General features: G+C 50.7%; 59 protein-coding genes and 1 pseudogene. 35 read left to right on the top strand and 25 right to left on the bottom strand.

The window, feature by feature from the left end:
• From H6A34_RS02460 to H6A34_RS02440, 5 genes are all read right to left on the bottom strand, one after another.
• Positions 1-855 (bottom strand): DUF3089 domain-containing protein (locus H6A34_RS02460; protein WP_338088582.1); only part of this gene is annotated, 855 nt, incomplete at its 3' end.
• 194 nt (positions 856-1049) lie between these two features.
• A complete protein-coding gene (locus H6A34_RS02455) occupies positions 1050-2774 on the bottom strand; it encodes an acyl-CoA dehydrogenase family protein (RefSeq protein ID WP_205103256.1) in 1725 nt (574 codons plus the stop codon).
• A 178-nt stretch (positions 2775-2952) separates the two neighbouring features.
• The gene (locus H6A34_RS02450) at positions 2953-3975 is read right to left on the bottom strand and encodes an electron transfer flavoprotein subunit alpha/FixB family protein (protein WP_205103254.1); all 1023 of its coding nucleotides are present in this window, start codon (positions 3973-3975) and stop codon (positions 2953-2955) included.
• A 150-nt stretch (positions 3976-4125) separates the two neighbouring features.
• Entirely contained in the window at positions 4126-4995 is an 870-nt protein-coding gene (locus tag H6A34_RS02445) for an electron transfer flavoprotein subunit beta/FixA family protein (protein WP_021948267.1), read from the bottom strand.
• A 222-nt stretch (positions 4996-5217) separates the two neighbouring features.
• Positions 5218-5652: an META domain-containing protein gene (locus H6A34_RS02440; RefSeq protein WP_205103252.1), complete on the bottom strand. Its 435-nt coding sequence runs from the start codon at positions 5650-5652 to the stop codon at positions 5218-5220.
• Positions 5653-6583: 931 nt separating this feature from the next.
• Here H6A34_RS02440 and H6A34_RS15375 point away from each other — a divergent pair.
• The 7 genes from H6A34_RS15375 (at position 6584) to H6A34_RS02410 (ending at position 13652) form a co-directional block, all read left to right on the top strand.
• A complete protein-coding gene (locus H6A34_RS15375; protein ID WP_338088581.1) occupies positions 6584-6736 on the top strand; it encodes a DUF6722 family protein in 153 nt (50 codons plus the stop codon).
• A gap of 148 nt (positions 6737-6884) precedes the next feature.
• On the top strand, positions 6885-8819 hold the full coding sequence (gene dnaG, locus H6A34_RS02435) for a DNA primase (RefSeq protein ID WP_205103250.1): 1935 nt from the start codon (positions 6885-6887) through the stop codon (positions 8817-8819).
• A 151-nt stretch (positions 8820-8970) separates the two neighbouring features.
• Entirely contained in the window at positions 8971-10395 is a 1425-nt protein-coding gene (gene cls / locus H6A34_RS02430) for a cardiolipin synthase (protein WP_205103248.1), read from the top strand.
• A gap of 312 nt (positions 10396-10707) precedes the next feature.
• On the top strand, positions 10708-11124 hold the full coding sequence (locus H6A34_RS02425; RefSeq protein WP_205103246.1) for an EamA family transporter: 417 nt from the start codon (positions 10708-10710) through the stop codon (positions 11122-11124).
• A 30-nt stretch (positions 11125-11154) separates the two neighbouring features.
• Entirely contained in the window at positions 11155-11832 is a 678-nt protein-coding gene (locus tag H6A34_RS02420; RefSeq protein WP_021948276.1) for a response regulator transcription factor, read from the top strand.
• 18 nt (positions 11833-11850) lie between these two features.
• Complete coding sequence (locus H6A34_RS02415) at positions 11851-12918, top strand: ATP-binding protein (RefSeq protein ID WP_205103244.1); 1068 nt, start codon at positions 11851-11853, stop codon at positions 12916-12918.
• Between the two features lie 74 nt (positions 12919-12992).
• On the top strand, positions 12993-13652 hold the full coding sequence (locus H6A34_RS02410; protein ID WP_205103243.1) for a phosphatase PAP2 family protein: 660 nt from the start codon (positions 12993-12995) through the stop codon (positions 13650-13652).
• 51 nt (positions 13653-13703) lie between these two features.
• On the opposite strand, the gene H6A34_RS02405 is transcribed toward H6A34_RS02410, so the two are convergent.
• The 3 genes from H6A34_RS02405 to H6A34_RS02395 all read right to left on the bottom strand — a co-directional run bounded on the left by H6A34_RS02405 (position 13704) and on the right by H6A34_RS02395 (position 15631).
• Entirely contained in the window at positions 13704-14252 is a 549-nt protein-coding gene (locus tag H6A34_RS02405) for an RsmD family RNA methyltransferase (protein ID WP_205103242.1), read from the bottom strand.
• Positions 14253-14265: 13 nt separating this feature from the next.
• Positions 14266-15084, bottom strand: coding sequence for a DUF3822 family protein (locus H6A34_RS02400; RefSeq protein WP_205103241.1), 819 nt, complete (start codon positions 15082-15084; stop codon positions 14266-14268).
• 64 nt (positions 15085-15148) lie between these two features.
• On the bottom strand, positions 15149-15631 hold the full coding sequence (locus H6A34_RS02395) for a hypothetical protein (protein ID WP_205103240.1): 483 nt from the start codon (positions 15629-15631) through the stop codon (positions 15149-15151).
• A gap of 170 nt (positions 15632-15801) precedes the next feature.
• Between H6A34_RS02395 and H6A34_RS02390 the strand changes: the two genes are divergently transcribed.
• The 10 genes from H6A34_RS02390 (at position 15802) to H6A34_RS02345 (ending at position 27178) form a co-directional block, all read left to right on the top strand.
• Entirely contained in the window at positions 15802-17331 is a 1530-nt protein-coding gene (locus H6A34_RS02390) for an ATP-dependent DNA helicase (RefSeq protein ID WP_205103239.1), read from the top strand.
• Positions 17332-17780: 449 nt separating this feature from the next.
• Complete coding sequence (locus H6A34_RS02385) at positions 17781-18140, top strand: hypothetical protein (protein ID WP_021948283.1); 360 nt, start codon at positions 17781-17783, stop codon at positions 18138-18140.
• 7 nt (positions 18141-18147) lie between these two features.
• Positions 18148-18831, top strand: a complete 684-nt coding sequence (locus H6A34_RS02380; RefSeq protein ID WP_021948284.1) for a hypothetical protein — start codon at positions 18148-18150, stop codon at positions 18829-18831.
• Positions 18828-19694: an agmatine deiminase family protein gene (locus H6A34_RS02375; RefSeq protein WP_021948285.1), complete on the top strand. Its 867-nt coding sequence runs from the start codon at positions 18828-18830 to the stop codon at positions 19692-19694. The genes H6A34_RS02380 and H6A34_RS02375 overlap by 4 nt, the downstream gene beginning before the upstream one ends.
• 87 nt (positions 19695-19781) lie before the next feature.
• Positions 19782-21194 carry a DNA recombination protein RmuC gene (locus H6A34_RS02370; protein ID WP_205103238.1) on the top strand — a complete coding sequence of 471 codons (1413 nt, stop codon included), beginning with the start codon at positions 19782-19784 and terminating at the stop codon, positions 21192-21194.
• 231 nt (positions 21195-21425) lie between these two features.
• A complete protein-coding gene (locus H6A34_RS02365; protein WP_021949413.1) occupies positions 21426-22115 on the top strand; it encodes a response regulator transcription factor in 690 nt (229 codons plus the stop codon).
• A gap of 177 nt (positions 22116-22292) precedes the next feature.
• The gene (locus tag H6A34_RS02360) at positions 22293-23702 is read left to right on the top strand and encodes a sensor histidine kinase (RefSeq protein ID WP_205103236.1); all 1410 of its coding nucleotides are present in this window, start codon (positions 22293-22295) and stop codon (positions 23700-23702) included.
• Between the two features lie 413 nt (positions 23703-24115).
• On the top strand, positions 24116-25405 hold the full coding sequence (locus H6A34_RS02355) for a hemolysin family protein (RefSeq protein ID WP_205103234.1): 1290 nt from the start codon (positions 24116-24118) through the stop codon (positions 25403-25405).
• A gap of 195 nt (positions 25406-25600) precedes the next feature.
• Positions 25601-26173 (top strand): GNAT family N-acetyltransferase, encoded by a 573-nt coding sequence (locus H6A34_RS02350; protein WP_205103232.1) that lies wholly within the window; start codon positions 25601-25603, stop codon positions 26171-26173.
• A gap of 129 nt (positions 26174-26302) precedes the next feature.
• A complete protein-coding gene (locus H6A34_RS02345) occupies positions 26303-27178 on the top strand; it encodes a helix-turn-helix transcriptional regulator (protein ID WP_021949417.1) in 876 nt (291 codons plus the stop codon).
• Between the two features lie 103 nt (positions 27179-27281).
• Here the strand turns inward: H6A34_RS02345 and nhaD are convergent, their stop codons facing one another.
• Entirely contained in the window at positions 27282-28628 is a 1347-nt protein-coding gene (gene nhaD / locus H6A34_RS02340) for a sodium:proton antiporter NhaD (protein WP_021949418.1), read from the bottom strand.
• 760 nt (positions 28629-29388) lie between these two features.
• On the opposite strand from nhaD, the gene H6A34_RS02335 reads away from it, so the two are divergent.
• The 3 genes from H6A34_RS02335 to rhaT all read left to right on the top strand — a co-directional run bounded on the left by H6A34_RS02335 (position 29389) and on the right by rhaT (position 33337).
• Positions 29389-30870 carry a rhamnulokinase gene (locus tag H6A34_RS02335; protein ID WP_205103230.1) on the top strand — a complete coding sequence of 494 codons (1482 nt, stop codon included), beginning with the start codon at positions 29389-29391 and terminating at the stop codon, positions 30868-30870.
• Between the two features lie 112 nt (positions 30871-30982).
• Positions 30983-32239, top strand: a complete 1257-nt coding sequence (locus H6A34_RS02330; protein ID WP_205103228.1) for an L-rhamnose isomerase — start codon at positions 30983-30985, stop codon at positions 32237-32239.
• Positions 32240-32323: 84 nt separating this feature from the next.
• On the top strand, positions 32324-33337 hold the full coding sequence (gene rhaT, locus H6A34_RS02325) for an L-rhamnose/proton symporter RhaT (RefSeq protein ID WP_205103226.1): 1014 nt from the start codon (positions 32324-32326) through the stop codon (positions 33335-33337).
• 130 nt (positions 33338-33467) lie between these two features.
• Here the strand turns inward: rhaT and rhaD are convergent, their stop codons facing one another.
• The 5 genes from rhaD to H6A34_RS02300 all read right to left on the bottom strand — a co-directional run bounded on the left by rhaD (position 33468) and on the right by H6A34_RS02300 (position 46316).
• Positions 33468-34277 carry a rhamnulose-1-phosphate aldolase gene (rhaD, locus tag H6A34_RS02320; RefSeq protein ID WP_021949423.1) on the bottom strand — a complete coding sequence of 270 codons (810 nt, stop codon included), beginning with the start codon at positions 34275-34277 and terminating at the stop codon, positions 33468-33470.
• Between the two features lie 350 nt (positions 34278-34627).
• A complete protein-coding gene (gene sov, locus H6A34_RS02315) occupies positions 34628-42220 on the bottom strand; it encodes a T9SS outer membrane translocon Sov/SprA (protein WP_420870795.1) in 7593 nt (2530 codons plus the stop codon).
• A gap of 151 nt (positions 42221-42371) precedes the next feature.
• A complete protein-coding gene (ruvA, locus tag H6A34_RS02310; RefSeq protein ID WP_205103222.1) occupies positions 42372-42977 on the bottom strand; it encodes a Holliday junction branch migration protein RuvA in 606 nt (201 codons plus the stop codon).
• A gap of 168 nt (positions 42978-43145) precedes the next feature.
• The gene (locus H6A34_RS02305; protein WP_205103220.1) at positions 43146-44555 is read right to left on the bottom strand and encodes a DUF5723 family protein; all 1410 of its coding nucleotides are present in this window, start codon (positions 44553-44555) and stop codon (positions 43146-43148) included.
• A gap of 21 nt (positions 44556-44576) precedes the next feature.
• Positions 44577-46316, bottom strand: a complete 1740-nt coding sequence (locus tag H6A34_RS02300) for a hypothetical protein (RefSeq protein ID WP_205103218.1) — start codon at positions 46314-46316, stop codon at positions 44577-44579.
• A 1294-nt stretch (positions 46317-47610) separates the two neighbouring features.
• Between H6A34_RS02300 and H6A34_RS02295 the strand changes: the two genes are divergently transcribed.
• Positions 47611-48510 carry a diaminopimelate dehydrogenase gene (locus H6A34_RS02295; protein WP_021949428.1) on the top strand — a complete coding sequence of 300 codons (900 nt, stop codon included), beginning with the start codon at positions 47611-47613 and terminating at the stop codon, positions 48508-48510.
• Between the two features lie 108 nt (positions 48511-48618).
• Here the strand turns inward: H6A34_RS02295 and H6A34_RS02290 are convergent, their stop codons facing one another.
• Entirely contained in the window at positions 48619-50034 is a 1416-nt protein-coding gene (locus tag H6A34_RS02290) for a C1 family peptidase (RefSeq protein ID WP_420870794.1), read from the bottom strand.
• Between the two features lie 192 nt (positions 50035-50226).
• Here H6A34_RS02290 and dxs point away from each other — a divergent pair, with 192 nt between their 5' ends.
• From dxs to H6A34_RS02270, 4 genes are read left to right on the top strand one after another with little or no spacing between them, the layout of a single operon-like run.
• Complete coding sequence (gene dxs, locus H6A34_RS02285; protein ID WP_205103216.1) at positions 50227-52143, top strand: 1-deoxy-D-xylulose-5-phosphate synthase; 1917 nt, start codon at positions 50227-50229, stop codon at positions 52141-52143.
• 39 nt (positions 52144-52182) lie between these two features.
• Positions 52183-53526, top strand: coding sequence for a Trk system potassium transporter TrkA (gene trkA, locus H6A34_RS02280; RefSeq protein WP_205103214.1), 1344 nt, complete (start codon positions 52183-52185; stop codon positions 53524-53526).
• Between the two features lie 9 nt (positions 53527-53535).
• A complete protein-coding gene (locus H6A34_RS02275; RefSeq protein ID WP_021949432.1) occupies positions 53536-54993 on the top strand; it encodes a TrkH family potassium uptake protein in 1458 nt (485 codons plus the stop codon).
• A 49-nt stretch (positions 54994-55042) separates the two neighbouring features.
• Entirely contained in the window at positions 55043-56008 is a 966-nt protein-coding gene (locus H6A34_RS02270; RefSeq protein ID WP_205103212.1) for a type I phosphomannose isomerase catalytic subunit, read from the top strand.
• 399 nt (positions 56009-56407) lie between these two features.
• On the opposite strand, the gene H6A34_RS02265 is transcribed toward H6A34_RS02270, so the two are convergent.
• Positions 56408-57430 carry a DUF4435 domain-containing protein gene (locus tag H6A34_RS02265; protein WP_021949434.1) on the bottom strand — a complete coding sequence of 341 codons (1023 nt, stop codon included), beginning with the start codon at positions 57428-57430 and terminating at the stop codon, positions 56408-56410.
• Positions 57423-58244 (bottom strand): AAA family ATPase, encoded by an 822-nt coding sequence (locus H6A34_RS02260; RefSeq protein ID WP_021949435.1) that lies wholly within the window; start codon positions 58242-58244, stop codon positions 57423-57425. Before H6A34_RS02260 ends, H6A34_RS02265 begins: the two co-directional genes overlap by 8 nt.
• A gap of 97 nt (positions 58245-58341) precedes the next feature.
• On the opposite strand from H6A34_RS02260, the gene H6A34_RS02255 reads away from it, so the two are divergent.
• The 3 genes from H6A34_RS02255 to H6A34_RS02245 all read left to right on the top strand — a co-directional run bounded on the left by H6A34_RS02255 (position 58342) and on the right by H6A34_RS02245 (position 61951).
• On the top strand, positions 58342-59262 hold the full coding sequence (locus H6A34_RS02255) for a DMT family transporter (RefSeq protein WP_205103210.1): 921 nt from the start codon (positions 58342-58344) through the stop codon (positions 59260-59262).
• 147 nt (positions 59263-59409) lie between these two features.
• Positions 59410-60336 (top strand): cysteine synthase A, encoded by a 927-nt coding sequence (cysK, locus tag H6A34_RS02250; RefSeq protein ID WP_205103208.1) that lies wholly within the window; start codon positions 59410-59412, stop codon positions 60334-60336.
• A 307-nt stretch (positions 60337-60643) separates the two neighbouring features.
• Positions 60644-61951, top strand: a complete 1308-nt coding sequence (locus H6A34_RS02245) for a glycoside hydrolase 5 family protein (RefSeq protein ID WP_205103206.1) — start codon at positions 60644-60646, stop codon at positions 61949-61951.
• Between the two features lie 342 nt (positions 61952-62293).
• Here H6A34_RS02245 and H6A34_RS02240 read toward each other — a convergent pair whose 3' ends face one another.
• The 7 genes from H6A34_RS02240 to H6A34_RS02210 all read right to left on the bottom strand — a co-directional run bounded on the left by H6A34_RS02240 (position 62294) and on the right by H6A34_RS02210 (position 73151).
• The gene (locus H6A34_RS02240) at positions 62294-64618 is read right to left on the bottom strand and encodes a glycoside hydrolase family 3 N-terminal domain-containing protein (RefSeq protein WP_239480729.1); all 2325 of its coding nucleotides are present in this window, start codon (positions 64616-64618) and stop codon (positions 62294-62296) included.
• 302 nt (positions 64619-64920) lie between these two features.
• A complete protein-coding gene (locus H6A34_RS02235; protein WP_205103202.1) occupies positions 64921-66354 on the bottom strand; it encodes a sialate O-acetylesterase in 1434 nt (477 codons plus the stop codon).
• Between the two features lie 23 nt (positions 66355-66377).
• Complete coding sequence (locus tag H6A34_RS02230; RefSeq protein WP_205103200.1) at positions 66378-67571, bottom strand: AGE family epimerase/isomerase; 1194 nt, start codon at positions 67569-67571, stop codon at positions 66378-66380.
• The gene (locus H6A34_RS02225; protein ID WP_205103198.1) at positions 67552-68955 is read right to left on the bottom strand and encodes an MFS transporter; all 1404 of its coding nucleotides are present in this window, start codon (positions 68953-68955) and stop codon (positions 67552-67554) included. The genes H6A34_RS02230 and H6A34_RS02225 overlap by 20 nt, the downstream gene beginning before the upstream one ends.
• Before the next feature lie 27 nt (positions 68956-68982).
• On the bottom strand, positions 68983-70155 hold the full coding sequence (locus H6A34_RS02220) for a glycoside hydrolase family 130 protein (protein ID WP_205103195.1): 1173 nt from the start codon (positions 70153-70155) through the stop codon (positions 68983-68985).
• A gap of 80 nt (positions 70156-70235) precedes the next feature.
• Complete coding sequence (locus tag H6A34_RS02215) at positions 70236-71324, bottom strand: glycoside hydrolase family 26 protein (protein ID WP_420870792.1); 1089 nt, start codon at positions 71322-71324, stop codon at positions 70236-70238.
• Positions 71325-72257: 933 nt separating this feature from the next.
• Entirely contained in the window at positions 72258-73151 is an 894-nt protein-coding gene (locus H6A34_RS02210) for an AraC family transcriptional regulator (protein ID WP_021947448.1), read from the bottom strand.
• A 357-nt stretch (positions 73152-73508) separates the two neighbouring features.
• Between H6A34_RS02210 and H6A34_RS02205 the strand changes: the two genes are divergently transcribed.
• The 6 genes from H6A34_RS02205 to H6A34_RS02180 all read left to right on the top strand — a co-directional run bounded on the left by H6A34_RS02205 (position 73509) and on the right by H6A34_RS02180 (position 82743).
• Positions 73509-75716: an alpha-galactosidase gene (locus tag H6A34_RS02205; protein WP_205103193.1), complete on the top strand. Its 2208-nt coding sequence runs from the start codon at positions 73509-73511 to the stop codon at positions 75714-75716.
• 391 nt (positions 75717-76107) lie between these two features.
• Complete coding sequence (locus tag H6A34_RS02200) at positions 76108-77238, top strand: helix-turn-helix domain-containing protein (RefSeq protein WP_205103190.1); 1131 nt, start codon at positions 76108-76110, stop codon at positions 77236-77238.
• Between the two features lie 865 nt (positions 77239-78103).
• Positions 78104-79237 (top strand): DUF3575 domain-containing protein, encoded by a 1134-nt coding sequence (locus tag H6A34_RS02195; RefSeq protein ID WP_205103188.1) that lies wholly within the window; start codon positions 78104-78106, stop codon positions 79235-79237.
• Positions 79238-79252: 15 nt separating this feature from the next.
• Positions 79253-80125 (top strand): FimB/Mfa2 family fimbrial subunit, encoded by an 873-nt coding sequence (locus H6A34_RS02190; protein ID WP_205103186.1) that lies wholly within the window; start codon positions 79253-79255, stop codon positions 80123-80125.
• Positions 80126-80178: 53 nt separating this feature from the next.
• Complete coding sequence (locus H6A34_RS02185; RefSeq protein WP_205103183.1) at positions 80179-81063, top strand: fimbrillin family protein; 885 nt, start codon at positions 80179-80181, stop codon at positions 81061-81063.
• Positions 81064-82743 (top strand): GLUG motif-containing protein, encoded by a 1680-nt coding sequence (locus tag H6A34_RS02180; RefSeq protein WP_338088580.1) that lies wholly within the window; start codon positions 81064-81066, stop codon positions 82741-82743.
• A gap of 535 nt (positions 82744-83278) precedes the next feature.
• Here H6A34_RS02180 and H6A34_RS02175 read toward each other — a convergent pair.
• Positions 83279-84325: a RhuM family protein gene (locus H6A34_RS02175; protein WP_205103181.1), complete on the bottom strand. Its 1047-nt coding sequence runs from the start codon at positions 84323-84325 to the stop codon at positions 83279-83281.
• Between the two features lie 208 nt (positions 84326-84533).
• Between H6A34_RS02175 and H6A34_RS02170 the strand changes: the two are divergent.
• Positions 84534-85781, top strand: a pseudogene (locus H6A34_RS02170) (RNA-binding domain-containing protein); the annotation flags it as partial.
• Positions 85782-85896 lie beyond the last annotated feature (115 nt).

Here is an 85896-nt window from a genome sequence, read left to right as displayed (position 1 = left end):
CAGGAAGCCAAGTATCGGTTGGTATTCCGCCCCGCTGTAACCAGTCACTACAAGAACATTATGTTCCGGCGACACAGCTACTGTTATGGTATCGGCCAGAGTTGCGGGGGTATCGTCCGTGCGCCAGTTGACGGGATTAATACACATCACGCACGGCTCGCTAATCACCGGCTTGATATAACGCACGTCGGCAACGGAGTTGTAACAGATGGTTACGCCTGTGTCGTCGGCACGTTTGGCGGCGCGTATGTTCTTCGTAGCCGAAGTATCGTCAGGCGTCACCTTATAGCCGAGTACGTAGGCCGCGACAAGATGTTCGGCAACATCATCCGGAAGTTCCTTGAGGAGCTCCACTACAGCCTTTCCGCCCTGGCTGAAACCGGCGAGAACCAACGGGCGGGAAGGGTCGCGCCGACTGAGGAAAGCGCTGAAGGCGGCACGCACGTCTGCCATGGCTATCCTGAAACGGTTGCTTATGGTGTCTTCGTTGAGTGCCGCCCACGATTCTATGGATATATGCCGGTAGTACGGCGAATAGAAATTATTGTCCACGCCCATGTATCCTGCTATGCGGCTTATCTCCTTGTCCATGTCGGCGCGGCGCTCAGCATTGTGAACGTCGGCATAATGGCAGATTCGTCCGTCAGCCGTTGTCCAGTCGGTAGTCCATGTAGAGACGATGTAGAACACGTCGGCACCGCTTCCACTCTTGTCGTTTTCCTGCGTAAACCACATCGTAGGGTCACTGTAGTCGGGCGCTTCCGGAATGTATTGCGCCACGGCAATACCCTTTGTATCGTCGTCACATGAAGCGAACAGAACGGCCGACTGCATTGCAGAAAGGAACAAAGCCACGGCACAAAGAATAAATCTCGGCCGACAGAAAAGGTGCCGGCGTTTGGGAGTTTTTTCCATTTTATGAATTACACGATTATGCCCGGAAAATTAAAATACTTATAAACATAATACAAACAGACAGCCGTCAAAGCATGGCGGAAAAGTAATTACGCCATACCTGACGGCTGACAGCTTTATATTAAACGCCTAACTTATTCGGCTGCGGCCTCTGCCGCGCGGAAGTTTACAAGGTCTTCGGCGATGAAGCTCTTGACGTATGTGTAGTGTCCTACCACCTCTTCCTCAGCCATGCGCACATACACGTTGGAGCTCTTTGTAAATAGTTCAGGCGCACGTGTGGCGTCGTCGAGTATGAGCAACGACATCATGATGTCTCCGGTCATGTCGTACAGGCGGCGTGCAAGGAAGTCGTGAGCCTCTTGGTTGCCCAGTTCCTTGGCATAGTTTACGGCCTGCTCGTACAGTTCGGTCATCTTCCTGACGCGCTCCTGCAACGGCTTCAGCTCCTCTGCAACCTCGCCCTCGAGCATTTCCTTTATTATTCCAAGGTACGTTCCATTGGTGATGTAACGTATTGCGGCAACCACCTGAAGCTGCGTCGTTCCCTCATAGATTGAGAAGATACGGGCGTCGCGGTACAGACGCTGGCTCTTGTATTCCATGATGAAGCCCGAACCGCCATGTACCTGGATGGCGTCGTAAGCGTTCTGGTTGACGTATTCAGAGTTCATACCCTTTGCCAGGGGAGTGAAAGCGTCGGCAAGTTTGGTGTATTTCTTCAGTTCCTGCCTCTCCTCAGGCGTCAGTTTGCGCTCACGTGAGATGTCCTCCAAGGTCTTGTAGATGTCGACATAACGTGCCGTCATGTACAGAATGCTGCGTCCTGCGTCAAGTTTCGCCTTCATGCGGGCAAGCATGTCATACACTGCGGGGAAGTTGATGATGGCCTTGTCGAACTGCTTACGTTCCTTTGCGTATGCCAACGCCTCGTTATACGCAGCCTGGCTTACGCCCACGCTCTGTGCTGCTATACCCAGACGGGCGCCGTTCATCAATGCCATTACGTACTTAATAAGTCCCAATCGGGTGCTTCCGCACAGCTCGGCCTTGGCATTCTTGAACACAAGTTCGCACGTCGGCGAGCCGTGAATACCCAACTTGTTCTCTATGTGGCGCACGGTTACACCGCCGTTTCTCTTGTCATAAATGAACATCGACAGTCCGCGGCCGTCATGCGTGCCGGCCTCGCTACGTGCAAGAACGAGGTGTATGTCAGAATCTCCGTTAGTAATGAAACGCTTTACGCCGTTAAGCAACCAGCAACCCTGCTCCTCGCTGTATGTAGCTTTAAGCATAACGCGCTGCAAGTCAGAACCCGCGTCAGGCTCGGTGAGGTCCATACTCATCGTCTCTCCTGCGCAAACACGAGGTATGTACTTCTGTCTCTGCTCCTCGTTACCGAACTCATAGAGTGTCTCTATACAGTCCTGAAGGCTCCAGATGTTCTGGAATCCCGCGTCAGCGGCAGCAACAATCTCCGACGCCATTGAATAAGGAGTGACAGGCATGTTCAGTCCGCCGTAACGACGGGGCATTGACACGCCCCAGAGTCCTGCCTTACGGGTAGCGTCAAGGTTCTCGTAAGTCTTCGATGCGTAGTGCATGCGACCGTCAACGAGGTGTGGTCCCTCAAGGTCTACATCCTCACTGTTAGGCTCAAGAACATTGGCAGCGATGTCGCCGGTGATTTCCAACATTCTCTTATAGTTCTCGATAGCGTCCTGATAGTCAACAGGCGCGTCTGCGTATTCATCCTTGTCAGCGAAATTGCGCTCCTTCAGCTCGACAATCCGCTTCATAAGCGGGTGGTTGAGGTGGAACTCAAACTCGGGATGGTCTGTATAATAGTTTGCCATTGTTTTTTCTTTTTATATGGAGTTATCGGGAGTTAACGGAAGGTTGGATAATAAATATGTGTAGAAACGCTTGAGATTGATGGTACATAGAACGTGAAGAAAATCGGAATACACATTCTTTTTCCATTCACCTTACTCCTTTACCACTTCTCTCCTTACTCCTTTTACTCCTAATTAGTTATTTACTGTTCTGCTTGTAATACTTGATGAGCTTAGGAACGACATCCTCCACGGTGCCAACAATTACGTAGTCAGCTATCTGGTTGATAGGAGCGTCGGGGTCGCTGTTGATCGATATGATAATGCCTGAATCCTGCATACCGGCTATGTGCTGGATTTGGCCGGATATACCGCAGGCGATATAGACTTTCGGATGTACCGTTACGCCGGTCTGTCCGATTTGCCTGTCATGGTCAACGAAGCCTGCATCCACAGCGGCACGGCTCGCTCCGACCTCTCCGTGCAGTTCTTTCGCGAGCTGGAAGAGCTGGTCAAAGCCCTCTTTACTGCCAACTCCGTAACCTCCGGCTACTACTATCGGCGCACCTTTGAGGTTATGCTTGGCAGCCTCGACGTGGCGGTCGATAACCTTTACGATGAAGTCTGCCGGGTCGGTATACCTGCTTGCGTCAGGGTAAACAACCTCGTTCTTAGCCTCACCGTCATACAAAGCCTTCTGCATAACGCCGCTGCGGACGGTTGCCATCTGGGGTCTGTGGTCTGGGTTGACGATTGTTGCCACGATGTTACCACCAAAAGCGGGACGTATCTGGTAAAGAAGGTTGTCGTAATGCTTGCCTGCCTTCTTGTCGTCATAGTCTCCGATTTCAAGCTGAGTGCAGTCTGCGGTAAGTCCGCTGGTGAGCGACGACGAAACGCGCGGGCCCAAATCGCGGCCTATTACGGTAGCACCCATAAGGCAAATCTGCGGCTTTTCCTCCTTGAAGAGGTTTACCAGGATTGACGTATGGGGTGCAGACGTGTACGGGAACAGTCCTTCGGCATCAAAAACGAACAGTTTATCGACGCCATAAGGCAGTATCTGGCTTTCCACTTTGCCCTTAATGCCGGTGCCGGCAACCACGGCGTGCAACTCAACTCCAAGCTGGTTGGCGAGCTTGCGGCCCTTGGTAAGCAATTCTTGAGACACTTCCGCTACGGTAGTGCCTTCTATTTCGCAATAAACAAAAACGTTATTCATTGTTTTATTTTTTAGGAGTTAAGGAGTAATGAAGTTAAGGAGTTAAGACAATAGTCTTGTTGTTGTAAAGCTATACAAACGCGGCATGGCATTTGTCTTAACTCCTTAACTTCATTACTCCTTAACTCCATAATTGTCTATAAATAGGAATCATCCAATTATCTTCTCCTCGAGCAGTTCCTTTATCATGCCTTCGATGTCGGCGTCGCTGCCCGTTAGTGTTTTACTCTCTTTTGCCTGGAACACTATGTTCTTGACGGTCTTCACCTTGGTGGGTGAACCTGCGAGGCCGCACTGCTGCGGATCGCCGTCGATGTCGGCCACGGCCCACTGGTTGAGCGTAAGGTACGGACGTGTCTCGTACAGGTCGGCGTAAGGCATGTCGGCCGTACGCTCGAGTGGTACGGTAGCGTGCTTGTACTTCATCACCAGCTTGGCGTTGCACGGGCGGCACGGAGCTGCGCTGCCGTTTACGGTTATCACGATAGGCATGGGAGCCTCAACGGTCTCCACTCCACCGTCGATATGGCGGCGTATGGTCAGCTTGCCGTCCTCGCATTTGAGTATTTCCTCGGCGTATGTCACCTGCGAGAGGCCGAGCTTCTGTGCTACCTGCGGACCTACCTGTGCCGTATCGCCGTCGATAGCCTGGCGTCCTCCGATGATGACGTCGGCCCCACCGATGTATTTAATGGCGGTGGCAAGCGCGTAGGAAGTGGCGAGAGTGTCGGCTCCGGCAAAGAGGCGGTCGGTCAACAGCCATCCGGTATCAGCTCCGCGGTAAAGTCCCTGGCGGATGATTTCTGCCGCGCGCGGAGGGCCCATGGTAAGAACGCCCACGGTAGAGCCCGGATTCTGCTCTTTCAGGCGCAGTGCCTGTTCGAGCGCGTTAAGGTCTTCAGGATTGAAGATTGCGGGCAGCGCGGCGCGGTTGACCGTTCCTTCGGCGGTCATGGCGTCCTTACCCACATTCCTCGTGTCGGGTACTTGTTTTGCAAGTACGATGATTTTTAATTTCATAGTTATATATTATAATGTAAAGTTCATGAATGCAAAAATACACTTTTTTTACTTTTTGGCAAAGGAAAAAGAGTAAAAAGGTCTTTTTCATGAGAAGTTAAGGAGTAAGGGAGTAAAGGAGTTAAGACTAATGCCATTACTTCCATACGGCAAAAATGAATTAAGGAGCAAAGGTATTGTCTTAACTTCTTTACTCCCTTACTCCTTAACTCCTTGATAAATTTACTTCTTCTCCATCTTCATGAGCGTCTTGCCGTCATCGGCCTTGAACACGAGTTTGCCGCCTTTCTGCAGCTCGAACGACTTTGTCTTGCCTAAGGCTTGAAGCACCTTGCCCTCAGTCTCCATAGCGGGACACATCATCTGCGTGGTGCCAGTATTGCCGAAAGATATCGTGCCGTTCTTGACGTCTGCCTCGAATCCGCCTATCAGGTTATTACAGCTTGCGTTGCCGTACAGGCGCATTTCCTTTGCGTTAAGTCCGATGAAGGCTTCCTTCTCGCCAGGCAGTGGCTTGACTCCCTGGCCATCGACTTCTGTTATCTTCCATTCTCCGTTAAGTGCGTCGATTGACGTTACCGCAACACGCGATGTTCCGCACGATGTCAGGCCGGCTAACATGCCTGCCATGCACAACGAAATGAATAATTTTCTCATGACTTTTCTCCTTTTTTATTTCTGTTATTTATACATTTTGGCGGCGCCAAGGCACCGCATGTAACCTAAACGGGTGCAAATGTACAGAAAAAGAGCGGAGAAATTAAGAATTAAGAGTCGGAAAATTAAGAATTAAGAGTTAAGAATTAAGAAAATATGCCATGTTGCTTATTTGACAAGGCATTTTTTCTTAATTCTTAACTCTTAATTCTTAATTCACGAAGTGCGTTTTCTTAATTCTTAACTCTTAATTCTTAATTTTCTTGTTTATGCTTACACATTGATTTCCGTTGACGCTTTTATTTCGCGTTATTCAGAAAAATAAATCCTATGCAGGCAAATATCGCAGTTTTCGGTGTGCAGAAATAACACATTGCATATCAACCGATTAACATCAAGACACGGCTGATTGTGCAACTATTGACGGCCATGAAGAATGCAAAAGGCCGTCTTTCGGCATGCAAAAGACGGCCTTTAACATTCCTTTCGACGGCATATGGCAACATGAAAAACTGCCTTTTACACAGCGAACAACCGCCACACGGCATTCAAAAGCACGCCATTCGCCCACAAATCAACGTCTTCCCATCATGAAAAACATGACCCAACGCCGCCTTAAAAGGCTATTTCACGGATTACGGACGACATTTTCCGACTGACGTTTTGCTATGAGTTGCATCATTTTACATTTCATACTGAACAGATAAACTTTTTCTTACAATAACAAAAACATGTATAGCTTAATGAAAAATGTACTGCTTCTGTTCAAAAAAATAAGAACAAAAACATTGTATCCTTTTGCTTTTCTCGCTATTAATACTTATCTTTGCAGTAAAAGGAGTAAAGCCTATTATATCTATACCTGGCTTACTATAAACTAAAACAATATACTACATGTGGAAAGAAAAGCTTGGTAATTTATCTTATAGATGTGTCCAAATACTTTCTGACGGGTGTTTTTGTTGCCTCATTAATAAAGGATTTGGAAGATGTGCGTTGGCTGATATATGTTCTTAGCGGCACAATAGCAGCTTTATTACTAATATCAGGTTTAATCTTAGTTAATCAAAAAGAAAAGAAATGACAGGAACACTGATTATTTTAGGCATGGTCGGGATACCGTGTATCATCTTCTTGCTGTATTGCCTTACCCCGAGCGGCAAGCGCTGGCTGCGCAAGAACAACATGATTTGACGCCGTGGCGGCACAGACTGACGGTATGACATAATACGATGATTGACAAAGCGACGATAGACAGGATTATGGACGCGGCGAACATAGTTGACGTCGTGTCTGAGTTTGTCACCCTGCGCAAGGCCGGGGTGAACTATAAGGGCTTGTGCCCGTTCCACAACGAGAAGACTCCCTCGTTCGTCGTGTCGCCGTCGAAAGGCTACTGCCACTGCTTCTCCTGCGGCAAGGGAGGCAACGTGGTAGGCTTCATCATGGAGCACGAGCAGATGACCTATCCCGAAGCCCTGCGCTGGCTGGCCAAGAAATACAACATCGAGATACACGAACGTGAGCTGACCGACGATGAACGACGCGAGGAGAACGAGCGCGAGAGCCTGTTCATCATCAACGAATGGGCCCTGCATTACTTTCAGGACAACCTGCTAAACACGGAGAAAGGACAGGCCATAGGCATGCAGTACTTCCGCTCACGAGGCTTCCGCGACGACACGATAAACCGCTTCCAGCTCGGCTACGCCATGCCGGAGCGCGACGCACTGGCACGCACGGCGCTGGCCAAGGGCTTCAAGGAGCAGTACCTCATCGACACGGGACTGTGCTACCGCAAGGAGGACGGCACCCTACAAGACCGCTACCACGGCCGGGTGATATTCCCGGTGCACACCGTAACGGGGCGTGTGGTTGCCTTCGGAGGGCGCATTCTCGAGAACAACAAGAAGCTGGCGAAGTACGTCAACTCGCCAGAGTCGCTCATTTACCACAAGAGCAACGAGCTGTACGGCATATACCAGGCCAAGCATGCCATAACGAAAAACGACCGCTGCTACCTTGTCGAAGGGTATATCGACGTCACGTCAATGCACCAGAGCGGCGTTGAGAACGTCGTGGCATCATCAGGAACGTCGCTTACCACGGGGCAGATACGCCTCATCCACCGCTTCACAAGCAACATAACGGTGCTTTATGACGGCGACGCCGCGGGCATACACGCCTCAATCAGGGGTATCGACATGCTGCTGGCCGAAGGCATGAACGTGAAGGTGCTGCTGCTGCCCGACGGCGACGACCCCGACAGTTTCGCGCGGAAACACACGGCACAGGAATTCCGCGACTACATCGAAAGCCACCAGACCGACTTCATCGAGTTCAAGACCAACCTGCTGCTGCGCGGCGTCACCGACCCCATTAAGCGCTCCGAGGCTATCAGCAGCATAGTAAAGAGCGTGTCGGTAATACAAGACCAGATCACGCGCGCTACCTATATAACCGAATGCGCGCACCGCCTCGGCATGAACGAGGCCACGCTAATCAACACAGCCAACAAGTTCATACGTGGCGAAATAGAGGAAAAGCAGAAGGAACAACGGCGCGAAGAGGCCAAGGCAGACACCCCGGTGAAGCCCCTGCAGCCGCTTATGCCGGTAAGCCAGGCGCCGTCCGTGGAGTTCATGCTCATGCAACTGGTGGTACGCCACGGCGAAGAGATACTGTACAAGGACGTCGAGACGGACGACGGAGGCAAGATAGACCTTAGCGTGTCGCAATATATCAGCTATGACCTCGGCGCCGACAACCTCAGATTTAAGAACGACCTGTACAACCGTATGCTTGCCGAGGCCGTCGAGCACAACAACGACGAGGGCTTCAAGGCTGAGACATACTTCACCCACCACCCGGACATTGACATAAGCCGGACGGCCACCAACATGGTGATTGACCACTTCCAACTGAGCAAGAGCCTGCAGGTGAAGCACGACGAGGACACCCTGCGCAACCAGGTTGAGCACCTGATACTCGACTTCCGCATGGATTACGTCGAGCAACACCTGAAGGACCTGAAGCGCGAAATCAGTCTCTCAATCAACGACACGGAAAAAATGATGAGGCTTATGGCCGAATACAAGGACATGCAAGTTATCCGCAACGAAATAGCCAAGGAGCTGGGCAGCGACATAATAATTCATAATTCTTAATTCATAATTCATAATTGGGCTGCATGATAACGGGTAATGAACCATACAACAAGAATCTACACCCTGCCCAATTATGAATTATGAATTAAGAATCATGAATTAACACCCTGCCCAATTATGAATTATGAATCGTGAATTATGAATTAGAAAGATGGTTTACTTTCATTGGTTGATATTCATTGTGTACGTATGCGTGGTGCTCGGAACCATGCTTACGGTGCTGATGGACAACCGCCAGCCGGCCAAGACGATGGCATGGGTGATGGTGCTCATCTTCATTCCCGTGATAGGTATCGTGCTTTACTTCTTCTTCGGGCAGAACACGCGCAAGGAGAAGTTCATCAGCCGGCAGAGCATGGACCAGCTAACGAAACGCTCCATGCTCGAATTCGCCGAGCAGCAGAACCTTGTGCTGCCCGAGGAACACAGCGTATTAATAAACCTGTTCAAGACACAAAACTGGGCATTGCCGTTCAAGAACAACACGACCGACATCCTTACTGACGGTACGGACTTTTTCATTTCGCTACTGCGCGACATCGGGCAAGCCACCCACCACATTCATCTGGAGACGTACATAATATGCGACGACCCCCTTGGCCACCTCTTGGCCGACGCGCTCGCGGACAAGGCAAGGCAAGGAGTGGAGGTCCGCTTTATATACGACGACGTGGGGTGCTGGAATGTTCCCAACTCTTTCTTCGAGCAGATGCGCAACGCCGGAATTGACGTACACGCCTTCATGCCCGTAAAATTCCCTGCGTTTACAAGCAAGGTGAACTACCGCAACCACCGCAAGCTGTGCGTAATAGACGGCAAGATAGGATATATCGGCGGCATGAACGTTGCAATGCGCTACGTGAAAGGCAGCAACGGGCGCGCATGGAGGGACACGCACATGCGCATTCGCGGTGGCGCCGTGTACGGCATTCAGCGCGCTTTTCTTGTCGACTGGTTTTTTGTTGACCGCACACTCGTTACCAACAGGTGTTACTACCCCATGCTTGACGGCAGCATAAACAACGACTGCATAATGCAGGTCGTAACGAGCAGCCCCATCAGTCCATGGCCGGAGATGATGCAGGGATACGTACGGATACTGCTCGAAGCGAAAAGATACGTCTACATGGAGACTCCATACTTCCTCCCGACGGAGCCGGTAATGTTTGCCATGCGTACCGCGGCGCTGGCAGGAGTGGACGTCAGGCTGATGGTTCCGCTGCATTCCGACGCCAAGTTCGTAGAATGGGCCAGCCGCCCGTACATCCAGGAAGCGGCCGACTCGGGCGTTAAGGTGTATCTGTATAAAGCCGGATTCAACCACTCAAAGCTGCTCGTGAGCGACGACTCGCTGTCAACATGCGGCTCAACGAACATCGACTTCCGCAGCTTCGAGAATAATTTTGAGAGCAACGTGTTCATATATGACAGCGGCATGGCGCAACGTATCAAGGCAGTATTCATCGGCGACATGAAGAATTGCGTGATGTACGGTGACTACATGCGTACCCGCCGCCTGTCGTTCACGCACCGTCTGTGGGAGTCGTTCGTGAGATTGTTCTCCCCATTGATGTAGTTTGGCGCCCACATTGCAGACCGCAGTATTTACGGATATAAACAACGCGTTTCCAAAAGGCCGTCTCTTATGTTGCAAAAGACGGCCTTTTATCGTCTAAAAGGTGGCCTTTGGACTTGCGAAAGGCCACCTTTTGGAAATACGCTTTCCGCAGGCGCCACAACAACCGGTTAACAGCGCCTGTCAGGGTAGTAGTGAACAGCAGTCCCATTTATTTCCGCCATCTTCAAATTTTCTTCAAAATTTTACGTTATCTTTGCGTATAAAATCCTTACAGCAGTAAGGTCATATTACTTAAAACAGGATAAATCCATGTGGAAATACTATGCTTTGCTCTCGGCATTCTTCGCCGCGCTGACGGCAATCTTCGCCAAGATTGGCGTAAAAGACATCAACTCTGACCTGGCTACGGCAATACGCACATCGGTCATACTGCTCATTACGTGGGGCATTGTCATAGCAGGCAGCCACCTGGCTGAGGTAAGAAGCATACCGCGCCACGCATGGTTGTTCCTCATCCTGTCAGGAGCGGCTACAGGCCTGTCCTGGTTGTTTTACTTCAAGGCGTTGCAGTCAGGCGATGCATCACGCGTTGCGCCGATAGACAAGCTGAGCGTTCCCATAACGATATGCCTCGCATTCCTGTTCCTGAAAGAGCCTGTCAGCCCGAAAGTAATTGTCGGAGCATTGCTGATAACGGCCGGAAGCATTGTGATGTTGTCAAAATAAACAATAATAAGTATAAGGAGACAGCAGAACATGAAAATCCTGATTGTTGAAGACGAACGAAACTTGTCAGACAGCATCGTAACGTATTTGGGCACAGAAAAATACCTTTGCGAGCAGGCGTTCACGTACGCGGACGCAAGGATGAAAATAAACGTCTACGAATATGACTGCATATTGCTCGACCTCATGCTGCCGGGCGGCAACGGGCTAAGCCTTTTACGTGATATAAGGAAAAGGAGAAACCCTGTAGGAATTATCATAATTTCCGCTAAAGACTCACTCGACGACAAGGTGAAAGGCCTTGAGATAGGCGCCGACGACTATCTGTCAAAGCCATTCCACCTGGCTGAACTCAGCATGCGCATTTATGCTGTGATACGCCGCAAGAAGTTCTATGCCAACAACATTATCGAAAGCAACGGCATAACCATTGACCTTCTGGAGAAATCAGTGGCAATAGGCAACGTTGCGGTAACGCTGACAAAATCGGAATACGAGCTGTTGCTGTTTTTCATAAGCAACAAAGAAAGAGTCATATCGAAAAGTGCCATGGCTGAACATCTCAGCGGAGAGATGGCCGACATGCTTGACAATTACGACTTTGTGTACACACATATCAAGAACTTGAAAGCCAAACTGACCGCCGCAGGCTGCAATGACTGCATAAGGAATGTTTATGGCATGGGGTATAAATGGATTGAACACTGACCGACAAACCAACAAATTATGGGAAAACACAGAATCGGACTGCTGAGAAACACGCTGACATGGTTCGTGATATGCATGATTGCGCTCATGCTGCTTGCCACTCCGCTGTTCTATTGGCTGACCAAAAGCTTTTACGCTGAAGACTTGATTGACCTGATTGAGGCAGTACAAAGAGGACAGTCGATACCCAGACTCGACCTTGAGGAGGACATAATACAGGGAGTGATGATACAGTTCGGTATTATCACGGTCGTATCCGGCATTGCCGTAGTACTAACGATAAGCCTTATATCAAAACGCATCTGGCGCCCGTTCTACAACACCCTTGAAGCCGTGGAGAGCTTCAGGCTGGAAAGCGGCGTGCTGCCATCATTACAGGAAAGCCGGATAAAAGAGTTCTCCGACTTGAACACAGCCCTAAGCCACTTGATGACAGGATGCATAAAGAGCTTCCGTGTGCAAAAGGAGTTTACCGAAAACGCCTCTCACGAACTGCAAACGCCGCTGGCGGTGTTCAGAAGCAAGCTCGACATACTGTCGCAACTGCCCGAACTTACCGAACGGCAGGCCACGATAATACAGGACCTCAACCAGATTAACAACCGCATGTCGCGCCTTAACCGCAACCTTTTGCTGCTCGCCAAGATGGAGAACAGCCAGTTTGACGGTACAGGACTGGTGGATGTAGTCGACGTAGTGAAGGATATGCCTTATATTGAAAGCCTGCTGGGCGGCTTGACGCTGCATACCGACTTCAGTGTCGGCACGTTGCAGGTTAGGGCAAACCGTCCGTTGCTTGAGATTCTGTTCAGTAATCTTATCGTAAATGCCGTAAGACATAACAAGCCGCAAGGGGAAATACTCGTCAAGGTTACGCCCGAAAGCCTCATAGTAGCCAACACGTCATACGAAAAGGCACTCGACGGAAACAAGATATTCGAGCGCTTTTACCGCCCTACGCAAGACTCAAAAGGCTGCGGGCTCGGCCTGTCAATCGTAAAAGCCGTATGCAATTACCACGGCTGGAAAGCCGGATACTCATATAAAAAAGAAGGATGGCACGAATTTAAAATAACATTCATATAATCCACAACATTTCTTCAAACTCGCCCTTTATCTTTGCCTTCGTAAACACGACAAAGTATTTTCATTAGGGCATTATGTTTTGTGGATTAATCAATTATCTGGACAATCTTGACAGAATCATTACCGTAACGTTGAACTTCAACGGAGGCCATCTTGCCGACATCACAGCCGTAGGGCTCTCATCACGTTATATATGGATACCGGTCGGCATGTTGTTCATCTATAAAATCATGGCGGCTCATGGCAACAAATACAAACGGATAGCGGCAATCATATTGGGCCTTGCCGTAGTTGTAACCTTGTGCGACCAGATATCAGCGTCCGTCATGAAGCCGTTTTTCGCCCGTCTACGCCCGTCGCACGACATGCAAGTATGCGGACTTCTACATTATGTAGGCTCATACCGAGGCGGCACTTATGGCTTTGTATCAAGCCACGCGGCAAATGCGTTAGGCGCGGCAGTGTACACATTAAGGTTTGCCAAGGGCAAGCGGTACGCCATATTCGTGCTGGCTTTTGCCATCCTGGTCGGTTATTCACGCGTATACCTCGGCGTACATTACGTCGGCGACGTAGTTTGCGGCGCTTTGTTCGGCGCTTTTGTAGGATACATTATCGGCTTGATTATCTTCCGTTTCATGAAACCAAGGTTGCCATATCATTGCCATTTCGACGGGAAATGGCCGTTTATCACGCTGCGGAAAATATCGAATATCAACGTTGGCTCAATATAAACATTGTCATGAAAAGTCCTTAATCCTGCAAAAACGGACAATCGTATCCTGTCATTTTACATTATCCTCAATCCGGAACAGACTGAAGTTGACACTTCCATAAGCACGATGCTCGACGAACCCGGGCACATCCTCAAAACTGTTAGCTGCCCCATGCTCAAATACGAAAACGCCTCCCGGCTTCAGGATATTGCGCTCAAGTATCATTTCAGGCAGTTTAGGAAGCTCGGGCAAGGCATAAGGAGGGTCGGCAAAGATAAAATCGAACTGAACGTGACAGCTCCTTATAAACCTGAACACGTCACCACGCAGTGGCACGCACTTGTCCGTACCTAATTTCTTCAGACATTGTTTTATGAAGGCATGGTGGTCACGGTCGGCCTCAACGCTTATCACCGAAGCACAGCCTCGCGACAGAAGTTCAAGCGATATACTGCCAGTACCCGAGAAGAGGTCGAGAGCCGTGGCACCGTCAAAGTCGATATAGCCGTTAAGGACATTGAATATGTTTTCCTTGGCAAAGTCGGTTGTAGGCCTTGCCTTGAACGTTTTAGGTATGTCGAAATGACGACCTTTGTATATTCCGGTTATTATTCGCATTGTTGCTAAAGCCTTAATTTTTCACGAAATACGTCAGCAAGTCGTACGGAAGATTCTTAATCTCCGTTATTGGGGCACGGTTAAACTCCGCTTTAGGATTTACCACATACACGTTTTGGATGAAAGTATGCAGTTCCTGCATGAGCTCATCACGTGCCGGAAGCTCGCCCACGAGGTGCAGCTCGTCGCGCTTGTTGTCGAAAGCGAGCTGTTTCCATATATTCAGGATGAAGTAGACGGCGTCAGGCACAAGGTTGGTGTTAAAGCTGTTAGTAAACCTGAACCTGTTTTGCTGGAAGCTGAACACGTCCATCTTCTTGTCATGGAAATAAGCGTAGAGCTTCATCCTCACGCCAGTAAAGCTCCTACGGTACAAATGATTCCACACGGGAGCGCAAACATGGGTGAAGCGCACGTCGGCAAAATGGTCGTCGATGACGAGCTTCAAGTCCTTGTTGACGGAATATACGGCCACGGCATTAAGCGACGGCAACACCGTAGAGAGCACCGTCTCGCCCTCACGACCGGTTATGGCATGGCGGTAAAGCACCTCCTTCGAACCTTCATTAAACTCGTCTACCGGTATCATCAGCACCGGGGAATCAAGCAGGACCATAGCCCTCTGCCATCCGTTGCTAAGCAAGTCTATCTCCTTGAAAGCCTCGCGAAGGTTAGCCGCCATGGATATTCCGCTCCTCACGGTGTAAGGTTCGTACACAATGCTGCCGCTCCGGCTGGCATCAAGCGCCGAGAACGACAACGTCTGCCGCCCCACCCTGATGGTAAGGCGCGGTTTCTTCACTATATTCCGGTTGGTATCTTGTATGGTCATGGACTTATGGTGTTGTCTTATTTTCCTATTATAAGGCAGAGGTTACGCCAAGGCACATCAACGGTCACTCCCAGTTACCGGCGTTATCGTTGGGCGTCATCAGGTCGCCTATCTTCAGCCCGGGGTACCGTCCGTTGTTATAAGCCTCTTCGGTAAGGTTGGATATGCTGTTGCCGTCAAGGCCCTTGAGATAGTCTTCATACGTAGCGCCGCACTCCATCAGAGGCAACTGACGGCCTGATTTCGTCAGTTGGGTCGTCACCGCGATGTCGAACTTCTTGCCGTCGGCAAAGGGTATGAACTGCAACGAGTCTGCAAGGTATCCCCCTTTAACCAACGCAGCGAAATCGTCGGTATACGTACCGTTTACCTTACGGTATTTTTCCTCGGCGTATCTGATCTTCACAAGGCGCTCCTTCACAACACGCTCACGTGCTGCCATCTGTTTGTCAAAGCGCAGCGGAGCGTATATACTCAGGCCGCACACTACCGCGAGTGCCGCCGCCAATACGGCCAATATGCAACTTTTGTTTATTCTGGGGCCCATGTCGTCACTTATATTCATACCCGCTGAAGCACGTAATAGCATTTTACGGCCCGCCAAGGCATGATGTTCCGTTTATTTTTAGTAAGTTTGCATTATGCTGAAGAGCACCGTGTTACGGTGCAAAATTACACCAAATAATCCGTAAAATCAAACCTTTAGGCTAAAAACTGATGATAATGGAAGATTTGACACGCCGCGTACGACTGGCTTTCGGCTTTGTCCCCACCGCCGAACAGGCCGCGGCCATCGACACGTTCTGCCGTTTCATGACCGACCGCGACGACCGCTCAGCCTTCATCATGCGAGGTTCGGCCGGTACGGGCAAGACCTCTCTGGCCGCCGCAATGGTCAAGGCGGTCAAGGCTTTGGGGCATAAGGTGGCCCTGCTGGCGCCCACAGGGCGTGCCGCCAAGGTGTTCTCGCTCAACGCAGGACAACCGGCGCTGACCATACACCGCCGTATCTACCGACAGAAAACGTTTACCGGCGACATGACGGGCTTCAACCTGAACGTCAACCTGACGCCCGACACGCTGTTCATGGTGGACGAAGCCTCGATGATTGCCGACGAGTCGCCTTCCGACGCGGCACTGTTCGGTTCGGGACGCTTGCTCGACGACCTTATACAATATGTCTACAACGGCAACAACTGCCGGTTAATGCTAATCGGAGACAAGGCCCAGCTGCCGCCCGTAGGCGAGGAAGAGTCGCCCGCCCTGTCGGCCTTCGTGCTTGAGGACTACGGTCTGAAGGTGTACCAGTGCGACCTGAACGAAGTGCTGCGCCAGGCCGCCGGCTCCGGCATTCTGTACAACGCGACGGTAATCAGGCAGATGATAACCCACGACGAGGCCACCGGTCTGCCCATGATACGCTTCTCGGGATTCGCCGACATACGCATTGTGCCGGGCGACGAGCTTATTGAACAGCTCAACACCAGCTACTCCGAAGTAGGCATTGACGAGACAATCGTCGTGACCCGAAGCAACAAACGCGCCAACATATACAACTCGGGAATACGCGGAATGGTGCTCGACCGTGAGGAACAGCTCACCACCGGCGACATGCTCATGGTGGTAAAGAACAACTATTACTGGCTGGAGAAGGAGAGAATGAACGAAAAATTAAAAGTGAAAAATGATAAATCCAATAGCGATACAGGTTCTTTATCCACAAAGCAAACGGATTCTTCACCGTCAACTGTCAGCTTTTCACTTCCTTCTTCATTCATCGCGAACGGCGACCGGGCCATCGTACGCCGCGTGCGCAACGTGCGCGAGCTGTACGGCTTCAGGTTTGCCGACGTGCTGTTGCGCTTTCCCGACTACGACAATTACGAGCTGCAGGCCACCGTATTGACCGATACACTCACGTCCGACGCGCCCGCGCTGACCCGTGAACAGAGCAACCAGCTGTTCAACTCGGTGCTCGAGGACTATCAGGACATACCCCGTAAGGCCGACCGAATGAAGCAAATACGACAGGACATGTACTACAACGCCCTGCAAGTGAAGTACGCATACGCCGTGACCTGCCACAAGGCGCAGGGCGGACAGTGGGCGCACGTGTACATAGACCAGGGCTACATGACCGACGACATGCTCACTCCGGACTACATCCACTGGCTGTACACGGCCTTCACGCGCGCCACCGAGCGCCTGTTTCTCGTCAACTGGCCCAAGACGCAGACACAGGAATAACCCCGTATCACCGCAATTCACGCCGTCTCCCCTCGCCTCTTGCCGTAACGCAAGCCGCGAGGGGAGGTTTGTTTCCACACATATAGCAAAACAGCACATGAAAACCGTAAGCAAAACCAGTGCCTTCAGTTACAATCAACCACCACAACCATACGCTCAATCAACAACCGTAAGCATTACGACACACTTCCCTTTCAATTTCAAAAGGCCGTCTTTTACCTTGCAAAAGACGGCCTTTTACACGCCGAAAGGTGACCTTTCGCAACACCGTTTGCCGCCTTTTGCAAAGCTGGTAAACTATAACACAGTGACATTTGGTGACCGTAAGCCTTTAAGTAAATACCTTGTTTATTTTTCGAGGACAACATTTGCATTAGTCATCTATATTTTGTAATTTTGTAGGAAGATTGTAATGCGCTTTAGAAAAATCTCAAAATATGATTTAATACATGAATACAGGTAAGCAAATATGTGAAATATTGAAATCCCTACGCAAGGATATCGCAACCAAGTATGATTTAAAATACGAACCGACGGAATGCGATTTTACAGGCGACTGCCCAGGTTTTTGCGAATATTGCGACGCTGAAATCAAGGACTTGGAACGTCAGTTTTATGAAAAACATCATGGGTTGACGGCCATGATATACAATGATTTCAGTCAAGAAGTAAGTAATCGATGCGTTAATTTGATAGATACAATCAACCGATGGAACACCCCTGAGCAATTAATGGGAGGTATTAGGCCATACAGTGATATGCAGGAAGAGAAAGAGAAAAAGATAAGAAAAAGGGTATATAAAAAATAAATTGATTATGGAAGATGATATTATAACTGATTTAAAAGAAAAACTAAACAGGAAGAATTTTGCTAATTGTACAAAAGATGAAGACTACCAAAGAGCTTTTGAGAACATAGCCAACATTCTGTTGAACAAAATCGCCATAAAAAAAGGCGACAAGGAATACTGGATTAATGAAGTAGAATTTTACTTGTACAACAACAATCATCGTGATATAATCACGTATCCGAGAGTATGTGAAGCCGGCCAATGGCTCTTCCATTCAAGCGGTGTAGACATTTCTTTTGAAAGTTATGTAAAGACAGAACAAGATGAACAAGGCCTGTTCCAACCTGTTCTTGACGAGGATGCGTTCTTCGGAGGAATATTAATAAGGTCTATTTACCCTACCAATAGTAGCAGTGAAGTTTCAAAAAAGCTTAAACTTGACGGACCATATAAAGTGGAATGGACATTATTTGACAAATTTGATGCCTTCAATGACATAAAAAATTTCCCATATTTGATATCAAGGAAGGAAATAAAGAATGGCCTGAATATCAATCAACGGCGCAATCTGCTCACGAAAGGGAAATCCGAAGAACAGAAGGTACATGACATATTAAAATACAACTATTATAAAAGCGAAATACCAGACTACGAGTTAGTTGAGTCGTTTAAAAGTTATTCAAAAGCGAAATACCGTTTTAACGTATGATAAAAGACCAAGATACTAACATCGTTTACCTGTCGGAATGGCTTTCAGACAAGAACGAAGGCTATCCTGGTTTATTCAAACGTCTCACCACTTTACTTAATAAGTTAGGCATAAAATGGGACGTATTGAAACATACCAACGATTATTGGGCACGTGACTATATGCCAATACAGGTATCGAAAGACGACTTCCTTAAATTCAAATACCGTCCAGACTACCTGTATAAAGTAGAAGGAAGGGAGCAATATATTACAGATTGTTCGGATGCTTGTGCCGAATTGGGCATTAAATACCGTGAGAGCGACATCATAATTGATGGCGGAAACATCGTTTGGTGTGGCGAATACGCTATCATTACGGATAAGGTTTTTGAAGAAAATGATATACCGAAGAACGATGATAAGTTGTCGGCAGATATAGAAAAGGCATTGGGACACAAAGTGATTTTTATACCGTGGGTGCGCCATGCTGAACCACACGAGGAAGGAAAAGACGTGTTCGGTCATGCCGACGGCTTCATAAAATATTGCGGAAACAACAAAATACTTATGTCAAACCACCGCGAGGCTTATCCTGAAGAGGCTGACGCAATACGTCAAGTACTTGAGAACCATGGATTTGAGGTAACTGAGATGCTTTACAACGTACCCGACCCGAACAAGGATTTGAACTGGGCTTACATTAATTTCCTGCAAGTTGGGCTCGAAATAATCATGCCTTGCTTCGGCATTGACGAAGATAAACAAGCTGAAAGATATGTCACAGAGGCTTTTCCTGAATGTAATGTACACACCATTAGGATGAAAAGCGTCGCTTTTAAAGGTGGTGCGCTGCATTGCCTGACGTGGAACATTGTGCGCTGACGCCATGCACGAACCTGCGCCCAAGCGGCTATTCATTCGGCAATAAATTCTATAACTCCTTTAAATTCTATAACTTCATAACATAAGATGACACAGATACTACTCTTTTTGGCCGGCGCGCTGGTGGCCACCATCATCCTGATGATAGCCAACCAAAAGAAAACAAAACTGCTGGACGACCGCATCGCGGCGCTGACGGGCGACATATCGGCCAAGCAAAGGGAAGCCGAGATGCTCGCAAGGCAACTCGACGAGGCCAAGCGTGACGGCGAACGGCTGATGAACGACACCAAACGGCAATACGACGAACTGCTAGCCGACGCCAAGAACGACGGCGAACGCAGACTGGAGGCTGCCCGCAAGCAGTACGCGGAACAGCTGGCCGAGGTGAACGAACGCAACGAACGCGAGAAGGCTGAGCGCACGGCTATGCTCGACAGGCAGTTTGCCGAGCGACTGAAGCTGGTGCAGGAGCAGCTGAACACTACCACTGAGCGCCTGCTGAAACAACGTTCTGAGGAACTCGACATGGCCAACCGCAACCAGATGGGCGCCATAATAGCCCCGCTGAGGGAGGTTATGACCGAAATGAAGAAGTCGATGGACGACAACCGCGAGTCGTTTACGCGCAGCACGGCGTCGCTAAGCGAACAGCTGAGGCAAATGCACGCCACGACCGAAAGCCTCGGACTGGAAGCGGAAAAACTGTCGAAAGCCCTCCAGACGGGGCCAAAGATACAGGGTGATTTCGGCGAAATGAAGCTGAACGACCTGCTTGACAAGTTCGGATTCACCAAAGGCGTGGAGTACGATGTACAGTACACGATGCGCGACTCCAAGGGAAACGTAATCCATAACGACGACACCAACGACATGATGCGCCCCGACGTGGTGCTGCATTACCCCGACCACAAGGACGTAATCATCGACTCAAAGGCGTCGCTGACAGCCTTTATCGGCTACGTAAACGCCGAAACGGACGCCGAACGCAAAGCCTTTCTCGACGAACACGTAAAGAGTGTCCGCCGACATGTTGACGAGCTGTCGGCCAAAAGCTACGGCAAGTACTCCATGGAGGGCGGCACCACGCTTGATTTCGTAATCATGTTCGTGCCCCAGGAAGCGGCAATGCAGCTGGCGGTGTCGGCCGATGCTTCATTATGGAACTACGCCTTCGAGCGCAACGTGATAATAACCGGCGAGCAAAACCTGTTCTCCCTGCTCCGATTACTACAGATTGCATGGACGCAACAGCGGCAGGCCGAGAACCAGGAGCAGGTGTTCGGTCTGGCAAACATCCTCGTTGAGCGCGTCGGACTGTTCGTAGAGCGATTCGACAAGCTCGGCAAAAGTTTCGAAGCGGCACAGAAGTCATACGACGAAGCACGAAAGTCGCTCAGCGGAAACCAGAGCTTCATCAGCTCCGCACGCCGCCTCGTAAAGATGGGAGCGAAGGAAAATCCGAGAAGGAAGCTGCCCGAAGAGGAGGAAGAAAATTAAGAGTTAAGAATTAAGAAAAATGCCTTGCATGATGTCTTCCTGGCCTTCCTATTTGGCTCATTGGCCTAATTGGGCTTATCCTAACCAATCCAAATCAATCAAGTCATATTTTCTTAACTCTTAATTCTTAACTCCCAACATCCGTTGTAACTGTATTGTAACATCGGTGTAACACGTATGAATACCAATATAAGTACTTTTGCAGCAGGTATTATAAAAAGATAATCATTTATGGATAATAACTATCGAATATTGGTCGTTGACGACGAGCAAGACTTGTGCGAAATCCTTAAGTTCAACCTTGAGACCGACGGTTACGTAGTAGAGACTGCCAACTCGGCCGAAGAAGCCCTGAAGATGAACATCGAGAGCTTCGACCTACTGCTGCTCGACGTCATGATGGGCGGCATGTCAGGCTTTGCCATGGCCAAGAAACTGAAATCCGAGCCGGCGACAAAAGACATCCCGGTAATATTCCTGACGGCACGCGACACCGAAAACGACACCGTCACCGGATTCAATCTCGGCGCCGACGACTATATCTCAAAACCATTCTCCATAAGGGAGGTGCTCGTAAGGATACGCGCCGTACTGCGCCGCACTGCCGAAAAGGAAGGTGCACAGCAGTCAAACGTGCTGCGCTACCAAGGCCTTGAGCTAAACCTCGACAAGAAGACAGTAAGCATTGACGGCGAGGATGTGCCGTTCACAAAGACGGAATTCGAGATTCTTCACCTGCTTCTCGACGAGAAAGGCCGCGTATTCTCACGCCAGGAACTTATCGACAGGATATGGCCGAAAGACGTGCTCGTGCTCGACCGCACCGTGGACGTAAACATAACGCGCCTGAGAAAAAAGATAGGCAAGTTCTCGAAGTGCATTGTCACACGACTCGGATTCGGCTATTATTTCGATGCATAACCGTTAGCCGCAGACGAGGGAAAGTCACAAAAAGGGTTTGAAGGCGTGTTCCTCCCGCCACTACGCGCGGTCAAGGAAGGCGCCGAAACCTGTTTTTACGGCCTGCCGGGCACCCGACGCACTCCCAACCCGAAACCATCCCAGCCCCTACCCACCATTAAACACACAGAATAAGCAATGTTCAGGACTTCTGTTGGAACACGACTTTATGTCAGCGTACTGTCAGTATTCATTGTCTTCGCCGCCGCGTTCATTATATTCCAGCACGCGCGCGAACGCGAATACAAGATAAACTCGCTAAACACGAGGCTGCAGGACTATAACTCAAGGATGATGGAAACGCTCGAATACATGGGCAATAATTCCGAAGAGGCCATAGACCAGTACGTAAAGAGCCACCACATACGCGGTTTGCGCGTCACGATGATAAGGCGTGACGGGCAGGTTGTCTACGACAATATGTATAAGGAATACGAAAAGATGGACAACCACAAGAACCGCGAAGAGGTAAGGGAGGCATTCGCCAACGGCAGCGGGTATGACTTCAGCCGCATAAGCTCGGCCCTGCACCAGGACTATTTCTACTCGGCTACATACGTACCGGAGTTCAACCTCGTAGTGCGCAGCGCCCTGCCCTACGACAACGGGCTTGCGCAAGTGCTCAAGGCTGACCAGCATTACCTGTGGTTCGCGCTTGTCGCCATGCTCATACTGGTGTTCATCCTCTACCGTTTCACCAGCCGCCTGGGTGACAACATAACGCGCCTGCGCCTCTTTGCCAGCCGGGCCGACCACAACGAGAGCCTCGACACTGAAGACCTCGTAGGTTTTCCGGGCGACGAGCTGGGCGAAATAGCCGAACGGATAATCAAAATTTACAAGCGGCTGCAAAAGACGAAAGAGGAGCAGAACGTGCTGAAACGCCAGCTCACGCAAAACATTGCGCACGAGCTGAAGACGCCCGTAGCCAGCATACAGGGGTACCTTGAGACAATACTGGAGAACCCGAACATAAACGAAGCCATGAAACAGCAGTTCCTCCAGCGGTGCTATGCCCAGTCGCAACGGCTCGCCTCGCTGCTGCGCGACATCTCGACGCTCAACCGTCTTGACGACGCGCCCGAGATGGTTGACTTCGAAAAGGTAGACATCAGCGCCATGGTGGCCAGCATAATACAGGACACGTCGCTGGAAATGAGCGAGCGCGGCATGACATTCGACAACAAACTGCCTGACGGCATAACAGTAAAGGGCAACCAGTCACTGCTGTACAGCGTGTTCCGCAACCTGACAGACAACGCCGTGGCATACGCTGGCGAAGGCACGACGATAACCCTGTCGGTAGAACCCAAGGACGAGTTCTGGAGCTTTACGTTCAGCGACAACGGCGTTGGCGTGCCGTACGAGCACCTGCCGCGCCTGTTCGAGCGCTTCTACCGCGTGGACAAAGGCCGCAGCCGAAAGATGGGAGGCACTGGACTCGGACTGGCTATCGTAAAGAACGCCGTGCTGCTGCACGGCGGAACAATCTCCGTAAGCAACAACATAACGGGCGGACTCCGCTTCGAATTCACCCTGAAACGATAAAAGCCAAAACACGGCAGGGCGAAAACCGTAACATTTCGCCCTGTTTATGGTTACGTTTTAAAAGACATAATATAAGCCTGACGCTAATATATAACGAAGCAGCCTGGCTTTCCTTACAATCCAAAAGGCCGTCTTTCGGCTTGCGTTTTGCCGTCTTTCACAAAATGAAAGACGGCTTTTTACATTCCGACAGGTGGCTTTCCACAACGCAGGCAGCCTCTGGACGAACTGAAAGAGGTACTACGGAAACACGGGAACAAGAACAAAAATCCGCTTCACTAACATTTATTTTATATTCCATCCAACAATAATAAGATTCTCACACCAACAAAAGTGAAAAAGTTTCCCTTTCGCTTCGTTTAACCGAAATTTTGCACTATCTTTGCAACGGAAACGAATATTTGTAACCATTAATGGACGAAATTATCATCATTCTGCTATTAATCATGCTCAATGGCATATTCGCCATGTCTGAAATAGCAGTAATTCAAGCAAGAAAAACTACTTTATCAAACGACGAGAAAAAAGGCAACAAGGGCGCAAAGACGGCTTTGCGACTGGCCAACGACCCTGACCGTTTTCTTTCAACAGTACAGATTGGAATCACGCTCATAGGAATCCTGACGGGTATTTATTCCGGAGCCTCCATCTCCGGGCGGTTTTCCGACGTGTTCGAGAGCCTCGGCATGCCCGAGCGCTGGGCTTATCCGCTGGCACAGGGACTGATAGTAATCATCGTGACGTACCTCACTATAGTGTTCGGCGAGCTGGTGCCGAAGCGTATCGGCATGAGCGTGGCCGAGAAGGCGTCTGAAATCATATCGCGCCCGATGAACTTCCTGTCGGTCATCGCGTCGCCTTTCGTATGGATTCTGTCAAAAAGCACCGAGACAATAGTCAACCTGCTCGGCGTCAAGGACGCGGAAACGAAAGTGACCGAGGAGGACATCAAGTCCATCGTGCAGGAAGGCAAGGAGGACGGCGAGGTGCAGGAAGTTGAACAGGACATAGTAGAACGTGTCTTCATGCTCGGCGACCTGAAAGTTGACTCGCTGATGACCCACCGCTCCGAGGTGGTGACGCTCGACGTCAGCATGACTAAGGACGAAATCCGCCAGGTTCTTAACGACGACCTGTACGAGTCATACCCCGTAATAGACCACAGCCTTGAGAACATCGTTGGCGTAGTGTCGCTCAAGGACTTGATATTCCGCCTCAGCGACGAATCGGTAAACCTGAGGCAGATAATGCGCCCGGCGGTCTACATTTACGAGAACATGACCGTGTACAAAGCCCTCGAACAGATGAAGGAAAAACGACTGGCTCAGGCGTTCATATGCGACGAATTCGGCAGTTTCCAGGGGCTGATAACACTGCGTGACATCCTCGAGGGCCTCGTCGGCACAATCGACGAGGTGAACAACGAACCCGAGATTGTAAAACGTGAAGGCTCGGAAAGCTGGCTCGTCGACGGCCAATGCTCTTTCTACGACTTCCTTGCTTACTTCGACAAAGAGGACCTTTACGACAACGAACAGGACTACAACACACTCGCGGGGCTCATCATCGAGCAGCTGAAGCATATACCGCAAGCCGGCGAACATACGGACTGGAACTGCTTTAACCTTGAAATCGTCGACATGGACGGCGCCCGTATCGACAAGGTACTCGTAACGCTGAAAGACGAAAAGGATAGAGACTAAGACTGATATAATTACGAATCAAGAGCCAAGAAGCAACGCCCTGCGTCAAGCAGGACGAGAAAACACGCAGCCGGAAGCAAGCTTCCGACGTATTTTCCTTAATTCTTGACTCTTAATTCATAATTATTTTTGTCGTTCGCCTTATTTTACTTATTTTTGCAAAGACATTATTATATAACTTAAATCTTTTACAAAATGATAGAAATTCAAGCTGCCCAGGAACATCAGGCATTATCAATAGCACGGCTTATCATGCTCGCGATGAACTATGACTGCTGCCGTTACTTTACCGGTCCTGAGCATACACTTGACGATTTCGAGCGGGTAATGACGGAACTCGTGCTCGCAGACAACACACAGTACAGCTATCGCAACACCATCGTTGCCATAGACGAGGACGGGAAGCTATGCGGCATGTGCGTATCCTACGACGGGGCACGCCTGCACGAACTGAGGGCGGAATTCATAAAAGCGGCAAAAGAGAACTTCGGCCGCGAACTGACTGGCATGGAAGACGAAACGGGGCCAGGCGAACTCTACATCGACAGCATTGCCGTATTCGAAAGCTGCCGCGGCAAGGGCGTGGCAACCGCGCTGCTCAATGCCGCCATCGACAAAGCCAAAAAGATGGACATACCAGCCGTCGGACTGCTTGTTGACAAAGGAAACCCAAAGGCCGAAAAACTGTACGGCCGTATAGGATTCAAATATGTAGGTGAAAACACTTGGGGAGGACACCCCATGAAGCACCTGCAATACCAGTTGTAAGCTTCAGGAAAAGATCGTACCGTAAGGCGGCAAGGAGCCCCACAGCCAACACAAGGCTATAAGGCCACGCCCGACAGCCTTATAACAGGATAACAAATGACCTATGATAACCGTATAACATGAAATAATATGCAAGACAGCAAGTATTTGGTCGCCAATGACCGTGACGCACAATGGGGCCTCGTTGTCAACACCGTGGGATACGATGAGGTAGGACCTGACGAACCGTACCCTACCAAGGGACACGGCGACGGCTATTATTTTGACCCCGAGCGCGGGCGAATTCTTGATGAATACCAGATGCTTTACCTGGTGGAAGGTGAGGGAGTGTTCTCTTCACGGCATGTTACCGACGTACCGATAAAGGCCGGAGACATATTCCTACTGTTCCCCGGAGAATGGCATACATACCACCCACTGCCCGGAACGTTCTGGAAGAGTTACTGGATAGGCTACAAAGGGCGCAACATGGACGACAGACTGAAGTACAACTTCCTGTCGCTCGAAAAGCCAATCTACCACGTTGGCTTCAGCAACGACATTGTACACCTATACAAGTCGGCCATAGAGACGGCAAAGGAGGAGCCCGCACACATGCAACAGATACTCGCGGGAATAACCAACAACCTGATAGGCTTGATGTATTCGCTCGAACGCAACATGGAGCTTAGCCGCAAAGGAGGCTACGTCGACATGATTAACAGGGCGCGACTGCGTATCCGCGAGGGGGTTGAGTCAAAGATTACGGTGCAGGAAATAGCGGCGGAACTGGGCTCAAGCTACTCCAACTTCCGCAAGCTTTTCAAGGAGTACACGGGCCTGTCGCCGGCGTTCTACCAGCAAGACCTGAAACTCCAGCGCGCCAAGGAGCTGCTATCAACTACCGACATGAGCATTAAGGAAATAGCGTACAGGCTGAACTTCGACTCTCCTGACTATTTCTCAAGCAAATTCAAGACAAAGATTGGCTGCAAACCGAGCGAATACCGCTCGAGGATGAGATGATAAATAATTAAGAATTAAGAGTTAAGAATTAAGAAAATATGCCTCATCTGATATAACGGCAAAAGTGTTTTTCTTAATTCTTAACTCTTAATTCTTAATTTTCCTACAGTCCGATGACTGTTTTTTCAACCCAGTAAGCCAGGATTCCGGCCACGTATCCGATAAACGCTATCCATGAGATACGCTTCATGTACCAGATGAACGTGATTTTCTCAAGGCCCATGACTACTACGCCAGCTGCCGAGCCGATGATGAGCATTGAGCCACCCACGCCGGCACAGTAAGCCAACAGCTGCCAGAATATGCCGTCCTGGGCCATGTCGCCGACTTCAGCGAGGGGATACATTCCCATACATCCCGCTACAAGGGGTACATTGTCAACAATGCTCGAGAGTACGCCGATAATACCGGTGATAAGATAATGGTTGCCGTCAAACACGTCATTAAGGCCAGTGCCGAGCGCCGACAGCACGCCTATCTCCTGGAGACACGACACTGCCATGAGTATTCCGAGGAAGAACAGGATGGTGCCCATGTCGATGCGGGAGATGATATTTGTTATCCTCTTCTGCGTTCCGCCCTCCTCGTTGTGCTCGGGAGCCTTACGGTAGAATATCTCGGTAAACAGCCAAAGCACGCCAAGCACGAGCAGTATGCCGACGAACGGGGGCAGATGGGTTATAGACTTGAATATGGGGACGAAAATCAGGCCGCCTACTCCTATCCAGAATACAGCCTTGCGCTGGCCGTCGGTGAAGTCGTTATCCACGACAACGGTGCCGAGGTCGGCTCCGGCGTTGACGTTGCCCTTAAGCGAGAGCGACAGGATATAGGCAGGCAATACTACTGATACGAGCGAAGGTATGAACAGTTCCTTGATAACGCCGGCGGCGGTGATGAGGCTCTTGTTCCAGAGCATAATCGTAGTGACGTCGCCTATCGGCGAGAACGCTCCGCCTGAGTTGGCCGCAATGATGATAAGCGAGGCATAGATAAGCCTGTCCTTGCGGTCGTCGATGAGCTTGCGTAGAATCATTACCATGACGATGGCGGTAGTCATGTTGTCAAGTATGGCCGAAAGGAAGAAGGTCATGATGGTGATACGCCACAGCAGAGCCTTCTTGCTCCTGGTCTTGAGCATGTCGCGCACGAAGTTGAAGCCACCGTTCTGGTCTACCGTCTCGACGATAGTCATGGCTCCCATAAGGAAGAACAGCGTGGTGGCGGTGCTTCCGAGATGTCCCTCAATCACCGAACCAGCATAGGCGGCAATGCCGTCGGCAGTGATTTCCGCCGGGAAGTTGCCCGGGTCGAACATGTAGAGAGTCCAGCAGGCCACCAGCATTAGCAGGGCTACCGCAGCCTTGTTGACCTTGGTCAGGGTCTCAAGGGCGATGCATAAGTATCCGAATACGAATACTACGACAATTGTAAGTGTAAGTGTTGACATTAAGTTTGTTTTTAAGTTAAGATTGCTATTTCCAGATTGCAAAATTAATGATAATTTCTGAAAACTTCGTTTTATTAATAAACATTCACGTATTTTACTTTCTTTTACCACCGTTTTTATAGTGCCTATACGCCACCAGCGCCATTAGAGAGGCCTGTACACCACTACCCTTCCGCCGTGCCACCTCGCGGAAAGAGCCTGCCGGCCATTTGGCATGACGGCTTTAACCTACGGCAATGCAGCGGAATGGCAAATAACAAAGATACACTTATCGTCCTGCCCAATTCCGGACGACACGCAAAAGGCCGTCAAACGCATCGCAAAAGACGGCCTTTTACAGGCTGAAAGGCGGCCTTTCGGCTTACAAAAAGCCGTCTTTTACAAACACCTCGGCAACAAGGCCCTACGGCACACACGGCAAGACTCTCCGCAAGACATGTAAAACACTGATGCGCAACGCCTTAACCGCCGCAGGCAAAACCAAGGCTGAGCATGCCCACAAACAGGCCGCAAAGCCGTCATTTGTAAAATTCTCAAAACTTATTGTCAAAATATCAAATTACAATACGATATTTTATAAAATAATACTTACCTTTGCCAATGACAAGTAGTGCAGGCAAACTATTGACAGACATTCGCCGGCGCTCACACATATCCTATCAGACTACATAAGCAGCGGCGGAAAAGCACGCTCAGCTAAGCCATATACAACATGGCAAACCGGCCGCAAAAAGAAAATTTAATACATAAAAACATAAGAATGAACAATTCTCACTGCTACTTCGCTGTCGACCTCGGGGCGACAAGCGGCAGAACCATTGTCGGGACGATTGGCGACGGCAAAGTGGAACTTGAGGAGCTCACCCGCTTCCCCAACAACCTTATCGAGACGGGCGGACACTTCTATTGGGACATCTACGCCCTCTACTTCGAGATAATCAAGGGCCTCAAGCTTGCGGCAAAGCGCGGACTTGAGATAGAAAGCATAGGCATCGACACATGGGGAGTAGACTTTGTGTGCGTCGGTAACGACGGAGCGCTGCTGCGCAACCCTATATCCTACCGCGACCCATACACCTTCGGAGTGCCCGAGGAGTACTTCGCCAATGCCGTATCCAAGGAAGACGTCTACCGCGCCACGGGCATACAGTTCATGAACTTCAACTCACTGTTCCAGCTCTACGCCATGCGCCTTGCCGGCAACTCAGCCCTCAACAATGCCAACAAGATACTCTTCGTGCCCGATGCGCTGAGCTGGATGCTCACGGGAAAAGCCGTTTGCGAATATACAATAGCGTCAACCAGCCAGCTGCTCAACCCCGTAACCAAGGAACTTGACCCAAGGCTGCTTGACAGTCTGGAACTGTCGGGCGACATGTTCGGCCAGATGGTTACCCCGGGACACCGTATCGGCACGCTTACCGAAGAAGTACAGAAGATGACGGGACTCGGCCCCGTACCGGTAATAGCCGTGGCCGGACACGATACGGCAAGCGCAGTGGCGGCGGTTCCTGCCAAGGACGAACGCTTCGCGTACCTCAGCAGCGGCACGTGGAGCCTGATGGGCATAGAGACAAAAGAGCCTATTATTAATAATGTAAGCTACGACCGCAACTTCACCAACGAAGGCGGCATAGAGGGAACGACACGCTTCCTGAAGAACATCTGCGGCATGTGGCTGCTCGAAAGATGCCGCAAGGAATGGGGCGAGGACGCTCCCGCCGACTACGCAACGCTGCTGGCAGACGCCATGAAGGCACCGGCGTTCCAAAGCATAATCAACCCTGACGACGAGACATTCGCCAATCCGGCAGACATGCAGGAAGCAATCAAGGCGTACTGCCGCACCACAGGGCAGCACGTTCCAGAGGGATACGCCGAGATTTGCCGCTGTATCTTCGAGAGCCTTGCCCTGCGTTACCGCCAAGTGGCAGGCTGGCTGAAGGAGATGGCACCGTTCACTATCGACACATTGCACATAATAGGCGGAGGCTCAAGGAACGACTTGCTCAACCAGTTTACGGCCAACGCTACGGGACTGACCGTCCTCGCGGGGCCGCAAGAATGCACGGCACTGGGCAACATCATGCTTCAGGCCAAGGCTTCAGGCCAGGCCGGCGACATATTCGACATGCGACGGATTATCGCCGACAGCGTAAGCATAAAGCGTTTTGACCCGCAAGACCACGACTTATGGGACAAAGCCTACGGCAGATATCTGGAGGTGACAGGAAAGCAGTAGCCACACTACCGGAAAAACAGACAGGGAACAGCATGCGTACCCGCAGCCTGCCGACCAACCCATTTATTACGGCAGAATAAAATCAAATAACATAAACCTTAAAACGAACAACATGAAGGAAGAACTTATAACCAAGGCTTATGAAATAGCCAAAGAGCGTTACGCCGAAATAGGCGTCGACACGGAGAAAGTAATCGCGCAAATGCAAGATTTCCACCTCAGCCTGCACTGCTGGCAGACCGATGACGTAATCGGATTCGAGAACCTTACGGGCTCGCTTAGCGGCGGTATAGCCACAACAGGCAACTATCCCGGCCGTGCACGCAACATCGACGAGGTGCGCATGGACATAGAGAAGGCAAAAAGCCTCATACCGGGCACACACAGACTGAACCTGCACGAAATATACGGAGACTTCAAGGGCAAGTCCGTTGACCGCGACGAGGTAACTCCCGAATACTTCCTGAGCTGGATTGAGTGGGCTAAGGAAAACAACATGAAGCTCGACTTCAACTCAACATCGTTCTCACACCCGAAGAGCGGGAACCTTACCCTGGCTAACCCGGACGACGGAATACGCAACTTCTGGATTGAACACACAAAGCGCTGCCGCGCCATCGCAGAAGAAATGGGTAAGGCGCAGGGCGATCCATGCATAATGAACGTATGGGTACACGACGGAAGCAAGGACATGACAGTAAACAAGCTGAAGTACCGTGAACTGCTTAAAGCCTCGCTTGACGATATCTTCGCCACGAAGTACGACAACATGAAGGACTGCATCGAGAGCAAAGTATTCGGCATAGGACTGGAAAGCTACACCGTAGGTTCAAACGACTTCTATACCGCTTACGCAGCCCAGACAGGCAAGATGATAACCCTCGACACCGGCCACTTCCACCCGACGGAGAGCGTTGCGGACAAAGTTTCGGCCATGTTGCTGTACGTTCCGGAGCTTATGCTCCACGTAAGCCGTCCTATCCGCTGGGATTCCGACCACGTAACCATCATGGACGACCCGACCATGGACCTCTTCAACGAGATTGTAAGGGCAGGTGCGCTTGACCGTGTTCACTACGGTCTCGACTACTTCGACGCTTCAATCAACCGTATCGGAGCGTACGTCATCGGTAGCCGCGCAGCCCAGAAGTGCATGCTCCGCGCCCTGTTGGAGCCATTGGCTACGCTCAGGAAATACGAGGACGAGGGCAAGGGATTCGAGCGTCTGGCACTGCTCGAGGAAGAGAAAGCCCTGCCTTGGAACGCGGTTTACGACGAATTCTGCCTGCGCAACAACGTTCCCGTAGGCCAGGACTTCATCGCCGAGGTGGAGAAATACGAGAACGACGTAACGTCAAAGAGAAACTGATAACACAACAAACAGTCAAGAAACAAGCAGACAAGGATAAAGCCCTTGCCTGCTTGTTATCTTTTTACAGGCAAACTTTATATCATGGAAATATTTATCGGACTTTTGATAATCGCCATCGGCGCCTTCTGCCAGTCAAGCTGCTACGTGCCTATCAATAAGATAAAGGCATGGAGCTGGGAGTCTTACTGGCTCGTGCAGGGCATCTTCGCATGGCTGATATTCCCGCTGTTGGGCGCATTGCTGGCCGTACCCGAAGGGCACGGGCTCATGGAGCTGTACACGGCCGACCCGAAAGCGTCGCTGCTCACGATGTTCTTCGGCGTCCTGTGGGGTATAGGAGGATTGACATTCGGCCTTTCCATGCGCTATCTCGGCGTAGCTCTTGGCCAAAGCATAGCCCTCGGCACGTGCGCGGGACTTGGAACGATACTTACCCCTGTGTTCACGGGTAACACCCAAGACCTTACCACACCGGTTATAGTAGGCGTGGTGGTCACGCTGATAGGCATTGGAGTTATCGGAGTGGCAGGCAACATGAAGTCGCAGTCGCTAAGCGAGGAGGAAAAGAAGAAGGCTGTTAAGGACTTCAACTTTACCAAGGGCATAATAGTGGCATTGCTCGCGGGCTTTATGAGCGCCTGTTTCAGCATAGGCCTGGGCTTCGGCGAGCACCTTAATTTCGGCGATGCGACGGCTCCGATGTTCAAGACCCTGCCCGCTACCCTGCTCGTTACGGCAGGAGGATTCATCACGAATGCCGTGTACTGCTTTATGCAGAACAGCAAGAACAACACATGGAAAGACTACCGTGAGACCGGACTTTACGCCAACAACATCATCTTCTGCGCCCTCGCGGGCCTGTTATGGTACAGCCAGTTCTTCGGATTGAGCCTTGGCAAGGGCTTCCTTACCGACTCGGCCGTGCTGCTTACGTTCTCGTGGTGCATACTGATGGCGCTCAACGTTACGTTCAGCAACGTATGGGGAATAATTCTCAAGGAGTGGAAAGGCTGCTCACGCAAGACAATCGCTGTGCTGATCGCTGGCCTCGTGATACTTATCATATCGTCGTTCCTGCCGCAAGTCATCAAGTAAAAAAGTAAAAAAACGTGCCACCGATGTTTCACAACATTGGTGGCACGCGTCTAAATAGACTCTTAAACTAATATTATCTGAGAATGATAAGATTTTATCGTTTAGCTACATTGATGATATCCATCCTTACTTATTTCGGTAAATTAAACGCTTTGGTCATCTCGGCCATCTGCTCGTCGCTCATTCCTTCCGGCTCCTCGCCCATGTTCTTGGCTGCGATATATATCAGGGCGCTCTTGTTCAGCACGTCAACCTGGTCGAAAGCCTGCATTATGTCCTTGTCGATTGCAAACACGCCGTGCTTTTCCCACATAGCCACGTCATAGTCGTCAAGCTGGCGTACGGTCTCTTCAGCCAGTTTAACACTGCTTGGCAGCTCGTATGGTATTATGCCCAAGCCACGCGGACAGAACGCCTTTGTCTCGGGAATCATGCTCCAGAGCAGCTTGGTAAGCACGTCCTTGCCGAGGAACTTGCGGATATGCGTCATCGCGACGAGTTCGATAGGATGAGTGTGCAGCGACGCACGGTAAGGCGACCCCTTCTCGATGAGATGGTCGTGAACCATGAGGTGAGAAGGCAGCTCGCTTGTAGGATTGACCGGCTGGTCAGCTATGATAACGTAACTTGCGCAGTCGTCAAGTATCCTTATTACGCTTCCGTTCTCCATAGGGCGGCGAGCAAGGTCGCGCATGCGGCGGTTGGTGCCCTTGCAGAAGAAGTAAGCGCCCTTAAGATGTGGCAGGGTAACGCCGATTTGCTTAACCTCGCTGATGGCCGGCATTTGCCTTATATCATCGTCTACAAGTTCGGTAATGTTCACGGTAATGTTTCCGCCGTTACGCTCGGCCCAGCCTTTTTGCCACAGATAGCCGGCTACCTCGGCCACCTTGTCTACTTCCTGCTTAAGAGCGGGACGTCCGTCAAGTATACTTTTCATATTGTTCATAGTTTTATGTTGCAAAGATATGAAAAAATATGACAAACTGTTCAATGTTAATTGATATATAAACTCCATTTTTTGACACGCCGCAAGCAACTACGCCAGTTGAAAATTATAAGCCGAGGCGCGACTATCCTTACAGTCAGCCACGGCCGTACACCATACGAATACAGACCGTAAGCGCAACAAGGTATAATCCTTACGGTTTTAAAAGGCCGCCTTTAACCGTCCGAAAGACGGCATATAACACGGTAAAAGGCCGTCCTTGACAACGCAGAAGGCGGCCTTTCGGATTTGAAAGGAATATGTCTTAAAATGCCGATTGCCCATAACGCCCGGCAAAAGGCTTATCTCGTGAGCGAGAACTTCAGGCTGAGGCCGAAGTCCTGGGTCGTGGTCGGATAACTGCTCGACGACAAGAGAGGCGTGTTTGTCTGGCGGTCATAATAGAAGCTCATCGTCAACAGGCGCGACAGGGTATAGTCGGCAGAGAACGACAGCTTGAATGCCGTGTTGCCGCTGCTGGCCGAATTGGTCATCGAGGCTATGTCGCGGCATATTGAAGCCTGCTTGCGGTAAGACAGGTCGAGGCGCAGGTTAAGGTCGGTATTGAATCCACTGCCCGACTTTGACGTAGTGCTGCCAGTGCTCTCGTCATTGTTTCTGCCGCTCGAGCGCACCCTGCGGCTGCGCCGTCCGCCGAACAGCTTGAAGTTGTTGATTTTATATCCCATGCCCACAACCCAGTCACTGCTGGTTGCCTCGTTTATCTGTATACTCGTCATACTAAGGCTCAGCACGCGCGTCTTGCGGTACTCCAGCTTGCATGTAAGGTTGTTGTTAAACGTCATGTCAATACCCAGCAGCGGCGAGAACGACTCGTTAATGCTCACTGTGCTGACGTTGTACATGCTGCTTGGCACAGGATTGCCCGTCGTGGCGTCGTTGATGAAGCCCAGACCGTTCATGTACTCCATGTACGAACTGTACGAGCTGTACGAGCCTACGGCGTAAATACTCTTGTAAGCGTGGTTGATGTTGAAGCTCTTGAACACGTCGCGGAACCACGGCAGCTGCACCAGTCCGCTGTAACGCACCGTCCAGTTGGGCAACAGGCGCGCCAGCGTGGGAAATATCGAGAGCGAATTGCCGCCCATGGATGTGTAGGCCGAGAGGAACGCCGGTATCATAACGTCGGCACTGTACTTGCTAACGGAGCCGTTGGCCGGGTCAAACTTCTGCCCGGCAAGCGTTGTACCATCAGGATATGTGGCGCCGGCATACTGCGCCTCAACACGGTCACGGAAGCCGTCAAGCGAACGGCAGAACTTCTCGAACGTAGCCGAGCGGTAGCCGTTGGTGGCGTCGCCCATGCTCTCGAAGGCGCTGCCAAGACTTATGGTGGTCATGGTTAACGTGCCGCTCTGCGTGGTAGGCATGCCCGAATACATGTACTGAATGCTCTTCGACTTAGTCTCCGTACGGCTGGCGTTGAGGTCTATCTTCAGGTTCTTTACCGGTTCGAGCGTCATGCGCAGCTGGAAATCCTCGGTAAGACTGGTCGTAGCCGGCGTGGCAACGCTGTCGGCCATGAGCAGCCAGCCACGGTCGGCCGCCTTGTTGATATAGTCGTCGCCGGCAAAACCGAAAGCAAAGCCAAGTCCCGGAGCCATTATGTCGCCGCCACGCTGGCCGAACATGTCGCCCACCTCGGGCATGAAACCGGGCAGGTACATACTGTACTGGTTGCGGTAAGAGAAACTTACGTTGCGCACAAGCATTAGTCCGCGGGCTATGCACTGAGCCGTCTTGTACCACTTTGTGTCCTCAATGGGAGCCTTCGGAGTAACGGTGAGCTTCAACGTGGTAGCCGTGTCAACCTTTGAGATTATGCGTATGCGGTTGTTGTCAAGCTTCCTGTACTTCAAGTTGAACTTACGGCCGTCCTTTGTCCTTGCGCTTACCATCAGCCGCTTGCTGTTCTTGCCGTGTGATATGATGACCGACGTGTCGGGCATGAGCACGATTTCCTTCTCAAAACTGCGCTTGTTCTTCGGCAACACCTTCTTTTCCTTCTCGTCGTCCTTGCTGCCCTTGCCGCCCTTCGCCGTTGTCCGGGCCTTACGGTTGTTGCGCTGCCTTGACGAAGAGAGCCTTGACGAACGCACGGTCTTGTTGAACCTGTCGTTGGTTTTCTTCAAGAACGGTACATGGTTGTACAACTTCTCGAGGTTGAACGTACCGTTGATATTGTACTGACGGTTCATCGTGATTGAATTGCCGAGCGACGTTCCGTCCTCAAGTTCGGTTCCGCGAGTCCAGTTATAGGTCGCGTTATAATTGCCGTCGGCGTTCACCCAGTCGAAAATAGGGATAAGGTTGAGCGGCAGTTGGTATGAAGCCGTAAACGTCTGGTTGTAGTCGAGCGGACGCCCGAAGTCCTTTATGCTCGTCCATACGGAGTCTTTCCACGCCGAGTAACTGTCGGGATACAGGTCTTTGTTAATAGGCGTGTAAGGCTCTTCTATCTCGGCGTTGGTAGCGCTGCTGAAGTTCATGTGCAGGTTCTTGGTCAAATCCCACCTGACAGAGAACGACCTGTTCCACAGGAACTGTTCGCTGAACGTGAGCGGCAGCATGTTACCTTCAGTGCTTTCCATGTCGCGCTCCTGCAGTTCGTAATAGTTGCGCGTCATTTCCGTGTCGAACGAGATGTTCTGCGGCAGCCAGTTAAGTCCGAAACGCTTTAGTATGTCATACCATTTGCTCTTGCTCTTAATAAGCTTACGGAACGGTTCAAAAGGCTTGTACACCGGCGTGTAACTGTAGTTGAGCGCACCGCGCCAGTTGTCCTCGCGCTCGTACACGGTGGTCTGGCCCGTAGTATAACGATGGCTGTGGCTGTAGCTGAACGAGAAGTTGGCAGGGTCGTACGGCATAGGATGGCGTTTGGTCTGTATGCCTACGCGCACGTTTGATAGCGAGAAGTTGGTGTTCGTGGTCTTTGTAACGGCTATGCTCTCTATCGAATCGCGCTCGTGCGAATCGGAAATAGCGTCGAGCGACTCGTCAAGCAGCAAGTCGGTGTCAAGCGGATTGTACTTCGGCCGCGTCTCCTCCTGGGTTATCGAGTAGTAAAGCGGAGCCGTGACCTTTGCCTTGTCGGGGAAGAACCGGCCAAGCTCGATATTCGCCGTAAAGCTGTAAGTCTTGTAGTCGTCCTGCGAACGCTCGGCTACGCCGTCCTCTATACCTCCGAAACCGTTGGTTACTATCTTTCCAGTAGCGTTTAACGAGCCTATATCTGAAAGCTGGACATTGAGAGCTCCCTGGGCAGCCCAGCCTCCCTCGTTGTTGTATTCCTTGAGCCTCAACTCATTTATCCATACCTCACCCGACTTGATTTCGCCCGACAGGTTACGCACACCTATCATCATAGTCTTCACTTCGCCGAGCGTCGGATTACCGACTATGCTTACCTTATTGTTAGGATGGTCTTCATCGTAAGCGCTGTACACGCTGACGAACGACGCCAGGCCTTGTGACTTGGCCGTATTGCGGGCCTTCTTAATGTTGGTGAACACGCTCAGTGGTATGTCGAGCATGTTCTCCTCAGGCCATACCATGCGTGCATCCTCCACCGAATAGCGGCCGTAAATGCCGGGCGGGGTAAGCTTCAGGGGTATTTCGTACTCATAATAATTGTTGCGGTAGTCGCTTCCCAGACGTATGAACAGAGCCAGCTGGTTGTCAGAAAGATTGGTCGTGTTCTGCTCGAAAGCATTTGCGTGGACGAACATCTGCAACCTCTTGTACTGGCGTATGTCAAGAGTTGTATTCTTGTAAACGGCCTTCGCCTCGTTTGTAGAGAAGTTGTTTACCGTAAAGCTCAATGCCTGCTCGTTCTCCTCGGCCAGCTGCGGCTGCGTAGGATCCTGTTCACGGGTGATACCTGGCGGCAGAATGTAGTTTACCGGGGTCTTATCGTTGTTTTCCTCGATGTTCACGGCGCTTACCGACATGCTTCCGCTTTCGCTTGAAGTGTTGCTCAACGGCTGCTCGTACATGCGCCATTCGCCACGGACAAGGTCCAACGTGGCAAATCGGAGAACTATAGGCTTGCTGAAGTTGGTAAGGAACATTCGCATGAAACGTATGGAGGAGAAATCGTTGATGGAGCCGACCTTCTCCTCAAAGTCGTCAAGCGGTATGCGGAACTGATACCATGTAGCATGTCCCTCATCGCCGTTGCGCAACGTAGGGGAAGTCTCACGTTTGTCAACGATGAAGTTCTGGCCGACAACGAAGTCTTCAGGGCGCATGCTTATGCGGTACTGGTAGTAGTTCTCGTACTCGTTCAGGGTGTAATCCTGGTTGATGTCCTCGACGTCGGGCGTAGTTTTATATGACGTATCGTAGCTTTCGGTACGGCTGTTGCTGTCGGGCGAGTTGCCCTGCGGATTGTTGATTCGTTTATAGCGCCGCAGGATCGGAGCCTCAATACGGTCGAAATCAGAACCACGGAAATAATGATAGTCGTCGTTTGCGGGGTCGTTCATTATTGAATCAAGCTGCGCCGGCGACACTTTACCTTGTATCGCGGACAAAAATTCCTGATAAGCCCCGAACTCACGTTCCTCCTCATCCGTCAATCCATTGTATCCTACGTCCTGCAACTCACGAGAACCGTCGGTTGTGGCAAAGGCATACGTTACGGTAGCCTGCGTCGGAATCTTACCCCATTGAGTTGTAGTGTAACTCTCCGAGCCGTCCACAGGCATGCCGCTCTCATAGAACTTACGGCCGTCACGAAGCACATCTTCACTCACTTCACCGAGGTTGATATACAAATCACCACCGTATTGATTGGCATCAGACTGTTGGTTGGAATAAATAAAAGGGTCAAGCAGCCAAAACTCTATATACTCAATATTGGCCGTCTCGAAGTCGCTGGTATCGAGCTTGCGCATCATTCCGCCCCAATGTTGCTGCGGATTCTGCAAGGTTCCGTCATAATTGAGGTTCGGGTTGAAGTTATACGGACCGCGCTCGTCCGGATAATATGCAAGGTTTAGTATAGGAATAGTGGATACCGAGCCGCTGTACGAATTCTCGCTACGGGCCGGGAACAACTCACGGACATATACCTCGCGCACGTAGTAATTGCTCAACTGGTCAAGGTCGCTCTTGATATGCGACGGAGTTAACGACGAGCTGCGCCGCGTAAACAATGGGTCTATCGTATACCAAGCCAGCAACGCGCGGTTGTATCCGCTCTGGAGCGTGGTCTTGTCGCTATGCTCAGGAAACATCGAAGGTACACTCGATAAAATCCACGATGTAGGCGTGGACACGTCGATGGCATTTTTAGTATTCTCGAAGTCATCAATATACGAAGCGTTATCCTGCACACCACTGGCTTGTCCGGCTATAAGCTGGGCAAATTCGCCTGTAAACGAAATCTGGGAAGGCTGAGTACAATGCAGGAAAGGCAGTTTGTCAAGCATATTGGTAAGCCATTGACTCTCCTGTTTCCAGTTAATGTTAAGTCCCCAAAGAGTGTTGTTCAAAGGCTCTGAACCCATCGAAACCTTCGTGGTCAGCGCCTGTTCGGACAAATGTTGAATGGTTCCGCTAAGCTGGAAGTTTTTTGAAAAGTCATATTGCCAGTTCAATCCGAGGAAAGTCTTTCGTTCCTGGGCATAGTCCGTGTTGCTTTCAAGCGATACGTTGACTGTCGTTCCCGCATCAATGATGCTTTGATTAAGTATCGTAACCTCTCCGGCCGAGTAATCAACAGTATAGTCCGTGCCTTCAGTGAGCGTCACCCCACCGGCAGTAACCACTACCGAGCCTTGCGGAACATTATATGCGCCAAGCGAAATGACATTGGCCAGCGTGCCTCTAAACTGTCCGCTGATCTGGTATTTGTTCTTTTCAGCGATCTGCTTCGCTGTTGTTTTTGTCGAGTCATACAACTCAGTGAAACTATAACGCTGGGCCACAGCTGATGAAACGCCCTTACTCATCAATGCCGTGTACATATAATCACCGAAAGGTTCTACTTTAGGAAAGAACACGCGGCCGTTACTTACAGTGTAACCGTCGACGTAATCAAAGTAGCCGTTGCTGTTAGCCTTGTTATTATTATCCAAACGGTCAGCCCCGATGAGGCGAATGATAGGCTGGTCCTTAACCTGTTGCTCGGGAATATAAGAAAGATATACGCCCGTTGTGTCGCTCTGGTATTTTACATCGAGGCGGAACTTATCTTTCTCGACTGACGAAGCAAGATAATAAACGTTCTTCATCATCAGGTCCCAGTTGCCTTGTTGCGGGTTGTTGCTTGTGTTCTTAAGCGACTTGACGAACAAAGCCTGGCTAACATCCTGAATGTCTGAAGCGAACTCGCCGACCTGATAAGTAACTCCTCCGTAAGTATACTCATAAGCAACCGCTATTACCTGGTCCGTCTGTAACGACGTCCTTAGCGACACATAGCCGAGGGCGGTATTGACAGTGTACTCAGAACTGTTGAGCAGGCGTGCGCTTTCAAGTTTCTCATAGTCGACTCCGCCTGTAAATCCGGGCACGGCATCAAGTACGGTACTTGTCTGGTTGATGTCACGGGCTGCCGCATAACTGTTCACCATCGTGCTATACTCGCTGTTGGCGGTGTTACTCGGAACTGGTTGTCCGGTCAGTCCCCACATCGGGTTGCTGACAGACGTATTCTCGCCAAGGTCGGTCAGGGCAACGATATCACGTGAATTTGTCGTTGTTCCGGTTTTATTGGTCACCCAGATTTCAACTCTATTGATTGTAATACCCGTAGTAAGGTTCGGCAATCGTGACATGGCGTCATCATAACGGTCACGGAAATAACGCGAAAGAAAAAAGTGACGGTTCTCCTCATAGTCGGTAACGTCAAATTCAAATGGCGTAACCTGCGTTCCCCCTTTAGACGATACATTCTTGGATGAAGACTTCTTCTGCGACACTACGGTCTGCAGCGAGAGCTTGCCAAACTGCAAGTCAGTACGTATACCGAACAAAGACGTGGCTCCGGTAACAAGCGACGAGTTGCTTGGAAACGACACATTTCCGCCCTCAACAAGCTTGATGATTTCATCTTCTTTACCTTCGTACTTTAGCTTGAGATTCTGCGAGTCGAAATCAAACGTCGCGTCAGTGTTGTAGTTAAGGTTCATGTTCACCTTATCACCCACTTTTCCGTTGACGCTCAGGTTTATCTTCTCGTCAAAATCCATCGTTGTCGTCTTACGGTTACGTATCGGGAGCGATGGATTGTCTATATTCTTCAATGTTGCTCCGAACTTCAGCTCGGCCGTTCCTTGAGTTTTTATGCGCACTCCTCCAGGTCCAAAGATCTTCTCTGCCGGCCCAAGGTCAAAGTGCATGTCGGCAAACGAGAACTTATCCTTGCCCTTTTCCTTTATCATCGTATCGTTCTTCTCGCGGAAGAAGCGTTCAAACTCTCTCCGCTCGCTCCATTTACGATACTCTTCCGGCGTCATCGCAATAGGCGTTGACAAATAACTGTCACCCATCTTTGAACCTATGTAGTAACGATCCAACGAATCCACATAAACAACTTCCTGCTTTATATTGTCGGGAAACGACAAGTCGGCAGAATAAGTGTCAAGGTCAGCCTGCGTAACGGGAGTTATCCGTTGGATTTTCCAACGTGGATGAAGCAATGAATCGGGAATGGTATCCTCCTCAACTACAATTTTCGAAAGCGCCGTCACGGCCTGTCGCGCGCTGTCATCGGCAGCCGTAGCGCCCTGCCCTGCCCCACCCTGTACAGGACGGGCCGTCCGTACATCCTGACGGAAAGGCACACCAACGGCAAAACCGACCGTGCTTACGGCCAGCAAAACAAACAAAACCGTGTATATCGACTTACGAACCATCAATAATCTAAATGAAAAATGAATAATTAAAAATGAAAAATCATTCAACGAAACGAGCCTAACAAGGTGCGCGAATACCAGTGTAAGCAACAACACCTGCGCCAGCAACCACCAGTATTATCCATTATTCATTTTTCATTATTCACTCAAATGCTTATTTTATCTGTTTCAATGCCAACTTAACAACCTGTTCAACAGGCAAGCCTGGTTGCTCTTTCAATATGGCTACCACAACTTTTGCCGAAGGCGCAGGCGCAAAACCGAGCATGGTAAGAGCCCCCACAGCCTCATCCTTAATCTCCTTATCAACCTGCACGACTGTATTCCCGCCCTGTTCAGGCAGTTCGTCCGTAATACCCAATGCGGCAATCTTGTCACGCAGGTCTACTATAATTCGCTGCGCTGTACGGAGTCCTATGCCCTTAACGCCCTTCAATATTTTCTCGTTGCCGGATGAAATGACGCCGCAAAGTTCTGAAGGAGTCATTTCGGAAAGTATCATGCGTGCGGTGTTGGCACCAACGCCTGATACGGTTATGAGCAGGAGGAACATCTCACGCTCCTGCTTCGAAGCGAAGCCAAACAGCGTATAAGCATCCTCGCGAATGCTCTCAAAGACGTACAACCTGACATCCTTCTTGCCTTGAACGGCCGTATATGTATTAAGGGTGATACTAAGACCGTAACCTACCCCGGCAACTTCCACTACCGCATACGCCGGAGAAAGTTCAACCAATTCACCCTTTACGTATTCTATCATTATCTGAAAAAATTACAATTACACCTTAACTAAAAACGCAACAGATATCTTTTTATTGTATAAAAGAGTTAAGAGTGAAAAGTTAAAAGTGAAAAATCCATGTGGCTTGAAGGTTTAAGCCTAACGGATTTTTCACTTTTAACTTTTCACTCTTATCTTTTCTGCTCCTTACCAGGTAACGCTCATACCTATATTTAAACTTGCGTTGGAACTGAGAGGAATGCTCTCCTTGCTCTGTTTTCCGAGCAGATGGTCCATACCGATAAAGAAGTTATATCCCTTTGGATGTATATTCAGCACCCAGCCCATGCTTGTCGTAAAGCTGTTCACCGCAAGATTTACACCGCCATCGAGCCATTTCAGAGGCGTCCAATTAGCGCTCAGGCGTCCTTCCGTCCATGTATAAGCCCCTTTTATGCGAGTACTGCTGAGCAATCCGAACGTAATCTTGCGGTAAACCGGCAGGTTATATTCAGCGCCGAAATTAAGCGTTGCGCCGATTCCCGTCGTGCGCCCGCCTTGGTCGCCATTATCCCTAAGATTAAGGAAGTCGGTCATTTGGTCACCGTAATTGTCTGCCTGGTCGTCAAACGACACACCTGAACCGTCGTTTACCGAAATGTCATGGAAACCATCAAACTCGAACTTATCCGAGCGGTTAACGGCCTGAGCATTCTCACTCCAACTTATAAAGCCGAGGTCGAGTACCGCAGCGCTCACTTGCCAGTCATCATTTATACGGTAAACGCCACCAAGGTCGATGGCCATACCGAAACCGCCAAGCCCGAAACCGTCGACGTCGACATCGCTGACTTTCTCATACTCGCCCTTGTCGGGATTGTTGTACTCATCAGTTTCGGACACAAATGAAAAGCCTTTCAGCGAAACGTCGGCCGTAGCCTTGCCAGATACCGTCCACTTGTCGTTAGCCGCAAGGTCGGCCTTGACGTCACTGAACTTCAGGTCGGCACGGCCCAATCCGAACAGGAACTTCAGCTTCGCCCCGACACGCAGCTTCTCGTTTATTTGGCGTGAATGGCCGAAAGCCAGTTCGGCATACGACATTGCATGGGCATTAATGTCGCCAATGTCATAAGTCTTGTTGCCCGTATTCTTGGCAAACTCGAACAATTCGTACGGCAACGAAATGCCGAAAGTTGTCTTTGAACTGATTTCAATGGTGTTGTATCCGCCGAAAGCCTTGAATCCGCCGGAGAACAACATTATGCCGACATCACCCATGATACGGTTGTTGCCCTTGCTGAATCCGTCGAGCGCCGCTCCCGTAGAGATATAGGGATTCATGAATGTGGTCAGCTTTTTGTCGCTGCCATGGGGATACATCGGGTTGTCAAACACTACATCCTCATATCCGAAGTTGCCGTGCGTGTTGACACTGATATTGCCGAGCGCCGGTATCGAGACATAGTTCTGTTCATTACCGAACGCGGGGTTCATGTCGTGGCGGAACTTATAGTCGTCGGTGAAATAAGCCGAATTAAGTCCCTGGGCCATGGCTCCGCCCGCCGCGGCTATCATTATGACGGCAGCCGCAAGCCTTGTATATGATTGTTTCATTGTATTTCCTGTTTTTATGGATTAGTTGAAATCACCTATTACCTTGCCAACAAGTTTCACGTTGATGTCACGTGCTATGATAAAGTGCTTCTTGGAGTTAAGGGTCTTGCCCACTACCGGGTTCTGTCCATCTTCGGAAGCACGTGCCTCGACATTGAACACCAGGCCGTCAAGACGGCTGAACGCGCCCTCGCTTTTCTGCCGGATGTTTACGGTAAGGGGCGTCTCGGCTGAGTTCTCGCCGTCAGCCGAGGCCAGGACAGTAGTGCTTACCTCAACGGTGATGTCGTTTTCCGACATCACGTTGCCGTCAACATCAACCGCGCTGACCTGCAGGTCAAGATAAGCCGGCACACGGTTCTCCACCGTAGCGCTCATGCTTACATACGAATCCTCGGCCAGTTCAAAGTCGCTGATGTCGTCGTTCCATCCGTCAAGGGTGTCCTTATATACTATACGGGCATCAGCATCGAAAGTAATAGGTGCCTCAATGCGGTAATTCGGCTGTATGGTATATTGCTTGCCGAAGTCAAAGCTGCCATCAGTTTTAGAGTCGGCGGTAGCCTCAGCATCAAACGTTATATTGTCCGGAATGGTCGAAATCAGGTCTGACAGGTTTGCTATAGGCAACACCTGGTCGTACAGCGTAGCGTCAACGGCCTCGGCCCTGCGGCAGATGCACACGTTAGTAGTGCCTGAAGGCTTGACATTTATGCCGTTAACGGGAATCGAAACAGGGTCGTTCCCCTCTTTGTGTGAAGTGATAACACCGTTGATGACACCGCCGATGGCCATGTCGTTGGTCACGGTAAGGAGTATTTGCGGGTTGTAAAGGTCTACCACGACGTTGCCGTCAGTAAGGAAGTCGGGCACGCCCGTAATCTCAACATTACCAAGCTCGTTAAGGTCAATGTCTGGATTGAACTTGCCGTAGGCGCTTGTCACCGTTATATCGTCCATCCTCATAGAGCTCGTTATGCGGCTTCCGTCCACACCGGCTGCGGTTGACGCGGTTGCAGAAACATCCACACGGATGTCGCCGGCCATTACGATTCTGTCACCTTCTATGGCCAGGCGGTCGTTACCCTGGCCGCTTACGGTGAAGTCAAGACTGCTTATGGGTACATCAACGGTTAACGAGGCGGTGGTAGGCACGTCGGTGTAGACAAGCGTATGTCCGTCGGTGCCCTGTCCTGCGTTGTCAAGCTGCATGTACGACGGCAGGGTTACCGTCAGCCTGTCGACCGTGGGCACGGCCTGGCTCAGCTCGCGCGGGAATTCTACAGTAAACGAAATTGCGCCGTCAACGCCTACACTTGTCAGTGACAGAACCTCGTCCGGCTTAGAGCCTGTGTAGGTAAACGACTGCGCCCTGCCGCCCGCCGTTATTTCATAGTAGCCTCCGCCCACTGCGGGAACTGCGCTGATGACTATCTCGCCAGCCTCAGGCGCGCCGGCCTGGCTTACCACTATGGGGTCTATCGCCGGGTGTACTGGAGCCACGTCGTCGCCGGTCTGCTCGAATACATAGTCACCGTTATCCTTGACAACTACGCTTTCCGAACCGTCGAGTTCGAGAACGTCCTCTAACTTGATTGTGTCGGTAGAACTGACAGGCAACGAAAGTCCGTCGCCGCCAATACCGACTGTCATGTCCACTTCGTTGAAATCATAGCCGTCATCCATACAACCGGTCAACGCAAGTGTTCCTGCCAATACAACGCATGGCAGGATTACTTTCTTTAATCGATTACAATTCATTTAATTAGGTAATGTTAATTAATATAAGTATGTTGGTTATTCTATTATGATACTAACGTGTACTTGTCCAGTTCCGCTTTATATGTTGCAAAACCAAATCCCTTGGCTTACCGCCTCATTAACTTTTTTTGCAAATTTACAAGTTTATTTTTATTTACTGGCAGATTTTGTGTTAACATGTATTAAATATATTATTATGTATTAAAACAGTGTACACAACGAAAAGGTTTGTTAAAACTTTTGTAACATCGGGGCGCAATGCCACATACGAAAAGGCATGACAAAGACAACCAGCAATTCAAAAAAAACAGCCCAAATGTATTGCTTGAGCCGGACAACACACTGGCCGGCAACTCATCGGCCACGACCGGCATAATCCATAAAAAAGCCTCCCGCCAAGTGTGGAAATAACGGGAGGCAGTCTACTGAGTAACGATTAATATCGCTTGATTCTCTTTCTATATTTAGATTATGTTGGTTGCAACGAACAGGATGATAACATCTACATCTGCATTATATATCCGGCTGCAAAATTATAAAAATAACATAAATTACCCCCCCCGATTGACTAATTAATGTTAAATATTAAATACCCGTTTGATATGTAAACGGATTGAAAAACAACCATCATCATATATCACGGCCAAAATCAGTCAACAAACAATAAACGTGTTGATTCATCCGGACTAAAAGTCGCGACTGGTATTTTACTTTATTAACAATTTGAATGTCATAGTTTAACAGTCAAATAATAGACAAAACAGAACGGAAATATTAAACATATTAACAAAAACGAGCGTATGTGTCAGCTTATCAGGCCACGAAAGGTGTGCAGGAGCGCAAAAGACGGCCTTTCGCACTGCCGAACATGGCATTTTGCAGTGTAAAAGATGGCCATCAGCGCTGCGTTTTGCGGCATTTTAGCGGCCATACAAACACACCTGAATTTCTACATATATGCAACGTCCTGTGTGTCAACGGTTTACTAAAACGCATATTTTGGCGTATTCACGGCACCTAGACAATTATTTTGAACGGAGGCCCTTCTCACGCGCCCGCCGTTAACACTTGAACCGTTATGAGTTATAATCCTTGTTAAAATACAGGCAACACGAAACCTGCACATTGAAAACAACGCTTTGAACCGCACAATCCATGGATTAACAAAATAACAAAGAAAGAAAAGAAATGTTTACAAACACTCGTTTTTCATGCTTTTGTCTTGCATTTTTGACTAAGTTGCAGTAATTTTGCAGACAAATTAAACAAGTAAGGATAAACAAACACACCAATTATGAAGAAAATCAGAGCGGCCGTAGTGGGCTACGGCAACATAGGAAAATTCACAGTAGAGGCTCTCGAAGCAGCTGAAGACTTTGAAATCGCAGGTATCGTAAGACGCAACGGCGCCGACAACAAGCCCGCCGAACTGGCACAGTATGACGTCGTAAAGGACATAACCGAACTGAAAGACGTCGACGTGGCGATACTCGCCACACCGACACGCAGCTGCGAAGAGTACGCAAGCAAGATTCTGCCGCTGGGTATCAATACCGTTGACAGCTTCGACATACACACGGACATACGCCAATACCGCGCCAACCTGATGAAGATATGCAAGGAGCACGGACGCGTTGCGGTGATTGCAGCAGGATGGGACCCGGGTTCGGACAGCGTGGTGCGCACCCTCATGCAGAGTCTTGCGCCTAAAGGACTGAGCTATACAAACTTCGGCCCGGGTATGAGTATGGGCCACTCTGTATGCGTACGTTCTAAGGAAGGTGTGAAGAACGCCCTCTCGATGACCATCCCCAAAGGTGAAGGCATACACCGCCGCATGGTTTACGTAGAACTGGAAGAAGGCGCAAGCCTTGAAGAAGTGACCAAGGCTATCAAGGCTGACCCGTACTTCGCAAGCGACGAGACCTACGTTATCCCCGTAAAGAGCGTTGATGAAGTACAGGATATGGGCCACGGAGTGAACCTCGTGCGCAAAGGCGTAAGCGGAAAGACGCAGAACCAGCGCCTCGAATTCAACATGAGCATCAACAACCCAGCACTTACGGGTCAGGTTCTCGTCAACGTGGCACGCGCCTCAATGCGCCAGCAACCCGGCTGCTACACCATGATCGAGATTCCGGTAATCGACCTCCTGCCCGGCGACCGTGAGGAGCTGATAAGCCACTTGGTATAAAATAATTAAGAATTAAGAGTTAAGAATTAAGAAAATATGCCTCGCAAATTATTTTTCTACATACAAAAAGAGGCATATTTTCTTAATTCTTAACTCTTAATTCTTAATTTATTCGTCCGGCAGGAACAACGGATCTTCAGGCATTACCATTACAGGTTTCTGCTCATATTGCTTTAGCATGTCGGCGGGAACGTACTTCTTGTCGACAACGAGACGGAACATATATTCGTTAAACCACTCGTTGGTCATGATAAGGCAACCCTTCTGGCCGTAATCCGGGCCCCAGCTGTTCTCCACTTTCCACATAACGGGTTTGCCGTCCGCGTCAAGGTCAACCGCCGTAAGGGTCATGGCGTGGGTACTTCCGCTGTCGTATGTCATGATACGTTGCGCCTTATCCATGCCGAAAGTAGTGCCGAAGAGCGTGCCGTAGTCGAAGTTCTCAACGTCACAATAGCCGCGCTTGCGGTCAAGGAACTTGCCTACGTCGTATGAACTGTACATCTTGCGACCGTCCTTCAGCGAGGCAATAGCCAACTTGGCGATGTCTTCCATCGGAAGGTTGAGATACTTCCAGTTGGTGCCGTCGTATGTGTGGCGGTCATACTCCACCTCATACGTCTTGTAATACTCGCGGCGCGGGTCATTCATCACCATTATGAACGAGCCATAAACAGGCTTTTCACCCAATATTTCGGCAGCAAACGTAACGGGATTGTATTTTTTCGGCTCGGTAACAGTACGTCCCTGCTTGTTCTTGAAAGCATAGGTAAACTCCGAAGGAGGCTCACCCATCGTGAGCGAAAGCATGCGGTACACGGTCGAAAGCATTTTTGTCTTCTCGGCCTTGATGTCGGCCTTGCTCTTGCCCTTTGCCACCATATCCCGAAGCTGGAGACCATACTCACGCAACTTTGACTTGAGCAGGCTTGCCACCTTTGACGTATTGTCGCTCGAATAAGTCTCGGGCATTATCTCGGCAGGCACCAGACCATACTTGGCCACAAGGTCGGCTACACCGCAATAAGTGCCTCCGTCGTTGATTGGGCTCTTGAAGAAGAAGCGCACACGTTCGTCGTCAATGGGTTTGTCGGCGCAATCAATAACACCCTGAAGGAAGAGGTTGGCTTTCTCGAGCTGGTCCCAGAAGAACAGATAGTCGTGCGACAGGTTAACGGTAAGCGAGTCTGTACGTTCAGCAAACTCCGAGCGCAACACATTGAAACCGCTGAACATCCAGCAACGGCCGCTCTGCTTCTGGTCGGTAATGCTCTGCGAGGGTGTCTCAATGCTGAAATAGGTGTCCAGTGAACCCTTGTTGGCATGGTTGGCGGCCAAAGCATCAATGCTGTTTGCGGCCAAGGCGTTAAACAGGGCCTTGTCGGCCGGAGTGCGTTGCTGTGACTGTTGGATAACACGTAGCATATCCTTAGATATGCCCCCATTACTGTCTTGGGCATTGGCCGGCAACATAAAGGCGGCCATCATCATGCCTGCGGTAATTAAAGTCTTGGTTGTCGTCATAATGATAAAAAATGTTTCTTGTTGGCAAAATTAATCTTTTTTATTGAAAAAACTGCCGCCAAGACAATCATTTTGCAAGCAAAAGCACGATAACAAGAAAGAAACACGGCCGACACGAATATAAAAAATAACAGAATTTATTTTGTTCTTACCTTTGTTTACATTAACTTTGCATTCATATAAATTAATGTAATGGCAGCAGGAACTAACGATTTTACACTTCTTAATACCATAAAATACCCTGACGACCTGAGAAAGCTGAAAGTGGAGCAGCTACCGCAACTATGCAAGGAACTGCGCAACGACATTCTTAAAGAGCTGTCAGTGAATCCCGGCCATCTTGCGTCAAGTATCGGGGCTATAGAACTTACCGTTGCACTGCACTACGTCTACAATACGCCCTACGACAGACTGGTTTGGGACGTGGGCCACCAGGCTTACGGACACAAGATTCTCACGGGGCGCAAAGACAGTTTCTGCACCAACAGGAAACTGCACGGAATAAGACCATTCCCGTCACCATTTGAAAGCGAATACGACTCGTTCGTGTGCGGACATGCGTCAAACTCAATATCGGCGGCACTAGGCATGGCCGTGGCCGCGAAGAAAACCGGACATGACGACAGGCATGTCATAGCGATAATAGGAGACGGCGCCATGAGCGGAGGCCTGGCTTTCGAGGGCCTCAACAACGTATCAACCACGCCGAACGACATGCTCATAGTGCTCAATGACAACAACATGAGCATTGACCGAAGTGTGGGCGGACTGAAACAGTCGCTCATCAAGCTCAACACCAACGAGACGTACAACCGTGTGAGATTCAAGGCTTCGAAATGGCTGAATTCTAAAGGATACCTGAATGACGACCGCCGCAAAGGCATAATACGCCTGAACAATGCGCTAAAGTCGGCCATAAGCCACCAGCAAAACATCTTCGAGGGACTTAACATCAGGTATTTCGGCCCGTTTGATGGGCACAACGTCATAGAGCTCGTGCGCGTGTTGCGGCAGCTGAAGGAGATGAAAGGGCCTAAACTGCTGCACCTGCACACGATAAAAGGACACGGATACGCCCCCGCGGAGAAAGACCCTACTACGTGGCACGCCCCCGGTTGTTTCAATATCGACGCGGAAAAACGTATCGAAACTGACGAGACTGGCATTCCGCCGAAGTTCCAGACCGTGTTCGGCGAGACTCTTTTAGAGCTTGCAAAGACCAATTCGCGCATAGTAGGAGTGACACCGGCCATGCCTACGGGCTGCTCGATGAACATAATGATGAAGGCAATGCCCAACCGCACGTTTGACGTCGGCATAGCCGAAGGCCACGCCGTGACCTTCGCGGCAGGCATGGCAAAAGACGGACTGCTGCCTTTCTGCAACATATACAGCTCGTTCGCACAACGCTCGTACGACAATATAATACACGACGTGGCCATCCTGCGGCTGCCCGTAGTGCTCTGTCTTGACCGTGCCGGACTTGTAGGCGAAGACGGGGCGACACACCACGGAGCTTTCGACATAGCAGCGCTACGCCCCATACCCAACCTTACCATCGCCTCTCCTATGGACGAACACGAGTTGCGCAACCTCATGTACACGGCACAACTCGAAGGTAAAGGCCCGTTCGTAATAAGATATCCGCGCGGACACGGAGTGCTTGTGGACTGGCGTAACAAATTCGAGGAAATAAAAGTAGGCACCGGCCGCAGATTGAAAGACGGCAATGACGTAGCTGTCTTGACCGTGGGGCCTATAGGCAACATCGCCGCCAAGGCAATAGCCAAGGTCGAAAAAGACACTGACGGACGGATTAGCATAGCGCATTACGACATGCGCTTCATAAAGCCCATGGACGAAAAGTTGCTCGAAGAGATAGGCCGCAAATTCCATAAGATAGTGACTGTTGAGGACGGAGTACGTGCCGGCGGATTCGGTTCGGCAGTGCTTGAATGGATGGCCGACCACGGACACCAATGCAGGATGATACGCATCGGACTGCCGGACATGTTCGTAGAACATGGCACTGTTGACGAATTACGCCACATAACAGGCACTGACGCTGACGCTATTGCCTCAGCAATTCTTGAGGTACACGAATCCTAAACTCCGCCCAAGACTTTAAATAACATATAAGATAAGGAAATGAAAATAATCATTGCAGGCGCTTACGCCATAGGAACCCACTTGGCTAAACTGTTGTCGCGCAACGATCAGGATATTGTCCTGATTGACGAAGACGAAGAACGCCTTAACAATGTAACCGGTGACTACGACCTAATGACGGTACATGCGTCGCCTTCAAGCGTCAAGGCGCTGAAAAACGCCGGTACCGGCAATGCCGACTTGTATATCGGAGTGACACCTGACGAAAACATGAACATGAACAGCTGTATCATGGCCAAAGCTCTCGGAGCAAAGAAAACAGTGGCAAAGGTCAACAACTACGAGTTCATGGAACCGGAACTGAAAAACTTGTTCGGCAAGGTTGGCATTGACTCGCTTATCTATCCGGAGAACCTTGCGGCATACGACATCGTTAACGGGCTGAAAATGAGCTGGGTAAGGCAACGATGGGACGTGCATAACGGAGCTTTGGTAATGCTCGGTATAAAGTTGAGGGAAACATGCGAAATACTGAACGAGCCTCTGAAAGACCTCTGCAAGCCTGAATCTCCATACCATATCGTTGCAGTAAAGCGGGGTGACGAAACTATAATACCACGAGGAGACGATGTATTGAAAATATACGACATGGCTTATTTCATGACCACCCGTAACTATATTCCATACATAAGGAAAATTGTTGGAAAGGAACATTACGTTGACGTGAAGAACGTTATGGTAATGGGAGGTGGCAACACTGCCATAAGGGCGGTACAGATGATGCCGGAATACATGAACGCGAAAATCCTCGAAGACGACGAAAGGCGCTGCGAACAAATCAACGAGCTTATTGACACTGACAAGGTAATGGTAATCAACGGTGACGGCCGCGACATCCCGTTACTCATCGAGGAGGGAGTGAAGAACACCCAGGCTTTCGTTGCACTGACAGGCAATGCCGAAACAAACATCCTGGCGTGCCTTACGGCAAAACGGCTCGGCGTGCGCAAGACCATAGCCATGGTCGAAAATATAGACTACGTAAAGATGGCCGAGAGCCTTGACATCGGCACCATCATCAACAAAAAAGCCATCGCGGCCAGTCATATATACCAGATGATGCTCGATTCCGATGTCAAGAACACACGATTCCTTATGACTGCTAATGCCGACGTGGCCGAGTTCACTGCACAGGAGGGCTCGAAAGTGACAAAGAAAAAAGTGTATGAGCTCGGTCTTCCCCACGGTACAACAATCGGAGGGCTTGTCCGTAACGGCGAAGGACACCTCGTATCAGGAGGTTCGCAGATTGAAGCTGGTGATATAGTTGTGGTATTCTGTCACAACATAAACATGTCAAAGATAGAAAAATTCTTCAATTAAGCCACGAACATGATTAACGCTAAGCTTGTATACAAGGTAATAGGCTCGCTTCTTTTCATCGAGGCAATAATGATGTTGTCATGCCTGCTTGTATCAGTTTATTACAAGGAAGACGACATTCCCGCGTTCCTCATAACGATAACCATCACGGTACTTGCGGCCATCGGCCTGAAATACAAGGGCTACGGAGCCGAAAACAGCATGGGGCGGCGCGAGGCATACCTGCTTGTAACACTTATATGGATCATCTTCAGTGGGCTCGGCGCGCTGCCGTTCGTAATCAGCGGATACCTCACAAGCTATACGGATGCTTTCTTCGAGACAATGTCGGGCTTCACTACGACCGGAGCCACGATAATAGATGATGTCGAGGCGTTGCCGCATGGCCTGCTGTTCTGGCGCTCACTGACACACTGGATTGGCGGTCTTGGTATCGTATTCTTCACCATAGCCATACTACCCTCGCTTGTAGGGGGAAGCGTCAAGGTTTTCTCCGCAGAGTCAACCGGCCCGATAAAATCGAAGCTGCATCCCCGTCTAAGCACCAGCGCAAAGACGATATGGGCCGTGTATATCGTGCTTTCGATAAGCTGTGCCGCGTTTTTTTACATTTTCGGGATGGGACTTTTCGACAGCGTAAACTACGCAATGTCGATAATCGCCACAGGAGGCTTTGCCACCCACAATGAAAGTACTGCTTACTTCAACTCCGCTGCGATAGACTATACGTCAATAGTGTTCATGCTTCTTTCAGGAGCCAACTTCAGCCTGCTCTACCTTGTCGTAATAAAAGGAAGGATAAAGGAGTTCTTCAAGGACGCAGAATTCAGGTTTTACATGCTCGTAGTACTCCTTTCCACCGCTACGATAATGTATTTCCTCATCACGCACAACGATTACAGCATATCCAAAGCCTTGCGTAACTCATTATTCCAGGTAGCGGCATTTATCACCACAACCGGTATTTTCAACGACGATGCAGCAAAATGGCCGCATATAACGTGGATTATCCTCAGCCTGTGCATGGTGTTCGGAGCCTGCGCAGGAAGTACAAGCGGAGGAATAAAATGTATAAGATGCGCCATACTGTTCAGGATTATACGCAACGAATTCAAGCGGCTGCTGCACCCGAGGGCCGTGCTCCCGGTCAAAATAAACGGCAACATCGTGCCCAACCAGTCTGTTCCGACACTTCTTGTATTCTTCACATTATACATAGCAGCCGTATTTTTCTCGTACTTTACGTTCACGCTACTCGGCGTCGACAGCACAAACTCAATGACAATTGCAATAAGCAGCGCAAGCAATGTAGGGCCTACGTTGGGCCTCGAGATTGGGCCGACGATGTCGTGGAGCTCATTGCCGGACATCGGCAAATGGATTTGCTCCATGCTGATGCTGATGGGGCGACTTGAGTTTTTCAGCGTAATAGTGCTGTTCACAAAAGCTTTCTGGAAAGAGAACTGATAAGATAATAGGCTTTAAGCCACACTTCAATTAAAAAAATTAAACTAATATGCAACCTGTAAAATTCAAGCCTATCCTCAAACAGACTATTTGGGGAGGCAATAAAATCGCCAAGTTCAAGCGTGTTGAAGGACATGATGACGAACAAATCGGCGAGAGTTGGGAAATATCCGGCGTAAAAGGCAACGAAAGCATAATAGCCAACGGCCCTTACGAAGGAAAGACATTGCCCGAAATGGTGGCCGAAATGCAAGACCGGTTAGTTGGAACTGAAAACTACAAACGCTTCGGCAACGATTTTCCGCTACTGATAAAATTCATTGACGCACGCCAGGCATTATCCATACAGGTACACCCAGACGACGAAAAGGCAAGGCAGCAAGGCATGAAAAACGGCAAGACGGAAATGTGGTACCTTATGGACTCAGAGCCGTACGCCACATTGCGCTGCGGACTAAAACAGGCTATAACGCCGGAACAGTATAAGGAAATGGTTGCCGACACGACCATTTGCGATGCCATTGCCGAGTTTCCCGTCAAGGCCGATGACTGTTTCTTCATACCGGCGGGCAGAATCCATAGCATTGGTAAGGGCTGCTTCCTCGCCGAAATACAGCAAACGTCAGACGCAACGTACAGAATTTACGACTTTAACCGTCGTGACAAGAACGGCAACCTGCGCGAACTGCACACCAGGCAGGCGGCCGAATGCATTGACTACAACGTGCAGGAAGATTACAGGACGGAATATGTACCGGCAAAAAACCAAGGCGTGTCGCTCGTACAATGCAGGTACTTCAACACTGCCGTATACGACCTTGACGAGCCGATGACCCTCGACTACAGCGAACTTGACAGCTTCGTGATAATCATCGGGCTGAAGGGAGAGGCTACTTTCACCGACAACGAGGGTAACGCCACTACATTACGTGGAGGCGAGACCATGCTCGTACCTGCAACGACAAAGACACTGAACGTGAACGGAGAAATCAAGTTTCTCGAGACTTACGTGTAAACAGCAACGTCAACAAACAATAACCAACAGGCGCAAAAAGTCTGTCGTTGTACCATTTTCTGTCAGTTTTGCATGTATCTTACTGAAAACAAGGCGATTACATGCTGACAGACATTCTTTAAATGTGTCAGCCCTATGTCAGCGGACATGCCCCGGCTCCATGCAGGGGCAAACCCGCCGGCATATGGCTGGCATGTTTACGCATGCCCGGCAGCCGCCGACAGGCAACAACAAGCCAAATACATTTTAACCACTGTACAGGCTGATAAACGGATAAAAACAAGTGTCCTGATTATAACCGACGGCCTATCGCGCCGTAATTGACCGTCAAACACACTGCAAAAAGCCGTCTTTCACACGATAAAAGACGGCATATTACGAACGCCGCACATGCCGCGCTCACTCGCCATTAGTTTCCCGCTCCTTGATTCCAAGGAAACGTTCTATGTCCTTTTGCGTCCTGCGGAAAGGTTCCGACATGACATATCCCATGTTTTTCTTCAACATCTGCTCGATATCCTGCACACTGTGCGAATAGCAGGACAGCTCATTGCGCATTTGCGTGGAATGCACTGCCTGATGGCGTATTTCCGATTCGCGCTCGCGTATCAGTATTCCACAGACCTTGGTCATTAGCGGCATGACGACCTTATCGAACAAGTGGTGTCCCTGAATATAAAGATAAGTAGTCCCGGGAGTTACCCCAAGCTCTATAAGTTCACGTTTAAGGGCCAAGTACGAATCCTTGGCGTCAGGATGTTTCTTGCGCAGCCAGTTGGTTTTCTTCCACACTTTATTCCTTATGTTGGTAATTGCAATTTCGGGAGAATACACGTTAAAACCGCCTATCTCCACCACCTTGTTGAAGTCTGTGATGGTAAACTGCCCGTATATGTTCCTGCGGTAATGCCAGATTGACCATACAAACAGCGGGAAAATAGCTTCACTGAACTGCCTCATAAAAGTCTGGAAGTCGAACACGGCATGGTCGTTAAGCGTCACCATGACGCATACATTATGCAACGACGGGGCATAACACTGCAAGTTCTCTATCGCGTAGGCATAGGTATGGAAAACATACGGATTGGAGATTATTTCCTTTGACGTCTGCGTAGCTCCCTGAATAAGGTAGTCATAGTCGGCATCGACACACGCTATCATATCCTGTCCGACGTTGCCGTACAGCAGATTCATCAGCACTGAACGTTTGCCGCGCTCCAGAGTGCTGTGCGACGGCAGCATTACCTCAAAATACCTCGTGTCGTCCTCATAATTGCCGAGCAGCGTCCTCCAGAACAACACGTCATCGTAACTCTCGACGTAAGCAACTATCTTGCGCCGGGCGTTCTTCGGCTTCAGGCTGTTGGCAGCGCTGAAATACGCTGAAGTAATATTGTTTCCAAGACGTTTAGAGCTACTCATTGTCCGTTATGTCGCTGACCTCGGTAATCTTGTCTATCCATCCGTTCATCACCACGGCAGGCGAATGTGTCGTTAGTATTATCTGTACATTGTCGTTCAGTTCGAGTATAAGGTCGATAAGCCGTTTCTGCCATTCGATGTGCAGGCTTACCTCGGGCTCGTCCATGAACAACACGTAAGGTTGGTTGTCCTCGATGAGCACCGTCAGCAATATGGCCAACATCTGTTTCTCTCCGCTCGACAACTGGTAAGGATACAAGGCCTCGCCTATCTGCGAGAACTTGATTTCGTTCTCGGTACGTATTATTGTCTTTCCGGTATCCGAGAACAGGTCGTCAATCAGGTCCTGGAATTTCTTTTTAGGCTCCGATATGCGCTGCGCCATTATCGCCGCGTCGGGCTGTCCGCTCTGCAATACGGCAATTATACGGTTGCCGATGTTCACCTGGTAATCAAGGTATTTCCTTTGCAACTTGAACAACTGCCAGTCAAGCTCCGTGGCAAGATTCGCCCCCATCTCGCCTATTACGTCAGCATTAAGCAGGGGGCGGTCGAAAGAGCGTATTACGTCATAACGTATAAAGCCCGCATCTTCCGGGCATACGGTTATGTGTACACCTTTCATAAGATGGTTGGTTATGTCGCCGTTGGGACCCACGCTCTTCACCACCTTATTTATAATGGTACTTTTGCCTACGCCGTTGATTCCGCTCAGTATGTTCACGCGTCTGTCGAGCTTCCATACAACGTGTCGGCGGCCGCTCCAAAGGGAGTCTATCTCTATTTCTTTTATGTAGTCGGCGTATTTTTGCATAATATTGATTTTATCCTTACTTATTCATGGCAAATATAGTCATTTTATTTTGAATTGTGTACCTTTGCACGCAAAATAATAATAAACTTATATTTTCATGACTAACAATCGTCCGCTAATCGCGCACTTGTGCATGTTCTTGGCTTGTGCGTTCTGGGGGTTAATGGCGCCTCTGGGCAAAGATGCCATGACCCACGGTTTTACCGGTATTGACGTAGTGACGTTCCGCGTCACGGGCGGTGCCGTGCTATTCTGGCTCACGTCGCTGTTTGTCAAAAAAGAGCACGTTCCAAAGCGCGACCTGCTCATGCTTATAGGCGCCGCCTTGCTCGGCCTTGTGTTCAACCAGTGCTGCTATACCATCGGCCTTAGCATAACTTCACCCGTCAACGCAAGTATCGTGACCACATCAATGCCAATCTTCGCCATGCTCCTTGCAGCCTTAATACTGAAAGAGCCCATAACCGGCAAGAAGGCAGGAGGCGTAGCAATAGGCTGCGCCGGCGCCATAATACTTATCGCCACCAGCGCGGCCGCCACGAGCTCGAAGGTAGGCGACATCCGCGGCGACCTGCTCTGCCTCGGCGCGCAACTGTCGTTCGCGTTTTATCTTACGATATTCCGCGACCTCATACGCCGCTATTCCGTCATAACAATCAACAAGTGGATGTTCACCTACGCGTCTGTTTTCATACTGCCGTTCACCTTCGGCCGCGTGTCGTCCATTGATTACTCGGCCATACCTGTATCAACATGGCTCGAGACAGGCTTCGTTGTATTCTTCGGAACATACGTAAGCTACATCCTGATGATGGTTGGCCAGCAGACACTCCGTCCTACCGTAGTCAGCATATACAATTACGTGCAGCCGCTCGTGTCAGTCACGGTGAGCGTTCTTACGGGAATAGGCGTGTTCAAGCCGTCACAAGGACTTGCCGTCATACTCGTGTGCCTTGGCGTATGGCTCGTAACCCATTCCAAGTCACGTCGGGACATGGAGAAAGAAATGAAAAATTAAGAGTTAAGAATTAAGAATTAAGAAAATATGTATTCCTCTTTTATATGGCTTATTTATCCCATTCGGCTTATTAGGCCTCAGCTATGTCACCACAAGGCATATTTTCTTAATTCTTAACTCTTAATTCTTAATTTAATAACTTCCATCATGCAAAGCAAAAATATTCTTTCATTCATCGGCAACACCCCGCTCGTAGAGCTGGGTCGTTTGTCGTCACATGAAGGCGTAAGCACGCCTGTCATGGCAAAAGTAGAGTTCTTCAACCCCGGTGGTAGCGTAAAAGACCGCGTGGCACTGGCTCTCGTCAACGATGCCGAACGCCGCGGACTGCTCACGCCGGGAGCCACGATAATCGAGCCTACGAGCGGCAACACGGGCATAGGACTTGCCCTCGTGGCCGCCGTCAAGGGATATAAACTGATACTGACAATGCCCGAAACAATGAGCATTGAGCGCCGTAAGCTCGTGGCCGCATACGGAGCGGAGGTCCGACTTACGCCGGCGGCCGAGGGTATGGGCGGAGCCGTAAAGGCAGCCGAGAGCCTGCAACGCTCCATTCCGGGCTCGGTTATTCTCGGACAGTTTGACAACCAGGCCAATCCTCAGTGCCACTACGACACCACGGGACGCGAGATTTGGGAACAGACTGACGGAAATATAGACGCTTTCGTTGCCTGCGTAGGCACCGGAGGCACAATATCGGGCACGGGCCGACGCCTCAAGGAATACAACCACGACATCAAGATAATAGCCGTTGAGCCGGCATCGTCGCCTTTGCTGTCGGCCGGGCACAGCGGCCCACACAAGATTCAGGGTATCGGTGCGAACTTCATACCTAAGACATACGACGCCGGAGTAGTTGACGAAGTAGTGACCGTAACCGACGCCGAGGCAATGCGCACGGCACGCCTCACTGCCAGCAACGAGGGACTGCTCGTAGGAATATCGTCAGGAGCGGCACTTGCGGCGGCACTTGCGGTAGCCAAGCGCCCTGAATACAGCGGCAAGCGAATAGTTACGCTCCTGCCCGACACGGGCGAGAGATACCTCTCCACCGAGTTGTTCAACATCTGACCGAATACACGCATGGCGCTTAGCGGCAGGCACCCCGTAGCCTGTTGAAAACCGCGCGACATAAAGCGCCGACGCAAAAGGCCGTCTTTCGCAATGCAAAAGGCCGCCTATTAACGCCTGAAAGGCCGTCTTTCATAATGCGAAAGACGGCCTTTTACATTATAGCCGAATCTGTTGCACAATCACGCACGGCGCCCTACATGCAACAAGCCGTCAACATAGTACCAGCATCCGGCAAAATTGTGCTATATGATAAGACATTAATAACGTAACTTTGCCACACCGGAAAAACCGAAAGACAATAATCATGAAGAAACTATTATCAGCACTTATCGCGCTTGCCCTCGGCACGACACAGGGCAATGCGCAAACAAGCCACACGGCAAGTAATGACAATTTCATCAGCGTAAGCGGCGGACAGTTTGTCCGCAACGGCAAACCGTACTATTACATAGGCGCCAACTTCTGGTACGGAGCCATCCTCGCGTCCGAAGGAACGGGCGGCAACCGGCGGCGACTGAAGCAGGAACTCGACTCACTGAAAGCCATCGGAGTTGACAACCTGCGCATTCTGGTAGGCTCTGACGGAAAGCGCGGCGTGCCAACCAAGGTTGAGCCTACGCTACAGACCGCTCCGCGCGAATATAACGACACTATCCTTGCCGGCCTCGACTACCTGCTGGCGGAAATGAGGAAAAGGGACATGGTAGCCGTGCTATACCTCAACAACTCATGGGAATGGAGCGGCGGCTACGGCCAATACCTCGAATGGGCCGGCCACGGCAAAGCTCCCGTACCGGCTAAGGACGGCTACCCCGCCTTCATGGACTTCGTAAGCCAGTTTCCCAAGTCGCCGAAGGCAAAACAACTATTTGCCGGCTACGTACGCGACATCATCTCACGCACGAACAGGTACACCGGAATACGCTATGCCGACGACCCGACCATCATGTCATGGCAAATAGGCAATGAGCCAAGGGCATTCTCAACTGACGGCAAGGAGGCTTTCGCCGAATGGATGGAAGAGGCCGCAGCACTGATAGACTCGCTCGCCCCGCGGCAGCTTGTGTCGACAGGCAGCGAGGGGCAACACGGTTGCGAGGAGGACATGGCCCTGTTCGAGCGCATACATGCCTGCCCGCATGTCGACTACATGAACATACACATCTGGCCGTACAACTGGGGATGGGCGCCGCAAGACAAGCTGACGGACAATCTCAAGCATGCCAAAGAAGCCACAAAGGAATATATCGACAACCATCTTGACATAGCCCGCAAATACTGCAAGCCGCTCGTGCTTGAGGAATTCGGCTATCCGCGCGACGGATTCAGGTTCACCAAAGACGCCGCAACGACGGCGCGTGACAGCTATTACGAATATATATTCAGCCTCGTAGAAGGCAACGCGCGCAACGGCGGACTGCTTGCAGGATGCAACTTCTGGGGGTGGGGCGGCACGGCCAGCCTTCCCGTAGGGCACGACTACTGGCAACCCGGCGACGACTATACCGGCGACCCGGCACAAGAGGCACAAGGACTTAACTCCGTGTTCAGCACCGACACTACAACGACAAACCTGATCAGGATGGCTAACAGGAAACTCGGCAGCTTTTGACCCATGTCAAAAAAGTGGGCTCCAACAAAAATATCATGTGCCAAAATGGCGTAACATTAGCGGAACGGTTGTATTTTTGCACTCGAAAACAACGGATAACAAGTAAAAGGATTGGCTCGCAAGGGCAGTATTTCTTAGGATAACAAAAACAATAGGTATTATGAAAAAGAATGTAAAAAGCTTGCTCCGCAGTTTCAGGAAGAATCTTGCGTGGAGCGCGAACGTAATGTATGGCGCACGTTTCAACCGCTAAGCCGCCATACTTAGACAGCAAGACCAGACACAACAATATAAAAGAAACAGGTCGTGTAACGGACAGTCAACCGTTGCACGACCTTTTTTTCATCGGTTAGGCGTATTCCACACCTTTGTATCAGTACACGTTACGGTAACGGTTTTGCCGCCACATGCCAGCACGAAGTCGCCCTTTTCCAGGCGCCAAAGGCCGTCATAGCCAACGAAAGCAAGGTCGTCGGCAGCAAGTTTCAGCGTTACCGTCTTTGTCTCTCCCGGTTTAAGGCTTATCTTGTCGAAGCCACGAAGCCGCTTGATGTCCGGCGTTGAGCTTGCCACAAGGTCGCTCGAATACAGCAACACGCTCTCCTTGCCTTCTACACTGCCGGTATTTGTCACGTCGACCGACACGGTTATAACGTCACCCGGAGCAAAAGAAGACTTGTCGACCTTGAGGTTTGAGTAGGCATACGACGTGTAACTGAGGCCGAAACCGAACGGCCATTGCACGTCCATGACGGCATCATAGTTATAGTTTCCGGCCATCTGACCTACGTTTTCACAAGGTTTGTAGTCGTAAGTGGCAAGCGAATTGATGTACTTCGGATACGTATAAGGCAGCTTTCCGCTGAAATTAACGTCTCCGGCGAGCAGGTTTGCAAGTGCGTCACCGCCATAGTTGCCGGGCAGCATAACATGAACCACGGCCTTGGCAAGCGGTTCTATGTCATTGATAATGCGCGGACGGCCTTCGTTCAAAACAAGGATTACAGGCTTGCCGGTGGCAGCGAGCGCCTTCACAAGGTTGCGCTGGTTGGCCGAGAGGGTCAGGTCGTTAAGGTTGCCGGGCGTCTCGCAATACGAGTTTTCACCGATGCAGGCTATTATAACGTCGGCGTTGGCGGCAGCGGCCACGGCCTTTTCTATCTCAACGGGGTTCTCCTCCCACCAGTTGTCGTTCTTATACGGCGCGTAAGTAACGCCCGGCTCGTACGTGATGTTGTCCTTTCCGAATTTGTTGCACAACGCTTCGTATATCGTATTGTACGCTCCGGCAAACTCGTCGGCGCGGTGTCCCTGCCACGAATACGACCATCCGCCGTTAAGACAGCGCATTAAGTTGGCGTTAGGGCCGGCAAGCAGAATCTTGGTTCCTTGTTTCAAGGGCAGCAGGTTGCCGTCGTTCTTCAGCAGAACCTCGCTCTCCTCGGCGGCGCACAGGGCCCCGTCGGCATGCTCGGGCGAACCGAACTTGTCGTATTCGGCGATGTCCCAATACGGATTATCGAACAATCCGAGGCGGTATTTCAGGCGAAGCACACGGGCTACGGCGTCGTCTATCCTGCTCTTTGGCACCTCGCCCTCCTCCACCAGCTCCTTCAAGTACGTGCAGAAGCTCGTTTCGTAAGGCACCATCGACATGTCAATGCCGGCGTTGATGGCTATCTTGATGGCCTCTTTCTTGGTCGCGGCTATGTGGTCACGGGTGCAGAGGTTGTTGATGTCGGCCCAGTCGGTCACTATAAGACCGTCCCAGTTGAGGTCACGCTTGAGCCAATCAGTCAGCAGTTCCTTGTTGGCGTGGAACGGCATGCCGTTGTCTACTGCCGAATTGACCATCACGCTCAACGCCCCCGCACGTATCGCGGCCAGGTAAGGGGCAAAATGCTTCTCGCGAAGTTCGCTTCTCGGTATGGCCGACGGCGTGCGGTCCTTGCCCGATACGGGCACTCCGTAGCCCATGTAGTGCTTCACGCAGGCGGCAACATTGTACCGGCCGATGTGGTTGGGGTCGCTGCCCTGGAATCCGAGCACGGCCTCAACGCCCATTACGGTGTTAAGATAAGCGTCCTCGCCATAGTTTTCCCACATGCGGGGCCAGCGTGGATCGCGCCCGAGGTCTACCACGGGAGCATACGTCCAGGGCACGCAGCTGGCCTTGGTCTCGTACGCCGAGATCTCGGCTCCTCGCCTTACGAGAGTCCGGTTGAACGTAGCGCCCATGTTGACGCCCTGCGGAAAGAGGGTGCCGTCAAGCGTATATGTGGTGCCGTGGATTTCGTCAACGCCGTAAATGCAGGGTATTCCGATTTCCTTAATCGACTTCTCCTGTATCTGCCGGATGGCTTTCGCCCACACTTCCTTCTTCTGCGCCACGCTCAGGGGCACGTTCAGGAGCGAGCCTACCTTGTATTTGCCGATTACAGTGTCGAGCATTGCCTCGCTAAGGGTAAACCCGTCGCGGCTCTTCTCGAAGTCGGTCACCACGTCAATGGTTATCTCGCACATCTGCCCTATTTTCTCTTCAAGGGTCATTTTCTTGAGCCATTGCTGAATGTTCGCTTCTATAACGGGGTCTGACGGGATAGCCGGCGCAGTCTGCCCGACGGCCAAAGCTATCGCCCCGGCACACATAACGGTGGTCATTGCCATTTGTTTTACTTTATTCATAATTGTTGGTTTATAATGTTTTCATGACTCGATTAACGGCCGTTTGGCACGGCCTGGAAAGGGTTTGGCTGTCGTTTTGCAAACACCTGATATTCAATGCGTTAGCAAAAGGCCACCTTTTGTTTCCCAAAAGACCGTATTTTGCACGCCAAAAGGTGGCCTTTTACAAGCTAAAAGACGGCCTTTCACAAGGCGAAAGACCGTCTCAAGCAAAAAAACAATCCTTATATAAACATCAAAAAACACCTATTGTGTAAAATCATCGCATGCAAACGGCACAAGCATCACCACTCCCAGTCGTCCGTACGGAACGGCACGAGGGGCAGTCCGCGCAGGTTTGCCACGTTGCCGGGCGAATAATCGTGGAACGCGTAGCGTACCGACACGGGACTGCTGACCTTGTCGCATACCACGACTATCTGGTTCTTGCCCATCAGCTCGGCCTTGGCGGGATAGAACTCACGGTCGGCGCCGGCCACCTCAAAGCCCTCCATGCCCTTCATGCGGTTGAATCCGTTGTCTGCATGAACAAAGCTGAGCACCACGGTGTCGCCTTTCACTTCCATCGACTGGTATGCCGGACAGTCGGCCTCTATGCCTTTTACGCCATATGTCTTGGCCAACGCCTGGTAAGCCAGGCGCGAACCTACACTGCGCTTGTCCTTCGGGTGTACGTTCTCGGCCTCGTAAGGCTCTACAAGGTCGTTGGTAGATACCATCGCACTGTTGGCAATCAGCGACTGAGCCTTGTACTGCGCCTCACGCAGGAAGGCCGACGCCCTGCCCTCGTACTTGCCGAACGGGGCAATCTCGACGAAATAGAAGGGCAGCTCTCCCTGTCCCCACTCCTTGCGCCAGAGGTCTACCATGGTCTTAAGACGCTGGGCGTAGGTCTTGTGTTTGCCAACGTTCGACTCGCCCTGGTACCACAGGAAGCCCTTGATTGTATATCCTTCAAGCGGACGGAGCATGCCGTTATACATCAGCGTGGGGCTCAGGTAGTGCCACCAGTCGTGCGGTTCTTCCTTGCGGATGTCGCGTTTCAGGTCGATGTCAGGATACTTTGCCACGGTGTCGCGCGGCAACCAGCCCTCTACCATCGTGCCTCCCCAGCTGCAGTTGATAATGCCCACGGGCACATCGAGCACGCTGTTGACCATCCGTGCGAAGAAAAACGCCGTGGCGCTGAAGCGCGGCGAGTTCTCGGGATTGCACACTTTCCACTTGCCCTGACAACGGTCTACGGGCGAAAGCTGGCCGTTCTTCTCGACAGTGGCCATGCGTATGCCCTTATATTGCGCCGACGTGGCTATCACTTCGTTGGCTCCGGATATGGGACAGTTGTCGAAACCCGCAAGCGGCATTTCCATATTAGACTGTCCCGAGCAGAACCACACCTCGCCGATGAGCACGTTAGAGAGTTTCACCTGCCCGTCCTTATCCGCGATAGTCAGCGTCTGCGGGGCGTAAGAGGCTGCCGGAGTCTTTACCGTGGCAGTCCACTTGCCGTTCTTGTCGGCGTCAACGGTCACGGCATTGCCGCTCCACGACGTGCCCACCGTAACCTTTGCGCCAGGCTCGGACCAGCCCCAAATGCGTGCGTCAGTCTGCTGCTGCAACACCATATTGTCGCTGAATATATCGGGTAAGTCGACCTTTGCCCACGTTACCGAATGTGCCAGGGCGCACAGACAGACTGCCAATACTGTTCTCTTCATATACACTTTGATACAATTATGAATTATCTCGTTCTCTCGATTATCTCCAGGCACATCCTTCCGTTGTGGTAAGGACACTTCCAGAAGCCGGCCTTGTCGTCCTTGCGGTTCACCGTTCCGTCGGGCATTATGCTCCAATGCCACTCCCCGTGCTCATGGTCAACGAGCTTGTCCTTGATAAACAGCCAGCAGTCAATGGCCGTGTCAAGAGCATTCACGTCACCGAAATGCTGGTAAAGGTTGAAGTGACCTACTACGTTTTCGGCCTGAACCCACCAGTGGAGTTCACGGTCGGTCTTGTCCTTGGCTACAAAAGTCTCGTAAATCATGCTGCCGTCAGGGTTCAGTCCTTCGTCCGCAGCCATGGCGATATGCCTTATTATGTGCTCAACTTCCTTCAAAAGGGCTTTATCACCAAGCACAAGCGCTGCCTCGTGGATGAGCCATGACGCCTCGATGTCATGCCCGTAGGATATTATTTCGTCCTTAACCGTCCAGTCGTCGTCAAAGAACAGGTCGAGATGATACGTCGTTCCGTTCAGTATCTTCTTGATAAACAGCTCGATAAGATTCCTCAACTGCCGCTCCAGACGCGGGTCTTTCCACACACGGTAGAGGTTGGCGTAAGGCTCAAGGATGTGCAGGTGGGTGTTCATCGTCTTGCTCATGTTCTCGTCCTTGTCGCTAAGGCGCATGTCGGCTATGGGCTGCCAGTCGCGCATGAAGGCCTCGATATATCCGTTTCTCTCCTTGTCGAAACTGTATTCCTCTATCGTCTCAAACAGTTTCACGGCATAGTCAAGGGATTCATCGTCGCCGGTGGCACGGGCATATTCGCTCAATCCGTATATCGCGAAGCCCAAAGCGTATATCTGTTTCTTTGTGTCGAGCGGACTGCCGTCGGCATTCAACGACCAATATACTCCCCCGAAATCCTTGTCATAGAACTTGTCTATCAGGTAACGCTTGGCCCTCGTGGCCGTCTCGAGATACTCCTGCTTGCCCAACAGGCGGTAAGCGGCCGAGAAAGTCCATAATATGCGGCCATTAAGTATCGCTCCCTTGGGCGCCTCGGTGTCGAGAACGTCGTTGCCGTCAATGCGCCCGTAGAATCCTCCACGCACGTTGTCGGCCATCTTACCGCTCCAGAACGGCAGGATGTCGTTCTCGAGTTCGGCCCTAACCTCCATGCAAAGCTTATTTATTTTTTCCTTCATTAGATTGTGAACGCTTAATGTTTAACTTATCTATGATTTTAGATACCTGCTGTTCTCCTAACGGATAACATAGGATGAAGACAACCGACACAACCGAAGCGGCTGCCGGCAGCCAGCTCAGGAACAGCTTTATGCCGTGTATTGTCTCGGGACTCTGCGCGGCATTGGCGTGGAATCCGAAATAGGAAAGCAGCCAACCGGTGAGCGCGGTGCCTATAGCCCAGCCGAATTTCTGGCTCATCGACGAGGCCGAGAATATCAGTCCGGTGGCACGGTTGCCAGTGTTCAGCTCGGAATAATCGGCGCAATCAGCGTACATCGACCACAACAGCGGGAATATACTGCCGGCACACATGCTGATAAGGCACTGGAACACGAAGATAAGAACAATGTCGTCCTTGTCAAACCAGAAGAAGATCACGCTTAGAACGGCGGTCAACAGCATGGCAAGAGCAAACGTACGCTTCTTTCCTATCTTGTTGCTGACAGGCGCGGCGAGCACAACTCCGATGATATTGGCTGCCTGGCCAACGGCGAGAAACAGTCCGCTGAGCACGAACGAGACGCCAAACAGATTGACAGTATGGAAATTATCCTCGACAATATAGTACTTGAAGTAGTACACGGCGGCACCGTCACGGATAGAGTTGAACACCAACGCCGCCACGCCGGCTACGAAAAGAATACACCACGGACGGTTATGCAGCAGGTCTTTGATGTCCGTCTTGAGTGACGTTTTCTGCTCGTTGATGGGCTTTACACGCTCCCTTGTCCAAGAGAAGCAGCCCAGGAAGAGGATAACACACAGCACGGCGATGGTAGCTGCAGCCATAAACCATCCCGTCTGTTGGTCAGCTATGTCCTTACTGTGCCCGCTGAAGGCGTTGGCCATTGGCATAAAGAGCAGCAACGCGATAAAACTGCCGATGTAGGCAAACGTCATACGGAAGGTAGACAGCGTGTTGCGTTCGCTCGGATTAGGGCTCATCACGCCAAGCAATGACGCGTAAGGCACGTTGATGGCTGAATAAACCATCATCATAATCGAGTAAGTGGCGTAAGCGTAAACCAGCTTTCCGGTAAGGCCGAACGACGGGGTGTAGAACGTAAGCGCGCCAACAATACCGAACGGCACGGCAAGACATAGTATATAAGGACGGAACTTACCCCAGCGGCTGTTGGTCCGGTCCGCAACGATTCCTACGACAGGGTCGAACACGGAGTCCCATATTCGGGTTACGAGGAACATCGTTCCTACCATGGCGGCAGGCAAACCGAACACGTCTGTATAAAATATCATGAGGTAGGCTCCAAAGAGTTTCCAGAACATGGACGACGCCATGTCTCCGAAGCCGTAACCTATCTTTTCCCTTAGTTTTATCATTTTTCCATAGTTAGACTATATTCCATGTTATTTCATTATCTTCATATTACGGTCAATCAGCTTCTTCAATGTTTCAACCGACGCCGTTGTGGTCAGTCCGTCTTCGGGAGTGTTCATGCAATAGTCGACGAGTTTGTCGATTGTTGACACCGCTACGTGCATGCGGGTGTCGGAAGACGCATAATAGATGTACACCATGCCGTCCTCGTCGGCTATCCAACCGTTTGCAAACAGCACGTTCGACACGTCGCCGATACGCTCTTCTCCCTCCGGCGCCATGAAGTAACCGCCGGGCGCGGCGATAACTCTCGTCGGGTCGTCAAGGGCAGTCATATACATGTAGAGCACGTAACGCAAGCCTGCCGCACACCCTCTTACGCCGTGGGCAAGGTGCAGCCAGCCCTTCGGAGTCTTTATAGGATGGGGGCCTTCGCCGTTCTTCACCTCCTTGATGGTATGGTAATAGCGCAGGTCTATGATTTTCTCGTCGGTTATCTCGGCGTGGGTTATGTCGTCAACGAGCGCCCAACCGATGCCACCACCGCTGCCGGTGTCGATGAATCCATCCTGCGGGCGGGTGTAGAACGCGTACTTCCCGTCAACAAACTCGGGGTGAAGCACAACGTTGCGCTGCTGGCTTTTTGTCTTGAGGTCAGGCAGTCGGTACCACGTCTTGAGGTCTTTCGTGCGGGCGATGGCAGCCGTTGCCGTTGCCGCCGACAGGTCGCCGGCGGGCGCGTTGTCGTCATGACGCTCGGCGCAGAACACTCCGTAAATCCATCCGTCCTCATGTGCGGTAATGCGCATGTCGTAGATATTGGTGGCTGGAATCACGTCGTCGGGCATTGTTACGGGATAATCCCAGAAGCGGAAGTTGTCCACACCGTTGGGACTCTCGGCCACGGCGAAGAACGACTTGCGGTCGGCACCCTCAACACGTACAACGAGCACGTACTTACCGTTCCACTTGATGGCGCCCGAATTCATCGTTGCGTTCATGCCGATGCGCTCCATCAGGTAAGGATTGGATTTCTCGTCAAGGTCATAACGCCAGAACACCGGCGTATGGGCAGCAGTCAATATGGGGTATTTATATCTTGTGTAAATACCGTTTGACTGGCTTACGGGCTCGTTCTTGCGGGTAATCAGGGCCTCATGTTCTGCGAACAGGGCTTTTACTTTTTCATCAAACAGACTCATTGTTGCTTATTTTATTTTTGGTTATTATTTCTTCCTCAATCTCTCACCTTATATATTTACCTTCTTACTTTTTTACCTTTTTACTTTTCGCCTCCGGCCTTTACGAACACTGTCCGCCTGTCGGCATGGAACTTGACAAAGTCTTTTGCCGACGGTTCGCCGGGATACGGGGCAAAGTAATGTCCGGGCTTGTTGTGCGCATTACGCCATACGAGCACGTAGCTTATGGGATATTTTGCTATTACGGGCAGCAAAGTCTGCGTCCACCACGTGCTGTCGGGTATCGACTCATGGCCCGCCTCGGTCAGCGCCATGGCCTTGCCGTGCTCACGGCTTACCTGCTCCATGATGCCGAGAATGCGGTCGAGCGTAGCCATATATTCGGCATTCGTGCCATACTGGTAAGCGTCAGCGCCGATAAGGTCTATCTTCGAGTCGCCGGGATAACGCTCAAGATACTCGGCAGTGTCCTTCGGCTCTATGCCGGGCGAGTACGCCCAAAGCAACTGGTCGGTGCCCTTGGCCGCCAGACGGTCGTACGTAAGCTGCCACAGGGCCTTGTACTCTTCGGTAGAACAGAGCGCCTGTCCCCACCAGAACCAGCTGCCCGTATGCTCGTGCCACGGGCGGAAGAGCACCGGCACCTTAACGCCGTCGGCGGTCTTTATCGAGTTCAGGTAGTCTGCCACACGGTCGAGCCAGCCCAAGAACTTCTCATGATTGGCCCCGCCGGGCAGCACCGAGCGCACCACGGACGAGTCGGACACGTCCCACGCGTTCTTTCCCGTCAGTGGGTTGTTGGCGTGCCAGCTCATCGTAACCATGCCGCCGCGACGGTATTGAGCCACGGCTTCGCGCCTGATTTTGTCGAACGGCACGCTGTCAAGGTTGACGTCGTGCCCGAGCTCAATGTCGCCAAGGTCGAAAGACATCACAGCGGGATATTCGCCGCACACGCTCTTGATGTCGCTGCGGCCTTCATCACCCACCCAGCCTATGCCGTACATCGTGTCGTCATGGTGTCCGAACATGAACTTACCGTCACGCGGCATATTCTCAAGAGTCTTGAGCATGGCTACGGCCTCAGGCGTTCTCGTCTGCTTCTGTGCCTGGCATGCAGTGGCAACCAGCATACATGCCCCTAAAGTTATTGCTGATACAAGGTTCATAATAATTGCTTAAATTATTGGTTTTCTACTTAAATGCGTACCTCTCCGCGGGCCGCTTTAGATTATGTCAATACCAGATTTGACTGTCAAGGTCAAGTTTTCAACATATTTTCGGTTGCAAAGTTACATTCTTATATTATCTTTGACAAATACAATTTTACCACATCATAATACTTTTTCGCCCGCACATATAATTTCTTACTTTTCGACCGGCACAATCACCTGATTCTTGACGTTATGCCCGAAGTAACAAAATGTCAAAACAAAAATGTCCGTCTGAACAGCCGAAATAGAACGTCGGCAATGCCATATACGGTCATTAGCATGACAATAAACGGCCTTTAGCTACCCTAAAAACGGTCTTTCATGACACAAAAGACGGCCTTTTACAACTTGAAAGACCGTCTTTACCGCACCCAAAAGCCGCATTTTGAAGACCGAAACACGGCTTTTCATGGGCTATTTTGCGTCGCAAAACTGCACATTCATACGCAAACAAGGATTAAACTACTGGTTATCAAGTATTTAATTATGCACACATTTCAGGCCATATTCACGTCCGTCAGTATTTTATTTTAGAATATCGCCGTATAGAGACGTCAACGCAAATCAACATGCAAGCCAAATGCCGCATAAACATTACACATCAGGCGGTACAGCAAATAATGGCTGACATTTCGCCAACAGGAAACAAATATAATACGGACACACATCATTCATCGTGCATTTTCATCATAAACAGGTACAAACAATCATGACATCATAAACCTTTTTCTTTATATCTTATCCCCTCATCGTAGCCAGGCGGTCGCAAATCTGGCTACTATAGAAGTACGCAACAAGTTATAAATGGTCTGGAAAGCAACACCCTACAACTGACGTCTGGATAAAAATAAGCGTGCCTTCGCATATTGAAGGCACGCCGTAAAGAAACTAAATAATGATTTTCTTCTTGAAATACGTCTCGCGGAACTCCGTAGGCGAGCAGTTTTTCTTGCGCTTGAAGATACGGTTGAAGTTGGACAGGTTATTGAAACCGCAGTCATAACATATCTCGGCTACCGACATTGTCGTATCCACCAGCATACGGGCTGCATGGCCGAGGCGTATGTCTATGATATAGTCTGACAGCTTCTTGCCAGTGCGCTGCTTGAAGAAACGGCTGAAAGCCGCCGGCGACATGCCCACCATGTCGGCCAGTTTCGACAGGTGCACCTCGTCCTGATAATGGTCGCTGATGTACTGCTGTATCTTCAGCACACGCCGGCTGTTGGCCTGTACGTTCACCTTGGCGAACGACGACGTCGACAGGCTGTGCGCCTTGTCGGTAAAGAACGACAGCTCGTAGAGCAGCGTAAGAAACTGGGTTACGGCATAGAACCCCTTTGTCTCGGGCAGGGTGTCGAGCAGGAAGTATATCTTCATGATGGCTTCCATCGGAAAACTCAGGCCGTTGCGTGCCTTGTCAAGCATTGTCTTGACGCGGTCGAACTGGTTGGTAGTGGCAAGGCTGTCAAAAAAATGCGGCGAGAACTGTATCGTTATCTCGCGTATGTCCTCCGAGTCACAAGTGCCCTGCTCCCATACATGCTCCAGCTCGGGCGTGGTAATGAGCACAAGGTCATAGTCGTCAACGGTCTCGACCGAGTCGCCCACTATGCGCTGAAGCCCCCTGCCGTGCTCAACGAAGTTCAGCTCGTACTCATCATGACAGTGTATGGGATAAGTGAATTCCTTTTTGTGACGGTCAACGATGTAGAAACAGTCCTTCTCCGACAGCGGCGTAATTTCCCTGAGAATATAATGCTCGGAATTATTCTTGGTCATGATACGTTGGTATTTAAGGTCAATTAAAAAATATACGCAAATATAATGCTATTTTTTTGAATTGTCATACTTTTTTGACAAAAACGATACAAATATGCATATATAGTGTCCCAAAAGTCATCACGGCGCGTTACATACCACGATAATCCCCTCAGCGGCACGGCCGGCGTCGTGGAGCGGCCGCCGACTTCTGCATTGGGACTCGGCCGCCGGCGGCACCTCTCAGCCACAATAAAATGCCGAAGATCGTGAACATGGCGATTTTATACCAATATCTGACAAAATAATATCGCCCTTTTCGGATTACAATCACTAACTTTGCAAGCGGAAAATAATCTGAAAACTATACGAACAAAAATGGACTTCATGAAAAGACTTGGCTTGCTTGCGGGTGCGTTGGCACTCATAAGCGGCGCGGCGGCGGCCCCAATAGAGGTTGCCACGCCACATACTTCATTGGTAATCGACGCCACCGAGGGCGCCGAACTTAAGCAAATGTACTATGGCGACAGGCTGTCGGCCGCCGACCTTGCCGCACTTTCCAACGCCGGGGGCGCCACATACGCCGCCTATCCCGTGTACGGCATGAACTGCCAGGGCGAGACCGCGCTGGCGGTGAAGCACGCCGACGGCAACATGTCGTTGCAAATGGCGGTTGAGAATGTTACAACAGCTACGGAGGGCAACGCCACCGTGACACGCGTCAGCATGAAAGACAAGGTATATCCGTTCTATGTCGACGTGTGCTACAGGGCATACAACGACGTGGACATCATCGAGACGTGGACAGAGATACGCCATGACGAGAAAGGAGAGGTGGCGCTCAACCAGTTCGCCTCGGGCTACCTGCCTATACGCCGGGGCACGGTATGGCTGTCGTCGCTGTACGGTGCATGGGCTAATGAAGGGAGATTATTGCAGGAACCGCTCGAACCGGGCATGAAAGTCATCAAGAACAAGGACGGCATCCGCAACTCGCACACCGCGCACGCCGAGGTTATGTTCTCGCTCGACGGACGCCCACAGGAGAACACCGGAGCAACAATCGGCGCGGCGCTGTGCTACGGAGGCAACTACAAACTCCGTGTTGACACCGACGAAAGCGAGTATCACCACTTCTTCGCGGGTATCAACGAGGAGAACTCTACGTACAACCTGAAACGGGGCGAGACATTCGCCACTCCTGCACTCGCCCTGACATACAGCCGTGAAGGACTTAGCGGAGCCAGCCGCAACTTCCACCGATGGGGACGCAAATACCGGCTCATGCACGGCGACAGGGAACGAATGATACTGCTCAACAGCTGGGAGGGCGTGTACTTCAACATCAACCAGGAGGGCATGGACCAGATGATGGCCGACATTGCATCGATGGGCGGAGAGCTGTTCGTCATGGACGACGGATGGTTCGGCACGAAATACCAGCGCAACAGCGACAACGCAGCGCTCGGCGACTGGACAGTCGACAAGCGGAAACTGCCGGAAGGCATTGAGGGACTGCTGCGCGACGCAAAGAAAAACGGCGTGAAATTCGGTATTTGGATTGAGCCCGAGGCTACCAACACCAAGAGCGAACTGTACGAGAAACACCCTGAGTGGATTGTAAACGCGCCCAACCGACAGCCGGCGACAGGCCGAGGGGGCACACAGCTAATGCTCGACCTGGGCAACCCCGAGGTTCAAGACTTCGTGTTCGGCGTGGTTGACAACCTCATGACCAAATATCCCGAAATAGCATACATCAAGTGGGACGCCAACATGGGCATACAGAGCCACGGCTCGACATACCTTACAAAGGACAACCAGAGCCATCTGTACATCAACTACCACCGCGGATTCGAGAAGGTATGCCAGCGTATCAGGGCCAAGTATCCCGACCTCATAATACAGGCTTGCGCCAGTGGAGGTGCCAGGGCAAACTGGGGCGTGCTGCCATACTTCGACGAGTTCTGGGTAAGCGACAACACCGACGCGCTGCAACGCATTTACATGCAGTGGGGCACGTCATACTTCTTCCCGGCAATAGCAATGGCGTCGCACATCAGCTCAAAGCCCAACCACCAGACGTTCCGCACCATACCTATCAAATTCCGTATCGACGTGGCCATGAGCGGACGGCTCGGCATGGAGATACAGCCAAAGAACATGACCGACGAAGAGAAGGAGCTGTGCCGCAAGGCCATTGCCGAGTACAAGCAAATCAGGCCCGTCGTGCAGTTCGGCGACATCTACCGGCTCGTATCTCCGTACGACAGACTGGGCGTTGCGTCGCTCATGTACACATCAGAGGCTAAGGACAAAGCCGTGTTCTACTGGTGGAAGACCGAGACTTTCGTCAACCAGCACCTGCCACGCGTCAAGATGGCCGGCCTCGACAGGACAAAGACTTACCGCGTACACGAGCTTGACAGAATAGACAACAACCCGTTGAAATTCGAGGGAAAGACCTTCAGCGGCGCGTTCCTCATGGACACGGGACTCGAGATTCCATACACACACGACGTAGACTACAACAAGCTGAACGATTACGCCAGCCGGGTATTGTATCTCGAGGAAGTGAAATAACACAAATAACATCCTTGCCACACGAACGGCAAGCACTGTAAACGGGACATGCCGTATGCACGCATACAACGTAAGAGGACATACCGCAGAACCACAATAACCTCAAGATTTCGTCTTGTCTACAGAGAATATGCCAAAATGGGGAGTGTCTCCATTTTGGCATATTAACATATTCCGTACCATCCCGCCAGCGCATTAACGTGACTCCGGTTTTCCGCCTTTATGCCGTATTAACATAAAATACATGGCATGAAAATTCATAAAGACGTAAAAACATTGTATTTTTGTACCTGCTACGCCGTGACATTCGGTCCGCACAACGCCAATCCGCTGAAAAGACACCGGGGAGGCGCCTTTCCAGAAAACGGCCGGCGCACTAAAACAAGCAACGATGGATTATACGATATATGAATTCTCACTTGGCACGGCACTGGTGCTGATGCTCTTCTTTGCCGCCTATTTCCTTGCCGCAAAGACTCCCGACAAGCCCATCTTCGCCAACTACGTACGCTCACGACGTATCATGGGCGTGGCGCTGATGGCGCTTTCGGCAAACTATTCGGTTCATTTGTTTCTCGGAGTGCGCTTCTACCGCCCGGGAGTGGCCATCCTGATGAACCTATCAACGTATTTCCTGTCCTACTGGCTGTTCAGTTCGGCACTTACAGCCTTGCTCGACAGAACGTACCTTACGAGGCAACGCTTTATGAGGCATATTATATATTGGCTGGCGTTCACTGCCCTTTCGGCGGTTATACTCGAGCTTATGCCAAAAGGAGCGTGGCAATACGCGGGCCTGTTCGTCATGGCCCTGTGGCTGCTCGCCTACGGCATACACCTGGCACGGAGGCTCATCATGACCTACCGCCGTGCCGTACGACTGTTTGACGACACCCATTCCGAGCACATCGCCGCCTACATACAGTGGATGTCCGTCTTCACTTGGTGGGCGGTCATATACGGTATCAGCTGCGGATTGTTGACATTCCTGCCTGACAGGTATGTATTCCTGTGGATTATTTCGTCCATCCCCTTCTACATCTACCTCTACTGGTCTTACATGAACTACCTTCTGTTTTACGAACAGGTGGAGACCATTCTCGAAAAGATGGCGCCGGAGCCCATTGGGGGGGGTAAAAATCGGCAGACCCGTAAAGAGCCGCCACAGATAACGCCGGCTTATTATGCTGGCATTGGAGAGAAACTTGACTCATGGGTCGGCATGGAGGGATATACCAGCCCGGGACTTAACATTGAGGAACTGGCCGGCACGCTCGACACTAACCGCACTTATCTGGCTGCCTACATCAAGTCAACTTACCACATGTCTTTCCGCGAATGGATTGCGGGACTCCGTATTGAATACGCCAAGCGGATGTTGGTTCAACAGCCCGAACTTACAGTGTCGGCAATATCGGAAGCGTCGGGATTCCTTTCGTTGAGCTATTTCACCAAGATTTTCACTGACAAGGAAGGCTGCTCTCCCTCCAAATGGAGGAAAAACAGCTCATCGGCAGTTTAGGTGTATGGGGAAAGTAAAAAAACAGATATAAGCATTATGCCCTTCAACAGGTAAGGCTTTGTACTATAAAAAACGTGAGTTCGGTATAATGATGATGTGATAATAATCCTACTTCAAGCGGTCAGTGGGTATCATTCTTATACCGTACTCACTTTAAAGACTGTGTTTTATAAGTAAACAAATAATAATAATTTTCGCTAAACATCTGTCAGTCTGTCAGCATAGAGGATAACTCACTGATTATCAAAAAGTTGGACAATGAAAGATTGAGAGTGAATCTTTCAGCTTCTTTTATGCCGGCAACTGACAGGAAAGGGCTGACAGATGCCCGTCAGATATCTGTCAGCTCATAAACAACTGACAGCCAGGCTATTAAGAGCAAGGCTGAAAGATGAAAGAACATTTTGAAGATAAACAACAACGGGAAAACTATGAAGATGCAACAGGCCATCTTTTGCTTTCCAATACATACTCTTTGACAAGCTAAAAGGCCGCCTTTCATGAGGCAAAAGACTGCCTTTTACCGTCAGAATGAGGCACATCAATTGATAATAACACGTGAGTTCGGTATAATAATGATGTGACAGATACCCACCGACCGCTTGAACTACAAAACAATGTAAGTTCTTTATTCAAAAAGAAGTATTATTTTTATACCGAACTCACGTTAATTTTACTCACGTACGTTTTTGCTCTAACTACAATTTTTGCTCTAACAACAAAACGTACCATTGCCGTAACGACAATTTTTTGCTGTATCTACAAAAGCCGTTCTTTTTCAACAACTTACACTTTGAAATACGGGATTTTTATGCTTACTTTGTAAAGTAGCACTGTATCCTTAAACCATAAACATGTTACGAATATGAGCATAAAAATCAAGACAATACTGATTATTGCCTCGCTGCTTACTGCTGTATCCACGTTTGCGACGCGGCAGAAAGCGGACACCACCTACACCTTCCGTTTCGTACCACAGAAGGATATGTTCTATGTGCCGCTTGACGGCAACGACCGGGAACTTGCCCGGCTGCTGGAATGCGTGCGCCGGAACAAGGACAGCATACTCGGCGGCAGTCTTCCGCTCTATGTGGACGGCTACTGCAATTCCCTTGACAGCGAAAAGGAAAACCTGCGGATGGCCGCCATCCGTTCCAACCGGGTGAAATCGGAACTCATTGTGCGCGGCGGAATCAAAGAGGAATGTTTCATCACCAAGCCCCACGCCAAAAGCCATGCTGCCGACGGTGATTTAGTCATCGTCCGTCTGACAGTACCTGCACCGGAAGCATCCGCCGTTGAATCGGCAGGGCTGAGCAAGGCAGAGGAAGAACGCCTTGCCGCCGAACGAGCCGAACAGGAACGCAAAGCTGCTGAAGAAAGGCGCAAGGCTGAAGAAGAACGCCACGCTGCCGAAAAAGCAGAAGCTGACAGACCCGCCAAAGAACAGGCAGCAAGGCAAGCAGAACAGCCACAAGAGATAACTGCCACTTCGTTGGAATCCCCATCATCTGCCCCTTACCATTTTGCCCTGCGTGCCAATCTGCTGCGTTGGGCTACACTCACCCCCGACTTGGGTTTGGAGTGGCGCGTCCATCCCTCGTGGGGAATCCTCGTAAACGGTTCGTGGACATCGTGGTCGTGGAACGGCAAGGACAGGCGGTACGCCCTGTGGGAAGTGATGCCGGGAGTGCGTTACTATACAGGCAAGGAGAAACGTGGCTATCTGGGCGTGATGTTCAAGGCTGGCGAGTTCAACTACAAGCTTTCCGCAACCGGCAAGCAGGGCGACCTGATGGGAGGCGGCATCACCGGCGGCTACCAGCTACGGCTCAGCGATGCCCTGTCGCTGGACTTCAATGTGGCCGTGGGCTGCCTGCACGCGGACTATGAGAAATATGAGGTCATTGACGGCGTGCGTGTGCGTGCCGGCAAGGAGACGAAGAACTGGTGGGGCCCGGTCAATGCGGGTGTTACCTTAGTGTGGAAGCTGTTTTAGCGAAAGGAGGAAAATATGAAGACAACAACAAGATATACGACAACGATTCTTTCCCTTGCGCTGCTGCTCACGCTGGGCGGCTGCGTCAAGGACGAACTGCATGACACGCCACATCCCGACACAGGGAAGGTCACCGTCACCGCCGACTGGAGCGACCGCGGCGAGGGCGTGGACATCCCTGCGGAGTGGACAGTGACGATGGGCGGCTATACAGGCACGGAGACCGGTGCGACCCACTCGCCGGACTATCTTTTCAATCCGGGCAGTTATACCCTTGCGGTGTATAACCCTGCCGACGGCATCACGGTAAGCGGCATGACGGCTGCTGTGGCCGCAGCGGACGGCGGCTGCATCGTGAATACTCCCGGCTGGCTCTTCACTTCCGTGCAGGAGGTAGAGATAGAAGCCGACACCGACTACTCGCTGACCGCCGTCATGCATCAGCAGGTGCGTGAGCTGACCCTCGTCATCGAGCCGACGGGCGATGCGGCAGAGCGTATCGAGAGCATCGAGGGCACGCTGAGCGGAGCGGCAGGGACACTTGACTTCGCCACGGGCACTCACGGCACGCCCTCGGAGGTGAAGCTGCACTTCACGAAGATAACTGAGGGCGACGATGTGGGCAAGTGGATGGCAACCGTCCGGCTGCTCGGCATTGCGGGCAACTCGCAGCGGCTCACCGCCACACTGACCTACACGGACGGCAACCCGCAGCCTACATCTCTCAATAGCGACCTTACGGCGGCCCTCGATGGCTTCAACGACGACAAGACCACACCCCTGACCCTCGGCGGCACCTTGGCCGAGACCCCAGACGAGGCGGGCTTCACCGGTGAAATCACCGGATGGGAAACAGTGGACAGCGGCGGAGTGGATGCCGAAATCTAAAGAATAACAATGGAAAAAGAAATACGGGAAAGAAACAATAAATGAAAGATACGATGAATACCAGATTACTTCCAATCGCAGTGCTCGCCCTCTGTGCGGTCGCCTGCACCAACGACAACGAGAACCTGAACGACGGCCCCGTGGCCGCAGTGATTAATGCCGAAATTTCCGACGCCGTAGCTACCCGCGCCAGCGGAACCACCTGGGCGGAACGTGACAAGATAGGCATCTCCGAAAGCCGCTTCGGCTACACCAACGTGCCCTACCGGTGGGAAAGCGGGAAGTTCACACCGACAGGAACCATTATCTTCTTCCAAGATGACGACCCGACCACCTTCTCCGCTTACTATCCTTACGATGCGGACGGCGGGACACTGACCGCCACCACCGATGCCACGGCGCAGCAGAACCAGCCCGCCATCGACTTCCTCTATGCCACCGGTGCCACTGCCAGTACGCACAATCCTGAAGTGAATTTTACCGACGACACTGATGCAGGCGGCACGGACTGTTCCTTCCACCACTGCATGAGCCAGATTACGCTCACTTTCAAGGAGGGTAGCAGTGTGGACTTCTCTACCATCCAACCCACCGGCTACACGCTCTCCGGACTGATGCTGACGGGCAGCTTCGACACCACCACCGGCACGGCAGAAACGGATGCGAACGCACAGACAGCCGACCTTACAATGGAACTGGACGGCGCACTCACCTCGTCGGTCATCCTCTTCCCGCAGTCAACGACAAGTATCGAACTGAGCGTGTACTACAACAGCCAGCCCTACACCGCCACGCTCACCATTCCCGACGGCGCACTGAAAGCCGGCAACAACTACACCTGGACAGTCACCGTCCGCAACAAGGACCTGAGCATCGAATCTGCCAAGATTACCGATTGGAATCCGGTAACCGGTGGCAACGTGAGCGCAGACCTTTAAGTGAATTATCCATTAAACCTGAAATACATGAGTATAAGATATTCATATCATATAGGCTTTGTCGCCCTGCTCCTTCTCCTTGCTGCCTGCACGAAGGACGAACTGGCGGACGGTGACCGTCTGCCCGAAGGACAATACCCGCTGGAGATAGCCCGCATCACCCTCGGCGTGGAGGGCGGCGAAGCGCAGCCCTGGGGCACACCGCAGACGCGCGTCAGCGAGAACGGGGACGGCAAAAGCAGCACGTTCGATGCGGGCGACCGGTTCGCCGTGCAGATAGACGGCGAGGGAGAGGTCGGCACCTACACCGTGCGGGACGACGGCTCCGTCGAAGCCGAAACACCCCTGTATTGGAGCGACAGGGACGAGGCCCACACCGTCAGCGCCTGGTACCCCGCCACGGACGGCACCCTCGACCTCGGCGACCAAAGCCAAAGTCTTGCCTACCTGCTGGGCGGTACGGGCACGGGAGACTACCAGACACCCGTCACGCTGACCTTTGCCCACCGTCTGGCCAAGGTGCGCGTCACGCCTTCGGACGATGCACTCGACCAGGTGCAGAGCCTCCAGCTCTATACCTACACACAGTGTACTTATGAAAAGGGCACGGTAGTGCAAGGCTCGCAAGAGGGCTGGATAGAGATGAAGAAGTGCGAATACACCGAAAACGGCAACGCCATCACCTGCTGGGAGGCGAACGTGGTGCCCGGCTACACAATAACCAAGCTGCAGGCAAACGGCACCGAGGAACGCAACCTCTCTGCCGCCATCACCCCCGAAGCGGGCAAGTTCTACAACATCACGCTGAACAAGGACAAGGGATATACCGTATCGGAGGACGGCAATACCTACGAGGTCTACAACGCCGAGGGCCTGAAGAACATCGCCAGCCTGGTGAACAGCGGAGCGACCGACATCAACATCACCCTTGATACAGACCTCGACCTGACGGATATGGAGTGGACGCCGATAGGCGCAGACTACAATAACGCATACACCGGCATCTTTGACGGCAACGGCAAGACCATCACGGGGCTGACCGTCAACCAAGAAGGGACAAACTATGTAGGGCTGATTGGCTACCTCGGCTCCGGCGGCAAGGTGCAGAACGTGACGCTAACAGATGTGAGCGTGACTGGCTACTGGTATGTCGGCGGCGTGGTGGGAGCCAACGACAAGGGCACCGTAACCGCCTGCACCGCCTCGGGCAGCATCTCCGGCTCCTCCCGTGTCGGCGGCGTGGTGGGATACAACGGCGGCACCATGACCGGCTGCACCGTCTCGGGCAGTGTCTCCGGTGACTCCTCTGTCGGCGGCGTGGTGGGATGGAACGGCGGCACCGTGACCGCCTGCTACGACACGAGCGATGTCTCTGGATACAGCGATGTCGGCGGTGTGGCGGGACGCAACTACTACGGCACCGTGACCGGCTGCACCTCCTCGGGCAGCGTCTCCGGCAGCCTCAATGTAGGCGGCGTGGTGGGATACAACTACGGCATCGTGACCGCCTGCTACTGGAGCGGCCTCCCCGACAATGACAACGGCGGAGCCACGAAGGTGGACGGCACAACCGTTACCTGGCAGAACGCCGTTGATGCCATGAACACCGCCTTGCAGAGTGCAGGTTCAGAGTGGCGTTACGAACTCACTGGAGAATTGCCTACATTGAAGAAACAGTGAACCGTCGGGTGGGAAAAGTTCCGCTTGAAACGGAATATAACCGAAGTATAACCCCAATAAAGAAAGGAACTCCCATTCCGGGCGGGAGTATTGTGCCCGGTAACATCATACAGACACCGCAGCCCGCTACCGCAAGGTCAGTGGGCTGCAATCATCCCGTCACCATTCAGTAAGCCACCACGACAAAAAAACTCCACACGACAAGAAGTCCATCCCCACTATTAACGCAAAAGCGTGCAACTCTGGTGAGCTGCCCGCTTTTACGTACCGTTTGTCTTATCTATAAAATTATTTGACTTCCTCAAAATCAATACGTTATATTCCTCAGCGACTTGCGTGAACGTGTTGCAAATATCATGCAAACCCGAAAATAAGCATCCATAAGCAACCACAGCTCTATGTCGCAAAAGTACGATTTTCCGCCGAAAATAACGAAAGAAAAACGAGGGAAATATCAATATTGAAATATAACCTAAAACTGCATCACTAAAGGTTTCTTCAAAAGTTTCTAAACTCTTCATCGCATAGCTTTTGATTAAGAGTTTTCTGGCGTAAAATCAAGTGAAGGCAAATCTTTGTCATCCAATTTATCAAAGTCGGACTTAAACAGGCGGTCTTGAATGACACGATACTTTTCAAACTCCGTTTCGGCAAACTCTTTGGCGTATTCAGCCGTGACCTTTCCTGCATCGGAAAGAATAGGTCTGTCCGTTATATCCAGAAATTTGTCAATACGTTTCGCCCAATCCTCCATCGTCATCGGAATATGGCGTTTCGCCATATCTTCCGCTATATCAAGAAAACTGTTGACGATACGTCCCATTGCCTCCAGTTCATTTTCTTTAAGGTAATTCTTGGCAACACTTACATCCGGTTTTACTATTTTTCCGTCCGGAGCCTTCTCCCATGTGGTCAAACCCATGTGCTCTTTCTGTGCATCCTCACGGTCAACTATCAATTCCGCAGCGGTATGCCCATGTACCGCATAGTGCATTTTGTTCTGCACCTTTTTGTAAAACAGCCGTGTTGTGGGCGCACTCTTGTTATAATCTATGGCCGTGGCATATATATCTGTAAGTTTCTGGTAAAAACGCCGTTCACTCAGTCGTATCTCACGAATTTCGGCAAGCAGATGCTCAAAATAATCCTCTCCGATAAATGAGCCGTTTTCCATCCGCTTTTTATCTATGACATATCCACGGATGGCAAACTGACGTAGAACGTATGTACACCATTGGCGGAATTGCGTGGCACGAACAGAATTGACACGATAGCCTACGGATATGATGGCATCAAGATTGTAGAACTCAACTTCTTCTTTTGATTCTCCACGGAAGCCCCTATTCACGACTGTTTCCATTTTGGAAATAGTCGTATTCTTATCAAGCTCTCCACTCTCAAAGATATTTTTCAAATGTTTGCTGATGGCCGGAACACCTACATCAAATAATGTCGCCATTGCTTTTTGTGTTGCCCAAATTGTTTCATCCTTATACAACACTTGAACACCATTCTCCTTACCCTCGGCAATAAAGGTAAGAAACTCTGCCGTACTGTTCCGTATTTCAAAATTTTTTGCCACGACTCCTTTGGTTATTAATTATCACAAATACAAAGGTATAGAAAATCTTAGGAAAATCTATCATATAATCACATTTAGGAATGGATTTTACGAAGATTTCTTCTCCCTAATCCGTTTTTTCCCATTCTAATTGAACGGAAAACGGACTTTTTTCCGTATGTTTGTAAACGATATTGGGGTATTACACCCTTATAACAACGAGAAAATCATGCAGATACACGATAACAGACTTATAGCAGAATGTACGTCTTACGATTTCAAGGAGATGCTGGAACGCAAGAAAGTGAAGTCGTGGCTGAAATCCGTGTCGGCCTTTGCCAATACGGAGGGCGGCAGCTTGTTCTATGGCGTAAACGATGAAGGTGAAATTGTGGGATTGAAGAACGTACAGGCGGATGCCGACTTTATCAGCGAAATGATAAAGGCAAGGCTTGACCCTGTACCGGAGGTGCAGCTTATATCGATTGAGCACGAAGGACGCATCCTGCTTGAAGTGAAAGTCAAGGCTGGTGTTTTGACACCTTATTATTATTACCAAGACGGAACGCGCACGGCTTTTGTAAGAGTTGGCAATGAAAGCGTGGAATGCAATTCGCAACAACTTCTCTCGTTGGTACTGAAAGGTACACACATGACATGGGATTCACTCCCCACGCAAGTGGACGCACGCAAGCACTCTTTCATCATCCTTGCTAATACGTTCCGCGAACAGACGCATCAAGAATGGAACGACAAATATCTTGAATCATTTGGCTTGGTAACTTCTGACGGAAAACTTACCAATGCCGGACTGTTATTTGTGGATAATTGCACCGTGTTTCAATCCCGCATATTCTGTACCCGTTGGACGGGGCTTTATAAAGATGATGCCATCAGCTCCGTGGAGCATCGTGCCAATCTTGTGTTGCTTCTGAAATATGGCATGGATTTCATTAAGAACTACACCATGAGCGGATGGGTGAAGATGCCAAACTACCGCCTCAATCTGCCCGACTATTCCGACCGAGCTATCTTTGAGGGATTGGTCAATCACCTTATCCATCGGGATTATACGGTGATGGGCGGTGAGGTACATATCGACATCTACGATGACCGTGTAGAATTAGTTTCGCCCGGCGCGATGCTCGACGGCACACAGATTCAAGACCGCGATATTTACAATGTTCCGTCCATACGTCGCAACCCCGTCATTGCCGATATGTTTACCCAGCTCGACTACATGGAGAAACGTGGCTCCGGCCTGCGCAAAATGCGTGAACTGACCGAGAAGCTGCCCAACTTCTTACCCGGCAAAGAACCTCTCTATAAAACTGAAGCATCCTCTTTTTTCACCACCTTCTATAATTTAAATTGGGGTGAGAATGGTAGAATCTCCGTAGAAGAGGTGGCTGATAGGGTAAACAGTACCCTCAAAAAGTACCCTGTAAACGGAGGAGCTTCGGAGAGAAAGTTCGGTTCTTCCGCAGTTTTGTTGGATGGCCTTTCAGCAACATAAAATTGAGCACATCGAGTTTTTCTTTTAAAAGATTAAAAATCAATAGTTTTGTTATATAATTTGAAGTATGGATAAG

The sequence above is a fragment of the Marseilla massiliensis genome, from assembly GCF_016899855.1.
Taxonomy (GTDB): domain Bacteria; phylum Bacteroidota; class Bacteroidia; order Bacteroidales; family Bacteroidaceae; genus Prevotella.
Note: the sequence above shows the minus strand (reverse complement) of the source record. Positions and strands in the feature narration are given on the sequence as shown.

Coding starts and splice junctions, on each gene's coding strand:
- H6A34_RS02455 (WP_205103256.1), bottom strand. CDS start 2,774: ATGGCAAACTATTATACAGACCATCCCGAGTTTGAGTTCCACCTCAAC.
- H6A34_RS02450 (WP_205103254.1), bottom strand. CDS start 3,975: ATGAATAACGTTTTTGTTTATTGCGAAATAGAAGGCACTACCGTAGCG.
- H6A34_RS02445 (WP_021948267.1), bottom strand. CDS start 4,995: ATGAAATTAAAAATCATCGTACTTGCAAAACAAGTACCCGACACGAGG.
- H6A34_RS02440 (WP_205103252.1), bottom strand. CDS start 5,652: ATGAGAAAATTATTCATTTCGTTGTGCATGGCAGGCATGTTAGCCGGC.
- dnaG (WP_205103250.1), top strand. CDS start 6,885: ATGATTGACAAAGCGACGATAGACAGGATTATGGACGCGGCGAACATA.
- cls (WP_205103248.1), top strand. CDS start 8,971: ATGGTTTACTTTCATTGGTTGATATTCATTGTGTACGTATGCGTGGTG.
- H6A34_RS02425 (WP_205103246.1), top strand. CDS start 10,708: ATGTGGAAATACTATGCTTTGCTCTCGGCATTCTTCGCCGCGCTGACG.
- H6A34_RS02420 (WP_021948276.1), top strand. CDS start 11,155: ATGAAAATCCTGATTGTTGAAGACGAACGAAACTTGTCAGACAGCATC.
- H6A34_RS02415 (WP_205103244.1), top strand. CDS start 11,851: ATGGGAAAACACAGAATCGGACTGCTGAGAAACACGCTGACATGGTTC.
- H6A34_RS02410 (WP_205103243.1), top strand. CDS start 12,993: ATGTTTTGTGGATTAATCAATTATCTGGACAATCTTGACAGAATCATT.
- H6A34_RS02405 (WP_205103242.1), bottom strand. CDS start 14,252: ATGCGAATAATAACCGGAATATACAAAGGTCGTCATTTCGACATACCT.
- H6A34_RS02400 (WP_205103241.1), bottom strand. CDS start 15,084: ATGACCATACAAGATACCAACCGGAATATAGTGAAGAAACCGCGCCTT.
- H6A34_RS02395 (WP_205103240.1), bottom strand. CDS start 15,631: ATGGGCCCCAGAATAAACAAAAGTTGCATATTGGCCGTATTGGCGGCG.
- H6A34_RS02390 (WP_205103239.1), top strand. CDS start 15,802: ATGATAATGGAAGATTTGACACGCCGCGTACGACTGGCTTTCGGCTTT.
- H6A34_RS02385 (WP_021948283.1), top strand. CDS start 17,781: ATGAATACAGGTAAGCAAATATGTGAAATATTGAAATCCCTACGCAAG.
- H6A34_RS02380 (WP_021948284.1), top strand. CDS start 18,148: ATGGAAGATGATATTATAACTGATTTAAAAGAAAAACTAAACAGGAAG.
- H6A34_RS02375 (WP_021948285.1), top strand. CDS start 18,828: ATGATAAAAGACCAAGATACTAACATCGTTTACCTGTCGGAATGGCTT.
- H6A34_RS02370 (WP_205103238.1), top strand. CDS start 19,782: ATGACACAGATACTACTCTTTTTGGCCGGCGCGCTGGTGGCCACCATC.
- H6A34_RS02365 (WP_021949413.1), top strand. CDS start 21,426: ATGGATAATAACTATCGAATATTGGTCGTTGACGACGAGCAAGACTTG.
- H6A34_RS02360 (WP_205103236.1), top strand. CDS start 22,293: ATGTTCAGGACTTCTGTTGGAACACGACTTTATGTCAGCGTACTGTCA.
- H6A34_RS02355 (WP_205103234.1), top strand. CDS start 24,116: ATGGACGAAATTATCATCATTCTGCTATTAATCATGCTCAATGGCATA.
- H6A34_RS02350 (WP_205103232.1), top strand. CDS start 25,601: ATGATAGAAATTCAAGCTGCCCAGGAACATCAGGCATTATCAATAGCA.
- H6A34_RS02345 (WP_021949417.1), top strand. CDS start 26,303: ATGCAAGACAGCAAGTATTTGGTCGCCAATGACCGTGACGCACAATGG.
- nhaD (WP_021949418.1), bottom strand. CDS start 28,628: ATGTCAACACTTACACTTACAATTGTCGTAGTATTCGTATTCGGATAC.
- H6A34_RS02335 (WP_205103230.1), top strand. CDS start 29,389: ATGAACAATTCTCACTGCTACTTCGCTGTCGACCTCGGGGCGACAAGC.
- H6A34_RS02330 (WP_205103228.1), top strand. CDS start 30,983: ATGAAGGAAGAACTTATAACCAAGGCTTATGAAATAGCCAAAGAGCGT.
- rhaT (WP_205103226.1), top strand. CDS start 32,324: ATGGAAATATTTATCGGACTTTTGATAATCGCCATCGGCGCCTTCTGC.
- rhaD (WP_021949423.1), bottom strand. CDS start 34,277: ATGAAAAGTATACTTGACGGACGTCCCGCTCTTAAGCAGGAAGTAGAC.
- ruvA (WP_205103222.1), bottom strand. CDS start 42,977: ATGATAGAATACGTAAAGGGTGAATTGGTTGAACTTTCTCCGGCGTAT.
- H6A34_RS02305 (WP_205103220.1), bottom strand. CDS start 44,555: ATGAAACAATCATATACAAGGCTTGCGGCTGCCGTCATAATGATAGCC.
- H6A34_RS02300 (WP_205103218.1), bottom strand. CDS start 46,316: ATGAATTGTAATCGATTAAAGAAAGTAATCCTGCCATGCGTTGTATTG.
- H6A34_RS02295 (WP_021949428.1), top strand. CDS start 47,611: ATGAAGAAAATCAGAGCGGCCGTAGTGGGCTACGGCAACATAGGAAAA.
- H6A34_RS02290 (WP_420870794.1), bottom strand. CDS start 50,034: ATGACGACAACCAAGACTTTAATTACCGCAGGCATGATGATGGCCGCC.
- dxs (WP_205103216.1), top strand. CDS start 50,227: ATGGCAGCAGGAACTAACGATTTTACACTTCTTAATACCATAAAATAC.
- trkA (WP_205103214.1), top strand. CDS start 52,183: ATGAAAATAATCATTGCAGGCGCTTACGCCATAGGAACCCACTTGGCT.
- H6A34_RS02275 (WP_021949432.1), top strand. CDS start 53,536: ATGATTAACGCTAAGCTTGTATACAAGGTAATAGGCTCGCTTCTTTTC.
- H6A34_RS02270 (WP_205103212.1), top strand. CDS start 55,043: ATGCAACCTGTAAAATTCAAGCCTATCCTCAAACAGACTATTTGGGGA.
- H6A34_RS02265 (WP_021949434.1), bottom strand. CDS start 57,430: ATGAGTAGCTCTAAACGTCTTGGAAACAATATTACTTCAGCGTATTTC.
- H6A34_RS02260 (WP_021949435.1), bottom strand. CDS start 58,244: ATGCAAAAATACGCCGACTACATAAAAGAAATAGAGATAGACTCCCTT.
- H6A34_RS02255 (WP_205103210.1), top strand. CDS start 58,342: ATGACTAACAATCGTCCGCTAATCGCGCACTTGTGCATGTTCTTGGCT.
- cysK (WP_205103208.1), top strand. CDS start 59,410: ATGCAAAGCAAAAATATTCTTTCATTCATCGGCAACACCCCGCTCGTA.
- H6A34_RS02245 (WP_205103206.1), top strand. CDS start 60,644: ATGAAGAAACTATTATCAGCACTTATCGCGCTTGCCCTCGGCACGACA.
- H6A34_RS02240 (WP_239480729.1), bottom strand. CDS start 64,618: ATGGCAATGACCACCGTTATGTGTGCCGGGGCGATAGCTTTGGCCGTC.
- H6A34_RS02235 (WP_205103202.1), bottom strand. CDS start 66,354: ATGAAGAGAACAGTATTGGCAGTCTGTCTGTGCGCCCTGGCACATTCG.
- H6A34_RS02230 (WP_205103200.1), bottom strand. CDS start 67,571: ATGAAGGAAAAAATAAATAAGCTTTGCATGGAGGTTAGGGCCGAACTC.
- H6A34_RS02225 (WP_205103198.1), bottom strand. CDS start 68,955: ATGATAAAACTAAGGGAAAAGATAGGTTACGGCTTCGGAGACATGGCG.
- H6A34_RS02220 (WP_205103195.1), bottom strand. CDS start 70,155: ATGAGTCTGTTTGATGAAAAAGTAAAAGCCCTGTTCGCAGAACATGAG.
- H6A34_RS02215 (WP_420870792.1), bottom strand. CDS start 71,324: ATGAACCTTGTATCAGCAATAACTTTAGGGGCATGTATGCTGGTTGCC.
- H6A34_RS02210 (WP_021947448.1), bottom strand. CDS start 73,151: ATGACCAAGAATAATTCCGAGCATTATATTCTCAGGGAAATTACGCCG.
- H6A34_RS02205 (WP_205103193.1), top strand. CDS start 73,509: ATGGACTTCATGAAAAGACTTGGCTTGCTTGCGGGTGCGTTGGCACTC.
- H6A34_RS02200 (WP_205103190.1), top strand. CDS start 76,108: ATGGATTATACGATATATGAATTCTCACTTGGCACGGCACTGGTGCTG.
- H6A34_RS02195 (WP_205103188.1), top strand. CDS start 78,104: ATGAGCATAAAAATCAAGACAATACTGATTATTGCCTCGCTGCTTACT.
- H6A34_RS02190 (WP_205103186.1), top strand. CDS start 79,253: ATGAAGACAACAACAAGATATACGACAACGATTCTTTCCCTTGCGCTG.
- H6A34_RS02185 (WP_205103183.1), top strand. CDS start 80,179: ATGAATACCAGATTACTTCCAATCGCAGTGCTCGCCCTCTGTGCGGTC.